We start from the raw sequence: 113,761 nt of genomic DNA, 5'->3' as shown, positions 1-113,761 counted from the left end.
TGCTTATTTCCCCGCGCCTTCGAACCAGGCCACCAGCAGCGCCCGCTCCTTGTCGGTGATCTGGCTGACATTGGCGGGGGGCATGGCGTGGCTGCGGCCGGCCTGCAGATAGATCTCGCGGGCGTGGTTGGCGATATCAGCATCGGTGTCGAGCATCACCCCCTTGGGCGCGTGATAGATGCCTTCATAGACCGGCTCTTGCGCATGGCACATCGAGCAGCGGCCGAGCACGGTGTCGCGCACCGCCGGGAAATGCGCGGAAGCGATGTAGATATCCGCCGAGGCGGAGGCCTTGGGCTCACCGGTCAGCACCTTCGGCACGGTCGACAGCCAGATGATGATGATGAACAGGACAAGCGCGCCGAGCCAGGTCCAGTGCGGGTTGCCGGCCCGCTTGTGCACGGTGTTGAAATAGTGCCGGATCAAGACGCCGATGATGAACACCAGCGAGGCGATGACCCAGTTGAACTGCGTGCCGAACGCCAGGGGATAGTGGTTCGACAGCATCAGGAACAGAACGGGCAGCGTCAGATAGTTGTTGTGGAGCGAGCGCTGCTTGGCGATCTTGCCGTATTTCGGGTCAGGCTTGCGGCCGGCGATCAGGTCGGCGACGACGATCTTCTGGTTGGGGATGATGACCATGAAGACGTTGGCCGACATGATCGTGGCGGTGATGGCGCCCAGATGCAGGAAGGCGGCGCGGCCGGTGAACAGATGCGTCAGCCCCCAGGCGATGAACACCAGCACGCAGTAAAGCACCAGCATCAGGCCTGTGTCGCTTTTGCCGAGCGGCGAACGGCACAGAAGATCATAGACCACCCAGCCGACGCCGATCGTGGCCATGGACAAAAGGATGCCGGCCGGCACCGACATGGGCAGCACATTGGGATCGATCAGGAACAGATCGGCGCCGGCATAATAGACCACGCACAGCATGGCGAAGCCGGACAGCCAGGTGGCGTAGGATTCCCATTTGAACCAGGTCAGGTGCTCCGGCATCTCGGCCGGCGCCACCAAATATTTCTGGATGTGGTAGAAGCCGCCGCCATGCACCTGCCATTCCTCGCCGAAGGCGCCGGCCGGCATGCCCGGACGCTGGCGCAGGCCGAGATCGAGCGCTACGAAATAGAAGGACGAGCCGATCCAGGCGATGCCGGTGATGACATGCAGCCACCGCACGGCGAAGCTCAGCCAGTCCCAGAAAATCGCGAAATCCATCATTGAAGTCGTCCCTGCCGATGACGCGACTTTACGGTGTCGCACGCAAACGGAAAGAGGCGAGGTGTACGATGACTTTCAAAAAAAAATGGAAAATACTAGGCTAATCGCTGCAAACCGGCGAAGGTGCTCCGAATGGCCTATCTCGACAACATCGCCGTCTTCGTCCGCGTCGTCGAACTCGGCAATCTGTCGGCGGCTGGCCGCGACATGCGCATTTCTCCGGCGGTCGCCTCCAACCGCATCAAGGAACTGGAGAAGCATCTGGGCGTGCGGCTGTTCAACCGTACGACGCGGCAATTGATGCCGACCGAGCATGGCACGGTTTTCTACTCGGGCGCCAAGCAGGTGCTGGAGGCGATCACCGAGGCGGAAGCCGCGGTGTCCGCCTTGTCCGGCCAGCCGCGCGGCACCATTCGCGTGACAGCGCCACTCGGCCTCGGGCGCCGGCTGGTGGCCTCGGGCATTCCCGATTTCCACGACAAATATCCTGACATCGAGGTGCGGCTGAGGCTCTCGGACCACAATGTCGACATCATGAAGGAAGGCATCGACGTCGCTTTCCGGCTCGGCATCATCGAGGATTCCAGCCTCAGGATGCGCGGCATCATGGAATGCGAGCGGGTGCTGGTGGCGGCGCCGAAATATCTGGAGGCGCGCGGCGAGCCGGCCGAGCCGCAGGAGCTGATCGGCAAGAAACACGACTGCCTGATGCTGCGCTATTCCGGTGCGCGCGAATATGTCTGGACGCTGCAGACCCCCACAGGGCCGCAGAAATTCGAGGTGCATGGGCCTTACGACACGGACGATGGCGACGTGCTGACCGGCTGGGCACTGTCGGGACGCGGCATCATCAACAAGCCGCGCTTCGAGGTCGAACCGTTCATCCGCGACCGGCGGCTTCAGGTGATCCTGGCCAACACGCCGCCGACGCCGGTGCAGTTCGCCGCCGTCTATCCGCACAAGAAGCTGCAGGACCCCAAGGTACGGCTGCTGCTGGACTTCATGGCGGAGCGCTGCCAGCGGTTGATCAAGGATATCCTGGCCGGCAAGTAATCGGCTGGCCGACAAGTGAGGGTCCACTGGTCTATCCGCCGGACTTGCCTTGCGCACCGGCGAACCTAGGTTGACGCAATGCATCTCGCCATTTCGCTCAACATCGCTGCCGCCAAAGGACAGGCCGTTCTGGATTTCGGAGAGATCAAGACCTTCGTGCGAGCGGCAGAGGCGGCCGGCATCGACATGGTCGTGATTTCCGATTCCGCGGAAGGGTTATCAAGCAGCCCATTCGAAGCGACAACGCTGCTGGCCTCCCTGGCGACCGTCACCGATAAGATTGGACTGGTTGCCTCGGCCTCGACGGTTGCCCATCAGCCCTACAATCTGGCGCGCCGTTTTGCCTCGCTCGACATCATCAGCCATGGCCGCGCAGGCTGGCATGCGACGATGGCGCAAGGCCCACGCGAAGCCGCCAATTTCAGCCGGCCGGAAGGATTTTCCGACACGGACTTTCGTCGCCGCAGCGAGGAATATATCGGCATCGTTCAAGGCCTGTGGCAGGGCTGGGATGCCGACGCGTTGCTGTTCGACAAGACCGGCGGCAGATTCCATGATCCCGAGAAAATGCACCTGCTCGATCACAAGGGCGAGTTCTTCTCCGTGCGCGGGCCGCTGAACGTCGCGCGTTCGCCGCAGGATGCGCCGGTGCTGGTGCTGTCGGGCCTAACAGAAGCCGATTTCGACATTGCCGCCCGCACTGCCGATGTCATTTTGTTGGAGAGCGGATCGGCCGAGAGCGCGAAAACACGCTTTGATGATCTGAGGCGTCGTGCCACGGCCGCTGGGCGCGATCCGGACGCCGTGAAGGTGCTGACGAATATCTCGTTCGCCCCCGACGATGAGCCGGCCGCCAGCATGGACAGGCTGGAAACCCAATTGCGGGCGAAAAGCTGCGATGGCTTCAACATCCAGTTGCCCGCGCAGCACTCAGCGCTCGACGATTTCGCCGATCGTGTTCTGCCGGCGTTGCGGCAACGCGGCCTTGTTCGAGAGGGCTATCGCGGGGCGACGCTGCGCTCGCATCTTGGACTTGCCGGCGGAGGTGACCAATGACCGCGCAGATGAAGCTCGGCGCCTTCCTCTGGGCGACTGGTCACCACATCGCTGCCTGGCGGCACCCGAAAGCGCATGTCATGGCCGGCATCGACATCGACCACTACATCCAGCTGGCGCGCACGGCGGAAGCGGCGAAATTCGACATGATCTTCTGCGAGGACGCCGCGGGCCTGCGCGAAGCCAATGTCGGCATCGCCAGCCAGACGTCGCGCTCGATCGGCTTCGAGCCTATCAGCCTGCTGTCGGCACTGGCCGTGCGGACCAGCCACATCGGCCTCGTTTCGACGGCGTCGACAAGCTACAACGAGCCTTACGGGCTGTCGCGGACCTTTCTGTCGCTCGACCATCTGAGCGGCGGCCGGGCCGGCTGGAACCTGGTCACCTCGGCCAGCCCGATCGAAGCAGCCAATTTCGGCTCGACGGGCCTCAAGCCCCATGCCGACCGCTACGAGCGTGCGCGCGAGTTCGCCGAGGTGGTCACCGGATTGTGGCACGGCAAGGCTCCCGGCCATCACGGCCAGAGCTTTTCGGTGCGCGACCCGCTCGACCTGCCCCGTTCGCCGCAGGGCGCGCCGGTCATGGTCCAGGCCGGCGCCTCGGATGTCGGCCGCGACCTTGCTGCCCGCACCGCCGACGTGGTGTTCACGGCAGCGCAGACTTTTGAGGAAGCCAAAGCCTTCTACGATGATCTCAAGGAGCGCATGGCCGCCTATGGGCGTGAGCCCGACGACATCAAGATCATGCCCGGCGTGTCGCCCGTGGTGGCGGAAACCGAGGCCGAGGCCCGCGAGAAGCACGAGGAATTGCAGGAACTGATCCCCGACGATGTCGGCGTGGCGCTGCTCTCCAGCTACCTCAGCATCTCCGATCTCTGGCGCTATCCGATCGACGGGCCGCTGCCCGAACTGCCGGAGAGCGAGGGCATGAAAAGCCGGCAGGCGCTGGTCGTCGAGCAATCGCGCCGCGACGGCCTTTCCATCCGCCAGCTGGCTCGCCACTTCGCCGGTGCGCGCGGCCATTGGCGCATTGTCGGTACGGCGGCGCAAGTGGCAGACGAGTTGCAGGCGCGGTTCGAAGGCGGGGCGGCCGACGGCTTCAATGTCATGCCGTCCTATTTCCCGGGCGAGCTTGATGCCTTTGCCACGCTCGTCGTGCCGGAACTGCAGCGGCGCGGCCTGTTTCGCCGGGAGTATGAGGGTCGCACGTTGCGCGACCATCTGGGCTTGAGACGGCCGGCCTGAGCACCAGCAAAAAACTTAGCCGGCCATCTCCCTGTCATGCGGACGGTCGGCATTTGGTGCGGTGTTGTGACTGACCAGCGCCGTCATGATTTCGGCGGCTGCAAGTGCGGCAATGACTTGGGGGCGCTTGTCCTTGACGGCGTCGCCGCCGATCGGCGTGACGAGGCGGGCAAATTCCGCATCGCTGCCATCCGCCGATTTCAGGAACCAGTTCCTGAACGTGGCTTTCTTGGTCTTCGAGCCGATCATGCCGACATAGGCCGCATCGTCGCGTTTCAGCGCTTCGGCGACGATCAGGAAATCAAGCGCGTGGTCATGGGTGAGGATGGCGAAAGCAGTGCCGGCGGGCGCGTTGCGCACCTCGGCCTCAGGCATCGGCGTCAGCCGCGTCTCGACGGTTTCCGGCATGCCTTGCAGCGCCTCGGCCCGCGTCTCGATGACGACTCCGTGTACGGGAAGGAGCGCAATCGTCGACGCCAGCGCCTGGCCGACATGGCCGCCACCGAAGATATAGACGTGCGGCAGGTGGGCTTCTTCGACTTCGGCCGCCGAAACCAACTCAGCAGCGAGCGCGCTGTCGACAAGCCGGATCAAGACTTCGACGCGCCCGCCACAGCATTGGCCAATCTCGGGCCCGAGAGGCACGTCGAGCGTGGCGCAGACTTCATCGACCTCGATGCGGGCCTCTTTGCCCTCTAGCTTGCGGTGAAATGAAGACGCCACCGTCTGCCGCGCCTTGTCGATCGCCATATATTCGAGCTGGCCGCCGCCGATCGTGCCGAAAGTCGCCTCCCGCGAGACGAGCATGAAGGCGCCCTTCTCGCGCGGCGTCGAGCCCTTGGTGCCGGCCACTTCGACCAAGGCGATGCGACCTTGGCCAGCCAGGAAGTCTTTCAGGCTTTGCACTTTCGAATTCATCATTCGCATTCCCGTGCGGGAAACATAGGGTTTTTCGGCCTGAATTGCACGTTTTGCCGGATTCAGTCCTTCGCCTCACCTTTCAGCCGCTCGATCGTCATCAGCACACGCTCCGGCGTCGCTGGAGCATCAAGGCGCGGACAGATCCTGTGATCGGCGACGCTGGCCACCGCATCCGACAGCGCGTGCAGCACCGACATGCCGAGCGGGAAGGGCGGCTCGCCGACCGCCTTGGAGCGATGGATCGTCGGCTCTCCGGCTTCCGGCCAGTCGGCCAAAGTGACGTTGAAGATCTTCGGCCGATCGGAGGCGAGCGGGATCTTGTAGGTCGACGGTGCGTGGGTGCGCAGCCGGCCCTTGCCGTCCCACCACAGCTCCTCCGTCGTCAGCCATCCCATGCCCTGGATGAAGCCGCCCTCGATCTGGCCAAGGTCGATGGCGCGGTTCAGCGAACGGCCGGTCTCGTGCAGGATATCGGTGCGCTCGACCACATATTCGCCAGTCAGCGTGTCGACCGAGACTTCCGAGCAGGAGGCGCCGTAGGCGAAATAGTAGAAGGGGCGGCCCTCGCCCTTGTCGCGGTTCCAGTGGATTTTCGGCGTCTTGTAGAAACCCGCCGCCGAGAGCTGGATGCGCGCCATGTAGGCCTGCTTGACGAGATCGGCGAAGGCGATCTCCTGGTTGCCGATGCGCACCCGGTTGGGCAGGAACAGCACCTGATCGCGCGGCACCTGGTATTTCTCGGCGGCGAAATCGGTCAGCCGGTCCTTGATCTGGCGGGCGCCATTCTGTGCCGCCATGCCATTGAGGTCGGAGCCGGACGATGCCGCGGTGGCCGAGGTGTTGGGCACCTTGCCGGTGGTGGTCGCGGTGATCTTCACCTGGTCGAGATCGATCTGGAATTCTTCCGCCACCACCTGCGCGACCTTGAGGTAGAGCCCCTGCCCCATCTCGGTGCCGCCATGGTTCAGATGCACCGAACCATCGGTGTAGACATGCACCAGCGCGCCGGCCTGGTTGTAGTGGGTGGCGGTGAAGGAAATGCCGAACTTGACCGGCGTGAGCGCCAGGCCGCGCTTGATGAAACGGCTGTTGGCGTTGAAGGCCGATATTTCGCGCCGCCGCCGCGCATAGCTGGCGCTCTCCTCGAGTTCGGCGACGATGCGCTGGATGATGTTGTCCTCGACCGTCTGGTGGTAGGGCGTGATGTTGCGGTCGCTGGTGCCATAGAAATTCGTCTTGCGGATCTCGAGCGGATCCTTGCCGACCGCGAACGCCACCTCGTCGATGACGCGTTCGGCGCCGACCATGCCTTGCGGGCCGCCGAAGCCCCGAAAGGCGGTGTTCGACACGGTGTTGGTGTAGAGCGGCGCCGATTGCGCGTGCACGGTCGGCCAGAAATAGGTGTTGTCGCAATGGAACAGCGCGCGATCCGTCACCGGGCCCGACAGATCCGACGAGAAGCCGCAACGCGCGGCGAACATGAAATCGACACCGAGAATGTTGCCCTCGTCGTCGAAGCCGACTTCGTAGTCGACGAGGAAATCATGACGCTTGCCGGTGGCGATCATGTCGTCGTCGCGGTCGGGCCGGATCTTGACGGCGCGATGGTGTTTCTTGGCAGCGATGGCCGCGAGCGCGGCAAACTGATTGCCTTGCGTTTCCTTGCCGCCGAAACCGCCGCCCATGCGTCGAATCTCCACCGTGATGGCATTGCTCGGTACGCCGAGCGCATGGCTCACCATGTGCTGGACTTCGCTCGGATGCTGGGTCGAGGAATAGATGGTGACGTCCTGATCCTCGCCGGGAACGGCCATGGCGATATGGCCTTCAAGATAGAAATGCTCCTGGCCGCCGACGCGCATCTTTCCCTTCAGCCGGCGCGGCGCCGCCTTGATCGCAGCGGCGGCATCGCCGCGCTTCAAGGTAAGCGGCGGCGTGACGAGCTTGTCCTTCCTCGGATCGAGTTCGCCAATGTCGGTGACGAAAGGCAATTCCTTGTATTCGACCTTGGCCAGCCTGGTGGCGCGGCGTGCCTGCTCGCGGGTTTCGGCGATAACGCAGAAGATCGGCTGGCCGAAGAACTCGACCTTGCCGTCGGCGAGCACCGGCTCATCGTGCCGACCGGTCGGCGAAATATCATTCTCGCCCGGCACATCCTTTGCCGTGAGCACATCGACGACTCCGGAGGCAGCGCGCACCGCCGAAAGGTCCATGCGGGTGATGGTGGCATGCGCGGCGGCCGAGAGGCCGAGGCAGCCATGCAGCGTGCCGGATGGTTCCGGCATGTCGTCGATATAGACGGCTGTGCCGCTGACATGCTTGTGAGCGGAATCATGCCGCTGATCGGTGGCGACGCCGCCGACGATCTTCTCGGCCTTGAGGTTCGATGTGGCGTGCTTGTTCATCATGCCGCCTCGTTGCGGGACACCTGGAAGGGTGCCCTGGTGCCGCTGGTCTCGGCGAAGAAACGCAACAACAAGTTGCGCGCCGCAAGCGCCCGGTATTCGGCTGAGGCCCGCATGTCGGTGAGCGGGGTGAAATCCCTACCGTATTGTGCCATCGCCGCCTCGACCGTCTCTTCGGTCCATGGCTTGCCGAGCAGCGCCTTTTCGACAAAGGACGCCCGCTTCGGCGTCGCTGCCATGCCGCCATAGGCGATGCGCACATCGGCGACCGTGCCGTCCTTGGCCAGCGTCAGGAAGAAGGCGCCAAGCGCAGCGGTGATATCCTCGTCGCGCCGCTTGGTGATCTTGTAGACGGCAAACTTCTCTCCCTTGGCCGGCACGGGCACGTGCACGGCCTCGACGAATTCGCCCGGCTGCCGGTCCTGCTTGCCATAGGCGATGAAGAAGGTTTCCAGCGGGATCGTGCGCCGCTTCTTGCCCTTGCGCAGGGTCAGGCGCGCGCCGAGCGCGATCAGGGGCGGCGGCGTGTCACCGATCGGCGAGCCGTTGGCAATGTTGCCGCCGATGGTGCCCATGTTGCGCACCTGTTCACCACCGATGCGGTCAAACAGCGGCCCCAGCGCCGGGATGCGTTTCGACAGCGTCGAAAAGGCTTCGGTGTAGGTGACGCCGGCGCCGATCGAAATGACTCCCTTGTCTTCGGCGATGGTGCACAGCCCGTCGAGATTGCCGATGAAGACCGCCGGAGAGATGTCGCGCATATGCTTGGTCACCCACAGGCCGACATCGGTCGAGCCGGCAACGATGGTGGCGCCGGGTTCCTGGTCGAGCACAGTGGCGAAATCGTCGACATTGGCCGGCACGATGAGCCGCGCCCTAGCCGAACCGATCTCGACCCGCGCGCCGTCCCGCAAGGCTTCCAGCCTCGCCGTGATCGCCTTGCGCTCGACAGCCAGCGGATCCTTCCCCGCTTTGCCGTAGCTGGAGATGGCGTGCGCGGCGCGCATGATCGCTTCATAGCCGGTGCAGCGGCAGAGATTGCCCTGCAGCGCCTTTTCGATCGCCGCGTTCGATGGATCCGGCGACTTCATCCACAGGCCATAGAGGGACATGACGAAGCCCGGCGTGCAAAAGCCGCATTGCGAGCCATGAAAATCGACCATCGCCTGCTGGACGGGATGCAACTGGCCGGGCTGACCACGCAAATGTTCCACCGTCACGACATGGGTGCCGTCGAGCGAACCGAGGAAGCGGATGCAGGCATTGACGCTTTCATAGACCAGCCGGCCGGCCGAAAGCCTGCCGACCAGAACGGTGCAGGCGCCACAATCGCCCTCGGCGCAACCTTCCTTGGTGCCGCGCAGCGAACGGTCGAGCCGCAGCCAGTCGAGCAGGGTCGCGTCCGGCGCCACCGAGGACAGCACGACATCCCTGCCATTGAGGATGAAGCGGATTTCGTTGCGGATATTGACCTTGGCCATGCCTCAGCTCCCCCTGTAGGTCGAATAGCCATAGGGCGAGATGAGCAATGGCACGTGATAGTGCACCGCCTCCGCCATGCCGAAACGGATCGGCACGCTGTCAAGGAAGGCCGGCTCGGGCAGCTTTGTGCCCTGGCCGCGCAGATAGTCGCCGGCCGCGAACACCAGTTCGTATTCGCCAGCGCGGAACTCGGCGCCGACCAACAGCGGCGCGTCACAGCGGCCGTCGGTATTGGTTGCGACCGTCTTCAGATGTGTCCTCGCCGAACCGTCGAGACGATAGAGTGCGATCGACAACCCGGCCGCCGGCTTGCCGGTCGCGGTGTCGAGGACATGCGTCGTCAGACGTCCGCCATCGGCTTTCGACGTTTCTGCCACTGGCGCCTCCCATTTCCAATATGAACGAACTGGCCCGGTACAGTCGAACAAAGCAATGAATTGTGCGCCAATTAAAGGCGATGCATAAGTCCCGGTCGAGCGGAGCGGCACAAAAACACTTTCAAAAATTTCAAGGGAATGCTGAGGCAACCCTTTCGACTATCCTGATCACAACTTCCGGCAGTGTCCGGCAGGAGGGGCAATGCGTTACGAAAGAGACATGCACGGCTACGGAGCCAATCCACCGGATCCGAAATGGCCCGGCGGGGCGCATGTCGCCGTGCAGTTCGTCGTCAATTACGAAGAGGGCGGCGAGAATTGCGTGCTGCATGGCGACAAGGCGTCGGAAGCCTTCCTGTCGGAGATCGTCGGTGCCGCACCATGGGTGGGACAGCGCCATTGGAACATGGAATCGATCTACGAATATGGCGCGCGGGCCGGCTTCTGGCGGCTGCTGCGTCTGTTCAGCGAACGCCAAGTCCCTGTGACCTGCTACGGCGTCGCCACAGCGTTGGCACGCTCGCCCGACCAGGTCGCGGCCATGCAGGACGCCGGCTGGGAAATCGCCTCGCATGGGCTGCGGTGGATCGACTACCGCGATCATAGCGCCGAGGATGAGCGCCGCGACCTCGATGCGGCAATCAAGCTGCATTACGAAGTGACCGGCCAGCGCCCGACCGGCTGGTATACGGGCCGCACTTCGGTCAACACCGTGCGGCTGGTGGCCGAAGAAGGCGGCTTCGACTACGTCTCCGATACCTATGACGACGAACTGCCTTATTGGTTCGAGCATGCCTGCGGCACGCAGCTCATCATTCCCTATACGCTCGACGCCAACGACATGCGCTTCGCCACGCCGCAGGGCTTCAATTCGGGCGACCAGTTCTTCGCCTATCTCAAGGACAGTTTCGACACGCTCTATGCCGAGGGCAAGGCCGGGCGGCCGCGCATGATGAGTATCGGCCTGCATTGCCGCCTCGTCGGGCGGCCGGGCCGGGTCGCGGCGCTGAAGCGCTTCGTCGACTATGTCAAATCGCATGACAAGGTCTGGCTGGCGCGGCGCATCGACATCGCCAAGCACTGGCAGGAGAACCATCCCTACAAGCCAGCGGCGCTGCGCCCCTCCAAGATGGAATTCGAAACATTCGTCCACACGTTCGGCGGCGTGTTCGAGCATTCGCCCTGGATTGCCGAGCGAGCCTACGAGTTGGAGCTGGGCCCGGCGCACGACACGGCCGGCGGCCTGCACAATGCGCTCTGCCGCATCTTCCGCGCTGCCAGCGAGACCGAGCGGCTGGGTGTGCTCAACGCCCATCCCGATCTTGCCGGCAAGCTGGCCAAGGCCAGGCGGCTGACGGCGGAATCGACCAGGGAACAAGCCTCCGCCGGCCTCGACGCGCTGACCGACAAGGAACGCGAACTGTTCTCCAAGCTCAACGCCGCCTACGTCACCACTTTCGGTTTCCCCTTCATCATCGCGGTCAAGGGCAAGACCAAGGAGGAAATCCTCGCCGAGTTCGAGGCGCGCATCGGAAACAGCCGCGGCGTCGAATTCGAGACCGCCTGCAAACAGGTCGAGCGCATCGCGCTGCTCCGCCTCAGAGACATGCTACCGCAATAGGTTTGAACCCATGGATACGATCAGGATGCCAGAGCGCACCTACTACGCACCACATGGCGGCCATCCCGGCCAATCTGAATTGCTGACAGGCCGCGCCGTCTTCACCGAGGCCTATGCCGTCATCCCCAAGGGCGTGATGCAGGACATCGTCACCAGCGCCTTGCCGTTCTGGGACAAGACCCGCGTCTGGATCCTGTCGCGGCCACTGTCCGGTTTTGCCGAGACATTCTCGCAATACATCGTCGAGGTGGAGCCCGGCGGCGGCAGCGACCGGCCGGAACCCGATGCCGGCGCAGAAGGCGCCCTGTTCGTGGTCGAGGGCGAACTGACCGTTCTGCTTTCCGGCAAGAAGCATGTGTTGCGGCCAGGTGGCTTTGCCTTCCTGCCGCCGGCGAGCGGCTGGACGGTTCGCAACGAGGCCAAGGCGGCGGTCCGCTTCCACTGGATTCGCAAGGCCTACGAAGTGGTCGACGGTCTCGATATGCCGGAAGCCTTCTTCACCAACGAGCAGGATATCGCACCGACGCCGATGCCGGGCACCGAAGGCCGCTGGGCGACGACACGCTTCGTCGACCCGGCCGATTTGCGCCACGACATGCACATGACCATCGTCACGCTCGAGCCGGGCGCGGTCATTCCGTTCGCCGAAACGCATGTGATGGAACACGGCCTCTATGTGCTGGAAGGCAAGGCGGTCTACCGCCTCAACCAGGACTGGGTCGAGGTCGAGGCCGGCGACTATATGTGGCTGCGCGCCTTCTGCCCGCAGGCCTGCTATGCCGGCGGCCCGGGAAAGTTCCGCTATCTGCTCTACAAGGACGTCAACCGGCACGCCAAGCTCGGCGGGGCCGGTATCGGCGGTCGCGCGCGGTGACCCGCATCACAGCACAGAAGCTGACCCGTGAGGCCTTTGCCCCCTTCGGCGATGTCATCGACATGGGTGGCGACAACCACTACCCGATCAATGGCGGCAAGGCTGAGCGCTACCACGATCTGGCGACCGCCGAGGCCACAGGGCCGAACGCGCGCGTGCTGATCTCGATGGTGCGCGGCACGCCTTACGAACTGCCGCTGAAACTGACCATGGTCGAGCGCCACCCCTTCGGCAGCCAGGCCTTCATTCCGCTGTCGCCGCGTCCGTTCCTGGTTGTCGTCTGCCATGACGGCAAGGAGGGGCCGGGCGAGCCGCACGCCTTCATCACCGCGCCCGGACAGGGCATCAACTATTCCCGCAATCTCTGGCACGGCGTGTTGACGCCGCTCGGCGAGCCCCAGGACTTCCTTATCGTCGACCGTGGCGGCGACGGCTCCAACCTCGAAGAGTTCCATTTTTCGCACGCCTACGAGATCCATCTCCCCTGAAAGCTTTCCCCATGACCGATATATCGCTGATCGACCGCCTGCTCGACGTGATCGAGCACGACATCGTGCCGAAGACGGCGGAAGGCGTCGCCCACGGAAACAAGCTGTTCGGCGCGGCGATCCTGCGCAAGGACGACCGTTCGCTGGTGCTGGCCGAAACCAACAACGAGATGGAAAACCCGCTCTGGCACGGCGAGGTGCATTGCCTGAAGCGGTTCTACGAGATGCCGAGGGCCGAGCGCGTCGACACCAAGGATGCGCTGTTCGTCGCCACGCACGAACCCTGCTCGCTCTGCCTGTCGGCGATCACCTGGACGGGCTTCGACAATTTCTACTACCTGTTCAGCCACGAGGATTCGCGCGACAGTTTTGCGATCCCGCACGATCTGAAGATCCTGAAAGAGGTCTTCACCCTCGACCCCGGCGGCTACAATGCCGAGAATGCCTATTGGAAGAGTTTTTCGATCCGCAGGATGGTACGGGCGTTGCCCGAGGCGCAGCGTCAGCGGCTGGAAACGCGCATCGGCAAGATCTCGGCACGCTACGACGAACTGTCCGACGCCTACCAGGCGAGCAAGAGCGAAAACGACATTCCGCTGAACTGAGGTTGTGCCGCAGGTAACGGCACAGGTCGCATAATTCGCTGCTCCAGTCGCGAATGGCGATTGAAACTTGCCGCGCCGCGGGGCGTTATGCGCACCCATGAAAACCATCACCGAATTTCCCCGCAAGGTCGTCGAATTCCCCGATATGGGCATCGTCATGCCGGATGGCTGCCGGCTATCGGCGCGGGTGTGGATGCCGGAGGATGCCGGCGACGAACCAGTGCCTGTCATTCTCGAGCATTTGCCCTACCGCAAGCGCGATGGCACCATCTTTCGCGATCAGCTGACGCATCCCTATTTCGCCGGCCACGGCTACGCCTCGATCCGCGTCGACATGCGCGGCAATGGCGATTCCGAAGGGCTGATGGACGACGAATATTCCGAACAGGAGTTGCAGGATGCCTGCCACGTCATCGCCTGGGCGGCGGCCCAGCCCTGGTGCAACGGCAATGTCGGCATGATGGGCATCTCCTGGGGTGGCTTCAACTGCCTGCAGGTTGCGGCCAAGCAGCCGCCGGCGCTGAAGGCGGTGATCAGCCTGTGCTCGACCGTCGACCGCTACGCCGACGACATCCACTACAAGGGCGGCTGCCTGCTGATCGAGAATTTCGGCTGGGCCTCGACTATGCTCTCCTACTCGTCGCGGCCGCCGGACCCGCTGATCGCCGGCGACAACAGATGGCGCGATCTGTGGCTGACCCGGCTGGAGAACCAGCCCTTCCTTTTGCCGCTGTGGCTCAGCCACCAGCACCGCGACGCCTATTGGAAGCGCGGCTCGATCTGCGAGGATTTTTCGGCCGTCAAGGCCGCCGTGCTGTCGATCGGCGGCTGGCATGACGGCTACCGCAACACGATCTCGCACCTCGTCACCAACATCGAAGCGCCGGTCAAGGGCATTGTCGGCCCCTGGATCCACAAATACCCGCACTATGCCGGACCCCAGCCGGCCATCGGCTTCCTGCAGGAAGCGCTGCGCTGGTGGGACCACTGGCTGAAGGGCGCCGAGACCGGCGTCGAGGACGATCCCGCCTACCGCGCCTATGTGATGGACAGCGTGCGCCCGGCGCGCTGGCATCCCGAGCGGCCCGGCCGTTGGGTGGCCGAGCAACAATGGCCGTCACCCGCGATCAAGACCCAGGCCATCGAACTGCTGCCCAAGGGGAGCAAACCGGCCATCGTCGCCTCGCCGCAGAATTGCGGGCTGGCCGGCGGCGAATATTTCCCGTTCACCTTCGGCCCGGAATTGCCGGGCGACCAGCGTCCCGACGATGCCTTGTCTGTCTGTTTCGACCAGCCGGAGCTCACCGAGGCCATCGATATTGTCGGCGCGCCGGAAGTCCAAGTCACTCTCTCCTCCGATCGCCCGCAGGCCAACATCGCGGTGCGGCTGTGCGACGTGCATCCCGACGGCGCTTCCGAACTGATCTCCTATGGCGTGCTCAATTTGACGCATCGCGACTCGCACCAATTCCCGCAGGCCCTGGTGCCGGGCGAGACCGTGTCGGCGCGCGTCGTGCTCGATCAATGCGCCTACCGCGTACCGGCCGGCCACCGCCTGCGCATCGCCGTGTCGAACGCCTATTGGCCCATGATCTGGCCGTCGCCGGAGCCGGTGCAGCTGAGCTTGTCGGCGGCGACACTTGCCTTGCCGCTACGCCCGCTGGCAAAAGGCGACGAAGCGACGTTCGCCGAGCCGGAAGGTGCCACGCCCTGGGCGACCGAGACGATCCGTGCCGCCAACTCCGAGCGCCATGTCGATCGCGACGAAAAGACCGGAATCGTCACGCTTTCCATCGCGGATGATTTCGGCGCGGTGCGTGATCTCGACCACGGCCTGGTCAATGGCAGCATCGCCCGCGAGACCTGGGCTATCCATCCTGACAATCCATTGTCGGCCTCGGGGAAAACACACTGGACGCAGACACTGTCGCGAAATGGATGGTCGGTGCGTACCGAGACATGGGCCGAGATGCGATCGGACGCACAAAACTTCATCGTCAGCGCCAGAATCGAGGCCTATGAGGGTGAAAAAATCGTCTTCAAGCGCAATTTCGAGGAGAAAATCCCGCGCGCGCTTGTTTGAGCGCCGACACCCTTGGTCCAAATGCGACGTACGATTTACGCCACGGCATGTCGCATTCGGTCTTGCTTACGGCATTGGCTTACCCTCATTATTCAGGGAGAATTAACAACAAAAATCGACCGTAGAGTCGAACCAACAGAGTGAGGAACTCAAAATGTCGAACGAACTGGAATTCCTTAGCCGGCGTGTCGCAGCGGGCAAGCTGAGCCGTCGTGATTTTCTCGGTCGCGCGGCAGCGCTCGGCATTGCCGCACCCTTCGCCAATTCGCTGCTTTCAAGTGCTGCGCGCGCGGCAGGCCCGGTCAAGGGCGGCACGCTGAAGGCCGGCCTGGTCGGCGGTGAATCCACCAACAGCCTCGATCCGGCGCTGATGATGACGCAGGTGCCGTTCGCCTTCGGCAAGTGCTGGGGCGAAATGATCGTCGAACTGTCGCCGGACGGCAAGCTCGAGAACCGCATTGCCGAAGAGATCGGCTCGTCCGACGACGCGAAGACCTGGACCCTGAAAATCCGCGACGGCGTCGAATTCCACAACGGCAAGACCGTGACCGCCGAGGACGTGGCCGCCACGCTGGAGCGCCACTCGGACGAGAAGTCGAAATCCGGCGCGCTCGGCTACATGAAGGGTATCGCGACCATCAAGGCCAGCGGCAAGGAAGTGGTGCTGACGCTGAAGGAGGCCAATGCCGACCTTCCCTACCTGCTCAGCGACTATCACCTGATCGTCCAGCCGAATGGCGGCAAGGACAAGCCCGATGCCGGCATTTCGGCCGGCCCGTATGTGGTCAAGACCAACGAGCCCGGCGTGCGCCATGGCGGCGAGCGTTTCGCCAATTACTGGCAGGGCGACAAGATGGGCCATGCCGACCAGATCGAAGTCATCGTCATCAACGATGCGACGGCGCGCACGGCGGCCCTGCAGGGCGGCCAGGTCAACATGATCAACCGCGTCGAGCCGAAGATCGTCGACCTGATCAAGCGCGTGCCCGGCGTGACCATCCGCAACCATGCGGGTCCGGGCCACTATGTCTTCATCATGCATTGCAACACGGCGCCCTTCGACAACAACGACCTGCGCATGGCGCTGAAGCTCGCCATTGACCGCGAAGAGATGCTGACCAAGGTGCTGCGCGGCTATGGCTCGCTCGGCAACGACTTCCCGATCAACGCGTCCTATCCGCTGTTCACCGAAATCGAGCAGCGCAAGTACGATCCCGACAAGGCCAAGTTCCACTATAAGAAGTCCGGCCATGATGGCACTGTTCTGCTGAGGACTTCGGACGTCGCCTTCCCCGGCGCGGTCGATGCCTCGCAGCTCTTCCAGCAGAGCGCGGCCAAGGCCGGCATCAAGATCGAGCTCAAGCGCGAGCCCGGCGACGGCTACTGGAATGAGGTCTGGAACAAGCAGCCCTTCTGCGCCTCCTACTGGGGCGGACGCTCGACGCAGGACCAGATGTACTCGACCGCCTATCTGTCGACCGCCGACTGGAACGACACGCGTTTCAAGCGCCCGGACTTCGACAAGATGGTGCTGGCGGCGCGCGCCGAGCTCGACGAGGCCAAGCGCAAGCAGATGTACCACGACATGGCCGTCATGGTGCGCGACGAAGGCGGCTTGATCCTGCCGATGTTCAACCAGTTCATCGACGCCACCGGCGCCAAGGTCGATGGCTGGGTGGACGATCCGCACCAGGAACTGATGAACGGCTACGCCCTGGCGAAGTGCTGGCTGCAGGCCTGAGTCCGGCTTTGCGGAGATGTCCTCACCCATCCTGAAGCTAATTGCCCAGCGCGTCGCGCTGGGCATCCTCCTTCTGCTGGCCATTTCGGTCCTGATCTTCGCCGGCACGCAAATCCTGCCCGGCGACGTCGCGCAAGCCATTCTGGGACAATCGGCGACGCCGGAGTCGCTCGCCAATCTGCGCGAACAGCTCGGCCTCAACGACCCGGCCTATGTCAGGTATTTCCACTGGCTCGGCGGCGTGCTGACCGGCGACCTCGGCACTGCCATGTCGAGCGGCCAGGATATCGCCACCTCGATCAAGGGCCGGCTGTGGAACACGCTGTTCCTGGCCTTCTGGGCGGCGGTCGTGGCCGTACCGCTGGCGATCATCCTCGGCCTGATCGCCGTGCGCTACCGCAATGGCTGGGTCGACAAGCTGATCTCCGGGCTGGCGCTCGCCTCGACCTCCTTCCCGGAATTCTTCATCGGCTATCTCCTGGTCTATTTCTTCGCGGTGAAATGGCAGATCTTTCCCGCCATCTCGACCGTCTATGACGGCATGCCCTTTGGCGAGCGCATGCAGGCCATCGCGCTGCCGGCGACGGCCCTGACGCTGGTGGTGCTGGCCCACATGATGCGCATGACCCGAGCCGCGATCCTCAACGTCATGCAGTCGGCCTATGTCGAGACGGCGGAGCTCAAGGGGCTCTCGGCCTTTGCCGTCATCCGCAAGCATGCCTTCCCGAACGCCATCGCGCCGATCATCAACGTCGTCATGCTCAACCTCGCCTATCTCATCGTCGGCGTCGTCGTGGTCGAGGTGATCTTCGTCTATCCCGGCATGGGGCAATATCTGGTGGACCACGTCACCAAGCGCGACGTGCCGGTCGTGCAGGCGGTCGGCCTGATCTTTGCCGCCGTCTACATCAGCCTCAACATCATCGCGGACATTGCGGCGATCGTCGCCAATCCGCGTCTGCGACATCCAAAGTGAGGGGGCGGGCATGCTCGATATAAGACGCATTCCCATCCCCGCCCTGATCGGCCTGGTGCTGACCGCCCTGTTCGTACTGGCGGCGATCTTGGCACCGTGGATCTCGCCGCACGACAATGCCGAGATCGTCGGCGACGTCTGGGAACCAATGTCGGCCGCGCATTGGCTCGGCACCGACAATCTCGGCCGCGATCTCTTGTCGCGCATGATCTACGGCGCCCGCATCACCCTGTTCATCGCCGTGCTGGCCACCGCGCTGTCCTTCTCGCTCGGCGCCATACTCGGTTTCTCGGCGGCGGTGTTCGGCGGCTGGTTCGACACGATCCTGTCGCGCCTCGTCGACCTGCTGATGTCGATCCCGACCCTGATCATGGGCCTGGTCGTGCTCTCCGTGCTGCCGACAAACCTGGTAACGCTGATCCTGGTCATGGGCATTCTCGACTCGACCCGCGTCTACCGCCTGTCGCGCGCGGTCGCCGTCGACATCAACGTCATGGATTATGTCGAGGCGGCAAAACTGCGCGGCGAAGGCAGCGCCTGGATCATCTTCCGCGAAATCCTGCCCAATGCGCTGTCGCCGCTGGTTTCGGAACTCGGCCTGCGCTTCATCTATGCTGTCCTGTTCCTGTCGACGCTGTCCTTCCTCGGCCTTGGCGTGCAACCGCCGGACGCCGACTGGGGCGGCATGGTCAAGGAAAACAAGGACGGCATCGTCTTCGGCATCGCCGCAGCACTCATTCCGGCGGGGGCGATCGCCGCGCTCGCCATCTCGGTCAACCTTGTCGCCGACTGGATTCTCAACCGCACGACAAGCCTGAAGGGAGGACGCGGGTGATGGCCGACAGCAAAGCGAAGCCCGGCGTGCTGCTCGATATCAGGAATCTGCGCATCGAGGCCACGGTCTACCCGCCCGGCGAGGCGCCAAAGAACATCGTGCTGGTGCACGATGTCTCGCTGACGCTGGAAAAGGGCAAGGTGCTGGGCCTGATCGGCGAATCTGGCGCCGGCAAGTCGACCATCGGCCTGTCGTCGATGGGCTATGGCCGCGGCGGCGTGCGCATCACCGGCGGCGAGGTGATCCTCAACGGCCGCGACATCCTGAAGGGCGGCAAGGAAGGTTTCCGCAAACTGCGCGGCCGCGAGGTCTGCTATGTCGCGCAGTCGGCGGCGGCCGCCTTCAACCCGGCGCACCGGCTGATGGACCAGGTGGTGGAAGCCACGCTGCTGCATGGCACGGCGACACGCGCCGAAGCCGAGAAGCGCGCCGTCGCGCTGTTCAAGAAGCTCAGCCTGCCGAACCCTGAAACCATCGGCGAACGCTTTCCGCACCAGGTCTCGGGCGGCCAGCTTCAGCGCGTCATGACGGCAATGGCGCTGTGCTCGGAACCCGACCTGATCGTCTTCGACGAGCCGACAACGGCGCTCGACGTGACGACGCAGATCGACGTGCTGTCGGCGATCAAGGATGCCATCCGCGACACCCATGTGGCGGCGCTCTACATCACCCACGACCTTGCCGTCGTCGCCCAGGTCTCCGACGAGATCATGGTGCTGCGCCATGGCAGGCTGGTCGAATGGGGCGGTACAAGGCAGATCATCAAGGAGCCGCGCCAGGAATACACCAACGCGCTGGTCTCGGTGCATGAGATCGAGCACCAGGAGCAGAACCCCGGCGCCACGCCGTTCCTGTCGGTGAAGAACGTCACCGCCGCCTATGGCGGCGGCCACGTCAAGGTGCTGAAGAACGTCTCGGTCGACATCTACCCCGGCCAGACGCTGGCCGTGGTCGGCGAATCCGGCTCCGGCAAGTCGACGCTGGCGCGCGCCATCACCGGACTTTTGCCGCCCGAACAAGGCACCGTCACCTTCGATGGGCGCCCGCTCGCCAACCGGCTTGCCGACCGGCCGAAGGAAGATCTGCGCCAGTTGCAGATGATCTACCAGATGGCCGACGTGGCGATGAACCCGCGCCAGACCGTCGGCACTATCATCGGCCGGCCGCTCGAATTCTATTTCGGCATGCGCGGCAGGGAACGCGACAAGCGCGTCGCCGAGCTGCTTGACGAGATCGAGATGGGCAAGGGCTTCGTCGACCGCTATCCGGCCGAGCTGTCCGGCGGCCAGAAGCAGCGCGTCTGCATCGCCCGTTCGCTCGCCGCCAAGCCGAAGCTGATCATCTGCGACGAGGTGACCTCGGCGCTCGATCCGCTGGTGGCCAACGGCATCCTCAAGCTGCTGCTCAACCTGCAGCAGCATGAAAAGGTCGCCTATCTCTTCATCACCCACGATCTGGCGACGGTGAAGTCGATCGCCGATTCGATCGCGGTGATGTATCGCGGCGAAGTGGTTCGCTACGGCTCGAAGAGCAAGGTTCTGACGCCGCCCTTCGATGCCTATACCGACCTTCTCCTGTCGTCGGTTCCGGAGATGGAGATCGGCTGGCTGGAAAAGGCGATCAAGGGGCGGCGCATGGCCAGCGCGGGGAACTAGCGACCTGCTGGTCGGGCGGCTGTCGTCATCCAGATGCAACACGAAAGCGCCACACGTCCTTGCGGACGGGCGCTGCCCGTGACGTTGTTTTCAACAGGGGGTAGGAACATGAAGACGGAACTCGACCATCTCGCCGATCTCGCCGGCCAGGGCCGGATATCGCGGCGCGACTTCCTTGGCCGCACGGCGGCACTGGGTGTGTCGGCGGCGCTGGCAACGACGCTGGCCGGGAAAGCCTTCGCACAGACGCCGGTCAAGGGCGGCATCCTCAAGGCCGGCCTGCAGGGCGGCGAGTCGACCAACAGCCTCGACCCCGCGCTGAACCTCAGCCAGGTCACCTTCAGCTTCGGCAAGCAGTGGGGCGAATATCTGGTCCGGCTGATGCCCGACAACAGCCTGACCAATATGATCGCGCAGGAGATCGGCGCATCCAAGGATGCCAAGACCTGGACGATCAAGGTGCGCGACGGCATCGAGTTCCACAACGGCAAGACCGTCACCGCCGAAGACATCGCCGCCACCATCGAGCGCCATGCCGACGAGAAGTCCAAATCCGGTGCGCTCGGCATCCTCAAGAACATCAAGGGCGTCAAGGCAAGCGGCAAGGAAGTCATCGTCACGCTCGGCGATGCCGACGCCGATTTCCCCTATCTGATGGCCGACTACCACCTCGTCATCCAGCCGAATGGCGGCAAGGACAATCCCAATGCCGGCATCAGCGCCGGTCCCTACAAGGTCACCGTCAACCAGCCCGGCGTGCGCCATGGCGGCGAGCGCTTCGCCAATTACTGGCAAGGCGACAAGATGGGCCATGCCGACCAGATCGAGATCGTCGTCATCAATGACGCCACCGCGCGGCTTGCGGCGCTGCAGGGCGGCCAGGTGCACATGATCAACCGCGTCGAGCCCAAGGTCGTCGACCTGGTCAAGCGCATCCCCGGCGTCAGCATCGAGAACGTGTCGGGCAAGGGCTACTACCCGTTCAACATGTTCTGCGACACCGCGCCCTTCGACAACAACGACCTGCGCATGGCGCTGAAACTCGCCATGGACCGCGAGGAAATGCTGACGAAGATCCTGCGCGGCTATGGCTCGGTCGGCAACGACTTCCCGATCAACGAAGCCTACCCGCTGTTTTCGACCGACATCGAACAGCGCAAGTTCGATCCGGAGAAGGCGGCCGCTCTCTACAAGAAGTCGGGCCACAGCGGCTCGATCCTGCTGCGCACTTCCGATGTCGCCTTCCCCGGCGCCGTCGACGCCGCCCAGCTCTATCAGCAGTCCTGCGCCAAGGCCGGCATCAAGATCGAGATCAAGCGCGAGCCCGGCGACGGCTACTGGTCGGAAGTCTGGAACAAGCAGCCCTTCTCGCTCTCCTACTGGGGCGGGCGCGCCACGCAGGACCAGATGTATTCCACCGGCTACGTCTCGACCGCCGACTGGAACGACACGCGCTTCAAGCGGCCGGAATTCGACAAGATGCTGCTTGCGGCGCGCGGCGAGCTCGACCACGCCAAGCGCAAGGCGATCTACCACGACATGGCGGTCCTGATGCGCGACGAGGGCGGCCTGATCGTGCCGTTCTTCAACCAGTTCATCGATGCCGCGACTACCAACAAGATCGGCGGTTTTGCCAAGAGCCCGATCGGCGAGATGATGGATGGCTACGCGCTTGGTGAGTGCTGGCTCAACGCTTAGCCGGACCCTGCCTGTCTGATTCACGTGCCCCGTCTGATTTACATACAAGAACGCCGTGTGCCAGAAACGGCACGCGGCGTTCCCGTTTCAACAGCCAGACATCATGGAGCAGCCCATGGCGCTCAAATCCAAGCTTCTGCTGATCATCCTCGACGGCGTTCCCTATCGCAACTGGCGCCGGCTGATGGGCAATCTCGAAGGCTGGGTGCAATCGGGTGAAGCGCGGGTCTGGAAGATGCGCTCGGTGCTGCCGTCGACCTCGGCCTGCTGCTATGCCTCGATCCACACCGGCGTGTCGCCGCAGGTGCATGGCATCCTTTCCAATGAGAATCGGTTCCGCGTCGGGCAGCCCGACATCTTCTCCGAAGTCAGCAAGGCCGGCGGCAGGACCGGGGCGGTCACCCACTCCTACTGGTCGGAATTCTTCCGCTCCCACCCGTTCGACCTGGTCGAGGACATGGAGTATGACGAGCCGGGTGGGCCGATCACGCATGGCCGCTTCCACACCATGACCGGCTACAACGCCCGCAACCAGATGACGCCGAGCGACGTCGATTTGTTCGCGACGCTGACCATGCTGACCAAACGCCACGGCATCGACTACGGCATCCTGCACACCTGCACGCTGGACTCCATGGGCCATCGCTTCGGCCATGACTGCCACGAGATGGACCATGCCGTCTACGCGATGGACGGCATGCTGGCCGCCTTCCTGCCGGGCTGGATCGCGGCCGGCTACGAGGTGATGGTCACCGCCGACCATGGCCAGACCGACCGCGGCCACCATGGCGGCCATGATGACGAGATGCAGGATTTCGCGCTGTATTATTTCGGACAAGGCCAAGGGCCTGAAGCCGATACGCTGCTCGACCAGCTGCAGCTGGCGCCGACGGTGCTGAGCCGGCTCGGCGTGCCGGTACCGGCGACGATGAAGGCGAAGCCTTTCTTGGGTTGAGCGGGTCGCCTTTCCTTCTCCCCTTGCGGGAGAAGGTGGCCTCGCGAAGCGAGGTCGGATGAGGGGTGTTCCGGGAAAAGCCAACGTCTCACTCCGCTGGAGCACCCCTCATCCGTCTCGGCGCTGCGCGCCGATCCACCTTCCCCCACAAGGGGGGGAAGGAAAGGCGTCCCTACTGGCAACCGCCCCGTTCTTCAGTTAGCCTCCGCAAATTCCTTGGCGGAGGATGAACCTTTTTGGACCGACCGGCGACAGAGCAGACAGGAGCCAGGCGGCTCGACCGGCCATGACGGCAGCGACGGAGACAGATCGCGCGCTCGTCGACCGGGTCGCGAAGGGCGACCGTGCCGCCGTGCGGCTCCTGTTCATGCGTCACCACGCGCGGGTCTACCGCTTCGTGGCGCGCCAGACGGGATCGGAAATGATGGCTGACGATATCGCGAACGAGGTGTTCCTTGAGCTGTGGCGCCAGGCGCCAGGCTTCGAGGGGCGTTCCGAAGTCTCGACATGGCTGCTCGGCATCGCCCGGTTCAAGGCGCTGTCGCTGCTGCGCAAGAAGAAGGAAGACTGGATCGACGACGAGGCGGCCGCCGCGGTGCCGGACAGCGCCGACACGCCGGAGGTCGTCACCATGAAAGAGGACAAGGCCGCCGCCTTGCGCCGCTTTATCGACGCCTTGCCCGAAGAACACCGCACGGTGATCGACCTTGCCTATTATCACGGACAGTCGGTAACCGAGATCGGCGAGGTGCTCGCCATCCCGGTCGCGACGGTCAAGACCCGGATGTTCTACGCCCGCAAGAAACTCGGCGAGGCCCTCAAGGCCGCCGGTTACGACAGGGGGTGGCCATGAGCGCCGCTGAAAAAATGTCGCGCCGCGACGAAATGGAAACGCTGCTGCCGTTCTACCTGAACGGCTCGCTGGAAGGTTCCGACCTCGAAGCCGTCGAGGAGTGGCTGGCGACCGATCCGGCGGCGATGGCAGCCCTTGGCGAGGCCGAAGCCGAATTCTCCGGCACATCGGCGGCCAATGAAGCCATCCGCCCGCCCGCCGACGCGCTCAGCCGCTTCGCCAAGGCACTCGACGCCGAGGCCGGACCCGCGCGCAAGCCAGCAGGTTCGTCCTGGCTGGCGCATGCCTGGGCCCGCTTCATGGCGGTGCCCGTCGGCGTCGCCTGGGCGGCGGCCGCGGTCCTGCTTTTGCTGATCGCGGTGCAGTCCCTGGTGCAGCCCGGCGGCAAGGGCAAGGATTTCGAAATCGCCGGCGCGCAAGACGACCTGGCGAAAATGCCGTTCGCCCTGGTCAAGTTCAAACCGGATGCGAAGATGTCGGACATTTCGGCATTCCTCGGCAGCAACGGGCTGAAGGTCATCGGTGGACCGACCGCGGACAGCGTGTTCCGGATCGGCATTCCCGCCGCCAACGCAGCCGACTATGCCAAGCAGCTCAGCCTTATTGCCGCCCAGCCATTCGCCGACACTGTGATCGAGGGAAGGAAACCGGTTAATGGCGGCTGAGGCGGCCCTTCGATTTGCGGCGATCCTGGCGGCGGCGATGACAATCGCCGCCGTGCCTGCGTCGGCACAGACCAATGCCGCCAAGGGCGACCAGACGAAAACCGACTGCCGAAACGGCAGCAACGCGGCCGGCGCCGACTGCGCCAAGGACGGCAGCGCCAGCGACAATGCCGGCGGTGCGGGTCCTGACCAGGCGGCCGCCGTCTTTCTTCCCGCCCTGATCGTCGACCTGTTTCCCAATCCGGTCGCGCCTCCGGCACCGGTGCCGACGCCGCAGCCGGAGCCGGTCACGCCGCCCGGTAACAATCAGGCCGGCCCGCCGGCCGGCGGGCCGATCGTCTCGCCGACCGATCTCGTCGCCGTCCAGCCGCCGCGCGCCGTGGCCGGCGAGTTTGTGCCCGACGAGGTGCTGGTGACGGTTGACGGCGATGCCGGCGCCGTGCAGCAGATCGCCGCCTCCTTCGGCCTCGAAGTGCGCTCGCAGCGCCAGTCACGCCTGCTCGGCACCACTTTGGTACGCTTCGGCATTCCCGACGGTCGTCCCGTCGGCGTCGTGCTGGCCCAACTTGCCGCCGACGGCCGCACGCAGCGGCGCGAGCCCAACCACATCTATTCGCTGCAGCAGGCCGCCGGCATCGTCAACTATGCCTTTGACCGCATCGCGCTCGATGCCAAACAGGCGAGCGGCCAAAACGTCCGCGTTGCCGTCATCGATACCGGCATCGACGACAGCAATCCGGCGCTGGCCGGTGTCATCGCCGCGCAGTTCGACGCCATGCCCGACGTGCCGGTCGAAAAGCGTGATCATGGCACCTCGATCGACGGGCTGATCGCCGGCGTCGGCGCCCTGGAAGGCATGGCGCCGGGCGCCAGGATCTACCACGCCCGCGCCTTCGAAGGCGGCAAGTCGACCATGGATGTCATCCTGTCGGCGCTCGACTGGGCGGCGGAACAGAATGTCAGCATCATCAATATGAGCTTCGTCGGACCGAAGAACGACCTGCTCGGCGCCGCCTGCCGCAATGCCCGCGCGCTCGGCATGGTGCTGGTCGCCGCCGCCGGCAACAACGGACCGAAAGCACCCTATGGCTACCCGGCCGCCTTCGACGGCGTCATCGCGGTGACCGCGACCGACGCCAAGGACGCTCTGATGCCGCAGGCCAATCGCGGCGCCTATGTCTTCATCTCGGCGCCCGGCGTCGAGATGGTGGCGCCAAGCGGCGCCGGCTCGGATGTCGTTACCGGCACCTCTTTCGCCGCGGCGATCCTCAGCGGCGCCATCGCCAATCTCCTCCATGCTTCGCCTGGCCGCTCGGCCGACGACATCGAGAAAGCGCTGGCAGCCACCGCCAAGGATCTCGGCCCAAAGGGGCGCGACAATGATTTTGGCTACGGGCTGCTGGACATCAAGGCGGCCGAGGCGGCGAATGAGTGAATTTTCCTCTGAGCTTCCGGTCTATGCCGCCGGGAGCTGCCGGGTTCGGCCGATCTGCAGAAGCAACGCGGATGCGAGACAAAGCCCAACGACCGCCAGCCCTGATATAACAAGCCATCGCATCAATGCCGCCTGCTCGTCATGGCCGATGACGCGGTAGAGACCGTTGATCTCGACCATTTCCGTGTCGGAGAGCCGCTTCTTGGGCAGTGTTTGGTCGGTGTAGAAATGTTTGGTCATCGCGTTGAATTCGAGTTCGCTGCCGATGAACATTTCGGTGGGGTTCAGGTCTGACGTGACATGACCCTCATAGAGGCGTTCCTGTGTGGTCCGGATGTCGACATTGTTGAAGTCCGGCTTGGTCGCACCCGCATGAAACCAGCCTGGCGAAAACACCGTGAATGACCCGGACCGAGGCAGATGGGTAATCGGTTGGTTGACGATTTCGACCACTTTCTGTTCGGTCCGCGCGGCTTCCGCATTTGCCTTCCCGATCCCTGGCAACGTCCAGAAGATCCCAGCGCCGACCGTCAGCAAAAGGCCCGTTAAGCCAAGCAGAAACACGATATGGCCGACAGGGCGCGTCGGTCTTGCGGTGCGCCCAATCGGGGCCGCCGGGACGCGACTCTCGCGCCCGCGCCGGCCGAAAACCGCGCTGGGCTGATCGGTGTTCATCCGCCCATGTTGGAGCAGGCGGGCTAATGCGGCGTTAATAGGATCCATGTGAGGTGATCCCGGTCCGGACTAAGGGATACGCAGGGCGCAAACAGGGCGCACCCGACCCCTGATCGAGGTCAGGTCCTAGACTAGGCCGGCGCTCCCGCAACCGATCCCCTGATCACCAGATCGACCGGCCAGACTTCGCCGCGGGCGCCTTCTTCCAGCCCTGAAATCCGCGCCGCCAGCCGCTCTGCGACGCGGGCGCCGGCAAGGCGGATGGACGAGCGCGTCGTCGACAGCGGCACGGAAAAATTTTCCGGCTTCAACCAGGGGAAGACGTCGTCATGGGCGATCAGCGAGACATCGCCGGGAATGGTGAGGCCTAGGTCGCGCACCGCGCGCACGACGCCCAGCGCCATGATCAGGCTGGAGCAGGCGATTGCCGTCGGCGCATCGCCCTCCTCGAGCAGACGCCTGGTGGCGCGATAGCCGTTCTCTTCGGTCATGACCACAGAACAAACATGGCGTTCGCCCAGGCTCAGCCCACTTGCCGCGAGCGCCCGGCGCACGCCGCGCTCGCGATGGGTGGCGAAGGTCTCGCGGTCGTCGCCATTGATCAGCGCCAGCCGCCGGTGGCCGAGCTGGACCAGCAGCCGCGCCGCTTCGTGGAATGCGCCCTCATTGTCGATGTCGAGATAGGGATAGTCGAAATCGAAGCCTTCGCTGCGGCCATGGACGAGGAAGGGAATGCCGAGCGTGCTGACCAGCGCCACCCGACTGTCCTGCGGCCGCGGCGAGGAGATATAGACGGCATCGACCTGCCGGTTGGCGACGATGCGCCGATAGGTCGTCTCCTGGTCGTCGGCATCGGCCGGCGACAGCACGAGGTCAAGCTCGTGCGAGCGGGCATAGTCGCCGAGGCCCGACAGGAACTCGACAAAATGCGGATCGATGTCGACGGCCGCGCCGGTCGGCAGGACATAACCGATCATGCCGGATTTGCCAGTCGCCAGCCGCCGCGCGCTGGGATTAGGGCGATAGCCATGGCGCTTGGCGGCGTCCATGACGCGCCTGCGCGTTTCCTCGTTGACCTCCGGGTAGCCGTTCAATGCCCGGCTTACCGTGGTCTGCGAAAGCGCCAGCATATGCGCGAGCTGCTTGAGGTTCACAACGGTCTCCATTCCCTCAAAGCGCTTTTAAATTGAATCGACCCAATCACCACAAGGGCGCGACGATATCGAGATGACCATAGTCGGGGTTGGGGCCAGTTTGAAACGAAAATTGCTGTTGCGCTGCCAAAAAAGCATGCTGCGCTGCACTTTTCGGCGACAAAATTCGCTAGATTAAATCGATTAGCTACCGAGCCTCTTGACTTTCGGATGATTCAATGGCGTGATCGGAAAAGCCAAAGCGCTTTGGAAGACTCTTCGAAAGGTTGCGGTTCCCTTGCGACTGAGTCACAGTCCTGCGGCGTCGGCGGGCGGAATGGAGGTTCCGTCCGGTGTGTGTGACCCACTGGGAGGAATACCGATGAAGAAAATGCTTTTGCTGGGTGTTGCGTTTGCCACGTTCGCCCTGAATGCGCCTGCGCATGCCGAACTGAAGTTCAAGCCGGGCGAGGACAAGCGCTTCAACTGGGCAAACTTTGAAGACCTCAAGAAAGTCGACCTCAAGGGCGAGACCCTGACCATCTTCGGGCCGTGGCGCGGCGAGGATGAGACGCTTGTCCGTTCGGTGCTTGACTATTTCTCCGAGGCGACCGGGGCGGAGGTGAAATACTCCTCGTCCGAAAACTACGAGCAGCAGATCGTCATCGACACCCAGGCCGGCAGCCCGCCGAACATCGCCGTCCTGCCGCAGCCGGGCCTTATCCAGGATCTTGCTTCCAAAGGTGTGCTGACCCCGCTGGGCGACGACGTCGCCGCCTGGATCAAGGAGAACTACGCCGCCGGCGACTCCTGGGCCAAACTAGGCACCTATACCGGCAAGGACGGCAAGTCGGCTTTCTATGCCTTTCCCTACAAGATCGACGTGAAGGGGCTGGTCTGGTACTCGCCCGACAATTTCCAGGAAGCCGGCTACAAGGTGCCGAAGACCCAGGAGGAACTGGCCGAGCTCGAAAAGAAGATCATCGCCGATGGCGGTAAGCCCTGGTGCATCGGGCTTGGTTCTGGCGGCGCGACCGGATGGCCGGCGACCGACTGGGTCGAGGACATCATGCTCAGGACGCAGCCGCCGGAAGTCTATGACAAGTGGGTCAAGAACGAGATCCCGTTCACCGATCCGGCGGTGGTCAACGCCATCGACATCTTCGGCAAGATCGCCACCGACGACAAGATGGTCGATGGCGGCGCCAAGGCGGTGGCCGCGACCGACTTCCGCGACAGCCCGAAGGGCCTCTTTACCGTGCCGCCGAAGTGCTACATGCACCATCAGGCATCGTTCATCCCCTCCTTCTTCCCGGAGGGCGTGAAGCTCGGCCAGGACGCGGACTTCTTCCCCTACCCGCCCTACGCCTCCAAGCCGGAACTCGGCACACCCCTGGAGGTCGCCGGAACGCTGGTGATGATCACCAAGGATTCCAAGGCATCGCGCGAGTTCATCAAGTTCCTCGAAATGCCGCTCGCACATGAATTGTGGATGGCGCAGAAGAGCTTCGTCACCCCCTTCAAGGGCGCCAATAAGGATGCCTATGGCAGCGATGCGCTGAAGAAGCAGGGCGAGATCCTGGTCGGAGCGACGACTGTCCGCTTCGACGGCTCCGACCTGATGCCCGGCAAGGTCGGCGCGGGCTCGTTCTGGACGGGCATGATCGATCTGGTCGGCGGCAAATCTGCCCAGGACGTGGCCGCCGACATCCAGAAGAGCTGGGACGCAATCAAGTAGGTCGCTACAGGCTAGCTAAAACCTTACTGATCCTCCTGCAGGATCCGGGCCACGGCCCGGGTCCGACCGGCGGCATACGCCGGAAGCCTTCGCGTTTCGATTGTTCCGAATGACTCACAAAGTCGGTGCATCCGACCGCCAGCTTGCCTGGCTGGTCATGCGCAGGGAGAGGGACCCATGGCGGCTCAGATCTTCTCGGCCATTTTCGTCATCATCATCGGCGTCGGCGGCTGTGTCGCCTACTTCTGGGGCGCCAACAAACTGCTGGACCTGACCTTCCCCTCGCGTGGGGTGACCGGCGCGGCTGCCGTCAACAATCTACGCCGGCAGGGCCTTGTGCGGCCATGGCTGTTTGTCGGCCCGGCGCTGATCATTCTCACCATCTACCTGATCTACCCGGTGATCGCGACACTGTGGCTTTCCTTCCTCGACCGCGGCGGCACCAGTTTCGTGGGGCTGGCCAACTATGAGTGGGCGCTTCGCGATCCCGACCTCCGACACTCGATCCTGAACAACCTGCTGTGGCTGGCGGTGGTGCCGGCGGCCTGCACCTTCCTGGGCCTGATCATTGCCGTGCTCACCGACAAGATCTGGTGGGGCACGATCGCCAAGAGCCTGATCTTCCTGCCGCTGGCCATCTCCTTTGTCGGCGCCAGCGTGATCTGGAAGTTCATTTACGAGTATCGCGGCGAGGGCCAGGTGCAGATCGGCCTGCTCAACGCCATCATCCAGCATTTCGGCGGCCAGCCGCAGGTGTGGATATCGCTGCCGTTCTGGAACAATTTCTTCCTGATGATCATCCTGATCTGGATCCAGACCGGCTTCGCCATGGTCATCCTGTCCTCGGCGCTGCGCGGCATTCCGGAAGAAACTCTGGAAGCCGCCGTCATCGACGGCGCCAATCCGTTCCAGATCTTCTGGAAGATCATGGTGCCGCAGATCTGGGGCACCATCGCCGTCGTGTGGACCACCATCACCATCCTCGTGCTCAAAGTGTTCGACATCGTGCTGACCATGACCAACGGCCAGTGGAACAGCCAGGTGCTGGCCAATCTGATGTTCGACTGGATGTTCCGCGGCGGCGGCGATTTCGGCCGTGGCGCGACGATTGCCATCATCATCATGATCGCGGTCATCCCGATCATGGTCTGGAACATCCGCCAGGCGAACAAAGAGACGGGAGGACACTGAGATGGCCGTCGCGACTGGAAAATCCTTCGTCAGCCGTTTCGGCGTCCACATAGCGGTGCTGGTCTTCGTTGCCATCTGGACCATTCCCACACTCGGCATCCTGGTCTCGTCGCTGCGCGACAAGGACCAGATCGTCGCCTCGGGCTGGTGGAATTCGTTCGCCAGTTCCAGCCAGACCGAGGCCGGGCGGCTGCCGCCCGCCACGGCGCAGACCCAAAAGGACGGCAAGTTCGTCCTCGAGGGCAACATCTTCGGCGATGGCGCCAAGCGCAACATCGGTGCCTTCGGTGTCAAGGCCGCGGCACCGACGCAATATCCGGCCGGCTCATCGGCCGACCTGGGTGACGGCGTAACCCTGCAGGTCAATGCCGACGGTAGCTTCGTCATGACCTCGCCCAAGGCGTTCGAAGGCGACCGCGGCCAGCGCCTCTACTATGCCTCGTCGGCGCCGCCGAAATTCACCACCGACAACTATCAGACCGTGCTGTTCTCGGAAGGCATCGGCCGCTCGTTCATGAATTCGCTGACCGTCACCATACCGGCGACCGTCATCCCGATCCTGATCGCCGCCTTTGCCGCCTATGCGCTGGCCTGGATGCGGTTTCCCGGTCGGGCGCTGCTGATCGCGGTCATCATCGGCCTGCTGGTGGTGCCGCTGCAGATGTCGCTGATCCCGCTGCTCAAGCTCTATAACGGCGTCGGTACTTTCTTCGGCGTGCCGTCGAAGACCTATCTCGGCATATGGCTGGCGCATACCGGCTTCGGCCTGCCTTTCGCCATCTACCTGCTGAGGAGCTATATCGCCGGCCTGCCGCGCGAGATCATGGAATCGGCCCGCATCGACGGCGCCAGCGATTTCGAGATCTTCGTCAAGATCGTGCTGCCGCTGTCCTTCCCGGTGCTGGCCTCCTTCGCCATCTTCCAATTCCTGTGGGTATGGAACGATCTCCTGGTGGCGATGGTTTTCCTTGGTACGGCACCCGACCAGATCGTGTTGACGGCCAAGCTCAACGCGCTGCTCGGCTCTCGCGGCGGCAACTGGGAGATTCTGACGACATCGGCCTTCATCACCATCATCGTGCCGCTGATCGTCTTCTTCTCGCTGCAGCGCTATTTCGTCCGCGGGCTGCTCGCCGGCTCGGTGAAAGGAGGCTGAAACCATGCAATCCGCTTTGAAAGCCAGTTCGAACCCCGACCTCGCCGTCGATCGCGACTGGTGGCGAGGCGCGGTGATCTACCAGATCTATCCGCGCAGCTACCAGGATTCGAACGGCGACGGCATCGGCGACCTCAAGGGCATCATCGGACGGCTGCCCTACATCGCCGCGCTCGGCGCGGACGCCATCTGGATCTCGCCCTTCTTCAAATCGCCGATGAAGGATTTCGGCTACGACGTCTCGGACTATTGCGACGTCGACCCGATGTTCGGCACGCTGGCCGATTTCGACGCACTGACGGCGGAGGCGCACCGGCTGGGTCTCAAGGTGATGATCGACGAAGTGCTGTCGCACACGGCCGACATCCATCCCTGGTTCAAGGAAAGCCGGTCGAGCCGCACCAATCCCAAGGCCGACTGGTATGTCTGGGCGGACGCCAGGCCAGACGGCACGCCGCCCAACAACTGGCTGTCGATCTTCGGCGGGTCGGCCTGGCAGTGGGACACCAGCCGCCAGCAATATTACCTGCACAATTTCCTGGCCGAGCAGCCCGACCTCAACTTCCACAACCGCGAAGTCCAGGATGCGCTGCTCGACGTCACCCGCTTCTGGCTGGAACGCGGCGTCGACGGCTTCCGCCTCGACACGATCAATTTCTACTTCCACAGCCAGGGCCTGGAAAACAATCCGCCGCTGCCGCCGGAAGAACGCAACGACCAGACCGCGCCGGCGGTCAATCCCTACAATTACCAGGACCATCTCTACGACAAGAGCCGTCCGGAAAACCTCGGCTTCCTGGAACGCTTTCGCGCTTTGCTCGACGAATATCCGGCGACGGCGGCCGTCGGCGAGGTCGGCGATTCGCAGCGCGGGCTGGAAGTCGTTGCCGCCTATACGGCCGGCGGCAAGCGCGTGCACATGTGCTATTCCTTCGACTTCCTGGCGCCGGAAAAGATCAGCGCCGCCAAGGTGCGTTCGGTGCTGGAGGCTTTCGGCAAGGTCGCCAGCGACGGCTGGTCGTGCTGGGCGTTTTCCAACCATGACGTGATGCGCCCGGCCTCGCGCTGGGCCGCCGGCGAAGCCGACCCTGTCGCCTATCTCAAGGTCATCTCGGCCTTGCTGATGTCGCTGCGCGGCTCGGTCTGCATCTACCAGGGCGAAGAACTCGGGCTGGGCGAGGCCGAACTGCGCTTCGAGGATCTGCAGGACCCCTATGGCATCCGCTTCTGGCCGGAATTCAAGGGCCGCGACGGCTGCCGCACGCCCATGGTGTGGGATGGCGGCGCCAAGAATGGCGGCTTCTCCCTGGCCAAGCCCTGGCTGCCGGTGCCGGCCAAGCATCTGGCGCAGGCGGTCAATGTCCAGCAAGGCGACCAGGCTTCGCTGCTCGAGCACTACCGGCGCTTCCTGACCTTCCGCCGCGCCCATCCGGCGCTGGCCAAGGGCGACATCACCTTCATCGAAAGCGAGGGCGACACCGTCGCCTTCACGCGCCGCGCCGGCAATGAGCAGGTTGTCTGCGTCTTTAACCTCGGCGCCATGCCGGCCAAGGTTGACCTTGGCGGCCGATCACTGCAACCTTTGCCGGGACATGGGTTTTCCGGGCAGGCGAGCACCGGTTCGGTCGAGCTTGGCGGCTACGCCGCCTGGTTCGGGCGCATAGACTGAAATCTTTGAGGAAATCACTGGGAGGACACCAATGGCCGATGTCAATTTGAGACAAGTGAAGAAGTCCTACGGCAATCTCAACATTCTCCACGGCATCGACCTCGATATCAAATCGGGCGAGTTCATCGTCTTCGTCGGCCCGTCGGGCTGCGGCAAGTCGACCTTGCTGCGCTCGATCGCCGGGCTCGAGGAAATCACGTCGGGCGAACTCAAGATCGATGGCGACGTGGTCAACGACGTGCCGCCGTCCAAGCGCGGCATCGCCATGGTGTTCCAGTCCTACGCGCTCTATCCGCATATGACGGTCTACGACAACATGGCGTTCTCGATGAAGATCGGCAAGGAGAACAAGGCCGAGATCGACCGCCGCGTGCGGCAGGCGGCGGAAATCCTGCAATTGACCAAATATCTCGACCGGCTGCCCAAGGCGATGTCGGGCGGCCAGCGCCAGCGTGTCGCCATCGGCCGCGCCATCGTGCGCAATCCGAAAGTGTTCCTGTTCGACGAGCCGCTGTCGAACCTTGACGCGGCGCTACGCGTCGCCACGCGCATCGAGATCGCCAAGCTCAAGGAATCGATGCCCAACACGACGATGATCTACGTCACCCACGACCAGGTCGAAGCGATGACGCTGGCCGACCGCATCGTGGTGCTGAAGGACGGCCATGTCGAACAGGTCGGCACGCCGATGGACCTTTACAAGAAGCCCGGCAACCTGTTCGTCGCCCAGTTCATCGGCTCGCCGGCCATGAACATCCTGCCGGCAACCATCGACAAGACCGGCAACCCGACCGTCGTCAACCATGTCGGCGGCCGCAAGGCGACGGTGCCGATCACGACGCCGGCCTCGGCCAAGGGCGCGGCGGTCAGTTTCGGCGTGCGGCCGGAAGACCTGATGATTGCCAGCGGCGCGGACTATCTGTTCGAGGGAACGGTCGACTATGTCGAGCAGCTCGGCGAGGTCCAGCTGGTCTATATCGATATCGGCCGCGCCGACCTGCCGCTGGTGACCAAACTGCCGGGCAATGTCGAGGTCAAGCGCGGTTCGACATTGCGGCTGAGCGCCAATGCCGAGGACCTGCATATCTTCGATGCGGACGGACATTCCTTCGCGCTGCAAAAGCCGGAAGCAAAAGCGGCTTGAGGCCGCCGGTCCTGCTGGGTCAAGGCAACAAAAAAGAGCGGCGGGCCAGGCCCGCCGCTCTTTTTTGGAGATCAGCTTCGGCTGTTAACGGCCGAAGAGGTTCCGGTCGCTGCCCTGAGGAGCGGACTTCTGCACGTCGCCCGACGAATTGAGCAGCTTGTAGACGGGCGAGCCGCTCTCGCGGATCGAAGCCGTACGCGAGTTGTCGACCGAAGTTGCGGCGGGCTGGTTGGCGCCATTGGAGCCATAGTTGTCGCTGCCCGCGAAAGCGCTACCGGAGATGGCCAGAACGGCGGCGGCAGCAAGGATGAGCTTGTTCATGTTAGTCTCCTGAATTTCTGGATTTCACGGGAATGGCCGGCATCGCCGCCATTTCCGTGAACCGGCATTACTTGCCGAAGAGGTTGCGGTCAGCGCCCTGCTGAGCAGGCACCTGGGTGGCCGGAGCCGACTTGTCGACCGAAGCCGTGTAGGAATGGTCGACCGCAGCGGCCGGCTGGTTGGCACCGTTGGAACCGTAGTTATCGCTGCCAGCGAAGGCACTGCCGGAAATGGCCAGGACGGCGGCGGCAGCAAGGATGAGCTTGTTCATGTTAGTCTCCTGAGTTTCTCAAGATCGGCCAGAGCGGCGGGCGAAAAGCCCGCCATTAGCCGGGACCCGTTGTTAGTTATTACCGAAGAGGTTGTGATCTGCGCCCTGGGCAGGCGTCTGAGCAGCCGGTTCCGACTTCTTGGTCGAAGCGGTGTACGAGCTGTCGACAGTCGTGGCTGCGGCGGCATTCGAACCGTAGTGGTCGCTACCAGCGAAGGCGCTGCCGGAAATGGCCAGAAGGGCGGCGGCAGTGAGAACAATCTTTTTCATTTTTAGTACTCCAGTATTTTTTCCGTCCGTCTAGCGGCGTGTCTTGGGATTGAAATCGCGTCGTTCGGACAGCCCCGATGTGGGAAAGCCAGATCGCCGTTTCCAATCACGAAGTTGTTCCGTGTGGACCAAGAATCCACCACTTGAAATTGTGCCAGAGGTTTCCACGCCATAAATTTTTCTTCTTAATATCAATCACTTAATTAAAGCCAGCCGCAAGATCACAGACTGTATCGGAGGTCCAGTGTTCACACCGTCCTGCACGCACCGTCAACAGAAACGAACCGTTCGGTTCGATTTTAGAATCCGCTAATAGTCACTTTTCGAAACCGTTAACCTTTTTTGCCCCTGTTCCGGGTCGATTTTGACAGCCAGTACAGCTAACGGCGAAGACGATTTTCGTGACCGCTGTCCGCGCCCAGATCGTTGCGCATGCGTGTCGCGCCGCATGGATGCGATGTCGCTTTCATGCCGATGTCGCAAACGCCGTCGTGATTAGATCATGTCATCTCAGGTGCCGCTTCGTGACGACGGGGCGGAGAATTGGGAAGCCGGTCAAAATCCGGCGCTGCCCCCGCAACGGTGGTGGAGTTCAAGTCGCAACGGGAGACCACTGGGCGAAAGCCTGGGAAGGTGTCGCGACCGTCCGCAAGGACACTCCAGAGCCCGGAAACCAGCCCGAGATTTTTGAACTCGACTGATCGCGGTGGGCGGTCAAGAGGCGGATGGCGCGCGCCCGGCTTTCGCCGGCCTGCGTCTCATCCTTCCTCAATCACCACCAGTTCAGTCCTTGAAGTATGAGGACAGGACATGGATGCGCGCAACGATATGCTGAGGCTCTTGAACAGCCGCAGAGAGGGCTTCTCGCTCGAGCAGCCCTTCTATACCGATCCCGATTTCTTCAAGCTCGACATGGAGCTGATCTGGTATCGCGACTGGCTGTTCGTCGGCCATGATTGCGAACTGCCCAAGCCCGGCAGCTTCATCACCGTGCAGATCGGCGACTATCCGGTCGTGCTGGTGCGCGATCAGCAGGGCAAGATCAACGCTTTCCACAATTCCTGCCGCCACCGCGGTAGCCGCGTCTGCAACACCGACAAGGGCATGGCCGCCAAGCTGGTCTGCCCCTATCACCAATGGACCTATGAGCTGGACGGAAGGCTGCTGTTTGCCCGCCAGATGGCCGACGGTTTCGACAAGAGCCAGTTCGGCCTGAAGCCGGTCGCCTGCGAAAGCGTGGCCGGCTATATCTTCATCTGCCTGGCCAAGGAACCCGCCGACTTCTCGCCGATGCGGGCGATGATCGAACCCTATCTCAAGCCGCACCGGCTCAGCGAAGCCAAGATCGCCTTCGAGAGCACGATCGTCGAGAAGGGCAACTGGAAGCTCGTCTGGGAAAACAACCGCGAGTGCTACCACTGCGCCGGCAATCACCCGGAGCTGTGCAAAACCTTCCCGGAAGCCCCGACGGTGACCGGCGTGCAAGGCGCCGACAGCGATCCGGAGATGCTGGCACACTGGGCCAAATGCGAAGCGGCCGGCCTGCCGAGCAAGTTCCGCATCGATCCGGCCGGGCAATACCGCGCCACCCGCGCGCCGCTGCTGCGCGATGCGGTCAGCTACACGATGACCGGCAAGCGGGCGGTGAAGAAGAACCTGTCCGACAGCGTCTCCGCCGACCGCATCGGTTCCTTGCTGCTCTATCACTATCCGACGACGTGGAACCACATTCTGGGCGACCACGCCGTCACCTTCCGCGTGCTGCCGATCAGCGCCACGGAAACCGCGGTGACGACCAAATGGCTGGTTCACAAGGATGCGGTCGAGGGTGTCGACTACGATCTTGCCGAACTCACCCATGTCTGGACCGAGACCAACGACCAGGATCGCCGCATCGTCGAGGAAAACGCCTTCGGCATCCAGTCGCCGGCCTATGAACCCGGCCCCTATTCGGAGCTGCATGAGGGCGGCGTGATCCAGTTTGTCGACTGGTACGCCCGCTTCATCGGTCCGCGCCTTGCCGACGATGGCCGGCCGGCCCTGCGCAGTGTCGCCTGAGGGGTTTGGGGATGAACGCGATGACGGATCTTGGCCTCTATCGCCATCTCGACCAGATGGCGCCCTGGAACGACAGGCTGCAGGTGCTGGAAGTGATCGGCGTCAGCGACGAGGCGCCTGACGTCAAGACCTTCACCTTCCGCTCCGACAACCAGACCTGGTTCCGCTACAAGCCGGGCCAGTTCGTGACGCTGGAACTGCCGACGCCGGACGGACCGCTGATGCGCACCTATACGCTGTCGTCGTCGCCGTCGCGGCCGTTCTCGATCGCGGTGACGGTGAAGGCACAGGCCGGCAGCATCGGCACACGCTGGATGTTCGATCACCTGGTGCCCGGTTCGCACGTCAAGGCCTATGGGCCGAGCGGCGATTTTTCGCTGCACAGCCATCCGGCGGCCAAATATCTGTTGATCTCGGCCGGCTCCGGCGTGACGCCGATGATGTCGATGCTGCGCTGGCTGAACGATTGCGCGCCATGGACCGATGTCGGCTTCGTCAACTGCGCGCGTCGCCCGGAAGAGATCATCTTCCGCAAGGAGCTCGAACTGCTCGGCGGCCATATGCCGGGCCTGTCGCTCGGCTTCATGATCGAGGAGCGGTCGAGCCGCGAGGGCTGGTACGGCCATATGGGCCGCATCGACGCGATCCGGCTGCCGCTGCTGGCGCCCGATTTCCGCGAACGCGAGATCTTCTGCTGCGGTCCGGATCCTTTCATGCGCGCCGTGCGCGGCATGCTTGAAGCCGCCGGCTTCGACATGACGAAATACCACCAGGAGAGCTTTGCCGCCCCCGCGGTGGAGGAAGTCCCGGCGCCGTTCGCGTCGCCCGGGGAAGACGGCATTGCCGTTCCCGTCGAGGCCACACCGATCCGCTTCGCGCTTTCGGATGTCGATGCCGAGTGCGTCGCCGGCCAGACCGTGCTGCAGACGGCGCGCTCCTCGGGCGTGCGGATCCCAGCGGCCTGCGAATTCGGCCTGTGCGGAACCTGCAAGGTGAAGAAAGTCTCCGGCGCCGTCGAGATGAGCCACAATGGCGGCATCCTCGATCACGAGATCGATGACGGCTTCATCCTTGCCTGCTGCTCGAAGCCGCTTTCGGCTCTCGAAATCGAGGCGTGACAGCGTCGGGCGGCCCCGGCACCGCAGCCTTGCCAGGCAGTTGCGGCTGTTGTTTCCAGGACCCTTGCGACCTTGATAGGGACGTGCCTCGGGAGCGGCTTATAAGGCGTTCTCGTGCGGCTTCGTTACCCGCCGCAGCGTCAGATTGATCCTGCCGCCGTTCTTGAGCAGCGCCGAGGTCGAGGGATAGATGCGGTCGACGCCGTGGAACGCGAGACGGCCCTCGCCGCCAAGCACGACGACGTCGCCGCTCTTCAGCCTGAACGATTTGGTGGCGCCGTCGCGCGTCGTCTGGCCGACCCGGAACAGGCAATCGTCGCCCAGCGAGACGGAGACGACTGGCGCCGAGAAATCGGCCTCGTCGCGGTCTTGGTGCGGGCCCATCCTCGCGTCGGCCGTGTAGAAATTGATAAGACAGGCCTCCGGCGGATTCGGATAGCCCGACACCTGCCGCCACAGCTCGAGCAGGCCATCCGGGATCGGCGGCCATGGCTCTCCTGTCAGCGGATGCGTCGGCTGGTAGCGATAGCCGCGCTCCTTGTCGGTGACCCAGCCGAGCGAGCCGCAATTGGTCATGCGCACGCTCATCTCCTTGCCGGTGCGCGGCATGGCAGGGACGAACAGCGGCGCCTGCTGGATGATGCCTCTCACCTCTTCGACCAGCGCCTCCTGAACAGCGCGGGAGAGATAGGCCGGCATGTGGCGGACGCCGTTGGGCAGAACGAGCATGGAATAGCGCACCTTGAGATGGTTCGAGCCCGCAAGATGCCACCATCAACGGAAAACAGCGACCCGAAAGCCGTCGCCGATTGCACTGCTGCGGCTATTGCTATCTGGATCAGGGCCGCAACATCACGGCCTCGCTGAAACGCAACTGGCAAAAATCGAAAACGCCGCGCGTCCTTTCGGATGCGCGGCGCTTGATTAAGCCGTTTCGAGACTGCCTGGCAGCAGAATCAGGGGATGCGCAGCACCTGGCCCGGATAGATTTTGTCCGGGTGGGTCAGCATCGGCCTGTTGGCCTCGAAGATGGCGGTGTTCTTGGCGCCCTGGCCCTTGCCGTAGCTTTTCTCGGCGATCTTCCAGAGGTTATCGCCCTTCTGGACGGTGTAGAAGGTCGGTTCCTTGGCCGGGGCAGCTGCCTTGCCGGCGTCCGGCGCGACCTGCAATTCGTCGGCCTGCACCTTGGAGACGCCCAGCGTGTTGCCGACGGCGATGACCGCCTTTTCAAAGATCGACTGGTCCTTGACCGCGCCCTTCAGCACCGCCGTGTCGCCCTGCACGACGACCTGCACGCCATCGGTGCCGAGCTTGTGTGAATCGAGCTCCTTCTTGAGCGTGTCGGCCGTGGGTGCGGCTTCCTCGTCGCCGCCGATGCCCAGTTTCTTGCCGACGCTCTTGACGAAATCGAACATGCCCATCTCTGGTCTCCCTTGCTGTGGCAATGGCGAAACCTCGCATCTGCGGTGCGAAATGGAAAGCCGTTTTATGCACGCGGCTGGTGTGGTGCTTAGTCGTTTTCCACCCGGCCGCGCAGCTTCTTGATCGTGCCGCGTCCAGCCTTGCTCTTCAGCCGCCGCTCCACCGCGCCTTTCGAGGGGCGCGTCTTCTTGCGGGGTGGCGGCGGCGGTTCGGCGGCCTTGGCGACAAGCGCCGTGAGCCTCGCTCTGGCATCCGCGCGGTTCTGCTCCTGGGTGCGGAAGCGCCCGGCCTCGATGACGATGACGCCGTCCTTGGTGGCGCGCTGGCCGGCAAGCTTGATCGTGCGGGCACGCACGCGTTCCGACAGGCCGGCCGCGCTGGCCGCGTCGAAGCGCAGTTGCACGGCGGTTGCCACCTTGTTGACGTTCTGGCCACCCGGCCCCGACGAGCGGATGAAATCCTCGTGCAGGTCACCGGGATGGATCACGGCTTCGTCTGATATGATGATGTTGTCATCGATCGGCATGCCGCAGTCATGGCGCGGCGGCGGACAAAAGAAAAGGCCCGATCGAAACCGGGCCTTCGATGGTACTGCGCGGCTACGATGCCAAGCGATCCGGGCTCTTACTCCGCCGCTTCCTGCATGCGAGGCGCCGCCCCCATCACGGTTGCATCGACATGCGGCTCGAATTTCTCGAAGTTGACGGCGAACATGCCGACCAGTCTTGCCGCCTGGCGGTCATAGGCAGGCTTGTCGACCCAGGTCGAGCGCGGATCGAGAATGGCGCCATCGACGCCAGGCACCGCTACCGGCACCTCGAAGCCGAAATTGGCGTCAGTGCGGAATTTGGCTGTCTTCAGCGAGCCGTCGAGCGCGGCGGTCAGCAGAGCGCGCGTCGCCTTGATCGGCATGCGCTTGCCGGTGCCGTAGGCGCCACCGGTCCAGCCGGTGTTGACCAGCCAGCAATCGGCGCCGTGGCTGGCAATGAGCTCGCGCAGCAGATTGCCATATTCCGAGGGGTGGCGCGGCATGAACGGGGCGCCGAAGCAGGTCGAAAACGTCGCTTCGGGTTCGGTGACGCCCTTTTCGGTTCCGGCCACCTTGGCCGTATAGCCGGAGAGGAAATGGTACATCGCCTGCGCCGGGGTCAGCCGCGCGATCGGCGGCATCACGCCGAAAGCGTCGGCGGTCAGCATGATGATGTTTTTGGGATGACTGGCGCGCCCGGTCTTCGAGGCATTGGGGATGAAGTCGAGCGGGTAGGCGCAACGGGTGTTTTCGGTAAGGCGACCATCGTTGAAGTCCGGCACGCCGTCGGCGTCGAGCACGACATTTTCCAGCACCGTGCCGAAGCGCTGCGTGGTGGCGAAGATCTCCGGCTCGGCTTCGGCCGACAGCTTGATCGTCTTGGCGTAGCAGCCACCTTCGAAATTGAAGATACCGTGCGGACCCCAGCCATGCTCGTCGTCGCCGATCAGCGTGCGCGACGGATCGGCCGACAGTGTCGTCTTGCCGGTGCCGGAAAGCCCGAAGAAGACGGCCGCGTCGCCCGCCGGCCCCTCATTGGCCGAGCAGTGCATCGGCATCACGCCCTTCTGCGGCAGCAGATAGTTGAGCATGGTGAACACCGACTTCTTCATCTCGCCGGCATAGGAGGTGCCACCGATCAGCACGATCTTGCGGGTGAGGTCGACGACGATCATCGTTTCCGTGCGGCTGCCGTGGCGGGCGGGGTCGGCGCGGAAGGACGGCAGGTCGATGATCGTCATCTCGGGCACGAATTGTTCGAGCTCGGCCTTGTCCGGACGGATGAGAAGATTGCGGATGAACAGCGAGTGCCAGGCAAACTCGGTGACTACGCGCGTCGGCAGTTTCAGCTCGGCATCGGCGCCGCCGACGAGGTCCTGAACATAGAGATCCTTGTCCGCGGCGTGGGCAAGGAAATCGGCGAACAGCGTTTCGAACTGGGCCGGCGAGATTGCCTTGTTGTTGTCCCACCAGACATGCGCCTCGGTGGCGGCGTCGCGGACGACGAACTTGTCCTTGGGCGAACGGCCCGTGTGCTGGCCGGTCTCGGCGACCAGCGCGCCATGCGCGGTCAGCCGGGCCTCGCCGCGCCGGATCGCCTCCTCATAAAGGGCGGCCGCGCCAAAATTATAGCGCACCATACCGGTGGTTTTCAGGCCGATACGATCGATCGGGCAAGCAGGATTGCGTTTGCCGACTTCCGACATTGGTGTCCCTTCTACGATTTGCCGCATCTTTGCCGGCACATTTCCGGCACGCCCGTTGTGCAGGCTGAGATGGTCAAAACCAGAAAAGCCAAATGATATCAAATCATTAATCGATTTAAAAATTTTGAAAGTTGTTTAAATCGTTTATATATGCGAAAAGTTTCACGGTTGCCCAAAGGATTGGCGATGTACGTTCGTCCAATCCATGTCGAGGTAGGATTGTGGCCTGCGGCACCCCGCGCGTGACAGCGGACAAGGCCTATGCCACATTTTGTACCTAATTTGTCCTGCAAAAGCCCCTTCTCTACGAAAGAAGGGACAGCTCATGAGGGAGCCGCTTGAAATGGCAACAATCGCGCTTGTCGATGACGACCGCAACATTCTGACGTCGGTGTCGATCGCCCTCGAATCCGAGGGATATCGCGTCGAGACCTACACGGATGGTGCGTCCGCGCTGGAAGGCCTGGCGGCACGTCCGCCGAATCTTGCCATCCTCGACATCAAGATGCCGCGCATGGACGGCATGGAGCTCTTGCGCCGGATGCGCCAGAAGTCCGACCTGCCGGTGATCTTCCTGACTTCCAAGGACGACGAGATCGATGAATTGTTCGGCCTCAAGATGGGCGCCGACGATTTCATCCGCAAACCGTTCTCGCAGCGCCTGCTGGTCGAGCGGGTGCGCGCAGTGCTACGCCGTGCCAGCGCCCGCGAAGCTGCGGCAAAGGCGCCCAGCCAGCAGGCCCGCTCGCTCGAGCGCGGCCAGCTCGTCATGGACCAGGAGCGCCACACCTGCACCTGGAAGGGCGAACCGGTGACGCTCACCGTCACCGAATTCCTGATCCTGCATTCGCTGGCGCAGCGTCCCGGTGTGGTAAAAAGCCGTGATGCGCTGATGGATTCGGCCTATGATGAGCAGGTCTATGTCGATGACCGCACGATCGACAGCCACATCAAGCGGCTGCGCAAGAAGTTCAAGGCTGTCGACGACGACTTCGAAATGATCGAAACCCTTTACGGCGTGGGATATCGGTTCCGAGAAGCGTGAATAGGGAATAGGCAGTAGGGGTTAGGCAGTAGGGAATCTCAGCCATTTCTCTATTCCCTACTGCCTACTGCCTACTCACTAAACAGGGCCTGCTATTCGATGGCAGTGGAAGCACAGCGAACAAGACCGACGGGCGCCGCCAGGCGGCCGTCGCGCATCATGCCGTCCTTCGTCTCGAAGATCACGGTGCCGATGCGCCGCTTCCTCGGCCACCACATCTTTTCCAGCCTGACGCGGCGCATCCTGTTCCTCAACCTTGCCGGCCTGGCTGTCCTGGTCACCGGCATCCTCTACCTCAACACCTTCCGCGACGGGCTGATCGATGCCCGCGTCGAAAGCCTGATGACGCAGGGCGAGATCATCGCCGGCGCGATCGCGGCATCGGCGACGGTCGAGACCGATTCGATCAGCATCGACCCGGAGAAGCTGCTTGAGCTGCAGGCCGGCGAAAGCCTGGGGCCGGGCTCCGACCAGCTCGACAATCTCGATTTCCCAATCAATCCCGAGCGTGTCGCGCCGGTGCTGCGGCGGCTGATTTCGCCGACCCGTACACGGGCCCGCATCTATGACCGCGACGCCAATCTACTGCTCGATTCGCGCCATCTCTATTCGCGCGGCCAGATCCTGCGCTACGATCTGCCGCCGGTCGAGGAGGAACAGCCCGACCTTGTCGAGCGCGTCCAGAAGTTCATCTTCGACTTCTTCCGCAACACCGACCTGCCGGTCTATCGCGAGCAGCCCGGCGGCAATGGCGCCGCCTTCCCGGAAGTGGTCAAGGCGCTGACCGGCAGCCCCTCGACCATCGTGCGCGTCTCCGAGCAGGGCGAGCAGATCGTGTCGGTGGCGGTGCCGATCCAGCGCTTCCGTGCCGTTCTCGGCGTGCTGATGCTGTCGACCGAAGGCGGCGACATCGACAAGATCGTCGCCGCCGAGCGCAAGGCGATCCTGCGCGTCTTCGGCATCGCGGCACTGGTCACCGCCATCCTGTCGATGCTTCTGGCCTCGACCATCGCCAATCCGCTGCGCCGGCTGTCGGCGGCGGCGGTCAGGGTCCGGCGCGGCGTCAAGAGCCGCGAGGAAATCCCCGACTTTTCCGACCGGCAGGACGAGATCGGCAACCTGTCGGTCGCGGTGCGCGACATGACCAACGCGCTCTATGCGCGCATCGAGGCGATCGAAAGCTTCGCCGCCGACGTGTCGCATGAATTGAAGAACCCGCTGACCTCGCTGCGCAGCGCCGTGGAAACCCTGCCGCTGGCCAAGAACGACAATTCGCGCAGCCGGCTAATGGACATCATCCAGCATGACGTGCGCCGGCTGGACCGGCTGATCACCGATATTTCCGACGCTTCCCGTCTCGACGCCGAGCTGGCGCGTGAGGATGCCGGGACGGTGGACCTGAAGAAATTCATCACCGACCTCGTCGCCGTGTCGCGCGAGACCACGCGCAACAAGAAGGCGGTCGAGATCGAGCTCAAGGTCGCCAAGCTGCCACAGGGCGTCAAAGGCTATTTCGTCGCCGGCCACGATCTGCGCATCGGCCAGGTGGTCACCAACCTGATCGAGAATGCACGCTCCTTCGTTCCCGAGGACCATGGCCACATCAGCCTGTCGCTGGCCCGCGCCGGCAAGTTCAACATCCTGACCGTCGACGACAATGGTCCCGGCATCCGCGCCGACAATATCGACCGCATCTTCGAACGCTTCTACACCGACCGGCCGGCCGGCGAAGCGTTCGGCCAGAATTCGGGCCTTGGCCTGTCGATTTCGAGGCAGATCGTCGAAGCCCATGGCGGCACGCTGACCGCCGAGAACATCCCCGGCACCAAGCCCGGCGAGATCAAGGGCGCGCGCTTCGTCGTGACGTTGCCGGCCGAAGCATGATCCCGAAAAGTGGGAACCGGTTTTCTCGGACGAACGGTTCCGTTCGTCCAGAGATCATGCTTCACGCAAAAGGCATGATCGGGCAGCATCGTGCCTGATCCAGTTGCGCAGCCAGAAAACATTCACGGAACCGCGATCCTGATCGGCGAGCGCGGCGTCCTTATCACCGGGGCGTCTGGCGCCGGCAAGACGACGCTGGCGCTGACACTCCTGGACCATTGCCGCGCGCGCGGGCTGTTCTCGCGGCTGATCGGCGACGACAGGCTGCTCGCCGCGGCCCGCGCCGGGCGGCTGGTCTGTCGCGTGCCGGCGCCTATCGCCGGTCTCGCCGAAGTGCCTGGATTCATGCCGCGCCGGCTGCCGTTCGAGCAGGGCGGGGTGATCGACCTGCATGTGAGGCTGGTGCCAAAGGCAGAGATGGCCCGTTTCCAGGAGGAAATCAGCGGGCCGGTCGCAGGCTGCCCGGTGCCGCGTATCGACCTTGCCGAGCGTAACGCCGCCACGGCCCTGCCGGCCGTGATCGCGCGGCTGTCGATCGCGCCTTTTCTATGATCCGCTCCCGATTTTTTGCTGCAATGCGTCAAAATGGCATGGGCCGGCGCAATTTTGGGCTTGTCAACGGGCCGCGCGTCGACAAGATAGCGCTCCCGCCGCCTGGAATGGCTGGCGAGCATAAAATGCGCCTGTGAAGCGGCGATGACGGGAGCCACCAAAGAATGATCGGACTCGTGCTTGTAACGCACGGTCAACTGGCCACCGAGTTCCGACATGCCGTCGAACATGTCGTCGGGCCACAAGACAATTTCGAAACCGTGGCGATCGGTGCCGACGACGATATGGAACAGCGTCGCCGCGACATCGTCGACGCCGTCGCCCGTGTCGATACCGGGGCGGGCGTCATCGTGCTGACCGACATGTTCGGCGGCACGCCGTCGAATCTCGCCATTTCGGTGATGGAGTCCGGCCGCACCGAGGTGATCGCCGGCATGAATCTGCCGATGCTGATCAAGCTGTCCTCGATCCGCAAGGGCGACAACATGGCCGCCGCGCTCGACGAGGCGCAGGCCGCCGGGCGCAAATACATCAATGTCGCCAGCCAGCTTCTGAGCAGCAAATGAACGCGCTATCCCCGGAGAAAGACCACATCGTCCGGGAGTTCCCGATCGTCAACCAGCGCGGCCTGCATGCACGCGCCTCGGCGAAATTCGTCCAGCTCGCCAGCGGCTTCGACGCCGCGGTCCATGTCGAGAAGGACGGCGTCAAGGTCGGCGGCACGTCGATCATGGGCCTGATGATGCTGGCCGCCAGCCCGGGCTACTCGATCCGTGTCACCGCCAGCGGGCCAGAGGCGCTCGAGGTCATGGACGCGCTCGAGCAGCTTGTAGCCTCCCGCTTCGGCGAGGAATGCTGATCCCGTTCTAGGCATGCTCGCGAGACATGCAGGGATAAAGATTTCTTTATATCCCATTGTCGTCTTGAGCCTGATCTGCTAGTCAGGCCGGCAATTCGCGCCCTTCGACGCGCCGACCGGCGCGGGCGCATCCGCAACCAATTCGCAGCATAACAATTCGCATCGGAGTACTGCCATGACGGGTAGCAAGGATTATGTGGTCGCCGACATCTCGCTTGCCGGCTGGGGCCGCAAGGAACTCGATATCGCCGAAACCGAAATGCCGGGCCTGATGGCCTGCCGCGAGGAATTCGGCGCCAAGAAGCCGCTGAAGGGCGCGCGCATCACCGGCTCGCTGCACATGACCATCCAGACCGCGGTGCTGATCGAGACGCTGAAGGTGCTCGGCGCCGACATCCGCTGGGCCTCCTGCAACATCTTCTCGACCCAGGACCATGCCGCCGCGGCCATCGCCGAGGCCGGCATCCCGGTCTTCGCCGTCAAGGGCGAGAGCCTCGAACAGTATTGGGACTACACCGACCGGATCTTCCAGTGGACCGACGGCGGCCTCTCCAACATGATCCTCGACGATGGCGGCGACGCCACCATGTACATCCTGATCGGCGCCCGCGCCGAAGCCGGCGAGGACGTGCTGTCCAACCCGCAGAGCGAGGAAGAGGAATATTTCTACGCCCAGGTCAAGAAGCGCCTGAAGGCTTCGCCCGGCTTCTTCACCAAGCAGAAGGCTGCGATCCGCGGCGTGACTGAAGAGACGACCACCGGCGTCAACCGGCTCTACCAGCTGCAGAAGAAGGGCCTGCTGCCCTTCCCCGCCATCAACGTCAACGATTCCGTCACCAAGTCGAAGTTCGACAACAAGTATGGCTGCAAGGAATCGCTGGTCGACGGCATCCGCCGCGGCACCGACACGATGATGGCCGGCAAGGTCGCGGTCGTCTGCGGCTATGGCGACGTCGGCAAGGGCTCGTCGGCTTCGCTCAAGGGCGCCGGCGCCCGCGTCAAGGTCACCGAGGTCGATCCGATCTGCGCCCTGCAGGCGGCGATGGACGGCTTTGAAGTGGTGACGCTGGAAGACGCGGCGCCGACCGCCGACATCGTTATCACCACCACCGGCAACAAGGATGTCGTCACCCTCGACCATATGCGGTCGATGAAGGACATGGTGATCGTCGGCAATATCGGTCACTTCGACAACGAGATCCAGGTCGCCTCGCTGCGCAATCTGAAATGGACCAACGTCAAGCCGCAGGTCGACATGATCACCTTCCCGGACGGCAAGCGGATGATCCTCTTGTCGGAAGGCCGCCTGCTCAATCTCGGCAACGCCACCGGCCATCCGAGCTTCGTCATGTCGGCGTCCTTCACCAACCAGGTGCTGGCCCAGATCGAGCTGTTCACCAAGGGCGAGCAGTACCAGAACCAGGTCTATGTCCTGCCCAAGCATCTCGACGAGAAGGTCGCGCGCCTGCACCTCGACAAGCTCGGCGCGCGCCTGACCGAACTGTCGGGTGAGCAGGCCGCCTATATCGGCGTCACGCCGCAGGGTCCGTTCAAGCCGGAACACTACCGCTATTAACCAAAGCTAAGTTTACTACCATATATTGAGGCCGGGCGATTGACTTTTCGCCCGGCCTTATTTTTGCGCGCGATCAGCCTTCACGGCGATTCGGCGAGGGTTTATTGTCAGGTGATTCGCGACGCTTCCGGCCCGAGAGGGGATCAGAGAGGCGCGTATCAGGGCGGTCTTGCATTCAGGCGGCGGAGAGGACCAAGACATGCCGGGGCAAAACCCGCACGGAGCGGGATCGGCCGTTTCCGGCGGCCATGACGATTCGGGGACCATAGGCTCGACCATTCAGGGCGGGCGCCTTTCATGGCGTGCCCGCATCGGTCTGTTCCTGACCAGTTCCGCGCTGGCCGGACCCTTGGCCAGTGCCGTGGCGCATGCCGAGAACGCCGCCGCGGCCACCGCCGGCCTGTCGATCAACACGGTCGAAGTCATGCAGCTTGCCGTGTTCGTCGGCGTGACGGGCGCGGCATTCCTGTCGGCCATCGTTCTCATCCGCGAACGGGCCCGCACTTCGGCGGAGAATGTCGAACTGAGAAGCCGCGTCGCCGACATCAATGCGGCACTGCGCCGTTCGGAAGCGCTGCTCAATCTGCGCGACCAGCGCGTGGTGGTCTGGGCCTCGGAGAACAAGAAGCCCGAACTCATCGGCACGTTGCCTGTCGAAAGCGGCGCGCCAGAGGAACGGGCGGCTTTCCTCGCTTTTGGCCGCTGGCTGATGCCGCGCTCGGCGGCGGCGCTCGAGCACGCCATCGCGGGCTTGCGCGAAAAGGCCAGGCCCTTCGACCTCGTCATCGAATCGCAAGCCGGCGCCCCGCTTGAAGTGCATGGCCGCAAGAGCGCCGCGCATATCCTCGTGCGGTTTGTCTCGCTTTCCGAGACACAGCGCAGCCAAGCCCGGCTGAAGATCGACAACCAGCGGCTGGCCGCCGACCATGACACGATGATCGGCCTGCTCGAAGCGCTGAAGATGCCGGCATGGTTGCGCGACGAGCACGGACGCCTGAAATGGGTCAACCGGGCCTATGCCGACGCGGTCGAAGCCGAAAGCGCGGAAGCCGCCGTCCGTGACGCCAAGGAATTCCTCGGCGGCCAGGCACGCGAGGCAATCGACGCCCAGCACAAGACGCATCCGGTCTTCGAGCAGTCGCTCTCCACCGTGATCGAAGGCGACCGCCGCGTCTTCGCGGTGACCGACTTCGCCGGCGCCGACGGTTCGGCCGGCCTTGCCGCCGACACCAGCGCCATCGAGACCATTCGCGGCGAATATGAGCGGACGGTGCGCAGCCACGCCGACACGCTCGACCAGCTCAACACCGCCGTCGCCATCTTCGACACAGACGAGAAGCTACGCTTCTTCAACCAGGCGTTCCAGAAACTTTGGGGCCTGGACAGCGGCTTCCTGCACAGCGCGCCCGACAATGCGCTTTTGCTCGACCGGTTACGCAGCGAAGGCAAGATCGCCGAGCAGCCCGAATGGCGCCGCTGGAAGGAAGGCCTGCTCGGCGCCTATCGCGCAGTGGAATCGCAGGAACATTGGTGGCATCTGCCCGACGGCAAGACCATCCGCGTCGTCGCCAATCCGCAGCCCAAGGGCGGCGTCACCTGGGTATTCGAGAACCTGACCGAGAAGATGGACCTGGAAAGCCGCTACCGCACCGCGGTGCGCGTCCAGGGCGAAACGCTCGACAATCTCGCCGAAGGCGTCGCGGTGTTCGGACCCGATGGCCGGCTGCGCCTGTCGAACCCGGCCTTTGCGACGCTCTGGGGATTGAGCGGCGAAGCCGCCAAGCCCAATGTTCACGTCTCCACGATACGCGACCTTTGCGACCGCCAGGCGGTCGACAGCCCCTGGCCCGGTTTCGTCGCCGCCATCACCGGTTTCGACGACGAACGCCGCGACCGGCACGGCCAGAGCGAGCTCAACAACGGCACCGTGCTGCGCTACGCCGTGATCCCGCTGCCCAATGGGCAAGTGATGATGACCTTCGTCGACGTCACCGACAGCGTGCATGTCGAACGTGCGCTGAAGGACAAGAACGAGGCATTGGAGAAGTCCGATCAGCTCAAGAACGACTTCGTCCAGCACGTGTCCTACGAACTGCGTTCGCCGCTGACCAACATCATCGGCTTCACCGAACTGCTTTCACTGCCCACCACCGGACCGCTGAATCAAAAGCAGCGCGAATATGTCGAGCACGTCAGTTCGTCCTCCTCGGTGCTGCTGACCATCGTCAACGACATACTCGACCTTGCGACCGTCGATGCCGGCATCATGCAGCTCGACATTTCCGAGGTGCATGTCGACCGCACCATCGCGGCCGCCGCGGAACTGGTTGCCGACCGGCTGCAGGAGCATTCGATCCGGCTCGAGGTCGATGCCGCTGCCGCGCCGAAGACGTTCCACGGCGACGAGACCCGCATCCGCCAGATCCTCTACAATCTGCTAAGCAACGCCGCCAATTACGCGCCGGAAGCCAGCACCATCCGGCTCGCCTGTCGCCATCTGGCGGATGGGGTGGAATTCTCCGTTCACGACGATGGGCCCGGCATGCCGCCTGACGTTTTGGACTCGGTGTTCCGCCGCTTCGAACCCCGCACCAATGGCGGCCGCCGGCGAGGCGCCGGCCTCGGCCTGTCGATCGTCAAGAGCTTTGTCGAACTGCATGGCGGCAATGTTCGCATCGAAACCGGCAAGGACAAGGGCACCACCGTCATCTGCACCTTCCCCGACATGCCGGGCATCCGCGCCGCAGCCGAGTAGCGCGCTCGATGACGGGACCTGTGCTGGAGCGTTTGCTCGCCGATGAGACACAGACAGCGCGGCTGGGCGAAGATCTGGCCCTGTCCCTGCGCGCCGGCGACGTGCTGGCGCTCAAAGGCGATCTCGGCGCCGGCAAATCGACACTTGCGCGGGCGTTGATCCGGGCGCTGGCCGATGATGCCAGCCTGGATGTGCCGAGCCCGACCTTCACCTTGGTGCAGAGCTACGACACGCGCATTCCGGTGCACCATTTCGACCTCTATCGCCTGGCCTCGGCAGCCGAGCTCGACGAACTCGGCTTCGACGAAGCGCTGACGCAAGGGGCTGCCCTGGTCGAATGGCCCGAGCGGGCGGAAGGCTATCTGCCGAAGACGACCCTCTCGATCGAACTCGTCCAGCATGGCGAGGGCCGGCTGGCGCGGCTGTCGGGGCAAGGCGCCGCCTTCGACCGCGCGGCGCGATCGCTGGCCATGCGCGATTTTCTGGAGAGGGCCGGCTGGGGCGACGCGCGGCGGCGCCATTTCATCGGCGACGCCTCGGCCCGTTCCTACGAGATCGTGACGCTCGCCGGCCAGGAGCCGCGCGTGCTGATGAACTCGCCGCGGCTGGTGCTCGGCCCCGCCGTGCGCGACGGCAAACCCTATGCGGTGATCGCCCACACCGCCCAGTCGATCTCCGCTTTCGTCGCCATCGACCGCGCCTTGAAGGCCGGCGGCGTCAGCGTTCCGCAAATCCATGCCGAGGACCAGGACCAGGGTTTCTTGCTGCTCGAACATCTCGGTTCCGAGGGGTTTCTCGGCAAGGACGGCGAGCCGGTGGCCGAGCGCTATGCGGCGGCAGCCGAGTTGTTGGCCATGATGCATGGCAAGACCTGGCCGCAGCGCCTGCAAGCCGGACCCGGCAGCTTCCACGAGGTGCCGCCCTTCGACCGCGACGCGATGATGATCGAAGCCGATCTTTTGGTCGACTGGTATGTGCCGGCGATATCGGGCGGCCCGCCAAGCGACGATCTGCGCTCGGGCTACGCCAGGGAATGGAACGCGCTTTTCGACCGGCTGCAGGGCAGCGAATACACGCTGATGCTGCGCGACTTTCATTCGCCCAACATCATCTGGCGCGACGACCGCGCCGGCCATGACCGGCTGGGCATCGTCGACTTCCAGGATGCGCTGATCGGGCCTTCAGCCTATGACGTCGCCTCGCTGGCCATGGATGCCCGTGTCACCCTATCGCCCGAAATCGAGAAGAAGACGCTCGATGCCTATGTCGCGGCGCGTCACGCGGCGGGGGCTTTCGACGAAGCGAGCTTCCTCGAAGCCTATGCAATCATGGCCGCGCAGCGCAATTCCAAGATCCTCGGCATTTTCGTGCGTCTCGAAAAGCGCGACGGCAAACCTTATTATCTGAAGCACCTGCCGCGCATCCGCGACTATCTGCGCCGGGCGCTGTCCCATCCGGCGCTTGCCAGCCTGCGGGAATTCTACAATACGCACGGGCTGCTCGAGGAACGAACACTGTGACAAGACCGGACACTGCCATCGTCCTTGCCGCCGGGCTCGGCAAGCGCATGCGGCCGATCACCGATACGATCCCCAAGCCGCTGGTCAGGATCGCCGGCAAGACCTTGCTCGACTGGGGGCTCGACAGCCTCGCCGCCGCCGGCGTCGCCAAGGCGGTGGTCAACGTCCACTATCTTCCCGAGCAGATCGTCGCCCATGTCGCGGCGCGCAGCGCTCCGCGGATCATCATTTCCGATGAGAGCGACCGGCTGCTCGATTCGGCCGGGGGCATCGTCAAGGCGCTGCCGGAACTCGGCCAACAACCCTTCTATATCCTCAATGCCGACACGTTCTGGATCGACCACGGTCCGCTAAATCTCGGGCGGCTTGCCCTTGCGTGGGACGCCGCGAAAATGGATATTCTGCTGATGCTGGCGGATCTCCATCAGGCGACAGGACATTGTGGCAGCACCGATTTCCTGGTGGCGCCGGACGGTGCCCTGCGGCGTTCAAAAGGCGATCCGGCGGGCTTGATCTATGCCGGCGCGGCGATCGTCCATCCGCGCCTGTTCAAGGATGCATCGGCCGAACCGCATTCGCTCAACGCCTATTTCGATACCGCCATCGCCGCCGGCCGGCTGTTCGGCATGCCGATGCACGGCCACTGGATCACCGTCGGCACGCCCGATGCCATTCCGCTGGCGGAAGAAGCCGTCGCCGGCGCGCTAACCGAGTCGCAATGAGCGGCTCGAGCCGCGTTTTCTCGATCCCCCCCGGAGCGCCGTTCCTGCCGACGCTGGCCGAGGCGCTGCTTGCCGGCCGCCTGGTTCCGGGATTTCGTTTCGACGGCGATCCGCTCGCGCTCGCCGATGTCACCATCTATGTGCCGACGCGTCGTGCCGCGCGCGCCTTGCGCGGTGTGTTCGTCGACAGTTTGAGGGCACGCGGCGGCGGCGGTTCGGCGATCCTGCCGGTCATCCGCCCGCTCGGCGAATTCGACGAGGACGAAGCCCTGTTCGAGGCCGAGCCTTCGGCGGCGATCGATCTCGCGCCGCCGATCTCGGCGACCGAACGCCTGTTGCTGCTGACGCCGCTGGTGCGGGCCTGGAAGCGCCGGCTGCCGGAACATGTGGCGAAGCTTTTCGCCGAGGAAATCGTCATCCCCGCGTCCACCGCCGACGCGATCTGGCTGGCGCGCGATCTTGCGGGGCTGATGGACGAGATCGAGACGGAAGGCACCGACTGGACCAAGCTCGCCGATCTGGTGACCGGCAACCTTGCCGGCTGGTGGCAGGTGACGCTCGAATTCCTCGGCATCGTCACTGACGCCTGGCCGAAATTCCTGAGCGAGAGCGACCGCTCCAATCCGGCCGCGCATCGCAGCGCGCTGATCCGCTCCGAAGCGGCCCGGCTGCGGCGCAATCCGCCGGCCGGACCGGTCATCGCCGCCGGCTCGACCGGCTCGATACCCGCCACGGCCGAACTGCTTGCCGCGATCTCCCGCCTGCCCGGCGGCGCCATCGTGCTGCCCGGTCTCGACCGGACGCTGGACGAAGCGTCCTTCCAGGCGCTTGTCGCCCCCGGCGCGCGCCCAGCCGTACTTGGCCACCCGCAATATGGCCTGGCCAGGCTGATCGGCAAGATCGGCGTGCTGCGCTCCGACGTCGAAGAACTCGGCACGGCCGAACCGCACCTTGCGCTTCGCGCCGCGCTTGTCGGCGAAGCGCTGCGGCCGGCCGAGACCACCGAATTGTGGGCCGAAACACGCAGCGGGTTTTCGGCATCCGATATTGCCGGCGCCTTTGCCGAGGTGACGCTGCTGGAAGCCGCCAGCGAGCGTGACGAAGCCGTCGCCATCGCCGTTGCGCTGAAGCAGGCCGTGGAAGCCCCCGGCCAAAGGGCCGCGCTCGTCACCGGTGACCGCGCGCTGGCGCGACGCGTCTCGGTCGAACTCAAGCGCTTCGGTGTCGTCGCCGACGATTCCGGCGGCACGCCGCTCGCCAACAGCCCGGCGGCCAGCCTGCTCCGCCTGGCGCTGGAAGCGGTGTTCCGGCCGGGCGATCCCGTCGGCCTCTTGTCCCTGCTCAAGCACCCACTGCTTGGCCTCGGCCTCGAGCGTGCTGCCGTGCGCCATGCGGCAGAACTGCTCGAACTGGTGGCGCTGCGCGGCGGTACCGGCCGCCCCGACATCGTTTCGCTGCCGAAATTGTTCGAAAACCGTCTTACCGGCCTCGGCGATGACAGCCGGCCGCCTTTCTGGTTTTCCCGTCTCACCGTGCGCTCCATCGAGGATGCGCGGAGTTTGCTCGCGCGACTGACGGAAGCGCTGGCGCCGCTTTCGGCCTTTCGCGGCCAGGCGAATGCCGATCTTGCCGCGCTGGTCCAGGCCAGCGTCGTGGCTTTGGAAAGTCTCGGCCGTTCCGCTGATGGCGGCCTGGGCGACCTCTATGCCGGCGATGCCGGTGAAAAGCTTGCCGAATTGCTGCGCGGGCTGGTCGCTGCTTCGGCCTCGCTGTCATTCGCGGCGAGCGAATGGCCCGATGTGATGGACGCGCTGATCGCGCCCGAGACGGTCAAGCCGGCGCAAGGCACCGACAGGAACATCGCCATCTGGGGTGCGCTGGAAGCGCGGCTGCAGGACGTCGACACGCTGGTCATCGGCGGGCTCAACGAAGGTGTCTGGCCGCGCAAGCCGGAGAGCGACCGCTTCATGTCGCGGCTGATGAAGACCGGCATCGATCTCGAACCGCCGGAGCGGCGCATCGGCCTTGCCGCGCATGATTTCCAGATGGCGATGGGCGCGAGACGCGTCGTTCTGGCCCGCTCGGCGCGTTCCGGCGACGCCCCCGCCGTGCCGTCGCGTTGGCTGCAGCGGCTGCTTACCTTCATCGGCAACGACCAGGCGGCAACCCTGCGCCGGCGTGGCGACGAGCTGCTCGCCTGGGCACGCGCGCTCGACACCGGCCCAAAACAGGATTTCGCGCCGCGGCCGCAACCGAAGCCGCCATTGGCGGTGCGCCCAACGCATTTCTCGGTCACCGAGATCGAGACCTTGCGCCGGGATCCCTACGCCGTCTATGCCAGACGCATCCTCGGCCTGATGCCGCTCGATGCGCTCATCCGTGATCCCGGTGCCGCCGAACGCGGCACGCTGTTCCACGCCATCCTGCATCTGTTCTCGTCTGAGGTTGCCGATCCGCGCGCACCCGACGCGCTGGCCGGTCTCATTGCCGCCGGCCGCGCCTGCTTTGCCGAAGCCGCCCTTCCGGCCGATGTCGAGGCGGTGTGGTGGCCGCGCTTCGAAAAGCTCGCCGCCAACATCGTCGAATGGGAGCGCACGCGCGCCGATGCCGTGACCCGGCGCCATGCCGAGGAGCGGGCCGGCAAGACCCCGGTCGGGCAATCCGGCGTGACGCTGTCCGGCTATGCCGACCGCGTCGATCTGCTGGCCGGCGGCATGGCCGATATTCTGGACTACAAGACGGGTTCTTCGCCCTCCAAGGCGCAGGCGCACACGCTGCTGGCGCCGCAACTGGCGCTGGAGGGCGCTCTGCTGCGGCGTGGCGCGTTCAAGGATCTGGGCGCGCGCGAGCCGTCGCAACTGGCCTTCATCAGGTTGAAGCCGAATGGCGAGGTGTTCGAGGAGTCCATCCTCGAGCACAACCGCCAGCCACGGACCGCCGCCGACCTTGCGGAAGAGGCCTGGGCGCGGCTGGAAAAGCTGCTGATCCATTATGCCGACCCGCAGACCGGCTATCTGTCGCGCGCGCTGCCGTTTCGCGAGGGCGAGACCGATGGCGACTACGACCATCTCGCCCGCGTGCTCGAATGGTCGGCCGGCGGCGATGCCGGCGACGAGGGAGGGGAGGCATGAAGAAGGCCTATCCCATCCCGAGCGATACCGCCAACAGCCAGGCCCGCGCCGCAGATCCGCAGAATTCGGCCTGGGTGTCGGCCAATGCCGGCTCCGGCAAGACCCATGTGCTGGCCCAGCGCGTCATCCGGCTGCTGCTCAACGGCACCGACCCGTCGAAGATCCTGTGCCTGACCTATACGCGCGCCGCCGCCGCCAATATGTCGAACCGGGTCTTTTCCACGCTGTCGGACTGGACGGTGCTCGGTGACACCGAGCTGGCCGCGAAGATCGAGGCGCTGGAAGGGCGCCGCCCAGACCGCGACACGATGCGCCGGGCGCGGCGCCTGTTCGCCGAGGCACTGGAGACGCCAGGCGGACTGAAGATCCAGACCATCCACGCCTTCTGTGAATCGGTGCTCCACCAGTTCCCGCTTGAAGCCAACATTCCGGCCCATTTCGAGATGCTCGACGGCCAGATGGAGGCATCGCTGTTCGCTGCCGCGCGCCGCGAGATGATCACCGGCACGGCTGCCGGCAACCCGGATCTGGCCGACGCCTTCGCCACCGTGCTGGAACGCGGCGGCGAGGCCGGTCTCGATGCCTTGCTCGGCGAGATCGTGCGCAAGCGCGACGGGTTGCGGCAGTTCCTCGATGCGGTCGGGCGTGACGGCTTCCAGCCTTTGTTCGATGAATTCCATTTCCGCCCTGGCCAGACCGCCGAAGGGATTGCGGCATCGGTCTGGCCGCTGCCCGGCTTCCTGCCCGACTATTTCACCGGCTTCGCCCAAGCCGCCGAATCCACCGACGCCAGGTCGGTGCTGAACAACATCCTGCCCTATGCGCGCCAGGCTTTTGCCGAGAGCGATCCCGTTCGCCGCCTGCAATCGCTCGCCAGAGCCTTTCTCAAGACCGATGGCGATCCGTACGATCCGGCGAAGGCCTTCAAGAAAGCCCTGACCGACCGGCTGCCGGACCTTGCCGAGCGCTATGTCTCGGCGGCAAGCGCCATTATAGAAACCGTCGACCGGCTGGCGCTGTTCCGCATGCTGGAAGGCACACGAGCGGCAATGACCATCGCCGACTGGCTGATCGCCCGCTACGAAGTGCTGAAGCGCAGCCGCGGCTTTCTCGACTTCAACGATCTGATCACCCGCACGGTCAACCTTCTGGCGCGGCCCGATGCCGGCCCCTGGGTGCAATACAAGCTCGACCAGGGCATCGACCACATTCTGCTCGACGAGGCGCAGGACACCAGCCCGGATCAATGGGAGGTGGTGAAGCGGCTGGCGGAGGAATTTTTCGCCGGGCTCGGCGCGCGCGACCGGGTCCACCGCACGGTCTTCGCCGTCGGTGACGAGAAGCAGTCGATCTATTCCTTCCAGGGAGCCGCGCCCGACTCGTTCGCCGACAGCCGGCTGTTGTTCGCCGGCCGGGTGCGCGATGCCGAGGCATCCTTCGCCGACCTCAAGCTGACCTGGTCGTTCCGTTCGACCGACGACGTTCTGGCCGCCGTCGACCGCGTCTTTGCCGATCCCGTCGTGCGGCGCGGCATCAGCCATGATCCCGATCCGTTGAGCCACAAGGCCATCCGCACCGATGCGCCGGGCTATGTCGAGGTCTGGCCGTCGATCGGCGCCGATGTCGTCGACGAGCCCGACGACTGGACGCAAGCCATCGACCACGCCCATGCGCCGGCGGTGCGCGTTGCCGAGAATGTCGCGGCGACCATTGCCGGCTGGATCGGCAAAAGCGAGATCATCGAAGGCCGCGGCAAGCGGCTGCGGCCGGGCGACGTGCTGGTGCTGGTGCGCAAACGCGACAGTTTTGTCCATGCGCTGACCCGCGCCTTGAAGCGCCGCGACATCCCGGTTGCCGGCGCCGACCGGCTGAGCCTACCCGGCCACATCGCGGTCAAGGACCTGATCGCGCTCGGTCATCTGCTGATCCAACCGCAGGACGACCTGTCGCTCGCGGCCGTGCTGCGCAGCCCGATCTTCGATCTGCCGGAGGAGGCACTGTTCACGCTCGCCGCGCAAAGGCCGCCCGGCCTGTCGCTGGCCGCGTCGCTGCGCCAGCATGCCGAAGAAAACGAGCGCCTGGCGAAGATTGTCGCGCAACTCGACGCCTGGGCTGACGAGGCCGCCTTCAAACCGGTGTTCGAACTCTATGCCGGCCTGCTGGCGCGTGATGGCGTGCGTAAAAGGATGATTGCGAGGCTTGGGCCGGAAGCCGGGGATATTCTCGACGAATTCCTGAGCTTCTGTCTTGCCGAGGAACGGACCGGCCTGCCCGGGCTGGAAGCCTTCCTGTCGACGCTGGAAAATGCCGGGCCCGAGATCAAGCGCGAGATGGACCAGACGCGCGACGAGGTTCGCGTCATGACCGTGCACGCCGCCAAGGGCCTGGAGGCGCCAGTGGTGTTCCTGGTCGATGGCGGTTCCGCTCCGTTCAGCGACCAGCATCTGCCGCGGCTGATGCCCTTCGACGGCTCAGGCACTTTCTGGTACGGCAAGGGCTATCTCTGGCGCTCGGCCAGCGACGTCGCCAACGGCTTCTCGAAGGCGGCAGCCGCCAGGGCAAGGGAACTCGCCGACGACGAGTACCGCCGGCTGCTCTATGTCGGCATGACCCGCGCCGAGGACCGGCTGATCGTCTGCGGCTATCACGGCAAGCGGGCGCCGAACACCGGCACCTGGCATTCGATCGTCAGCCGCGCGCTAACCGGCGCGCCGGAAAGCGAACAGCGCGCGCATCCCGCCGGCGGCGAGCCGGTGCATCGTTTCCACGTCACCAAGCTGCCGCCCGTCGCGGCGAGCGCCGATGAACAGGCGCGGCAGGCCGATGCTTTCGGTCCGCTGCCGGGGACCCTGTTCCGGCCCTTGCCGCCCTTCGAGGACCTGCCGCGGCCGCTGTCGCCATCCGGCGCCTCAGCGCTGATCGACGAAGGCAAGGAAGCGGTCGTCGACAAGGCTTCACCGGTGCTGGACGCCGATGCCGAGCCCGGCTTTGCCGTGCTGCGCGGTCTCGCCTTGCACAAGCTGCTGCAGATGCTGCCCGGCATTGCCGAGGGTGAACGCCAGGGCGCGGCCGAGCGTTATCTCGCGCGAACGGGTGCCGTGTGGCCGCCGTCGGAGAGGGAAAAGGCCATGGCATCGGTCATCGCCATCCTCGACGATCCACGCCTCGGCCAACTTTTCGCGCCCTCCTCGCGCGCCGAGGTGGCGGTCATGGGCAGCCTGCAAGTGAGGGGCAAAACACGCTCGATTTCCGGCAAGATCGACCGGCTGGCGGTGACCGCGGACACGGTGTCGATCGTCGACTACAAGACCAACCGGCCGGCGCCCGCTTCGCTGGCCGAAGTCCCGCCGGCCTATCTTTTGCAGTTGGCGCTTTATCGCGCCCTGCTGCAGCCGCTTTATCCTGGGCGCGAGGTCAAGGCGGCCCTTCTGTTCACCGAAGCGCCAAGGCTGATCGAGCTGCCGGCCCGGACCATGGATGACGCCCTTGCCCGACTCACAGGAGCGTGACACAAGACCTGCTTGAAGAAGGGCCAGATAACCACCACATTTGGTGCGACAAAGAACTCTCGAAAGGAATTTTCCGCATGGGTGCCACCGTCAAGGTCGACAAGAACAATTTCCAGGCTGACGTGCTCAACGCCAACGTACCGGTTGTGGTCGATTTCTGGGCGGAATGGTGCGGCCCCTGCAAGCAGATCGCGCCGTCGCTCGAAGACATCGCCACTGAACTCGGAGCCAAGATCAAGATCGCCAAGCTCAACATCGACGAGAATCCCGAGCTTGCCGCCCAATTTGGCGTGCGCTCGATCCCGACGCTGATGATCTTCAAGGGCGGTGAAGTGGCCGACATGAAGGTTGGTGCAGCGCCCAAGACCGCGCTGTCGCACTGGATCAATGGCAGCCTCTGATCCTCTCTGTTTAGACGCAATTCCGGACAGAAAACCGCTTCACACTTTTCTTGGAATTGCTTTGAAATTCCCGATATCAAGAGCCCGGCCATCGCGCCGGGCTTTTTGTTGGCGTCACCTACAGCGCCGCGCATCCTTGGATGCGCAGAGGACGCTGTAGCAGTTGGATGGCTCATGATCCTCTGGGTCATGCGCTGGGCGGCTCTGGCCCTCACATCAGGGCACGCCATGTCTTCTGCTGGGAACCAGAAACAGGGAGAGCGACATGACCGGATCCGCCAAGGCCACCGTCTTCATCGACAATGAGCGCGTCATCGTCACCGAGTACCGCTTCCAGCCCGGCGACAACACCGGCTGGCATCGCCATGGCCACGACTATGTTGTGGTGCCGCTGATGGACGGCAAGCTGAAGTTGGTGACCAAAGACGGCGAGACCTTCGCCGAGATGAAGAAAGGCGCGCCCTATTTCCGCAAGGAGGGTGTGGAACACGACGTCATCAGCGCCAATGACGGCGAATATGCTTTTATCGAGATCGAGTTGAAGTAAGCTGGCTCATCGCGCATGAGATGGCACGCCATCAAGTGCCATCTTGATGGCAGAGACGCGTAGGCTTATATTCCCTTTTCCAAAGGGAGTTTGAAATGGCCGAACCACAGCTCTCGGTCCGCAGCGCGAAGGCACGTGACCTGGCTCATAGGCTTGCTCGTCGCGAGAACCGCTCGATAGCCGACGTGGTCGAACGCGCGCTTGAATCCTACGAGATTCGAGAGGCTGGCCGCGAACCTGCTTCCATTTTCTATGCCAGCCTGACCGCAAACAGTGGCGTCGACATCGATCTGGAGAACGTTATTCGCGAGGGTCGCGAGGTTCATTCAGGAATTGAGCTTTGATTTTCGTCGATACCAACGTGATTTCGGAGTCTCTGAAGAAGACGCCGGATCCAGCCGTGCTGGCGTGGCTTGTGCGCAATGACGCCGAACTGGCGCTTCCCACGGTGACGATTGCTGAAGTCGCCTTCGGTATTCAAAAGATACGACCTGACGAGCGTGCGGATCGGCTGGAACAGGGACTTTCCCGATGGCGGCATCGATTTGCCGACCGGATTTTTGGACTGACGGAAGAGGCTGCCTTGGCTTACGGCGAGATCATGGGGGCCGCGACACACCAAGGTCGCGGCATGTCGGCTCCCGATGGCATGATCGCGGCGATAGCGCGCGTGAATGGAGGCCGGCTGGCAACCAGAAATCTCAACGACTTCGGCACCACCAGCCTGGACCTGATCTCACCATGGAATTTCTGAAGCATGGCTAGTCACCAGTCGGCGATACGGTCGCCGCCGATGAACTGCGCGCTTTTGGCGGTGTATTCGAACAGCTCGATCTTCACGCCGTTGGGATCGCGTATCCAGGCCTGAAAGGTGTCGTCGCAGGCATGCTTCTTGGCCGTGACGTCGACGCCCTTCGACTTGATGTGGGCGATCGCCGCGTCGATGTTTTCGACCTCAAGGCAGAAATGGTTGATCTGGTTGAGTTCGCTGTAAGTGGTGGCATCCTTCTGGAACACCTCGACGTGGCTGCGGCCGCCGCAATCGAGGTAGAAGCCGAAAATCTTGCCGTCGCGCAGGAAATTGAACCTTGTGTCCATGCCGAGCACGTCGCGGTAGAAACTGCGCGTCGCTTCCAGATCATGCGCGAAAATGCAGACATGGGCGAGCTGCTTCACCTTGATCATCACGGGCTCCTTGTGCAAGCCAGGCTCTCAGGTTGGCGGCGTGCCATTCTCGGCGAGCACCGAGCCGGCCAGATAGAGTGATCCGCCGATCAGGATGCGCGGCGCCGGGCCGTCCCAGGTGTCGCGCAGCAGCATCAGCGCGTTGGCGACGGAACTCACCGGCTCGGCCGTCAGCCCGGCTTCCGTGGCCCGGATCGCCAGCTCATCGTTCGGCACGCCGGCATCGCTCAGGCTCACCGGCACGGTGTAGACATGCCGGACGAGGCCCTTGAAGGCGCGGAAATAGCCGCTCTGGTCCTTGGTGTTGATCATGCCCGAAATGAGGAACAGCGGCCGCGGGTTCTTCTCTTCCTGTTCGGCCAGCGCCTCGGCGACGACCACGCCGGCGCCCGGATTGTGGCCGCCGTCGAGCCAGATGTCGGTGCCCTTCGGCGCCAGCTCCGTCAGCCGGCCTTGCATCAGCTTCTGCATCCGGCCGGGCCAGACGACATGGGTCATCGCCTTCTCGGCGGCGCGGTGGCTGATCTCGAAGCCCGCCGCCTTGACCGCGGCGATCGCGGCGGCCGCATTGGCGAACTGATGGCGCCCGGGCAGGCGCGGCGGCGGAAGGTCCATCAGGCCGTCCTCGTCCTGGTAGACCATGCGGCCGTTTTCCTCGAAGGCGAGGAAATCCTGGCCATAGACGAAGGTCGGGCACTCCAGCCGCTCGGCGGTCTCGATCAGCACCTGCAGCGCCGTCTCGCTTTCCTGCGCGCCGATCACCACTGGGCAGCCGCGCTTCATGATGCCGGCCTTTTCGGCAGCGATCAGTTCGACCCGGTCGCCGAGATAGGCTTCATGGTCCATCGACACCGGCATGATCACCGTCACGGCGGGCCGGGCAACAACATTGGTGGCGTCGAACCGGCCACCGAGGCCGACCTCGATGATGGCGGCTTCGGCCGGATGTTCGGAAAACAGGATGAAGGTGACGGCGGTGAGGATCTCGAAGACGGTGATCTTCTGGCCGTCATTGGCCTTGGCGACGCGGGCAATGGCCTCGGCGAAGGTCTCATCGTCGACGAGTTTGCCGCCGCCTTCGGCGGCCAGCCGGTAGCGCTCGGCCCAGTTCACCAGATGCGGCGAAGTGTGGACATGGACAAGGTGGCCGGCGGCTTCAAGCAGCGCGCGAGAAAAGGCGGCGCAGGAACCCTTGCCGTTGGTGCCGGCGATGTGGATGACCGGCGGCAGCAGATCCTGCGGACTGCCAAGCCGCTCCAAGAGCCGCGTGATGCGGTCGAGCGAAAGGTCGAAGCCTTTCGGGTGAAGCGCCATCAGGGCTTCGATTTCGCGGTCGGCGGCAAGCGTTGTCATGACAAAATCCCGGCGCATGGCCCAAGCACCAGAATCAATCCCGGAATGGCCATGGCAATCAAAAGGCTACAGCGCGCCATGGACATGGCGCAATCGCTGTTCGCGGCGGCCAAAGCCGCGTTATGCATGTCGTTTCCCAAAACCGAGGTCACTTTTGGGCGACGTGCACAGTGTCGTGTCAGGCCTGCGGCCTGGCTTCGGCGGCAACCACCGCGGGCGGCAGGATTTCCGGCTCCAGCGGCTTCTGCTCGCCTGGCATCTTGAGCAGCATCTTCAACAGCCGCGCTATCGTTTGGCGCATCTCCAGCCGCGATACCACCATGTCGACCATGCCGTGCTCCATCAGATATTCGGAGCGCTGGAAGCCGTCCGGCAGTTTCTCCCGGATGGTCTGTTCAATGACGCGCGGCCCGGCAAAGCCAATCAGCGCGCCCGGTTCGGCGATATGCACGTCGCCCAGCATGGCATAGGAGGCGGTGACGCCGCCGGTGGTCGGGTTGGTCAGCACGACGATATAGGGAAGGCCGGCTTCCTTCAGCCTGTCGACGCCGACCGTGGTGCGCGGCAATTGCATAAGGGACAAAATACCTTCCTGCATGCGGGCACCGCCAGAAGCGGCGAACAGGACCAGCGGCCGCTTGCGCTGCAGCGCAACTTCGAAAGCGTGCACGATGGCGTCGCCCGCCGCCATGCCGAGCGAGCCGCCCATGAAGGCGAAATCCTGCACCGTCACCACCACCGGCAGGCCCTCGATGGTGCCCAGCGCGTTGACGATGGCGTCTTCCAGCCCGGTCTTGGCCTTGGCGTCCTTCAGCCGGTCGGTGTAGCGCTTCTCGTCGCGGAACTTCAGCGGATCCAGCATGACCTTGGGGTTTTCGAGCTGCTCGTACTTGCCGTCGTCGAGGAAGTATTTCAGCCGCTCCTTGGCCGAGATCTTCATGTGATGGCCGGAAGACGGGATGACGAACTGATTGGATTCCAGATCCTTGTGGAACACCATTTCGCCGGTCTCGGGATCCTTGATCCAGAGATTCTCGGGCATGTCGGTGCGCCGGCCGAGCATCGAATTGATCTTCGGGCGAACGTAATTGGTGATCCAGTTCATCGCTTCGGCTCCTGTCCTGACGAAGAGTTGGCTAAAGACGTAGGAAAACTATTCGGCGGCAGCAAGGCGGGCCGAGCGCACGCCTTGCGCCAGGCCGCTGACCAGCGTGGCGACGGCCTCGGCCGGGTCGGCGGTCTTTTCGCCCTTCGGCCCCAGCACATTGGCGACCGCATTGACGATCGCCGTGCCAACGACGACGCCATCGGCATTGGCGCCGATGACACGCGCCTGTTCGGCGGTCTTGACGCCGAAGCCGACGCAGACCGGCAGGTCTGTGTGGCCCTTGATGCGCGTGACGGCGGCGGCCACCTTGCCGGTGTCGGCCAGCGCCGAACCGGTGATGCCGGTCATCGAGACGTAGTAGACGAAGCCGGAGGTGTTCTGCAGCACTTTCGGCAGGCGCTTGTCGTCGGTGGTTGGCGTCGCCAGGCGGATGAAGTTGATGCCGGCCTTCAGCGCCGGAATGCAGAGTTCCTCGTCCATTTCCGGCGGCAGGTCGACGACGATCAGCCCGTCGATGCCGCTGGCCAGCGCGTCTTTCAGGAAGCGATCGACGCCATAGATGTAGATCGGGTTGTAGTAGCCCATCAGCACGATCGGCGTTTCATTGTCGCCGGCGCGGAACTCGGACGCCATCTTCAGCGTCTTGACCAGCGTCTGGCCGCCTTTCAGCGCCCGCAGGCCCGCCGCCTGGATCGCCGGACCGTCGGCCATCGGGTCGGAAAACGGCATGCCGAGCTCGATGATGTCGGAGCCGGCGCCGGGCAGCGCCTTCATAATCGACAGCGAGGTGTCGTAGTCGGGGTCGCCGCCCATGAAATAGGTGACGAGTGCCGGGCGGCCTTCGGTCTTGAGCTTCGCCATGCGGCGGTCGATGCGGGTCGTCATGTGTGGCCCTTTGGACGAATTTTGCTCATAATCAACTCCCAAGTCGAAACTGTTCAAAGGGCCTAGATCTCCATGCCCAGCATCGAGGCCACCGTGTGCACGTCCTTGTCGCCACGGCCGGACAGGTTGACGATGACGATCTGGTCCTTGTCCATGGCAGGCACGATCTTCACCGCGTGCGCGATCGCGTGCGCCGATTCCAGCGCCGGGATGATGCCTTCGACGCGCGTCGTCAGCTTGAAGGCTTCCAGCGCCTCGTCATCGAGGATCGGCACATATTCGACGCGGCCGGTATCGCGCAGCCAGGAATGTTCCGGGCCGACGCCGGGATAGTCGAGACCGGCCGAGATCGAATGGCCGTCCATGATCTGGCCGTCGGCGTTCTGCAGGAGATAGGTGCGGTTGCCATGCAGCACGCCGGGCGAGCCGGCATTCATCGAGGCGCAATGCTCGATGCCGTCGAGACCACGTCCGCCTGCTTCGATGCCGATGATGCGCACATCCTTGTCGTCGAGGAAGGGATGGAACAGGCCGATGGCATTCGAGCCGCCGCCGACGGCGGCGATGATGGTGTCGGGCAGCCGGCCTTCCCGTTCGAGGATCTGCGCGCGCGCCTCGGTGCCGATTACCGACTGGAAGTCGCGCACCAGTTCCGGATAGGGATGCGGGCCGGCGGCGGTGCCGATCAGGTAATAGGTGTCGTCGACATTGGTGACCCAATCACGAAGGGCTTCGTTCATGGCATCCTTCAGCGTGCCGTGGCCGGCGGTGACCGGCCGCACTTCGGCGCCGAGCAGCTTCATGCGGAACACGTTCGGGCTCTGCCGGGCGACGTCGGTGGCGCCCATATAGACGACGCAGGGATAGCCGAAGCGGGCGGCGACGGTGGCGGACGCCACGCCATGCTGGCCGGCACCGGTCTCGGCGATGATGCGCTTCTTGCCCATGCGCTTGGCCAGCAGGATCTGGCCGAGGCAGTTGTTGATCTTGTGCGACCCGGTGTGGTTCAGGTCCTCGCGCTTGAAATAGACTTTTGCGCCGCCGAGATGCTTCGTAAGACCCTCGGCGAAATAGAGCTTCGACGGGCGCCCGGCATAGTGGGTCGAAAGATCGGTGAGCTCAGCCCTGAAATCCGGATCGTTCTTGACCTCGTTCCAGTGCCTCTCCAGGTCGAGGATCAGCGGCATCAGCGTTTCGGCGACGAAGCGGCCGCCGAAAATGCCGAACATGCCCTGCTCGTCAGGTCCGGTGCGGAAGGAATTGGGTGTCGCCGGCTGGTCCATCGCCGATCTCCTGGTCTCGATGTGGGAGCATGTCCTTGTCGGAAAACCGGTTACCACTTTTCCGGGGCATGCTCAGGTTTGAGCCGGTCAGGCGGCGCGGTTGTCGCGCGCTGCCCTGACGGCCCGGAAAAACTGTTCGATCAACGCCGGGTCCTTGACGCCCGGCGCGCTTTCGACGCCTGAGGAAATGTCTATTCCGGGCGGGTTCGCAAGCCGAAGGGCATCGCCGATGTTGGCGGCGTTGAGCCCACCGGAAAGCATGTAATCGACGCCGGCGTCAAGGCCGGCGAGGATGCGCCAGTCGAAGGCCACGCCATTGCCGCCCGGCAACTCGGAGCCCTTTGGCGGCTTGGCGTCGAACAGGAAGCGGTCGGCGACGCCGATGAATGGCTTGATCCGGTCGAGATCGGCCGCCTCGCTGAGTGGCAACGCCTTCATCACCGGCAAGCCATAGCGAGCTTTCAGTTCAGCCACCCGTTCGGGGTGTTCGGAGCCGTGCAACTGCAACATGTCGGGCTGCATGGCCGTGACGATTGCGTCCAGGAAGGCGTCGCTGGCGTCGACCGCGACAGCAACCGCCAAGGCCTTGCCGCGCGCGGCTTCGCGCAGGCGGCCGGCTTCAGCCGGCTCGACATAGCGAGGGCTTTTCGCGAAGAAAATAAAGCCGACATGGCTGGCACCGCCGGCGAGCGCCGCGGCCATTGCCTGGTCGGTCTTCAAGCCGCAGATTTTGATGTCGAGCGCCATGGCGCGGGAATTGGCATGAAATCGAGCCAGAGTCGAGAAAAAGCATACTGTTTGCCGGCAAGGCCAAAGGCGCTACCTATTGATGGACGGGATTATCAGCATGCCGGGCGGGAGAACGATCATGGCCGACAGAACGGTTGCCGAACTGAAGCAGAAGATCGCGCAGGCGCGCGAAGTCATCGCCCATCTGATGGACAAGGCCGCCTTCAACGGCGCCGAGGCGCATCGCGCGCTCGACTATTTCGGCAGCGATGAATTCGACCGGAATTTCCTACCGTGGCCGCATCATGGCGATGAGGGGCTGCGGCCGGAGGAACTCAACGCCGCGAATGACGACTGACTACTCGAACACGATCGCCTGCAGCGCACCGCCGTTGCGCTTCAGCCAGTCCTTGCAGCGGTCGGTGTCGGGGCAGAGTTTTTCGCACAATTTCCAGAATTTCGGGCCGTGGTTCATCTCCTTGAGATGCGCGACCTCGTGCGCCACGAGGTAGTTTATCACAGGCTGCGGCGCCATCATGATGCGCCAGGAGAAGGAGAGATTGCCTTCCGAGGTGCAGGAACCCCAGCGGCTGGAGGTGTCCTTGTAGCGGATCGCCTTGGCGCGCTTGCCGAGCGCCTCGGTGTGTTTGACCACCAGCTTCTCGATCTCCTTCTTGGCCTCGCGCTTCAGGAAGTCGGCGATGCGGCGCGGCAGGTGCACACGGTCACCATGCACGATCAGCAGCGGGCCGCGCTCGTCACGCGATACCGTCACGGTGCCGCGCTTTGACGGTTCGTGGACGATGCGGTGCGCCACGCCCCGGATCGGGATCTTGATGCCCGGCCGCACCTGTGGCCGCGTCGGCACTTTTGCTAGCCGCTGCTCCAGCCAGTCCTGATGGCGGTCGAGGAACCTGTCCACCTCGCCACGCCGCAGGCCGGGCGGCACGGTGATGCGTAGGCCCTGGCCGCCGGAATCGATGCGCAGCGTCAGGCGCCGAGCCCGGGCGCTCTCGACGATCTTGAGCGGCAGCGTGCGGCCGGCGACGCAATATTCGCGCTCCACGACTGGCGTGGCCTTGGGCTTCGTCAGATTGCGGAAGAATCCGATGGTCATGGCGAGACGATACGCGATTCGAGAAAAACGACTAGAACAAAAAAGAAACGGCGCCGCTCGCGCGACGCCGTCATCGTACCTTGGCTCGTCGCAAAGCCTCAGTCGTCAAGCAGGTTCGAGCCCTTGCCGCGCTTGGTCGGGGTCGTGCCGGTGCTCGGATCGGTCTTCGCCGGCGCGGTCGACTTGTTGCGCTTCGCCATGAAGCGATCGAACTCGTCCTGATCCTTGGCGCGACGCAGTTCGCGGGCATAGTCGTCGAACTCGGTCAGCATGTCGTCGAGCTTGCGCCGCTCCTCGGCGAGGCGCTCAAGCTCCTTTTCGCGCCAGTCGTCGAAAGCGACGTTGCCGGTGCGGGCGGAGCCATTGCCCCAGCGCGCGGCCTTGTCGGAACCGCGGCGGCAGCCGGCGAAGATGCCGTCCGTCGCACGGTTGACGTCACGCTTGAAGCCGTCGAGCCGGTCGCCCCAGATGATGTAGGCGAGCATGGCGAAGCCGAGCGGCCAGAACACCATGAAGCCGATCACCATCAACGCGATGGTTGCCGGCGTCCAGGCCGGGCGGATCAATGCAGATGTGTTCATTTTCTCCCATTCCTTCGGTTGGAGACAGCCAAGACCGGCTGCGTGGAATCGAAATGGGAAGGCAAAAACGGCGATTCAAGACAATGTCCGCCAAAACCGGACAAGGGTCTGAAATGATTATCGCTTTTTGAGCCTGTCGAGGAAAAGCACGACCAGCCCGGCGATCAGCCCCCAGAATGCCGCGCCAACACCGAACAGGGTCAGCCCCGAAGCGGTGACGACAAAGGTGACGGTGGCGGCCATGCGATCGCCTTCGTCCTTCAGCGCGATCGCCAGCGCGTTGGCCAGCGAGGCCATCAGCGCCAGGCCCGCCACCAGCACGATCAGGCTCTGCGGCAGGACGGCGAAGATCGCCACCAGCGAGGCGCCGAAAATCGCGAAGATGAGATAGGCGACCGCATAAAACGGGCCGGTCTTCCAGCGCTCGGCGGGGTCGGGATGTACGTCCGGCCCGGTGCAGATCGCCGCCGAAATCGCAGCCAGATTCGTCGTCGAGCCACCGAATGGCGCCGACAACAGCGAAAACAGGCCGGTGACGCCGATCAACGGGCCGGGCTCCGGGTGGTAGCCGGCGGCGCGCAGCACGGCCAGCCCCGACAGGTTCTGCGAGGCCATGGTGACGAGATAGAGCGGCAGCGCCAGGCCGATCATCGCCTTGGCGGTGAAATCAGGTGAAATCAGCGTCAGCGTCGACAGTTCGGGTGTCGGCAGGCCGCCGACACGGCCGGTGAGAAATGCGGCGAGACCGCCGCCGACCAGCACCGACAGCACCGACAGCGCCGGGTGGAACACGCGGATCAAGAAGAAGGCCGCGATCAGCGGCAGGATCAGCCAGGGGTCGACGGGAACGGTCTTGACCGCATTGAGGGCGAAGGTGACGACGATGCCGGCGAGCATGCCTGAAGCGACGGAGGGCGGTATCCTGGAGATCAATTGCGTCAACGGCCGGAACAGGCCGGTGGCGATCAACAGGATGGCGGTGGCGATGAAGGCGGCGACGGCCTCGCCGATCGAAAAGCCCGTCGACGCCGCCATCAGCGCCAGGCCTGGCGTCGACCAAGCGGTAATGACAGGCATTTTCGTGCGCCAGGACAGCCACAGGCTCTCGATCGCCATGGCCAGGCAAATGGCCGTCACCCAACTCGCCGTCTGAATTTGCGTGGCGCCGACCGCGTGGGCGGCGGCAATGACGATGGCCAGCGTACCGCCAAAGCCGACGATTGCCGCGACGAAGGCCGAGATCGGAATGGAAAGGCGCATCGTCACTTGCCCCGCCCGGCCATGTCGCCGACCGCGCGCACCAGCATGTCGAGGTCCTGCGGCCGCGACAGGCGGTGATCGCCGTCGGGAATCAGCGACAGCGTGACATCATCGGCCGGCAGCAGGCTGACCAGCTTCAGAGCGTGGCTCGACGGTACGTCCGGATCGGCCAGCCCCTGCAGGATGTGGACCGGGCAATGCGTGTCGATCGGCCCAGTCATCACCCGGTTGGCGCGCCCGTCCTCGATCAAAGCGCGGGTATAGATGTAAGGCTCCGTGGAATAGTCCGACGGCTCGGCGAAGAATCCCTTCTCAGCGAGGGCGCGCTTCTGCGCTTTGGTCAGCACGGGCTCGACCAGCTCGGAGGTAAAATCCGGCGCCGGTGCCAGCAGCACCAGGCCGACGACGCTTGCGTCGCCCGCCTTACGCAATTCCTGCACCATGCGCAGCGCGATCCAGGCGCCCATCGACGAGCCGACCAGGATCTGATTGCCCCTGGCAAACTTCCGGAACACGGCAAGGCTCTGCGAAAGCCATGTCGAAATCGTGCCGTCGGCAAAGGCGCCGCCGGATTCGCCGTGGCCGGAATAGTCATGGCGCAGGAAGGCGCGACCCTCTTTCGCCGCCCAGTCCGACAGGGTCTGCGCCTTCGTGCCCAGCATGTCCGACTTGTAGCCGCCGAGCCAGACGATACCGGGCGTCGAACCCGCATTATGGCGCACCGCGATGCGCGATCCATCGACATCGAGAAAGCTCGGGGGCGTGACGGTCATGGCTTTTTCCTCAGGCCCCTCTTCTGGCTCGGGGTTCTTGTGGCACAGCCACGGGCGTGGCGAAAAGTGCTCGCGCCGTTTCTTTGTTTGGTGCAGGCGGTGATCAGGGTGATTTTCTATCAATGCTGTGCTATTGACTCCGCCCGCGCGCTCACCACATTGGCGCGTCCACGCATCAAGACTGACAAATCCTGAACGAAACGGCCAAGGAGACCACGACCATTCGCAGACCTTTCAAAGCAGCGGCGCCGACCAAGGATGGGCCGCGCTCCAACCGTGACATCCGGGTTCCCCGGGTCCAGCTTATCGACGCCGAAGGCCAGAACCGCGGCGATGTTTCCATCAACGACGCATTGCTGCTCGCCGAAGAGGCGGGGCTCGATCTCGTTGAGATATCGCCCAATGCGGTGCCGCCCGTCGTAAAGATCCTCGATCTCGGCAAGTTGAAATACGCCAACCAGAAGAAGGCGGCCGAGGCGCGCAAGAATCAGAAGGTCATCGAGATCAAGGAGATCAAGATGCGCCCGAACATCGACAGCCATGACTACGAGACCAAGATGAAGGCGGTTCGCCGCTTCTTCGAGGAGGGCGACAAGGTCAAGCTGACGCTGCGCTTCCGCGGCCGCGAGATGGCGCATATGGAGCTCGGCATGCAGCTTCTGAACAAGGTGCGCGAGGAAGTGGCGACCATCGCCAAGGTCGAGGCGGAGCCGAAGCTCGAAGGCCGTCAGATGATGATGGTTCTGGCGCCACGCTAAGGTGTGCTGAATATCAACACCTGAGATCACGATAAAGTCAGGCGTGACCAGCGCTCCAAATCCGCCTGAATTGTCTTGCAGAGCGTCCCGGCGATCGGCGGGACGCCTGTTTCTCGGCTAAAGCTGCGATCGCCGGCTTTGTATTTATGCATGTCGTCCTCCCAAAACCGGGGCCACTTTTGGGCGACATGCAATAGCTCCTCGACGATCGGATATCCCCTTGGACAACGAACTCAAATACGGGCTGGGCAATTACCAGCAGATGCGTCGGCTGGTGCTTGCCGTGCTCGTGGTGGTGCTGTTTCTGGCGCTGCTGTTCGGTCAATCGACCTTCCCGCCCGACACGCCGGTGCATGAAACAATCGAGATGTTCGGCGTGCTCCTGATTTTCCTCGGCATCGTCGGCCGCCTTTGGGCGACGCTCTATATAGGCGGGCGCAAATCCTCCGAGGTGGTGACGGGCGGGCCCTACTCGATCACCCGCAACCCGCTCTACGTGTTCTCGACGGTGGCCGCGGCCGGGGTCGGCGCACAAATCGGCTCGTTCTCGGGCATCATCCTGTTCGCACTGCTGTGCGCCGGCGCCTTCCACATCGTCATCCTGCGCGAGGAGAAATTCCTTAGGGAAGCGCTCGGTGCGCCCTATCAGGCCTATCTGGACAAGGTGCCGCGTTTCTTCCCGAAGCTTTCCCTCTACCAGGAGGGCGACACCGGCAGCTTCAAGCCACGCCTGCTGTTGACCACGCTGCTCGACGGCCTGGTGTTCCTGATCGCCCTGCCGGCCTTCGAACTGATCGACGGCGCGCAGCAGTCGGGCATGCTGCCTGTGTGGTTCACGCTGCCCTGAGCGGGGACACAGCGTCGCACGGCTTCAGGTGTTGCGCACAGGCCGTCTTTGACGTATAGGACCGCCGTTCAAGAAAACCGCCCGGCAGGGCATGCCGTGGCGGTTTCATTTGCTTTTCGGGCTTTGGTCGGCCCGGAGCGAACAAGAAGCGCGATAGTGCGCCAACAATACGGAGTAGCAAAATGCCCAAGATGAAGACCAAGTCGGCCGCCAAGAAGCGGTTCAAGATCACAGGTACGGGTAAAGTCCTGTCGGCTGCGGCCGGCAAGCGTCACGGCATGATCAAGCGTTCCAACAAGTTCATTCGAAATGCCCGCGGCACGATGGTTCTGGCTGAACCGGATGGCAAGAAGGTCATCAAGAATTTTCTGCCGAACGGCCTCTAAGGCATTCGGTCCGGACACGCAGTAGTTTTACGCAATTCCGAACGGAAAGCCGCAGGCACCTGGAATTGCTTTTAAGGAGATCATGACATGGCACGCGTAAAGAGAGGCGTCACCTCGCACGCCAAGCACAAGAAGGTCCTGAAAGCCGCCAAGGGCTTCTACGGCCGTCGCAAGAACACCATCCGCATCGCCAAGCAGGCGGTGGAAAAGTCGCTGCAGTACGCCTACCGCGACCGCAAGAACCGCAAGCGCTCGTTCCGCGCGCTGTGGATCCAGCGCATCAATGCCGCGACCCACGAGCATGGCCTGACCTATGGCCGCTTCATCGATGGCTTGAACAAGGCCGGAATCGAGATCGATCGCAAGATCCTGTCCGACATGGCCATCCATGAGCCGCAGGCTTTCGCCGCGCTCGTGGCCAAGGCCAAGGTCGCGCTCGAATATCTGAAGAACACCACGCCGAACGCTTTTGAAAGCGCTGTCGCCTAAGACCAGCGCTTCCCAAGCATTCGCAATTCTGATTTGGGGAACCCGCGCTGGCACGGCTGGCGCGGGTTCTTTTTTGACCCTGATGCAACCAAAATGGTGACGACGAACCAAAGTGGTGTCGGTCGCCCTATCGAGAGAGCTTCACTGTGAACGCCACCGCTGGAAATCTTGAAGCCCTGGAAGATTCACTGCTGGCCGATATCGCATCGGCCGCTGACGAGCCGGCCATCGAGGCCGTGCGCATCGCCGCCTTCGGCAAGAAGGGCACCGTGTCCGAGATGCTGAAAACGCTTGGCGCCATGACCGCCGAGGAGCGCCAGCTCAAGGGGCCCGTCATCAACGGCCTCAAGAACCGCGTCACCGAGGCGCTGACGGCCCGCAAGGCCGAATTGAAAGACGTGGCGATCGCAGCGCGTCTGGCCGCCGAGAAGGTCGACGTGACGCTGCCGGTGCGGCAGTCGCCGGCCGAGCGCGGCCGCATCCATCCGATCAGCCAGGTCATCGACGAGATCGCGGCGATCTTCGGCGATCTCGGCTTCGCCATCGCAGAAGGTCCAGACATCGAGACCGACTATTACAATTTCACCGCGCTGAACTTCCCTGAGGGACATCCGGCGCGCGAGATGCACGACACCTTCTTCTTCCAGCCGGACGAAAAGGGCGAGCGCAAGCTGTTGCGCACGCACACCTCGCCCGTGCAGATCCGCACCATGGAGAAGCAGAAGCCGCCGATCCGCATCGTCATTCCGGGCAAGACGTACCGGCAGGATTCCGACGCCACGCACTCGCCGATGTTCCATCAGGTCGAGGGACTGGTGATCGACAAGACGGCCAACGTCGCCAACATGAAGTGGGTGCTGGAAGAGTTCTGCAAGGCGTTCTTCGAGGTGCCCTCGGTCAAGATGCGCTTCCGGCCGTCCTTCTTCCCGTTCACCGAGCCAAGCCTCGAGGTCGACATCCAGTGCGACCGCTCGCGGCCCGGCGAAGTGCGTTTCGGCGAAGGCTCCGACTGGATGGAGATTCTCGGCTGCGGCATGGTGCATCCCAATGTGCTGCGCGCCGGCGGGCTCGATCCGGACGAATATCAGGGTTTTGCCTGGGGCATGGGCATCGATCGTATCGCCATGCTCAAATACGGCATGCCGGATCTGCGCGCCTTCTTCGACGCGGATGTCCGCTGGCTGTCGCATTACGGTTTCCGGCCGCTCGATATGCCGACGCTGTTCGGCGGCTTGAGCGCATGACAGCGCTCCACATCGGCGGCTGCCGCTGCGGCGCCGTGCGGTTCGAGGCTTCGGCCGAGCCGCATCACGTCAGCTATTGCCATTGCGGCGATTGCCGGCGGGCCAGCGGCGCGCCGGTCTCGGCCTTTGTCGGCTTTTTGGCCGGCAAGGTGGCGTTCACCGGCAAGGCGCTGAAGATGTACGAGAACGGCCCGGTGACGCGCTCGTTTTGCGGCGTCTGCGGCTCGCCCATCGCCTATGTCGACGAGCGGCTGGAAGACGACATCTACTTCATGCTCGGCGCCATGGACGCGCCGGCCGACCTCAAGCCGACGCTGCATGCCTATGTCAGCGAGCAGCTTCCTTTCCTGCATATGTCCGACGATCTGCCGAGACATCTGAAATCAAGCGTCAAAAGACCAGACGGAACAGCCCCATGAAATTCACCCTCTCCTGGCTCAAGGATCACCTCGAGACCGATGCCTCGCTCGACGAGATCGTCGAGCGGCTGACGTCGATCGGCCTCGAAGTCGAGCATGTCGACGACAAGTCGAGCCTGAAACCCTTCGTCATCGCCAAGGTGCTGACGGCGGTGCAGCACCCCGATGCCGACCGGCTGCGCGTGCTGACCGTAGACACCGGCGACGGCAAGCCCCCCGTCCAGGTTGTCTGCGGCGCGCCGAATGCTCGCGCCGGCCTGATCGGCGCTTTCGCAGCGCCCGGCACCTATGTGCCCGGCATCGACGTGACGCTGACAGTCGGAAAGATCCGGGGCGTCGAAAGCCACGGCATGATGTGTTCGGAGCGCGAGCTGGAACTGTCCGACGAGCACAATGGCATCATCGACCTGCCGGCCGACGCGCCGGTCGGCACCAGCTTTGCGTCCTACGCCCATCTCGACGATCCGGTCATCGAGATTAATCTGACGCCGAACCGGCCGGATGCCACCAGTGTCTACGGCATTGCCAGGGATCTGGCGGCAAGCGGGCTCGGCACACTGAAAAGTGGTGCAGTCGAAAAGATTGCCGGGAAGGGCGAGACGCCGGTCAAGGTGGTGATCGAAGCGCCGGAGCTTTGCCCGGGCTTCGCCTTACGGTTGGTGAAGGGCGTCAAGAACGGCCCGTCACCGAAATGGCTGCAGCAGAGGCTGATCGCCATTGGCCTCAGGCCAATCAGTGCACTGGTCGACATCACCAACTATGTCACCTTCGATCGCGGCCGGCCGCTGCATGTGTTCGACGCCATGAAGGTCGCCGGCAACCTTGTCGTGCGCCGCGCCAGGGACGGCGAGAAGGTGATGGCGCTCGACGGTCGCGAATACACGCTGACATCAGACATGTGCGCCATCGCGGACAACAACGGCGTCGAATCGATCGCCGGCGTGATGGGCGGCGAGCATTCCGGCTGCGACGAGTACACGACCGACGTGCTCATCGAATCCGCGCTTTGGGATCCGATCACCACCGCCCGCACCGGCCGCACGCTCGGCATCATCACCGATGCGCGCTACCGTTTCGAGCGCGGCGTCGACCCTGAATTCATGGTCCCCGGCGTCGAGCTGGCGACGAGGCTGGTGCTCGATCTCTGCGGCGGTGAGCCGGCCGAGACCGAGGTCGTCGGCTATGCCGGCCACAAGCCCAAGATCGTCTCCCTTCCGCTGTCGGAAGTGACGCGGCTGACCGGCATCGAGGTGCCCAAGGCGGAAAGCCTCGACATCCTGTCACGACTCGGCTTCAAGCCGCAGGGTTCGGGCGATGTCGTCGATGTGGCGGTGCCGTCCTGGCGTCCCGATGTCGATGGCAAGGCCGATCTGGTCGAGGAAGTGATGCGCATCCACGGCGTCGACAACATCGCCCCGCAGCCGCTCGGCGCTCATGACGCAGTCAATTCGAAGATCCTGACCACGCTGCAGATCCGCACCCGCACAGCCAAGCGCGCGCTTGCCGTGCGCGGCATGATGGAAGCCGTCACATGGTCGTTCATTCCGGCCAAGCATGCCGAGTTGTTCGGCGGCGGCCAGACGGCGCTGAAGCTTGCGAACCCGATCGCCGCCGACATGTCCGACATGCGGCCGTCGCTGCTGCCGGGGCTGATCGCCGCCGCGCAGCGCAATGCCGACAAGGGCATTGGCGACGTCGCGCTGTTCGAGGTCTCGGGCACCTATGAGGGCGACGGCGCCGACCAGCAGCGGCGCGTGGCCGCCGGCGTGCGCCGCGGCACGGCCAAACTCGACGGCTCCGGCCGCAGCTGGGCCGGCAATTCCGGTCCGGTCGGCGTGTTCGATGCCAAGGCCGATGCGATTGCGGCGCTCGAGGCCTGCGGCGCGCCCGTCGAACGGCTGCAGATCGAGGCGGGCGGTCCGGCCTGGTACCATCCCGGCCGGTCCGGCACGATCAAGCTCGGGCCGAAGACCGTGCTCGGCACGTTCGGCGAATTCCATCCCAAGACGATGGAAGGGCTCGATGTTTCCGGCCCACTCTGCGGCTTCGAAGTGTTCGTCGACGCCGTGCCGGAGCCGAAGGCCAAGCCGACGAAGACCAAGCCGAAGCTGGAGCTCTCGGCCTTCCAGGCGGTGAAGCGCGACTTCGCCTTCGTCGTCGACAAAGCGATCGAGGCCGGTACGCTGATGCGCGCCGCACTTGCCGCCGACAAGAAGCTGATCACAGCCGTCTCGGTCTTCGACATTTTCGAAGGCGCGTCGCTCGGCGCTGACAAGAAATCGATCGCCATCGAAGTGTCGATCCAGCCGGTCGAGAAGACGCTGACCGACGAGGATTTCGAGGCGCTGGCCAAGCGCATCGTCGAGAATGTCGGCAAACAGACGGGCGGCGTGCTGCGCGGCTGAAGCAATTTCGGGAAAAGTGCGTAGCGGTTTTCCTACAGGAATTGCGCCGGAACTACGCCTTGCAGGCAGATGGCGAATCGTCCTCCAAAGGGCGATGGACCATCTGCGCTATTCCGGGCTGCCGTTCGAAGCACAGCGAGGGGCGTTTCTCGAGATCGTGTCGGGGGACTCGCTCGTCCGTGAAGCACTGGTACGTGCCCGCACGCTTGAGCTGCCGGACTGGCTGGTCGTCTCCGGCGCACTTTACAACAGCGTCTGGAATCATTTGACGGGCAAGCCATCAGGTTACGGCATCAAGGATGTCGACCTGTTCTATTTCGACGACAGCGACCTGTCCTATGAGGCCGAGGACGATGTCATCCGCCAGGCAGCGCGGCATTTCGAAGAGCTGGCGCTGCCGGTCGAGGTGCGCAACCAGGCGCGGGTGCATCTTTGGTATCCGCAGAAATTCGGGCAGCCCTGCCCGCGCTATACGAGTTCCCGCGAACCCATCAGCCATTTCGCCTCGAAGACGCATGCGGTCGGGGTGCGGTTCGATGCCCACGGGCAGCTCGATCTGGTGGCGCCATTCGGGCTCGACGATGTCTTTTCGTTCCGCATCACGCCAAACCGAGTGATGGATAACCGGCGCACGCATGAGGCGAAGGGCAAGCGGGCGCGGGAGTGCTGGCCGGAGATTGAGGTGGTGCCGTGGTAGGACGCGGAGGCAGGACAGAGGGGGGCGCTGTCCCGCCGACGGCTCCCATTCTCAACGCTGCAAAAAGAGGCGCCGAAGCGCCCCTTCTTCCGCTGACCGCTGCTCACCCATTCACAAGCGCCAGCAACTCCTCCGTGTAGCGCTTGCCGACCACCTTGTCCGGCGACAGCGCATCGCCGATCGCCGCGACCTCGGCTGCACTCAGTTCGATCTCCGCCGCCGCAGTGTTCTGCTCCAGATGGCGGATTTTCCGTGCACCCGGGATCGGCACGATGAAATCGCCCTGGTGCAGCACCCAGGCGAGCGCCAGCTGCGCCGAGGTTACGCCCTTTTCCGCCGCCATTTTTTCCAGCGTGGCGATAACCTTGGCATTGGCTTCCATGGCCTCGGCCTGGAAGCGCGGCAAGGTCCGGCGCCAGTCGCCATCGTCTAGCGTTTCCGGCCTGGCGATGGTGCCGGTCAAAAGGCCACGGCCGAGCGGGCTGTAGGGAACGAAGCCGATGCCGAGTTCGCGGCAGACGGCGAACACATCCTCTTCCGGGTCACGGGTCCACAGCGAATATTCGCTCTGCACGGCCGCTATCGGGTGCACGGCATGCGCACGGCGGATGGTCGCCGCACTTGCCTCCGACAGGCCGAGCGCGCGCACCTTGCCCTCGCGCACCAGTTCGGCCATGGCACCGACGGTATCCTCGATCGGCACGTTGGGGTCGACACGGTGCTGGTAATAGAGGTCGATGACATCGGTACCCAACCGCTTCAGCGAGGCCTCGGCCACCGCCTTGACGTGCTCGGGGCGGCCGTCGACGCCGGCCATGCGGTCGAGGCCGGTGCCTTCCTCCAGAATCTTGAAGCCGAACTTGGTGGCGATAGTCACCTTGTCGCGAACCGACTTCAGTGCCTTGCCGAGCAGGATCTCGTTCTCGTAGGGGCCATAGACTTCCGCCGTGTCGAAGAAGTTGACGCCGATCTCGACGGCGCGGTGCAGCGTGGCGATCGCCTCGCCCTCCGGCTGACCGCCATAGGCAAAGCTCATGCCCATGCAGCCGAGGCCGACGGGATAAACGTTCAATTCAGTTCCCAGCTTGCGGGTTTGCATCACGCGTCTCCTTGTTGTGATGCTTAAAGCGCGTCGACAACGCGCTTTAAGTTTTGTTTTGTGCATGTCGTTGTCCCAAAACCGCTGCGCACTTTTGGGCGACATGCGTGAGGAGATAGCGCCTTGCTTTGTGTTCGATAATCGTCTCTCATTTGCACGGGCTGTTCCAAGAAATAGATCAATGAACCGAGCGCATCTCTCCCAACTGGCCGTGCTTGCGACCGTCGCCCAATGTGGCAGCTTTCGCGGCGCGGCCAGGGAATTGGCCATCGCACCGTCAGCGGTCAGCCATGCCGTGTCCAGTCTGGAGGCACGGCTCGGCGTGCGGCTCCTGGCGCGCAGCACCCGCAGCGTCGCGCCGACGGAAGAGGGTGCGCAATTGCTGGAGCGGTTACGTCCTGCCCTTTCCGAAATCGACCTGGCGCTGGAGACGGCACTCGAGGCGCGCGACCGGCCGGCCGGGAATCTGCGGCTCAGCGTGCCGCGCACGGCGGCGCATCTGGTGCTGACGCCACGGCTCGGCGCCTTTGCCGCGGCCTATCCCGATATCGTGCTGGAGATACTCATCGAGGATCGTTTCACCGATGTGGTGGAAGGTGGTTTCGACGCCGGCGTGCGGCTCGGCGAGAGCCTGCAGCGCGACATGATCGCGGTGCGCATCGGGCCGGACATGCGCGGCGCGGTGGTCGGCGCGCCATCCTATTTCGCGGCCATGCCGAGGCCGCATCATCCGCGCGACCTTGCCGTTCATCGCTGCATCCGCTTCCGCTTCTCCAGCGGCATTCTCTACCGCTGGGAATTCGAAAAGGACGGCGAGGAGATGGAGATCGCCGCGCAGGGGCCGCTGATCCTCGACGAGGACCATCTGATCGCGCAAGCCGCGATCGACGGCGCCGGGCTCGCCTTCGTCTTTGAGACTTATGTGCATGCCCCGCTCGCCGACGGAAGGCTGATCCGCGTGCTGGAGGACTGGTGCCCACCCTTCGACGGGTTCTTTGTCTATTACCCCAGCCGCCGGCAGATGCGCCCGGCGCTCAGGGCATTTGTGGATTTCTTCAAGGTGAGCGGTTAGCTTACCCTTCCACCTTGTAGGGAGGGTGAGGGGCGTTGGAAGAAAGTTCTGTCCAGCGTCGTTCACACACAATGCAGTCGATCACCAACACCGCGACCCGCTACGGCTGGGCGACGATCCTTCTTCACTGGCTGATCGGCATCATTTTCATCGGCCAGTTCGCCCTCGGCTTCATCATGGTGCGGCTGACCAGCCAGCGTACCGCTTTCGAGCTGATCCAGCTGCACAAATCGCTGGGCTTTCTGCTGCTTGGCCTCATCATCCTGCGCATCGCGTGGCGGCTTGGCAATGCGACGCCGCCTCTGCCGGCTTCGGTCGGCGCGCTCGAACGGCGTACGGCGCCGCTCGCGCATCTGGCGCTCTATGCCTTCCAGATCGCCTTGCCCTTGTCCGGCTGGGCGCTGGTTTCGGTGTCGACGCTGGAAATCCCGACCATGCCGTTCAACCTGTTCGTTATGCCCAATCTGCCGCTCGCCGAATCCGATGCCGCCGAAAGCTTCTGGGCAGCCGCGCACTGGTATCTCGCCTATCTGGGCATCGCGCTCGTCGCGCTGCATGTCGCAGCCGCCCTGCGCCATCACTTCCTGCTGCGCGACAGCGTGCTCACGCGTATGATCACACCTTCGTCAGGTGGGGAATAGAGCGGGCGGCACGCGCGTTTGTGAGGTGAGGACGCAAACAAGCGTTGCCTCCAAGAAAGGAACAATCCCATGCATGCGCGCATCCTTGGATTCGCGGCTTTTGCCGCATGCCTTGCCGTGCCCGCAGCCGCGGCGGTGGCATTGAGCGACGCCGCCGGCAGCTACACGATCAGCCCGGCAGGCTCCAACATCCGTTTCACCATAGGCAAGGCCGGCGGCGGCGGCTTCGACGGCGCCTTCGCCCGCTTCAAGGGCACGATCCGCATCGACAATGGCGATGTCGGGCGCTCGAAGGTCGACCTTACCATCTATCCGGAAAGCGTCGGCACCGGCCAGAGCCGCATCGATGCCTTCCTGCGCTCCGACGCGGTGTTCGATGCGGCCAACAGCCCGGAAATCCAGTTCCGCTCGACCAGCGTGACCCGCACCGGCGACACGTCAGCCCTTGTCACCGGCAGGCTGACGGCGCGCGGCAAGACGTTTGCGGAAAAATTCACCGCCGAGCTCAATGGGTTGAAGGGCGGCACGATCAAATTCCATGTCACCGGCAAGGTGCTGCGGTCGCGCTACGGCATGGATGTCGGCACGCCGCTCTATTCCAACGTCGTCGACTTCGACATGACGCTGACGGGGAAGCGGGGCTGAGCCAGGGGTCAGCCTCGGTCATTGGCTTTTCCGTCGATTTCGGGCAAACCTCGCCTGATGTAACCGACATGGAGAAGCGTGATGTTCCGATGGGGTGTGTTGTCGACGGCCAAGATTGGCCGCGAGCAGTTGTTGCCGGCAATCGTCGAGGCGGAGAACGGCGTGCTGGCGGCGATCGCCAGCCGCGACCTGTCGAAAGCCAAGGCCCTGGCCGAGCGGTTCGGCGCGCGCCATGCGTTCGGATCGTACGAGGAACTGCTGGCCTCCAAGGATATTGACGGCGTCTATATCCCGCTGCCGACCTCGCAGCATGTCGAATGGACGGCCAAGGCCATCGAGGCGGGAAAACATGTGCTGGTCGAGAAGCCTCTGGCGCTGGACGCCAAGGATATCCCGCCGCTGATCAAGCTGCGCGATGCCAAGAAGGTGCTGGTCTGCGAAGCCTTCATGGTCATTTACCACCCGCAATGGATCAAGGTGCGCGACCTCATCGCCAGCGGCGCCATCGGCCGGCTGCGCCATGTGCAGGGCGCGTTCTCCTATTACAATGTCGACCCCAGCAATATGCGCAACCAGCTCGACCTCGGCGGCGGCGCATTGCCCGACATCGGCGTCTACCCGACCGTGTCGACGCGGTTTTCGACCGGCAAGGAGCCTAGCCGTGTGCAGGCAACGATCGAGCGCGACAAGAAATTCGGCACCGACATCTACTCCTCGATCCGCGCCGATTTCGGCGATTTCGAACTGTCCTTCTATCTGTCGACGCAGATGGCGGCGCGCCAGGTGATGGTGTTCCACGGCGAGAAGGGCTTCATCGAGGTCTTCTCGCCCTTCAATGCCGGGCTCTACGACCATCACCGCGTCGAGTTGCACAACCAGAACCATACCGAAGCGCAAGTGTTCCGCTTTCCCGGCACGCAGCAGTACCGGCTGGAGGTCGAGACTTTCGCGCGTGCCGCACAGGGCGGCAAGGAGCGTGTCTTCACGCTGGAGGAATCCGTGCTCAACCAGAAGGTCATCGACGCTATCTTCCGCGCCGGCGGCAAGGATGGCTGGGAGGCCGTCTGACATTTACTTTGACGCAATTCTGGATGGAAAACCGCCTCACACTTTTCCTGGAATTGCGCTAGCCGGCTAATTCTGGGAGGAAAGATGGCTGACGATGCGGACGTTATCATTGTCGGCGGCGGCCTTGCCGGGCTGGTTGCCGCCGCCGAACTCGCCGAGGCCGGCAAGAAGATCATCATCGTCGACCAGGAGCCGGAGCAGTCGCTGGGCGGACAGGCGTTCTGGTCGTTCGGCGGGCTCTTCCTCGTCGATTCGCCCGAGCAGCGGCGCATGCGCATCCGCGATTCGCATGATCTGGCGCTCGAGGACTGGATGGGCACCGCCGCTTTCGACCGGCCGGAGGATTTCTGGCCGCGCAAATGGGCGGAAGCCTATGTCGGTTTCGCCGCCGGCGAGAAACGCTCCTGGCTGCTGCAGCGCGGCCTGAAATTCTTTCCCGTCGTCGGCTGGGCCGAGCGCGGCGGCGGCAATGCCATCGGCCACGGCAATTCAGTGCCGCGCTTCCACATCACCTGGGGCACCGGCCCCGGTGTTCTCGAGCCCTTTGTCCAGCGCGTGCGCGAGGCGCAGAAGCGCGGATTGGTCAGCTTCAAGTTCCGCCACCGGGTCAACGAACTGACGCGCACTGGCGCTGTCGTGACCGGTGTGCGCGGCGACATCCTGGAACCCAGCACCGTCGAGCGCGGCCACAAGAGCTCGCGCGACATATCGGGCGATTTCGAGCTTCACGCGCAAGCGGTGGTCGTCGCCTCCGGCGGCATCGGCGCCAACCACCAGCTGGTGCGGGAAAACTGGCCGAAGCGGCTGGGAACGGCGCCCAAGCGCATGATCACCGGCGTGCCTGACCATGTCGACGGCCGCATGCTGGCGATCACCGAAGCGGCCGGCGGCATGATCATCAACCGCGACCGCATGTGGCACTATGTCGAGGGCATAAGAAACTGGGCGCCGATCTGGACCGACCATGCGATCCGCATCCTGCCCGGCCCGTCCTCGCTCTGGCTCGACGCGCGCGGCAAGCGCCTGCCGGTGCCGCTCTATCCCGGTTTCGACACGCTGGGCACGCTCAGCCACATCATGAGCACCGGCTTCGACTATTCCTGGTTTATCCTGACCAGGAAGATCATCCAGAAGGAGTTCGCGCTGTCGGGCTCCGAGCAAAATCCCGACCTCACCGGCAAGAGCTGGCGCCAGGTGCTCGGCCGCGCGACGTCGGGCATTCCGGGTCCGGTGAAAGCGTTCATGGAGAAGGGCGAGGATTTCATCGTCGAGGCCGACGTTTCGAAGCTGGTGACGCGCATGAACGCGCTGGCCGGCGGCGAGCCGCTGCTCGACGTCGCCCAGGTGGAACGCGAGATCCGAGCCCGCGATCGCCAACTCGACAATCCGTTCTCCAAGGACATGCAGATCACCGCGCTGCGCGGCGCCCGCGCCTATCTCGGCGACAAGCTCATCCGTACAGCCAAGCCGCACAAGATGCTCGATCCGGCAAACGGCCCGATGATCGCGGTGCGTCTCAACATCCTGACCCGCAAGACGCTGGGCGGCCTGCAGACCGATCTCGACAGCCGCGTGCTGGGCGCCGATGGCCAACCAGTACCCGGGCTCTATGCGGTGGGCGAAGCGGCCGGCTTCGGCGGCGGCGGCGTGCACGGCTATGCCGCACTGGAAGGCACGTTCCTTGGCGGCTGCATCTTCTCCGGCCGCAGCGCCGGCCGAGCGGCGGGACGCTCGGTGGCGTGAAACGACGTTACCATGGCCCGTGGTGAGACGGGAAACCGCTTACCAGAGCCAGGCGGCTCGTCCAAGGGCGGCGACCGCGTCGACGATCCGCGTGAAACTTTCGCGGGCGCGCCCGACCGTGTGCCGGGCCCTGAGATAGCCGTGCACCAGACCCGGTTCCTCGAACCAGGTGGCCCGCCCGCCTGCCGCGACGATGCGGTCACGATAGGCCTCGCCGTCCGAAGACAGCGGATCGCACTGCGCGGTGACCAGCACGGTCGGCGGCAGCTTGGCGAAGTCGGTGTCGGCAAGCGGCGCCAGTGTGGCATCGCCGCTGCGATCCTGCCCGCCGGTGCGGATATGCTTGTAGAATTCGAGATCGCGCATGGTCAGCATCGGCGCTTCGGCATGTGTCACATACGAACCCTTCGAGCGGTCGCCGCCGAGGCCGGGATAGATCAGCACCTGGCCTGCCGGCCGTTTCGCATGGCCGCGCGTTGCGTGCGCAGTGGCGGCGCAGAGATTGCCGCCGGCGCTGTCGCCGCAAAGCAGGATGGGTCGGTCGTGGGTGGAGGCAGCCCATGCGAAAGCGCTCATGGAGTCGTCAAAGGCGGCCGGATGCAGATGCTCCGGCGCCAGCCGGTAATCGACGGAGACAATTTCGTAGCCAGTGCGGGCGCAGAGCTCGGCGCAGACGTCGTCATGGCTGTCCAGCCCGCCAAGGATGAAGCCGCCGCCATGGATGTAGAGCACTGTCGCCGCCGGTTGCGGGGCGCTTCGGTAGGTGCGGATCGGGATATTGTGCGTTGGTGTTGCAATGGCCGAGGTTTCGACCGTCACGCCCTGGGGATAGCCAGCAAAGAATTCCCGGCACATACGGTCATAGATCTCGCGCTGCTGCGCGATCGTGTAGTCGATCGTATCGGGCGGATAGTAGGAATTGGTCCGCTCGATGAAGGCCCAGGTCTCTGCGTCGATGAGTTTTGTGTAATCGGTCATGCTGGACACGCCGACTGCAAAGGTCGAGCCCAGTCACCCCCCTCTGTCCTGCCGGACATCTCCCCCGCAAGGGGGGAGATTAGCAACTTTGATCGCGGCGCTTTTCTTGCGGCGCTGGTCATTGGAGAAAGCAGAGATAACATCCGATCTCCCCCCTTGCGGGGGAGATGCCCGGCAGGGCAGAGGGGGGTGCTTCGCGCTGTCATCTCCGCGGAGTCACTTCCCCTTCCACACCGGATCGCGCTTTTCGGCGAAGGCGCGGAAACCTTCCATATTGTCTTCCGACCCATACAGCGCATCGACCGTCGCCAACTGGCGGCGCGTTACCTTGTTCATGGCGTCCTGGAAGGTCAGCGCTTCGGCCACGCGCGCGGTCTCCTTGATCGCGGCGAAGACCAGCGGCGGGCCGCTGGCGAGCAGGCGGGCGATCTCCCAGACGCGGTCCTCGAGCTTTTCCTTGGGCAGCACTTCGTTGACCAGGCCCCAGCGATGCGCCTCAGTGACATCCATCCAGCGGCCGGTGAGCAGAAGGTCCATGGCGACATGATAGGGAATGCGCTTCGGCAGCTTGATTGTCGCCGCGTCGGCCAGCGTGCCGGCACGGATTTCGGGCAGCGCGAAAGAGGAGTGGTCAGAGGCGTAGATGAGGTCACAGGACAGCGCCAGTTCGAAGCCGCCACCCACCGCCATGCCGTTGACGCAAGCGATGACCGGCTTGTTCAAGTCGCGCAATTCCTGCAGGCCGGCAAAGCCGCCGACGCCATAGTCGCCGTCGACCGCGTCGCCGCCGGCGGCGGCCTTCAGGTCCCAGCCGGCGCAGAAGAACTTGTCGCCGGCTGTCTTGACGATGGCGACGCGCAGTTCCGGATCGTCGCGGAACGCCTTGAAGGTTTGCCCCATCAGCCGCGAAGTCTTCAGGTCGATGGCGTTGGCCTTGGGCCGGTCGAGCGTGACCTCGAGGATAGAGCCTTCGCGGCGCGTCGAAATGACGTCAGACATTCTTGTTCTCTCCCAGCACCAGCAGCGCGTCGGCGATCCAGGCACCCTTGCCCTCGACGCAGACGATCAGCGGGTTGATGTCGAGTTCCTCGATCTCGCCGGCATTCTTCTGCACGAAGCCGGCAATGCCCGCGATGGCGTCGATGGCGGCCGCGACATCGGCCTTCGGCCGGCCGCGATAGCCTTCGAGCAGCGGGAACAGCTTCAGGCCGCGCAAAGCCGCCTCGATGTCGTCGCGGGTCGCCGGCAGCATCAGCGTGACGCTGTCGCGCAGCAATTCGACCAGCACGCCGCCAGTGCCCAGTGTCATGACAGCGCCGAACATCGGATCCCTGGTGAAGCCGACGATCAGTTCGGCGACGCCGTCGCGCACCATGCGCTCGACATAGAGGCCGGTGCCGAGCGGCAGCAGATCATGCGCCGCCGTGCTGACGGATTCGGCGTCCTTGAGATTGAGCCGGACGGCGCCGACCTCGGATTTATGGGTGACGCCCAGCGCCTTCAGCGCCACGGGAAAGCCGAGCGCCATCGAGGAGATCACCGCCTCGACCGCATTGCCGGCGCGCTCGCCCTTGGGCACCGGAAGCCCGGCCTTGATCAGCCGCGCCTTGGCTTCGGCTTCGTCTGGCGTGACATGCTCACCGCCGGCAGCACCTGCAGCGGATGTGTCGACCGGCTGCGCCTGCGGTTCAGCCCATGCCCAGCCGATGAAGGCCGCTGCACCTGCGGCATCCATGGCCTCGGAAATGCCGAACAAGGGCACCATGCCGCGCGCCATCAGTTCGGCGGTGTATTCCTCGGGCAGGTTCTCCGGCAGCGAGGAGACGATCGCGCCATGCGCCCTGTTGGTCTTCAGCGCCGATTCGAAGGCGCGCAGCGTCGCCCACCAGTCGGTGACCGAACAGCGGTCGGGGCGCGGAAAGTCGAGCACCAGCATGTTGAGGTCGAAACCGCCCGACACCATGGCGGTGAAGGTGGCGGTCATCGCCGGCTCGTTGTTCCAGATGAAGGTGTGATAGTCCAACGGATTGGCGACCGCGACCAGCGGCCCGAGCGTCGACTTGACATGGGCGCGATGGCTCTCGGTCAGAACCGGGAAATTGACCCAGCGGCCTTCGGCGCTGTCGGCCATGACGGAGGCCTCGCCGCCCGAACAGCTCATCGACGACAGCCTGTAGCCGGGCAGCGGCCCGGTGATGTGCAGCAGCTTCAGCGCCTCGATGAAGGCGGGGATGGAATCGACGCGCGCAATGCCGAGCCGCCTCAGGAAGGCACCCGAGGCCGCGTCCGAGCCGGCCAGTGAGGCGGTGTGCGAAACGGTCGCCTGCCGCGCCTGTTCGGAGCGGCCGACCTTCATGGCGATGATAGGCTTTTTCAGTTCGCGTGCGCGCGCCGCCAGCCGCTCGAAGCCGGCTACCGAATCGAAGGCCTCGATGTGCAGGCCGAGCGATGTCACCCGCTCATCCTCGATCAGGCCGAGCGCCATTTCGGAGAGGCCGGTCTGCGCCTGGTTGCCGGCGGTCATCAGGAAGGCGATCGGCAGGCCGCGCTTCTGCATCGTCATGTTGATGGCGATGTTGGAGGACTGGGTGATGATGGCGACACCCTTGCCGCCCTCCTCCAGCCGGATGCCGCCATGCTGGTCAGGCCACAAAAGCGCGCCGTCGGCATAGTTGATCAGGCCGTAGCAATTCGGCCCGATGATCGGCATCTCGCCAGCGGCCGCGACCAATTCGGCCTGCAGCCGCTCGCCGTCATCGTCATAGGCTTCGGTCTCGAGGAAGCCGGCGGCAAAGCAGACGGCGCCGCCGGCGCCGCGTTCGGCCAGCGCCTTGACGACCTCGATGGTCAGATGCCGGTTGACTCCGACAAAGGCGGCATCCGGCGCGCCGGGCAGATCGGCGACGGACCGGTAGGCCTTACGTCCGGCAACCTCGTCCTTGGTCGGGTGCACCGGCCAGATCTCGCCGGCAAAACCCATCTTGATCGATTGCGCGACGACGGCGGCGGCCTGCACGCCACCGAAGACGGCGATCGATTTCGGGCGCAGGAGACGTTCGAGTTTATGCATGGTCATCTTTTCGTTTGAGCATCTCAGGACAAACGATCTCGTTTGCCCGACAAAACCGAATCTCGGCTTTGGACGATCATGCTCTAAGCACCGAACGGACGCAGCAGCGCCCGCGAAATAATATGTCGCTGAATCTCCGACGTGCCCTCCCAGATGCGTTCGACGCGAGCGTCGCGCCAGATGCGTTCCAGCGGCAGGTCGTCCATCAGCCCCATGCCGCCATGGATCTGGATCGCCTCGTCGGCAACGTATGCGAGCATTTCGGTGGCCTTCAGCTTGGCCATGGCCATGTCCTGGTCGGTGACGGTGCCTTGATCGTACTTCCAGCCGGCTTCGAAGACCATGAGGTCGGCGGCCTTCAATTCGGTCGCCATGTCGGCGAGCTTGAACGACACGCCTTGGAACTTGCCGATCTGCTGGCCGAATTGCTGGCGCTGCGCGGCATACTCCACCGCATGGCCGAGCGCCCGCTCGGCGCGGCCGAGACAGGTGGCGCCAACCTGCAGGCGCGTGGCGCCCAGCCAGGAATTGGCAACATCGAAGCCCTTGTGCACTTCGCCGAGAACCTGGCTTGCCGGCAGCCGGCAATCGTCGAATTCGAGGATGGCGTTGGTGTAGCCGCGGTGGGAGACGTTGCGGTAGCCATCGCGCACCGTGAAACCCTTGGTGCCCTTGTCGACAAAGAAGGCGGTGATCTTCTTGCGCTTGCCACGCGGCGAATCCTCTTCGCCGGACGCCATGAAGACGATGGCGAAATCAGCGAGATCGGCGTGAGAGATAAAATGCTTGGTGCCGTTGAGCACCCAGTCATCGCCGTCCTGCACGGCTGACGCCTTCATGCCGCGCAAATCGGAGCCGGCGCCAGGCTCGGTCATCGCCAGGCAGTCCCATTTCTCGCCACGGATGCAAGGAAACAGATATTTTTCGCGCTGCTCGGGGGTGCCGGCCAGGAGGATGTTGGAAGGCCGCGCGACGCAGGTCCAGTGCAGCGCATAATTGGCGCGGCCGAGTTCCTTTTCGTAGAGCAGCCAGGTCACCGTATCGAGACCCGCGCCGCCGACGTCCGCCGGCATGTTGGCGGCATAGAGCCCGGCCTCGATCGCCTTGGCCTTGATCTCCTCGATCAGCTCGCGGCGCAGCACGCCGGTGCGCTCGACCTCGCGCTCATGCGGATAAAGCTCGTTCTCGACGAAGGCGCGCGTCGTCTCGACGATGAGTTTTTGTTCCTCCGAAAGACCGAAATCCATGGCCTCAGCCCTTCTTCTTTTTCTTCGGCTTCTCCGCCTTCTTCACCGGCTTGGAGGCCTTGGCCTTCTCGGCGGCCGTGGAAGCCGTCGGCTTCTTCGCCGCCAGCTTGGCCAGCTGCTTCGTATAATCCTTATGCAGCGCGCCGGCGCCCCAGCCCTTGCCCTTGTTCTGCTTCGACAGCGCATCCATGATCGCGACAAGATTGTCGTCGCGGATCTTTTCCAGCTCGCGGATCGACAGGCCATGCGCCTGGTCGTCCGACTGGGTGGCGATCAGGTCGACCAGCTCGTCGTTGAATTCCGGCACGTCCATCAGCTTGGTCCACGGCCATTTCAGGCACGGCCCGAACTGCGCCATGAAGTGGCGCATGCCGGCCTCGCCGCCGGCGACGCGGTAGACCTGGAACATGCCCATCTGCGCCCAGCGCAGGCCGAAACCGTAGCGCATGATGTCGTCGAGTTCCTCGACCGTGCAGATGCCGTCCTTGATCAGCCACAGCGCCTCGCGCCAGGCTGCTTCCAGCAGGCGGTCGCCGACGAAGGCCTCGATCTCCTTGCGGATGACGACAGGCTTCATGCCGATCGAGGCATAGATCTCCTTGGCGACCTCGATGGCCTCGGGAAAGGTCTGCTCGCCGCCGACGATTTCGACCAACGGCAGGAGATAGACCGGGTTGAACGGATGGCCGACGACCAGCCGCTCCGGGTGCTTCTTCATCGCCACCTGCATGTCGGTCGGCTTGATGCCGGAGGTCGAGGAGCCGACAATCGCGTTGGCCGGCGCATGGGCGTCGATCTCGGCCAGCACCTTGTGCTTGAGATCGAGACGCTCCGGCACGCTTTCCTGGATGAAATCGGCATCGGCGACCGCCTCGGCAATGGTCTTGGCGAAGGTGAGCTTGCCCTCTTTCGGCAAGCCGCCGGGCACCATCTGCTTGTAGGCGCGGCGCGCGCCCTTCATCACTTCCGAGACCTTGCGCGAGGCTTCGGGATCGGGATCGAAGATCGACACGTCGATACCGTTGAGCAGCAACCGCGCCACCCAGCCGGCGCCGATGACACCGCCGCCAATGGCGGCCGCCTTGTTGATGATGCTCATGCGGAAGCTCCGGTTCTTGTCCTGGCTGTTTCGGGATCGACGAGAGGCACGCGCTCGCCGGCGCGGATCACGGCGGGGTCGTAAGCCTTGCGGGCAAAGACCTCGAGCACGAAGGGTCGGAAGAAGTCGATCGGCAGCGTCTCGTAATCGGGATCGAAGCTCGACTGGTCCCAGCGCTCGCAAAACTGGTCGCAATCGTCGAAATAGGCGTGGCCGGCAAAGCGATCGCGCGCATGGCGGTTGCCGCCGAGATGATGGGCGTAGTAGAGCCGCTGGAAGTCACCGTGCTTTTCCACCACCCAGGTGCATTGCTCGCGCACGAAGGGCTTCAGGATCGAAGCGGCGTATTCGTCGTGATTGTAGGGCGCGTAGATGTCGCCGATATCATGCAGCAGCGCGCAGGCGATCCAGTCGGTGTCGGCGCCGTCGCGCCAGGCGCGCGTCGCCGCCTGCAGCGAATGGCCGAGCCGGGTGATCTTGTAGCCGGACAGCCCCTCGTCGAGCTGGACCAGCGCGTCGAGCAGCCGCTCGCCGGTTTTGGCGGCATAGTCGATTTCATGGGCGGTCAGGAACTCGTAATCGTCCCTGTCGCCATCCTTCATCGCGGTGAACTTGACGGTAGCCATGATCAGACCCCGTTTTACGCCGCGGCTGCGATCGGCGCCCGCTTGGTCAGGTTGAGCTTCTTGCGCACTTCCTCCGGCCCCAAGATCCGGGCGCCGAGATTGGTGACGATGCTGGCGGCGCGCTCGACCAGCTGCGCGTTGGTGGCCAGCACGCCCTTGTCGAGCCAGAGATTGTCTTCCAGACCGACGCGGACGTTGCCGCCGGCGAGCACGGCCGCGGCGGCATAGGCCATCTGGTTACGGCCGATGGCGAAGGCCGACCAATTCCAGGTCGACGGCACATTGTTGACCATTGCCATGAAGGTGTTGAGATCGTCGGGCGCGCCCCACGGCACGCCCATGCAGAGCTGCACCAACGCATCGGGGTTAAGCACCTTTTCCTCGACCAGTTGCTTGGCGAACCAGAGGTGGCCGGTGTCGAAAGCCTCGATCTCCGGCTTGACGCCGAGCGCCGTCATCATGCCGCCCATGGCGCGCAGCATGCCGGGCGTATTGGTCATGACATAGTCGGCTTCGGCGAAGTTCATGGTACCGCAGTCGAGCGTGCAGATTTCCGGCAGGCACTGGCGCACATGTTCCATGCGGTTGGTGGCGCCGCCCATGTCGGTGCCCTTTTCGTTGAGCGGAAGCGGCGCTTCCGGCGAGCCGAACACCATGTCGCCGCCCATGCCGGCGGTGAGGTTGAGCACCACGTCGACATTCGCGTCGCGGATGCGCTCGGTCACTTCGCGGTAGAGATGCACATCGCGCCTGGGTTTGCCGGTCTCAGGGTCGCGGACATGGCAGTGGACGATTGCCGCACCGGCCTTGGCCGCGTCGATGGCCGAATCGGCGATCTGCTTTGGCGAACGCGGCACATGCGGAGAGCGATCCTGCGAACCGCCGGATCCGGTCACGGCACAGGTAATGAAGACCTCACGGTTCATCGCAAGCGGCATGGAATTCTCCTCCCAATCGAAACAGAAGCACAGCATTGCGCGACTTGCAGGCGACTGTTTTGCGCTTTACGAAGGCTGCATGCCAAAAAACGAAAAAGCGACAATCTTTCGCGCCGAGCAGTCGCCGCTCAAGGTGACGTTGCTGGTGTTTTCCGGGGCATCCATCATGTGCGTGGCGTGCGCCGTCGATCCGCTGCGCGCCGCCAACCGCATCGCCGGCGAAACCCTGTTCGACTTCAAGCTGGTTTCGGTAACCGGGGAGGCGCCGGTCACGACATGCGGCCTGCCCGTGGCGGTCAGCGGCCGATTCGATGCGACGGAACCAACCGATGTCCTGGTCGTGGTCGCGGGCTTCGGCACGCAGAACTATGCCACGTCTGCCTTGCTCGCCGGGCTGCGCCGCGCGGCGCGGTCGGCCCGCGCCTGCGGCGGCGTCGAGGCGGGCACCTGGCTGGTGGCGCGCGCCGGCTTGCTGGAAGGGCGCAGCGCCACCACCCATTGGGAAGACATGGAAGATTTTTCGTCGGCCTTTCCCGGCGTAGACGTGCGCCCCGATCGATACATCATCGATGGGCCGGTGTTCACCACGGGCGGCGCATCACCGACCCTGGACCTGATGCTGCACCTGATTCGCACCCGGCTCGGCATGGCCGTTGCGCTCGATGTGGCAAGCGCATTCATCTACGATCAGGCGCGCGTGGCGACGGATGCGCAACCGCTGGTCTCGCTTGGTCGGCTCGATGGCTACGATCCACGCCTGGCGCAGGCCATCCGGCTGATGGAAGCGCATGTCGATCAGCCGCTGACCATCGAAGCAATAGCCAAGCGTGCCGGCGTGACGGCGCGCACCCTGGAAAGCATCTTCCGCAAGTCGATTGGCGAGACGCCGGGCGCCTATTATCTGAGGCTGCGGCTAGGGGCCGCGCGCCGGCTGGTGGTCGACACGCGCGTGGCCATGGCGGATATTGCCGGGCGGACGGGATTCTCGTCCGCCGCGGCATTTTCCAGAGCGTTTTCAAGAGCTTTTGGCGAAGCCCCGGTCAGGTTGCGCCGGGGCTAAGTCAGTTCAGGGAATCGAGCAGCGTTCTGGCGATCGCTGCCGGCGTCGATCTGCGAGCGCATCTGTCTCACCAGCCGGACTTCAAAACGGTTGCTGACGGCGCGATCCCATTGGTTTTTCACGTCGTCGGTCGGCCGCGGCAGCGCCATCAGCCGGTCGATGATCGATCCGGTCTCCCCAGATGAGAGCAGGGCGTCGATTTCGCGTTCGTGCTGCATATCGGTTCGCCTCCTTCCTTTCACCCGCCACAGGCCCCTCTTATACGAGATACGTGACGGCAGTTTGAAGGCAAGAGCGAGGTCATTGAGGGGCAGCCAAGGGCAAAACCTTGTCGCCGGATGAGCGCTTCGGCGCAAAGCCGTTCCGCGCGCCAAAACCCGAGTCAGGAAGATCAGCCGGGCCGTTTCACGAACAGCACGGTGGCGAAGCCGCTGTCCCATTCATCATCGGGATAGCGGTCTTTTTCGGATGTAGCCGACCGCCTTGTAGACATTGCGGGTGCGCTCGTTGAACGTGTCGGTCTCGACATAGCGCCGCGCCGATGCCTGGGTGACGTGCGGCAGCCAGGTGCCTTCAAAGGTTTCCCGCAGCGCCTGTTTCAAGGCTGCGACGTCGCCCGCCTGCGCCTTGCGCACCGTGATCCGCCCGTTTGCCATCATCATCTCCCTTAGGAAGAGCGGATTAGCAAAAGGCGATCACGGCGGCTTTCGGCCACATCGGGCAGCTGTCTGTCCAGCGTCCGCCGTCAGACGTAGCGGTTGACGATGTTTTCCAGCAATTCCTGACGGCCGGAGCGCGGCTGCGGTTCGATCTTCTTCTTGACCACGCGCTCGGCGATGTCCTCGAGCGTGCGCTTGCCCGACAGCATTGCCTTGCCCTCTGCCGTGTTCCAGCCGGCATAGCGCTCGGCCAGCGGCGCCGACAGCGCCTTGTCCTCGACCATGCGGGCCGCGGCCTTGAGGCCGCGCGCACAAGAATCCATGCCGCCGATATGGCCGATCAGCAGGTCCTGCGGGTCGAGCGACTGGCGACGCAACTTGGCGTCGAAATTGGTGCCGCCGGTCTTGAAACCACCGGCCTGCAGGACCTGGTAGTAGGCCAGCGCCATTTCCGGCACGTTGTTGGGGAACTGGTCGGTGTCCCAGCCCGACTGGTAGTCGTTGCGGTTCATGTCGATCGAACCGAAGACGCCAAGCGCATTGGCGAGCGCCAGCTCGTGCTCGAAGGAATGGCCGGCGAGGATGGCGTGGCCCTGCTCGATGTTGAGTTTTACTTCCTTCTCCAGGCCGAAGCGCTTGAGGAAGCCATAGACCGTGGCGACGTCATAGTCGTACTGATGCTTTGTCGGCTCCTGCGGCTTTGGCTCGATCAGGATGGTGCCCTTGAAGCCGATCTTGTGCTTGTAGTCGACGACGAGGCTGAGGAAGCGGCCGGCCTGTTCCTGCTCGCGGGCAAGGTCGGTGTTGAGCAGCGTCTCATAGCCTTCGCGCCCGCCCCACAGCACATAGTTCTCACCCTTCAGCCGCTTGGTGACGTCGATGCAGCTCTTCACCGTCGCCGCCGCATAGGCAAAGACATCCGGATCGGGGTTGGTGGCGGCGCCCGACATGAAGCGGCGATGCGAAAAAAGGTTTGCCGTGCCCCAGAGCAGCTTGACCCCGGTCTGCTTCATCTTGCCGGCGAAATAGTCCGCGATCTCGTCGAGGCGGGCGGCACTTTCTGAAAAGTCCTTGCCCTCGGGCCGGACATCGGCGTCGTGGAAGCAGAAATAGGGCGCGCCGAGCAGCGAGAACATCTCGAACGCAACATCGGCCTTGAGCTTCGCCAGTTCCATCGTGTCGATGCCGCCGGCCTTGGGGAACCAGGGGCGATCGAAGGTCTGGCCGCCGAACGGGTCGCCACCCGGCCAGGCAAAGGAGTGCCAATAGGCGACGGCGAAGCGAAGATGGTCTTCCAGCCGTTTGCCGGCGACGACCTCGTCAGGATTGTAGAAGCGGTAGGCCAGCGGATTGGTCGAATCCGGCCCCTCATATTTGATCTTCTGAATGTCGCCGAAAAATCCGCTGCTCATGATTTCTGTCCTCTCTCGAATAGTTCGCCCTGATTACCTCAGGTAATTCGCCTTGATTACCTCAGGCGTAATTGGTTTCGCACTGCCGTGGGGTGAAAAGGGTTGCGTCAAAGCCACTCAACGAAGGAGACAGACCATGACCGACCTCAACAAAATCGCCGAGGGCTACATCACCGCCTGGAACGAAAGCGATGCCAGCCGTCGCGCCGAATTGCTGAAGGCCACGTTCACCGAAGACGTCAGCTATCGCGATCCGCTGATGCAGGGCGACGGCCATGACGGTGTCGCGGCGCTGATCGACGGCGTGCAGCAACGCTTTGCCGGCTTCCGCTTCTCGCTGAAGGGCACGCCGAACGGCTTCGCCGACAAGATCCGCTTCTCCTGGAACCTCGGGCCTGAAGGCGTTCCTTCGGTCATCGAAGGCACCGATATCGGCGTCATCGAAAACGGCCGCCTGAAGAGCATCACCGGCTTCCTCGACAAGGTCCCGGCGCAGTGAGGCCGGAAGTCGCGGCGTGGGCGAGAAATCGTTCACGCCGTGGCACCCCTGATTGCCGGATAGAGCGCCCGGTAGCGATGATAGGCATCGGCGTAGGCGCCGCCGAGCTTGGCATCCGGTTCGATCGTGGCATCCGTCCTTGGGGCGGAGCAGACGGCCAGCGGATCGGCACCCGTCGCCGCGATCAGGCCGAGCCTGGCGGCACCGAAGGCGGCGCCGAAATCGCCGTCGGCGGGAATATCCACCGGCACCTGCAGCGCGGTGGCGATCGATTTCAGCCAGTAGCGCGAGCGTGAGCCGCCGCCGATCGCCGTCACCCGCGTCAATGTGGTGCCGGCTGTCTTCAGGGCTTCGAGACTGTCGCGGAAGGCGAAGGCGACGCCTTCGAGCACCGCCTGCGTCAGGACTGCCCGGCTCAATTCATGCGCCAGCCCGGTGAAGGAACCGCGAATGGCGGAATCATTGTGTGGCGTGCGCTCGCCCGAGAGGTAGGGCAGGAAGGATACACCGGTCGGCGCCTTCAGCGCGTCGCCGAGTTCAGCGGTCAGTTCACCCGCGCCCTTTCCAGTGATCTCCGACAGCCAGTTGAGCGAATCGGTCGCCGACAGGATGACGCCCATCTGGTGCCAGGTGTCGGGCAGCGCATGGCAGAAGGTGTGGACGGCACTTGCCGGGTTGGGCAGATAGGACGCGTTGGCGGCAAACAGCACGCCCGACGTGCCGAGAGAGACAAAGGCATGGCCAGCGCCGACCGTGCCCATGCCGCAGGCCGAGGCTGCATTGTCGCCGGCGCCACCGGCAATCGGGATGCCGGCCTCGACGCCCCATTTCGATGCCAATTCGCTGCGCAAACCGCCGGCCTTCTCGGTGCCTTCGACCAGGGACGGCATCTGCTTCTCGTCGAGCGACGTTGCCGCCAGCAATTCGGCCGACCAGCGGCGCTTGCCGACATCGAGCCAGGACGTGCCCGCTGAGTCCGACATTTCGGAAATGTGCTCGCCAGTCAGCCAAAGCCGCAGGAAATCCTTCGGCAGCAGCACCTTGGCCACTTTGGCGAAGACGGCGGGTTCGTTGTTCTTCACCCAGGCGAGCTTGGGCGCGGTGAAGCCGGGGAAAACGATGTTGCCGGTGAGCTTGCGGAAGCGCGGATCGGCGTCGAGCGCTGCTGCCTCGACATGGCTGCGCGTGTCGTTCCACAGGATGCAGGGGCGCAGCACATGATCAGCCGCATCGAGCAAGGCCGCGCCGTGCATCTGGCCGGACAGGCCGATGCCTTTCACCGCCGCGAACTGCCCGGGGTGCGAAGCCTTGAGTTCGGCAATCGCGTCTTCGCAGGCGCGTATCCAGTGGGACGGGTCCTGTTCGGACCAGCCGGGATGCGGCCGCGAAACGTCAAGCGAACCATGGCCGGAGCCGACGACGGTCTGTCCGGCATCGATCAGCAGCGCCTTGACGCCCGACGTGCCCAGGTCGAGGCCGAGATACATATCATCCTCCCATGCCAATTATTTTTTTCGGATCTCGAAAAAATCTGGCTGAGCAGTTTTTAAGGCAAGATCGGCTTGCGGTCAATTCTCTGACAAATCGGCCGCGCGTCGCGCAAGCAGCACAGACAGCGGGCTATCCGGCCGCGCCATCGAACGCTCCGCCGTGAGCGCCCCGGCGAGCGCGCGGTCACCGGCCCGCAAGGCCGCTTCGATCAGCGTCAGGTCGATGACGTCGCGCTGTGCGTGGCTGCCGCCGAAGCGGTTGGCGATCGCCCGGATCGGCCGGATCAGGTGCACGGCCTCGCTGTAGTTGCCCTCGCCGAACGCCTTGATTGCCAGCGTCAGTGGATGGCCGACATCCCGCGTGAAAGCGACGTTGTCGCCGCCGCCATGCATCGCCTCGCGTTGCGCCTCGAGCAAGGCAAGGGCGGGTCCGTCGAGCCCGGCGCCAACGAAGGCCATCATCGCATGCGCATCGTTGAAGGCATAATCGCCGGCGCCGGCCTTGGGCCAATTGGCGGCGAGCGCCGTCCAGCGGTCACCGACATCGATGCCGCCGAGATGCAGCCGCCACAGGATTGCCGACGCATCGACCATGTTCAACGCCATCGCCGATGGCGTGCCATAGATCGGTCCGTCATAGAGCGCCAGCACCTGGTCGATCTCGCCGAGATCGTAGTGGAACAGCGCCAGGTGCCACCAATTGTGCACCTGCAGGAAGCTCTCCTTTGTCCAGGCTTCGGGATTGGCGCGCATCCAGGCGATACCGTCCTTTTGCCGGCTTTGCATTTCCATGACATGGGCGACCGCATGTTGCGCCCAGCCGTCGCGCGGCTCGATCTCGACCGCCGCGCGACCAAGCTTTTCGGCCCTGGTATAGTCCCCCATTTCCTCCAGCCCGAAGGCCTGCATGCCGAGGATGGCGTGGTAGCCCGGCATGCCGCTCTGCCATGACGGCAAGGCGCGGGCGATGCGATCACGCAGCATGCGGGCATTGCCGGTGAAGAAATCGATCTGGTGCCCGACCTGCAGCGCCAGCGCGTCGAGCGGGGTCTGGATGGCGATATCCTCGAGGATCCTGGCGGCGTCATGCCAGCGCCCGTTGGCGAGGTGGCCGAGGGCCAGAACATGCGCCGCTTCGCGCGCCGTCGCGGCAAGCGGCAGCGCCGCCTCGTGGCAAGCCCTGGCCACCGCCGTCGCGTCGCGCTCGGTGGCAAGGCCGAAGAGATAGCCCTTGAAGACATGCGCCATGACGAAACCGGGATCCGCCGATATGGCACTGTCGACGGAAGCGACGGGATCGCCGATGAAGCACAGCAGTTCACGCACGGCCTGGCTGTAGGGCGTGAACCCCGCTTCGGTGGCGCCCGAAAATGTCAGGCCGAATGTGTCCCTGATTGCCATGCAACATCCCTCTGATCGACCTGGAACAAGCCCCGGACCCTTCGGGCCAAGGCGATCTTAAATCATGGGCCACGGACGTGCCAATCGTGCACTGCATAAGGTCTATGCCAGCAGCCTTTGCAGTTCATCAACGATGGAATGCAGATTAGGCTTTGTAAAATCGAACGAATTGTGGCTTCATTGCGGCGCGGCGAAGGGCTTGTAATCGCGATCTGAGAGGGGACGCGATGCGGCATTTTGAAATACAGCGTCCGAACAGCCGTTCGGAAAACGTTGATGAGTCGATTTCTTTGTTGTGGCGAAAACCACGGCAAATCCATCCATGGTTTATTAGCTTACTTGCAACTACCACGCTTGTGTTGCTGCCGAATTCCGCGGCCCTGGCGGCCTGCGTGCTGGTTCCGTCGGCTGGAAATACCACCTTCACCTGCGATAGCGGCGATTCGGGCGGCGGCCTTACCGATACAAGCGGCGACAACACGCTGACCTTTCCCGCCGGCGGCACCGGGCAGGTGAGCGGCAACGTCACCTTCGGCGCCGGTACGGATCGCATCGACATGCAGTCCGGCACCATTACCGGTACGGTCAACCAGGGCGACGGCACGGATTTCTTCACGATCGGCGGCGGCACCGTCTCCGGCAATGTCCAGCAGGGCGCCGGCATCGACGATTTCAACATGAGCGGCGGCCAGATCGGATCGCTCAACCAGGGCGACGGACTGGACACATTCACCATGACGGGCGGACGCATCGTCGATTTCTTCGACGATGGCGACAACGCGGTGATGACCGGCGGCCGCATCGGCCGGGTCAACATGAAGCTCGACAAGAACTATTTCAACATGTCCGGCGGCACCATCGACCGCAACCTCGTCACCGGCTTCGACCAGGACACCATCATCCTCTCGGGCGGCACGATCGGCGGCAACATCAGCGTCAGCGGCGGCAATGACAGCGTGACGATATCGGGCGGCACGGTCGGCGGCGATGTGCTGATGAGCTTTGGCTCCGACAGTTTCGTCTGGAATGGCGGCGGCATCATCTATGGCGCCGTCGATCTCGGCGCCGACAACGATACCGCCAAGCTCAGCAACCTCACCAACGCCAATCTCGGCGACACGGATGCCCTGAATGGCGGCCTCGGTACCGATGCGCTGACCTTCGACAACGTCAAGCTGGAGGGGATCGCCAGAGTCCAGAACTGGGAAAGCATCAGCGCCACCAACGACACACAGCTGATGCTCGACGGCAATCTCAAGCTCGGCGACAGCGGCACCGGCACGGGCTCGCTCAGCGTCGATGCTTCGAGCACGCTCTATGGCGGCGGCTTCAACGCGACGATCCAGGCCTTCACGGCAGGCCAGTTGGCGGAAGTGACCAATGCCGGGCGCATCGACCTGACCAACGGCACCACAGGCGCAACCGATCGGCTGACGATTTCGGGCAATTATGTCGGCGCCGGCGGCGTGCTGCTTGTCCAGACCGAACTCGGCGACGATTCTTCCGCGTCCGACAGGCTGGTGCTTTCGGGCGGCACGGCTTCCGGCTCGACCGGCATTTCCGTGGTCAACGCCGGCGGCGCGGGTGCCGCGACCGCTCAGGACGGCATCATGCTCGTCCAGGCAGTCAACGGCGCCACTTCGGGCGCCTCGACCTTCGCGCTCGACGGGCCAGTCGCCGCCGGCGCCTTTGAATACTATTTGTTCAAGGGCGGCGTCAGCGCCGGCAGCGAGGAGAACTGGTATCTGCGCTCGACGCTGATAACACCGACGACGCCGGCCGCGGCGCCGCCGACGGTCGAGCCCTCCCCGCCGGTGGAACCGGTGCCGCCGACGGCCGAGCCGCCACCCCCGCCGCCATCCGAACTGCCGCCGACGCCACCGCCGAGCGAGGGCGACATCAACAATCCGCCGGTCGACCCGACACCGCCCGTGCAGGCCAGCGACCCACAACCCGAACCGCCGCCGCCGCCGCCACCGGCGCCTCCGGCGGATCCGCCACCGCCGCCACCGGTGGTGCCGACCGAAGCGCCGGCGCTTCCGGTGCCGACACTGCCCGGCCCGCCGCCTGTCCAGCCGGCGCCGCCGACACCCGGAGCGACCGCGGTGCAGGCAGCCGTGATCCCGCTCTACCGCATCGAGGTCCCGGTCTATTCGGCCTTGCCGCCGGTGGCCGAACACCTGGCGATGACGACGCTCGGCACCTTCCACGAACGGCGGGGTGAGCAAAGCCTGCTGTCGAACCCCGAGCTATCGCCGGTCTGGGGCCGCATCTATGGCCAGGACGCCAAGATGGGCTGGTCGGGAACGGTGTCGCCCTCCTTCGACGGCACGCTGTTCGGCCTCCAGGCGGGTTTCGACGTGTTCGGCCGCGACACCACCTCGGGCGGAATCGATCGCGCCGGCCTGTTCGTCGCCTATGCCAGCATGAAGGGCGATTTGCGCGGCCAGGCGCTGGGATGGAACGATCTGTCCGTCGGCAGCCTCAACGTCACCGGCACCAGCGTCGGCGGTTACTGGACCCGGATCGGCCAAAGCGGCTGGTACCTTGACGGCGTCCTCATGGCCACGTTCTTCGGCGGCCACGCGACATCGTCGCGCGACATCGGCATCGATGTCGGCGGAACAGGCGTCACCGCTTCGCTGGAAGGCGGCTATCCCATCGCGCTGGCGCAGGGCTGGACGCTCGAACCGCAGGCGCAACTGGTCTGGCGGCATCTGTCGCTCGACGACACCAACGACCGCTTCTCGTCGGTTTCCTTCGACACCAACGACAGCGTCAGCGGCCGGCTGGGTGCGCGGCTGCAGGGCGAGACCACCATCAACGGCATGGCGCTGCAACCCTACCTCAAAGCCAACATCTGGCACGATTTCGGCGGCACCAGCCATGTCAATTTCGACACCACCGACATCTCGACCGAGGGCCGGTCGACCTCCTTCGAGTTCGGCGGCGGCGTGGTCGCCAAAGTGACCGAGAAGGTCAGCCTCTTCGCCACCGGCGACTACACGACCAATCTGGGCGGCGACAAGCGCCGCATCCTCAAGGGCAATGTGGGCATCAGCGTGAAGTGGTGAACCACCATCCGAAACCGGTTCCGGTTCGGATGGTGGAATAAAGGGTCGCCTAGTTCCCCGAACGCATCGCCACCGTGGCGATGCCGGCGCCGACCAGCAGCGTGCCGCCGGTGCGGTTGAAGATGCGGATCGCCTTGGGATTGCGGACGACGTTTCGGGCGCGGGCCGCGACCAGCGCATAGCCGAAGGCATTGGCGAAGGCGAGCGCCAGGAAAGTCGTCTCGAAAATCAGCATCTGCGTCCAGAAATCGGCGTGCCGGTCAAGGAACTGTGGCAGGAAGGCGACGAAGAAGGTGATGCTTTTCGGGTTGAGCGCGGTGACCAGCCAGGCATGCGCCATCATCTTGGCCGAAGACACCACGTCGGTGCGCGGCTCAGCCTTCAGCGCGCCGCCGGCGAGGAACAGCTTTACGCCGAGATAGATCAGATAGCCGGCGCCGATCAGCTTCAAGATGGTGAAGACCGTCGCCGAAGCGGCGAGCAGCGCGCCAATGCCGAGCATCGACAAGGTCATGGCGGTGAAATCGCCGAGTGCCACGCCAACCGCCATCGGCAAAGCGGTGCGCCAGCCCTGGCCCAGCGCATAGGACACGACCAGCAGAATCGTTGGCCCCGGAATGATGAGCAGGATGGTAGACGCGGCGGCGAAGGCGGCCCAGTTCTCGAAGGACATGTCTGTCTCCCTTGGGTTAAGGAGAAGGATAAATCCTCAGCCCAGGGGCAATGTAAAGAGGCCTGATTTTTGTTTTTACGAAAATCCGGGCGGAAGACCGCCACGCACTTTCCTTGGAATTGCCGCGCCATCAATTGCGCCAAAGGCAGGTCGGCGTCAGTTCGCGCCGCTCAGCGTGCTCACGATATCGGCCAGGCTGACATCGGCACCGAGAACCAATGCGGCCGCGACAATGGCAGCGGCAAAAAGCGTGATGTCGGTTTTTAACGTCTTGCACATGGAGGCCCCTCGCTGATCGCCCGATGGGTAGGAAAGACCGGTGCCGGGATTATGACCCGGCCTGGGTCTTTTTGTGCAGGAACGCCCGGTTGCCAGTTCATTCGGCACGGTCAGGTGCCGCCAGGCCAGGCGCAAATCCAGGCAGCGCAAGGCATTCACGCTTTATCAACCATGAATGATGAAAATGCCCGCTATCCGGCCGGACCGTGCTTCCCGCCGACAGCGTAGGGTTTGGGTATATGCGTGAGTTGCCGCAAGGTCTGACGCCGCCACGATACGGCGACGCAATCGATACCGATCATCATCTTTCCCGCCGCGCTATCCTGTCCGGGGCAGGCGCGCTGGCGCTGCTCAGCGCGGCGGGCTGCTCGACGTCCGGCGGCGGCATGCCGGCGCTCGAACTCGACAATACGGTCACCGGTTCCGTGCCGCCGATGCGGCCGGCGATCAGCGTCGACAGGAATATCACCAGCCCCGACCTGATGTACGCCGCCTTGACGGACAATGGTTTCAACGTGCCTGAAGTGCCGTATCTGAAGGTCAAGCCGGAATTCCGCCGCCAGATCGTCGTCGACACGACCGGCGAGGCGCCCGGCACCATCGTCGTCCATCTCAAGGAGCGCATGCTCTATCTCGTCCAGCCGGGCGGCGACGCCATCCGCTATGGCGTCGGTATCGGCAAGGACGGCTTCCGCTGGTCCGGCCGCGCCAACATCCAGTATGGCAGGGAATGGCCTACCTGGACGCCGCCGCCGGAGATGATCCAGCGCAAGCCCGAACTGGTGAAGTGGCAGGGCGGCCAGCCAGGCGGCCTCACCAACCCGCTCGGCGCGCGCGCGCTCTACATCTACCAGGACGGCAAGGATACCGGCTACCGCATCCATGGCTCGCCCGAATGGTGGAGCATCGGCCAGGCGATGTCGTCTGGCTGCGTGCGCCTGATCAACCAGGACATCATCGACCTCTACAGCCGCGTTTCGAAGAAAAACCCGGTCGTCGTCATGTGATCGTTTTGGGCGGCTCAGGCGGCCGCTTCCATCTTCCTGTTCGCGCATGAACTTTTCCCGAAAACCCGTTTCCACTTTTCGGGATCATGCTCAAGACTCTCCCGTTGCGTGACGCGGCAAGACAGGCCAAGGTGCCTTGAAAACCATCGCTCGGGAGACGTCAGGAATGGCCGGAACTTTTGTCATCGCACAAGGCGGCGGCCCGACCGCCGTCATCAACCAGACGGTGCTCGGCGCCACGCTGGAGATCCGCAAGCGGCATCCCGGCGCCAAGGTGCTGGGTTCCATCCATGGCGTGCGCGGCATCCGTGACGGCAATTATGTCGACCTTTCGGCCATTCCCGAGGATCGGCTGCGGCTGATCGCCGGAACGCCAAGCGCGGCCCTCGGCTCGACACGCGACAAGCCGGATGCCGCCTATTGCGATGTCATCCTCAACGGCCTGAAGAAGGCCGGCGCCGACGCCTTCATCTATATCGGCGGCAACGACACGTCGGGCACGCAGCAGATCCTGACCGATGCCGCCGGCGGCTCGATCGCTTTCGTCCATGCGCCCAAAACCATCGACAATGATCTGGAGGAGAACGACCATACGCCGGGATTCATCTCGGCGGCCGAGTTCGTCGCCGGCGCCTTCCTCTCGGTCGATCTCGATTTCCGCGCTTTGCCCGGCATCTATGTCGGCATCGTGATGGGCCGGCATGCCGGCTTTCTCACGGCAGCGGCGGCTGCCTGGCAGCTCGATCCCGACAGCGGCCCGCATTTGGTCTACGTGCCGGAACGGCCATTCTCGGCCGGGGGCTTCATCGACGATGTGCGTGCCACGCTCGACCGCCACAAGCGCTGCATCGTTGCCGTGTCGGAAGGGGTGAGCACCGCCGACGGCAAGGCGCTGGTCGAAAGCCTGGTAGCGCCGGAGAAGCTCGAGCGCGACGCGCATGGCAACGTCAAATTGTCGGGCAGCGACCTGCCGGCAGCTCTCGAGCGCGCATTGGCCGAGGGCCTGCCGGGCAAGCGGGCCCGCGTCGACGCGCTCGGCTACATGCCGCGCGGCTATGTCGGCGCCATCAGCGCCGTCGACGCACAAGAGGCGTTCGATGCCGGCGCCTTCGCCGTGTCCGTCGCCGAACAGGGCGGGGGCTCCGTGGCGCTGCAATATGACGGCGCAAAGACCGTTCTGAAGAAGGTGCCGCTGAAGAACGTCGCCGGCAAGACCCGCCACATGCCTGACAATTTCATGAAGCCCGACGTCAACCAGCTGTCGGAGGCCGGCATGGCCTATCTCAAGCGGCTGGTGCCGGAAAAGTACAAGGTCGGGAAGCCTTTCGTTTGATGTCAGGCTTCCACCTGATACCGGGCTCACAAGTGATGCCGGAGTGGTTCAGCAAGAGCATCGTCGACGACAGGACGACGATGCTGACCGAGCCGTTCGTGCATGACTATGTGCGCGCCAACATCTGGCATCTGCGCGGCCGCGACGCCGACCTTTTGGTCGACACCGGGATGGGCATCTGCCCGCTGGCGCCGCAGATAGAGACGCCGCAAGGCAAACCGCTGCTGGTCGTCGCCACCCACATCCATCTCGACCATGTCGGCTCGCTGCACGAATTTGCGTGGCGGGCCGGGCCGAAGATGAGTGCGGCGCAATTCGAAAGCATGGATGAGGCGGCGACCTACGCCTACATGTTCCACGATCTCGAAGGCGCCGTGTCGATATTGCCGGCGCCGGGCTGGAAGGCCGCCGACTACAAGATCCCCTCGGCGCCGCTGACGCGGACGCTTGACGAGGGCGACGTGGTCGATCTCGGCGACCGGCAATTGCGCGTGCTGCACCTGCCCGGGCATTCGCCGGATTCGATCGCGCTTTTCGACGAGGCCGACGGGCTTTTTTTCAGCGGCGATGCCATCTACGACGACACGCTGATCGACACGCTGCCGGATTCCGATCGGGCTGCCTATGCCAGCACCATGCAGCGCCTGCTCGACCTGCCGATCCGCATCGGCCATGGCGGCCACGGGCAGAGCTTCGACGGCAAGCGTATGCGCGAGATTGCGGCCGACTATCTGCGCCGGCATGACGATCCGTAAGCGCTCCCTGAATTAAATCTTCGTAAGGTCGGCCGAAAACCCTAATTCGGGCCGATCGGCACCCTAGATACCTCGGTGTCGATCCGGCCGGCCGCCATGTACGGCGAGACAGGCAATCCGGTCGTCGACACGCCGGCGGGCGCTTCTCCCAAGATGCCCGCGGCGCCCGATCAACTCTCGCCCGGACAGAACGACCATGTCACCTCTTGGTATTCTTCGTAGGCATCGCGTCGCCGCCCTGCTGGGCGCTGCGCTGATCATCTCCCCCCTCGTCGTCTCGTTCGCCCAGAGCGCGAACAACAGCACCGGCGTCAGTAAAATTGTCGCGACGACCCAGACCCCGGTCGCCGGAATAACGGCCCCGAACGGCTCCTTTGCGCCGATCGTGGCGGCCGACAAGCCGGCAGTGGTCACGGTCACCACCATCATGAAGGCCCAGCCGGCAGGCGCCGATGACGGCATGCCTCTCGGCAATTCGCCGTTCGACCAGTATTTCCGCCAGTTCTTCGGTGACCAGGGCATGCCCGCTCCGCAGACGCCGCCTCAGCAGGCACAACGGGCCGAAGCGCTCGGTTCCGGCTTCATCGTCAGTGCCGACGGCACCATCGTCACCAACAACCACGTCGTCGACGGCGCCTCTTCGATCAAGGTGACGCTCGATGACGGTACGGAACTTCCCGCCAAGCTCGTCGGCCGCGATGCCAAGAACGACCTTGCCGTGCTCAAGATCAAATCCGACAAGCCCTTGCCGACGGTCAAATGGGGCGATTCCGACAGGCTGATGACCGGCGACCAGGTGCTGGCGATCGGCAATCCGTTCGGCATCGGCACCACGGTCACCGCCGGCATCGTTTCGGCACGCGGCCGCGACCTGCATAGCGGGCCGTTCGACGATTTCATCCAGATCGACGCGCCGATCAACCATGGCAATTCCGGTGGCCCGCTTGTGGATGTGAACGGCAATGTCGTCGGCATCAACACGGCGATCTATTCGCCCAATGGCGGCAGTGTCGGCGTCGGCTTCGCCATCCCGTCGGACCAGGCGCAAAAGGTCGTCGCCAAGCTGATGAAGGACGGTTCCATCCAGTACGGCTATCTCGGCGTCGAGATCCAGTCGGTGACGCCGGACGTGGCAAGCGCCATCGGGCTCGATCACCCCGGCGGCGCGCTGGTTTCCAAGGTCAATGACAGCTCGCCCGCCGCCAGCGCCGGAGTCGAGGCCGGCGACGTCATCACCGGCTTCGCCGGACAGGACGTGAAGGATCCCAAGGATCTGTCGCGGGCCGTGGCCGATGTCGCGCCCGGCGCCAAGGAAACGCTTGATGTCTGGCGCAAGGGCAAGGCGATACAGATTTCCGTCAACGTCGGGCAAAACAGCGACGATGTTAAGACGGCATCGACGGACGATTCCGGCGCACCGAGCACCGAGCAGGGCTCGCGCGCACCGGCGATCGGCCTCGGCCTGATGGACATCACGCCCGACATTCGCCAGGAAATGAACCTCGCCGACAATGAGCATGGCGCGGTGGTTGCGCGCGTCAATCCCGACAAGGCGGCCGCTGCTGCCGGCATTCAGCCCGGCGATGTCATCGTCGCCGTCAACCAGGCCCCGGTGAAGAGCGCCAGGCAGGTCACGCAGGCGATCGCGCAGGCGAGCAAGTCGGGCCGCAAGTCGGTGCTGCTTTTGATCGAACGCGATGGCAGCCAGATCTATGTCGCCGTGCCGTTCGCCAATGGCTGAGCCGCGATGCCGATGACATGAACGTCGAAGTGGCGGGCCTGCCGGAGGCGGGGCCGCCACCTCGGTATCTGGCTGGAGCAATTCCAGAAAAAGTGTGCGGTTATCCCGGGAAAAGCGCGTAGCGCTTTCCCTTGGGAATTGCGCCAAAACAAAGAGTTAGAGCATTTCGCCGTTTCCATGAAACGGTGAAACACTCGGGTCTAAAGTTTGCGCAGCGCCACTTCCTCGACCAGATGGTCGGCGCCCTTGCGCAGGATGAGGTCGGCGCGGGCGCGTGTCGGCAGGATGTTCTCGCGCAAATTCTTCAGATTGATGTTGGACCACAGGCCTTCGGCGATGGCGCGCGCCGCTTCCTCCGAAAGCTGCGAGTAGCGGTGGAAGAACGAGTCCGGATTGCGGAAGGCGGTCTCGCGCAGCCGCATGAAGCGCGCGATGTACCATTCGTGGATCAGCTTCTCGTCGGCATCGATATAGATGGCGAAGTCGAAAAAGTCGGACAGGAAGGGCACGATCTTGCCGTCCTGCGGCAACTTGCCCGGCTGCAGGACATTGATGCCTTCGAAGATCAGGATGTCGGGCCGGTCGATGGTGACGAACTCGCCGGGAATAACGTCGTAGGTGAGGTGCGAATAGACCGGCGCGCGGATATCGGGCAGCCCCGACTTGATGCCCGAGAGGAAACGTAGCAGCGCGCCGACATCGTAACTGTCGGGAAAGCCCTTGCGTTCCATCAGGTTCTCGCGGCGCAACACCTCATTGGGCAGCAGGAAACCGTCGGTGGTGATGAGATCGACCTTGGGGCTCGACGGCCAGCGCGCCAGAAGCTCCTTCAGCACGCGTGCGGTGGTCGATTTGCCGACGGCGACGGAGCCGGCGATGCCGATGATGAACGGCGTCTTGACGATATCGACGGCGTTGAAGAAAGCCTGGCGCTGCCGGAACAAGAGCTGGCTCGCCTCGACATGGGCGGACAAAAGCCGCGACAGCGACAGATAGATGCGCTTGACCTCCTCGAGGTCGACCGGATCGTTGAGCGAACGCAGGCGGCGGAACTCGTCCTCGCTCAGCGTCAGTGGTGTGTCGGCGCGGAATTGCGACCATTGCTCGGCCGAGAAGAAACGAAAGGGGGAATATTTCTCGGTTGGCGCGAGCTGATCCATCGAGATACCTGCCCTCCCTCGCGGTCAGCCCTGGGGCCGTGACGCCTTCTCGGCGATGCCCGAACGCCCGGTGCGGCTTTCGAGCTCCTTGAGCACGTCGCTCAGCGGAACACCCGAGAGGCCGAGAACGACGAGCCAATGATATATAAGATCGGCACTTTCGGAAACGAGGCCCTGTCTGTCGCCCTTGACGGCGGCAATCACCGTCTCGACCGCCTCCTCGCCGAGTTTCTGGGCCGCCTTGTCGATGCCGCGCGCGAACAGTTTCGCCGTCCAGGAGTCCGGGTCGCCGGAATGGGCGCGGTCCCTGATGATTGTCTCCAGATCGGAGAACGAAAATTCAGCCATGGCGCCTGGGGCCCTTTTCTTAGCCGGAACAGCCTCTAGGGCCGATCACCCGAGGAGTCCAGCCGCATCGGCAGGCCCGCGGCGGCCATATGCGCCTTGGCCTGGGCGATTGTATAGGTGCCGAAATGGAAGATGGACGCCGCAAGCACCGCGCCGGCATGGCCGTCGCGAATGCCTTCGACTAGGTGATCCAGCGTGCCGACGCCGCCCGAAGCGATGACCGGCGCGCGCACCGCATCAGCGATCGCACGCGTCAGCGCGATGTCGTAGCCGGCCTTGGTGCCGTCGCGGTCCATCGAGGTCAGCAGGATCTCGCCGGCGCCGCGATCGACCATTTGACGCGCGAATTCGACCGCGTCGATGCCGGTCTTCTCGCGCCCACCATGGGTGAAGATCTCCCAGCGGTCGGCCTCGCCGGCGCCGGAGACCTTCTTGGCGTCGATGGCGACGACGATGCACTGGTTACCGAACTTGTCGGCGGCTTCGGCGACGAAATCCGGGTTCTTCACCGCCGCCGTGTTGATCGACACCTTGTCGGCGCCGGCCAGAAGCAGCTTCCTGATATCGGCGACCTGGCGCACGCCGCCGCCGACGGTCAGCGGCATGAAGCACTGTTCGGCGGTGCGGGCGATGACATCGAAAATGGTTTCACGGTTGTCGGACGAGGCGGTAATGTCGAGAAAGCAGAGCTCGTCGGCACCAGCGGCATCATAAGCCTTGGCCGCCTCGACCGGGTCGCCGGCGTCGATGAGGTCGACGAAGTTGACGCCCTTGACGACACGGCCGTCCTTGACGTCGAGGCACGGGATGACACGGGCTTTCAGCATCAGCGGCCCTCTATCGTGGCGATGAGATCGTTTAGCAGCTCGCCGACCAGCGGCGGGACGTCGCCCTGCGCGTCGAAGGCCGGATCGTAGGCGGAAACGGTGATGCCGACGACCGGCACCCCCAGCGCCATGGCGCAGGCCGCGTCGCGCAACTGTTCCGGGCTGGGCCCGCCTGACGTGACGTATCGATTGGCCTGCAGTTCCTTGGGGTCGTGCACGTCGAGATCGAGATGCATGTGCACGCTTTTGGCGCCTGCGGCCTTCAGCTTCGCAGTTGCTGGTCCAATGCCTGGACATTCGGTGCGGATGACCGGCAAGGTCTTGAGCAGTTCTTCCTCGGCCGGATCGAGATCGCGGGCGTTGACAAGCACACAGCGTGACGGATCGATCGGCTTGAAACCTGGAATGGCCGCTGCCATCGGACGCCAGCACAGGCCAAGCACGGTCGCCAGCGCCATGCCGTCGAGAAAGCCGTATACCGAGGTCTCGGGCGTGTTGAGATCGCCATGCTGGTCGGCCCAGATGATCGCATCGGCACCCTCGCCGGCGACCGCGCCGGCCGATGTCAGGCAGTTTCCGGCCAGCACGATGGGGAACCGCCCCCTGTCGATGGCAATGCGGACCTCGCCCGAGACGGCATTGCAGACGGCGAAACCGGTGGCGATCTCGCGTTCCTGGTCGTCACCGACCCTGCCGATATCCGCGACCGCGACCTCGTGGCCGGCAATGGTCAGGGCGTCGACCAGACCGCCTGCAATCAGCGCATCCGGGCCCTGTCCCATGCCGCCGTGATAGTGGCCGCTGTCATAGGAGGCGAGGATGATGGTGATCTTCACGATTTCGCCTCCGCCGCCGGCCGGCCCTGCAGGATCGCCAGCGCCTCGGCGGGATCGATGCGGCCGTCATAGAGCGCGCGACCGGAGATGGCACCTTCAAGCTTCTTTGCATCGGGCATCGTCATGCGCACGATGTCGGCGATCGAGGCGAGGCCGCCAGAAGCGATGACCGGGATCGATACGGCCTCGGCGAGGTCGATGGTGGCGTCCCAGTTGATGCCGGTCAGCACGCCGTCGCGATCGATGTCGGTGTAGATGATGGCGGCGACGCCGGCACCCTCGAATTTCCTCGCCAGTTCAATGACGCCGAGGCTCGACGCCTCGGCCCAACCCTCGACCGCGACCTTGCCGCCCTTGGCGTCGATGCCGACGGCCACCTTGCCCGGGAAAGCCTTGCAGGCCTGCCTGACCAGGTCGGGATCGCGCACCGCCACCGTGCCGAGGATGACGCGGGCCAGCCCCCGGTCGAGCCAGTCCTCGATCTGCGCAAGCGTGCGGATGCCGCCGCCGAGCTGCACCGGGTTCCTCGTCGCCTTGAGGATGGCGCCGACCGCCGCGCTGTTGACGCTCTGGCCCTTGAAGGCGCCGTTGAGGTCGACGACGTGCAGCCATTCGAAGCCCTGGTCCTCAAAGGCTTTTGCCTGCGCGGCCGGATCATCATTGTAGATGGTCGCGGTCGCCATGTCGCCGTGCTTCAGGCGCACGCACTGGCCGTCCTTGAGGTCGATGGCGGGAAACAGGATCACGATTCAGGCGCCCTTCTTGCTCATGCACTAGGGCCTCCAGCGCAGGAAATTGGTGATCAGCGCCAGCCCCAGCGCCTGGCTCTTTTCGGGATGGAACTGCGTGCCGACGAGATTGTCGCGGGCGACGGCCGCCGTCACCGGACCACCATAGTCGGCGACGGCCAGAACCTCGGCCGGCTTTTTCGCGTCGAGATGGTAGGAATGGACGAAATAGGCGTGCAGCCCCCCCGGTCCGGTCGGAATGCCGACAAACAGCGGGTGTTGGCGTCTGAGCTCGATCGTGTTCCAGCCGATCTGCGGGATTTTCAGAGCCGGATCGGCGGGCGTGATCTCCTTGACGTCGCCCGAGATCCAGCCAAAGCCATGGGTGACGGTCTTTTCCAGGCCGCGCTCAGACATCAGCTGCATGCCGACGCAGATGCCGAGGAAGGGCCGGCCCTTGGCGATGGCGACGTCTTCGACCGCGTCCCACATGCCGTCGACCGCGCGCAGACCGGCCGCGCAGTCGGCATAGGCGCCGACGCCAGGCAGGACGATGCGGTCGGCGCTGCGCACCCGGTCGGCATCGGCCGTCAGGTCGATTTCGGCCGATATGCCGGCTTCGCGCGCGGCGCGCTCGAAAGCCTTGGTGGCCGAGCGCAGATTGCCCGAGCCGTAGTCGATGATTGCTACCCGCATGTCAGGGCCGTCCCGGTATGTGGGTCAGGCCCAGCGCCATGCCCGGCTGTGCCGGGCGCGCCAGGGCGGCATCCGGAACGATGCGCGGCGCGGGAGTGGTGTTGTCCCCATGCGCCTCGACCTCCAGCGCATAGCGAATGTCGGCATCGTCGAGCCGGCCGGCCTGAACCACGCCCCATTCATGCCAGCCGCGCCGGCGCAGGGCCGCGATGCGCAACCCCTGCCCTTCCAGGCCGATATAGAACGAAACCAGGAGCGACAGCAGTGAACTTGCCAATCCGAGGCCAAGGTTTTCCCCAGTCATCGAAAGCAGGCCCATGACGACGAAGGCAAGTCCGGCCTCGATCCACAGCCGGTGCCAGGCGAGCCAAAGCGGCGGCACCAGCAGGCCGAGCCAGGTGAAGCCGTCGCGGATAAAGGCCGTTGCGTCGACCTTCTCGCTGCGGCCGGGCGGTTCCATCACGACATAGGTGGCCATGGCCTATCCCTTCAACGATCCCTTGGTGGAGGGAACCGCGTCCGGCTGGCGCGGGTCGGGCTCGAGTGCGGCACGCAGCGCGCGCGCCACCGCCTTGAAACAGGTCTCGGCGATGTGGTGGTTGTTGGCGCCATAATGGTTGGTGACATGCAGCGTGATGCCGGCATTTTGCGCCAGCGCCTGGAAGAATTCGCGCACCAGCTCGGTGTCGAAGGTGCCGATCTTGGGCGACGAGAAAGACACGTTCCAGACCAGGAACGGCCGGCCCGACACGTCGATCGCCGCGCGCGTCAGCGTCTCGTCCATGGCAAGGTCGATCGAGGCATAGCGCATGATGCCGCGCCGTTCGCCCAGCGCCTTGGTCAGCGCCTGGCCGAGCGCGATGCCGGTGTCCTCGACCGTGTGGTGGTCGTCT

109 protein-coding genes and 1 riboswitch (2 of these 110 cut by a window edge) are annotated in these 113,761 nt (G+C 64.0%); of the genes, 60 read left to right on the top strand and 49 right to left on the bottom strand.

Features of this window, described 5'->3' with window-relative positions:
* Position 1, bottom strand: a 1-nt sliver of a protein-coding gene (gene guaD / locus ACLGL5_RS08835; protein ID WP_069090802.1) for a guanine deaminase. Its footprint begins 1,313 nt before the window's first position; a 1-nt sliver of its 1,314-nt coding sequence is all that appears in the window; the start codon is cut by the window's left edge — 1 of its three bases falls inside, at position 1; its stop codon lies off the left edge, out of view.
* Between the two features lie 2 nt (positions 2-3).
* On the bottom strand, positions 4-1,221 hold the full coding sequence (locus ACLGL5_RS08830; protein WP_069090801.1) for a urate hydroxylase PuuD: 1,218 nt from the start codon (positions 1,219-1,221) through the stop codon (positions 4-6).
* A 132-nt stretch (positions 1,222-1,353) separates the two neighbouring features.
* Here ACLGL5_RS08830 and ACLGL5_RS08825 point away from each other — a divergent pair, with 132 nt between their 5' ends.
* From ACLGL5_RS08825 to ACLGL5_RS08815, 3 genes are all read left to right on the top strand, one after another.
* A complete protein-coding gene (locus ACLGL5_RS08825) occupies positions 1,354-2,274 on the top strand; it encodes a LysR family transcriptional regulator (protein WP_010912979.1) in 921 nt (306 codons plus the stop codon).
* Positions 2,275-2,352: 78 nt separating this feature from the next.
* A complete protein-coding gene (locus ACLGL5_RS08820; RefSeq protein ID WP_069090800.1) occupies positions 2,353-3,330 on the top strand; it encodes an LLM class flavin-dependent oxidoreductase in 978 nt (325 codons plus the stop codon).
* Positions 3,327-4,574, top strand: a complete 1,248-nt coding sequence (locus ACLGL5_RS08815) for an LLM class flavin-dependent oxidoreductase (protein WP_064984375.1) — start codon at positions 3,327-3,329, stop codon at positions 4,572-4,574. The genes ACLGL5_RS08820 and ACLGL5_RS08815 overlap by 4 nt, the downstream gene beginning before the upstream one ends.
* A gap of 15 nt (positions 4,575-4,589) precedes the next feature.
* On the opposite strand, the gene xdhC is transcribed toward ACLGL5_RS08815, so the two are convergent.
* The 4 genes from xdhC to uraH all read right to left on the bottom strand — a co-directional run bounded on the left by xdhC (position 4,590) and on the right by uraH (position 9,759).
* Complete coding sequence (gene xdhC / locus ACLGL5_RS08810; protein WP_064984690.1) at positions 4,590-5,492, bottom strand: xanthine dehydrogenase accessory protein XdhC; 903 nt, start codon at positions 5,490-5,492, stop codon at positions 4,590-4,592.
* A gap of 62 nt (positions 5,493-5,554) precedes the next feature.
* Positions 5,555-7,900: a xanthine dehydrogenase molybdopterin binding subunit gene (gene xdhB / locus ACLGL5_RS08805; RefSeq protein WP_069090799.1), complete on the bottom strand. Its 2,346-nt coding sequence runs from the start codon at positions 7,898-7,900 to the stop codon at positions 5,555-5,557.
* On the bottom strand, positions 7,900-9,381 hold the full coding sequence (gene xdhA / locus ACLGL5_RS08800) for a xanthine dehydrogenase small subunit (protein WP_069090798.1): 1,482 nt from the start codon (positions 9,379-9,381) through the stop codon (positions 7,900-7,902). Before xdhA ends, xdhB begins: the two co-directional genes overlap by 1 nt.
* Before the next feature lie 3 nt (positions 9,382-9,384).
* A complete protein-coding gene (uraH, locus tag ACLGL5_RS08795; protein ID WP_019862722.1) occupies positions 9,385-9,759 on the bottom strand; it encodes a hydroxyisourate hydrolase in 375 nt (124 codons plus the stop codon).
* Positions 9,760-9,961: 202 nt separating this feature from the next.
* On the opposite strand from uraH, the gene puuE reads away from it, so the two are divergent.
* From puuE to ACLGL5_RS08725, 14 genes are all read left to right on the top strand, one after another.
* Positions 9,962-11,380 (top strand): allantoinase PuuE, encoded by a 1,419-nt coding sequence (puuE, locus tag ACLGL5_RS08790; protein WP_038651567.1) that lies wholly within the window; start codon positions 9,962-9,964, stop codon positions 11,378-11,380.
* 10 nt (positions 11,381-11,390) lie between these two features.
* Positions 11,391-12,254 (top strand): bifunctional allantoicase/(S)-ureidoglycine aminohydrolase, encoded by an 864-nt coding sequence (locus ACLGL5_RS08785; protein ID WP_038651564.1) that lies wholly within the window; start codon positions 11,391-11,393, stop codon positions 12,252-12,254.
* Positions 12,251-12,742, top strand: coding sequence for an ureidoglycolate lyase (locus ACLGL5_RS08780; RefSeq protein WP_038651561.1), 492 nt, complete (start codon positions 12,251-12,253; stop codon positions 12,740-12,742). The genes ACLGL5_RS08785 and ACLGL5_RS08780 overlap by 4 nt, the downstream gene beginning before the upstream one ends.
* Before the next feature lie 11 nt (positions 12,743-12,753).
* Positions 12,754-13,347, top strand: coding sequence for a nucleoside deaminase (locus ACLGL5_RS08775; protein WP_038651558.1), 594 nt, complete (start codon positions 12,754-12,756; stop codon positions 13,345-13,347).
* A gap of 97 nt (positions 13,348-13,444) precedes the next feature.
* A complete protein-coding gene (locus ACLGL5_RS08770) occupies positions 13,445-15,430 on the top strand; it encodes a CocE/NonD family hydrolase (protein WP_069090797.1) in 1,986 nt (661 codons plus the stop codon).
* 154 nt (positions 15,431-15,584) lie between these two features.
* The gene (locus tag ACLGL5_RS08765) at positions 15,585-17,171 is read left to right on the top strand and encodes an ABC transporter substrate-binding protein (RefSeq protein ID WP_019862713.1); all 1,587 of its coding nucleotides are present in this window, start codon (positions 15,585-15,587) and stop codon (positions 17,169-17,171) included.
* A 16-nt stretch (positions 17,172-17,187) separates the two neighbouring features.
* Positions 17,188-18,147 (top strand): ABC transporter permease, encoded by a 960-nt coding sequence (locus ACLGL5_RS08760; protein ID WP_019862712.1) that lies wholly within the window; start codon positions 17,188-17,190, stop codon positions 18,145-18,147.
* 10 nt (positions 18,148-18,157) lie between these two features.
* The gene (locus tag ACLGL5_RS08755; protein WP_019862711.1) at positions 18,158-18,982 is read left to right on the top strand and encodes an ABC transporter permease; all 825 of its coding nucleotides are present in this window, start codon (positions 18,158-18,160) and stop codon (positions 18,980-18,982) included.
* Positions 18,982-20,637, top strand: coding sequence for an ABC transporter ATP-binding protein (locus tag ACLGL5_RS08750; protein WP_020629117.1), 1,656 nt, complete (start codon positions 18,982-18,984; stop codon positions 20,635-20,637). The genes ACLGL5_RS08755 and ACLGL5_RS08750 overlap by 1 nt, the downstream gene beginning before the upstream one ends.
* A gap of 108 nt (positions 20,638-20,745) precedes the next feature.
* A complete protein-coding gene (locus ACLGL5_RS08745; RefSeq protein WP_069090796.1) occupies positions 20,746-22,335 on the top strand; it encodes an ABC transporter substrate-binding protein in 1,590 nt (529 codons plus the stop codon).
* A gap of 115 nt (positions 22,336-22,450) precedes the next feature.
* Positions 22,451-23,290, top strand: a complete 840-nt coding sequence (locus tag ACLGL5_RS08740) for an alkaline phosphatase family protein (RefSeq protein ID WP_038653702.1) — start codon at positions 22,451-22,453, stop codon at positions 23,288-23,290.
* A gap of 286 nt (positions 23,291-23,576) precedes the next feature.
* Positions 23,577-24,143, top strand: coding sequence for a sigma-70 family RNA polymerase sigma factor (locus ACLGL5_RS08735; protein ID WP_038651547.1), 567 nt, complete (start codon positions 23,577-23,579; stop codon positions 24,141-24,143).
* A complete protein-coding gene (locus ACLGL5_RS08730) occupies positions 24,140-24,808 on the top strand; it encodes an anti-sigma factor (protein ID WP_083246914.1) in 669 nt (222 codons plus the stop codon). Before ACLGL5_RS08735 ends, ACLGL5_RS08730 begins: the two co-directional genes overlap by 4 nt.
* A complete protein-coding gene (locus ACLGL5_RS08725) occupies positions 24,798-26,243 on the top strand; it encodes a S8 family serine peptidase (RefSeq protein ID WP_069090794.1) in 1,446 nt (481 codons plus the stop codon). The genes ACLGL5_RS08730 and ACLGL5_RS08725 overlap by 11 nt, the downstream gene beginning before the upstream one ends.
* A 21-nt stretch (positions 26,244-26,264) precedes the next feature.
* Here the strand turns inward: ACLGL5_RS08725 and ACLGL5_RS08720 are convergent, their stop codons facing one another.
* Both ACLGL5_RS08720 and ACLGL5_RS08715 read right to left on the bottom strand, forming a co-directional pair.
* Entirely contained in the window at positions 26,265-26,747 is a 483-nt protein-coding gene (locus tag ACLGL5_RS08720) for a hypothetical protein (RefSeq protein WP_141700885.1), read from the bottom strand.
* Positions 26,748-27,049: 302 nt separating this feature from the next.
* Positions 27,050-28,072 carry a substrate-binding domain-containing protein gene (locus ACLGL5_RS08715; protein ID WP_069093248.1) on the bottom strand — a complete coding sequence of 341 codons (1,023 nt, stop codon included), beginning with the start codon at positions 28,070-28,072 and terminating at the stop codon, positions 27,050-27,052.
* Positions 28,073-28,433: 361 nt separating this feature from the next.
* Here ACLGL5_RS08715 and ACLGL5_RS08710 point away from each other — a divergent pair, with 361 nt between their 5' ends.
* From ACLGL5_RS08710 to ACLGL5_RS08690, 5 genes are all read left to right on the top strand, one after another.
* On the top strand, positions 28,434-29,789 hold the full coding sequence (locus ACLGL5_RS08710; RefSeq protein WP_019862703.1) for an ABC transporter substrate-binding protein: 1,356 nt from the start codon (positions 28,434-28,436) through the stop codon (positions 29,787-29,789).
* 177 nt (positions 29,790-29,966) lie between these two features.
* The gene (locus ACLGL5_RS08705; RefSeq protein ID WP_069090792.1) at positions 29,967-30,980 is read left to right on the top strand and encodes a carbohydrate ABC transporter permease; all 1,014 of its coding nucleotides are present in this window, start codon (positions 29,967-29,969) and stop codon (positions 30,978-30,980) included.
* A 1-nt stretch (position 30,981) separates the two neighbouring features.
* Positions 30,982-32,136, top strand: a complete 1,155-nt coding sequence (locus ACLGL5_RS08700; protein WP_069090791.1) for a carbohydrate ABC transporter permease — start codon at positions 30,982-30,984, stop codon at positions 32,134-32,136.
* A gap of 4 nt (positions 32,137-32,140) precedes the next feature.
* The gene (bglA, locus tag ACLGL5_RS08695) at positions 32,141-33,805 is read left to right on the top strand and encodes a beta-galactosidase BglA (RefSeq protein WP_069090790.1); all 1,665 of its coding nucleotides are present in this window, start codon (positions 32,141-32,143) and stop codon (positions 33,803-33,805) included.
* A gap of 31 nt (positions 33,806-33,836) precedes the next feature.
* Positions 33,837-34,949, top strand: a complete 1,113-nt coding sequence (locus ACLGL5_RS08690; RefSeq protein WP_069090789.1) for an ABC transporter ATP-binding protein — start codon at positions 33,837-33,839, stop codon at positions 34,947-34,949.
* Between the two features lie 84 nt (positions 34,950-35,033).
* Here the strand turns inward: ACLGL5_RS08690 and ACLGL5_RS08685 are convergent, their stop codons facing one another.
* The 3 genes from ACLGL5_RS08685 to ACLGL5_RS08675 all read right to left on the bottom strand — a co-directional run bounded on the left by ACLGL5_RS08685 (position 35,034) and on the right by ACLGL5_RS08675 (position 35,811).
* A complete protein-coding gene (locus ACLGL5_RS08685; protein ID WP_019862696.1) occupies positions 35,034-35,270 on the bottom strand; it encodes a DUF680 domain-containing protein in 237 nt (78 codons plus the stop codon).
* Positions 35,271-35,337: 67 nt separating this feature from the next.
* Positions 35,338-35,541 carry a DUF680 domain-containing protein gene (locus tag ACLGL5_RS08680; RefSeq protein WP_019862695.1) on the bottom strand — a complete coding sequence of 68 codons (204 nt, stop codon included), beginning with the start codon at positions 35,539-35,541 and terminating at the stop codon, positions 35,338-35,340.
* Between the two features lie 72 nt (positions 35,542-35,613).
* A complete protein-coding gene (locus ACLGL5_RS08675; protein WP_019862694.1) occupies positions 35,614-35,811 on the bottom strand; it encodes a DUF680 domain-containing protein in 198 nt (65 codons plus the stop codon).
* A gap of 495 nt (positions 35,812-36,306) precedes the next feature.
* Positions 36,307-36,507, top strand: a riboswitch (cobalamin riboswitch).
* A gap of 114 nt (positions 36,508-36,621) precedes the next feature.
* Between ACLGL5_RS08675 and ACLGL5_RS08670 the strand changes: the two genes are divergently transcribed.
* On the top strand, positions 36,622-37,869 hold the full coding sequence (locus ACLGL5_RS08670) for an aromatic ring-hydroxylating oxygenase subunit alpha (RefSeq protein WP_019862693.1): 1,248 nt from the start codon (positions 36,622-36,624) through the stop codon (positions 37,867-37,869).
* 20 nt (positions 37,870-37,889) lie between these two features.
* A complete protein-coding gene (locus ACLGL5_RS08665; protein WP_083246913.1) occupies positions 37,890-38,987 on the top strand; it encodes an FAD-binding oxidoreductase in 1,098 nt (365 codons plus the stop codon).
* Between the two features lie 99 nt (positions 38,988-39,086).
* Here the strand turns inward: ACLGL5_RS08665 and ACLGL5_RS08660 are convergent, their stop codons facing one another.
* The 4 genes from ACLGL5_RS08660 to ACLGL5_RS08645 form a co-directional block, all read right to left on the bottom strand.
* On the bottom strand, positions 39,087-39,716 hold the full coding sequence (locus tag ACLGL5_RS08660; protein ID WP_069090787.1) for an alpha-ketoglutarate-dependent dioxygenase AlkB family protein: 630 nt from the start codon (positions 39,714-39,716) through the stop codon (positions 39,087-39,089).
* Positions 39,717-39,943: 227 nt separating this feature from the next.
* Positions 39,944-40,408 carry a peptidoglycan-binding protein LysM gene (lysM, locus tag ACLGL5_RS08655; RefSeq protein ID WP_069090786.1) on the bottom strand — a complete coding sequence of 155 codons (465 nt, stop codon included), beginning with the start codon at positions 40,406-40,408 and terminating at the stop codon, positions 39,944-39,946.
* Positions 40,409-40,497: 89 nt separating this feature from the next.
* Positions 40,498-40,935, bottom strand: coding sequence for an alternative ribosome rescue aminoacyl-tRNA hydrolase ArfB (gene arfB, locus ACLGL5_RS08650; protein ID WP_038651522.1), 438 nt, complete (start codon positions 40,933-40,935; stop codon positions 40,498-40,500).
* A gap of 98 nt (positions 40,936-41,033) precedes the next feature.
* Positions 41,034-42,644, bottom strand: coding sequence for a phosphoenolpyruvate carboxykinase (locus ACLGL5_RS08645; RefSeq protein ID WP_069090785.1), 1,611 nt, complete (start codon positions 42,642-42,644; stop codon positions 41,034-41,036).
* 343 nt (positions 42,645-42,987) lie between these two features.
* Between ACLGL5_RS08645 and ACLGL5_RS08640 the strand changes: the two genes are divergently transcribed.
* From ACLGL5_RS08640 to ACLGL5_RS08570, 15 genes are all read left to right on the top strand, one after another.
* Positions 42,988-43,689: a response regulator transcription factor gene (locus ACLGL5_RS08640; RefSeq protein WP_010912942.1), complete on the top strand. Its 702-nt coding sequence runs from the start codon at positions 42,988-42,990 to the stop codon at positions 43,687-43,689.
* A 99-nt stretch (positions 43,690-43,788) separates the two neighbouring features.
* Positions 43,789-45,573, top strand: coding sequence for a sensor histidine kinase (locus tag ACLGL5_RS08635; RefSeq protein WP_019862686.1), 1,785 nt, complete (start codon positions 43,789-43,791; stop codon positions 45,571-45,573).
* Between the two features lie 90 nt (positions 45,574-45,663).
* Positions 45,664-46,125, top strand: a complete 462-nt coding sequence (locus ACLGL5_RS08630) for an HPr kinase/phosphorylase (protein WP_069090784.1) — start codon at positions 45,664-45,666, stop codon at positions 46,123-46,125.
* Between the two features lie 164 nt (positions 46,126-46,289).
* Entirely contained in the window at positions 46,290-46,691 is a 402-nt protein-coding gene (locus tag ACLGL5_RS08625; protein ID WP_010912939.1) for a PTS sugar transporter subunit IIA, read from the top strand.
* Entirely contained in the window at positions 46,688-46,984 is a 297-nt protein-coding gene (locus ACLGL5_RS08620; RefSeq protein ID WP_010912938.1) for an HPr family phosphocarrier protein, read from the top strand. Before ACLGL5_RS08625 ends, ACLGL5_RS08620 begins: the two co-directional genes overlap by 4 nt.
* Before the next feature lie 175 nt (positions 46,985-47,159).
* Positions 47,160-48,560: an adenosylhomocysteinase gene (ahcY, locus tag ACLGL5_RS08615; RefSeq protein ID WP_019862682.1), complete on the top strand. Its 1,401-nt coding sequence runs from the start codon at positions 47,160-47,162 to the stop codon at positions 48,558-48,560.
* 199 nt (positions 48,561-48,759) lie between these two features.
* Positions 48,760-51,315 carry a sensor histidine kinase gene (locus tag ACLGL5_RS08610; protein ID WP_019862681.1) on the top strand — a complete coding sequence of 852 codons (2,556 nt, stop codon included), beginning with the start codon at positions 48,760-48,762 and terminating at the stop codon, positions 51,313-51,315.
* Between the two features lie 8 nt (positions 51,316-51,323).
* On the top strand, positions 51,324-52,835 hold the full coding sequence (gene tsaE, locus ACLGL5_RS08605; RefSeq protein WP_069090783.1) for a tRNA (adenosine(37)-N6)-threonylcarbamoyltransferase complex ATPase subunit type 1 TsaE: 1,512 nt from the start codon (positions 51,324-51,326) through the stop codon (positions 52,833-52,835).
* Positions 52,832-53,557, top strand: coding sequence for a nucleotidyltransferase family protein (locus ACLGL5_RS08600; protein ID WP_019862679.1), 726 nt, complete (start codon positions 52,832-52,834; stop codon positions 53,555-53,557). Before tsaE ends, ACLGL5_RS08600 begins: the two co-directional genes overlap by 4 nt.
* Positions 53,554-56,688, top strand: a complete 3,135-nt coding sequence (gene addB, locus ACLGL5_RS08595; protein ID WP_069090782.1) for a double-strand break repair protein AddB — start codon at positions 53,554-53,556, stop codon at positions 56,686-56,688. The genes ACLGL5_RS08600 and addB overlap by 4 nt, the downstream gene beginning before the upstream one ends.
* Positions 56,685-60,197 (top strand): double-strand break repair helicase AddA, encoded by a 3,513-nt coding sequence (addA, locus tag ACLGL5_RS08590; protein ID WP_069090781.1) that lies wholly within the window; start codon positions 56,685-56,687, stop codon positions 60,195-60,197. Before addB ends, addA begins: the two co-directional genes overlap by 4 nt.
* A gap of 77 nt (positions 60,198-60,274) precedes the next feature.
* A complete protein-coding gene (gene trxA / locus ACLGL5_RS08585; RefSeq protein WP_010912931.1) occupies positions 60,275-60,598 on the top strand; it encodes a thioredoxin in 324 nt (107 codons plus the stop codon).
* Between the two features lie 265 nt (positions 60,599-60,863).
* Positions 60,864-61,145 carry a cupin domain-containing protein gene (locus ACLGL5_RS08580; protein WP_019862676.1) on the top strand — a complete coding sequence of 94 codons (282 nt, stop codon included), beginning with the start codon at positions 60,864-60,866 and terminating at the stop codon, positions 61,143-61,145.
* A 95-nt stretch (positions 61,146-61,240) separates the two neighbouring features.
* A complete protein-coding gene (locus ACLGL5_RS08575; RefSeq protein ID WP_083246519.1) occupies positions 61,241-61,489 on the top strand; it encodes a plasmid stabilization protein in 249 nt (82 codons plus the stop codon).
* Positions 61,486-61,899: a type II toxin-antitoxin system VapC family toxin gene (locus ACLGL5_RS08570; protein ID WP_069090779.1), complete on the top strand. Its 414-nt coding sequence runs from the start codon at positions 61,486-61,488 to the stop codon at positions 61,897-61,899. The genes ACLGL5_RS08575 and ACLGL5_RS08570 overlap by 4 nt, the downstream gene beginning before the upstream one ends.
* An 11-nt stretch (positions 61,900-61,910) precedes the next feature.
* Here ACLGL5_RS08570 and ACLGL5_RS08565 read toward each other — a convergent pair whose 3' ends face one another.
* The 6 genes from ACLGL5_RS08565 to ACLGL5_RS08540 form a co-directional block, all read right to left on the bottom strand.
* Positions 61,911-62,330, bottom strand: a complete 420-nt coding sequence (locus tag ACLGL5_RS08565; RefSeq protein ID WP_069093247.1) for a VOC family protein — start codon at positions 62,328-62,330, stop codon at positions 61,911-61,913.
* Between the two features lie 27 nt (positions 62,331-62,357).
* Positions 62,358-63,683, bottom strand: coding sequence for a bifunctional folylpolyglutamate synthase/dihydrofolate synthase (locus ACLGL5_RS08560; RefSeq protein ID WP_027047649.1), 1,326 nt, complete (start codon positions 63,681-63,683; stop codon positions 62,358-62,360).
* Between the two features lie 178 nt (positions 63,684-63,861).
* Entirely contained in the window at positions 63,862-64,788 is a 927-nt protein-coding gene (gene accD / locus ACLGL5_RS08555; protein ID WP_069090778.1) for an acetyl-CoA carboxylase, carboxyltransferase subunit beta, read from the bottom strand.
* Positions 64,789-64,836: 48 nt separating this feature from the next.
* Positions 64,837-65,676 carry a tryptophan synthase subunit alpha gene (gene trpA, locus ACLGL5_RS08550; RefSeq protein WP_019862669.1) on the bottom strand — a complete coding sequence of 280 codons (840 nt, stop codon included), beginning with the start codon at positions 65,674-65,676 and terminating at the stop codon, positions 64,837-64,839.
* 62 nt (positions 65,677-65,738) lie between these two features.
* Entirely contained in the window at positions 65,739-66,959 is a 1,221-nt protein-coding gene (gene trpB / locus ACLGL5_RS08545) for a tryptophan synthase subunit beta (protein ID WP_069090777.1), read from the bottom strand.
* Between the two features lie 87 nt (positions 66,960-67,046).
* On the bottom strand, positions 67,047-67,706 hold the full coding sequence (locus ACLGL5_RS08540; protein WP_019862667.1) for a phosphoribosylanthranilate isomerase: 660 nt from the start codon (positions 67,704-67,706) through the stop codon (positions 67,047-67,049).
* 121 nt (positions 67,707-67,827) lie between these two features.
* Here ACLGL5_RS08540 and ACLGL5_RS08535 point away from each other — a divergent pair, with 121 nt between their 5' ends.
* On the top strand, positions 67,828-68,046 hold the full coding sequence (locus ACLGL5_RS08535) for a hypothetical protein (protein ID WP_027047648.1): 219 nt from the start codon (positions 67,828-67,830) through the stop codon (positions 68,044-68,046).
* Here the strand turns inward: ACLGL5_RS08535 and ACLGL5_RS08530 are convergent, their stop codons facing one another.
* From ACLGL5_RS08530 to ACLGL5_RS08515, 4 genes are all read right to left on the bottom strand, one after another.
* A complete protein-coding gene (locus ACLGL5_RS08530) occupies positions 68,047-68,805 on the bottom strand; it encodes a M48 family metallopeptidase (protein ID WP_019862665.1) in 759 nt (252 codons plus the stop codon). It abuts the gene before it with no gap.
* A gap of 98 nt (positions 68,806-68,903) precedes the next feature.
* Positions 68,904-69,386, bottom strand: a complete 483-nt coding sequence (locus tag ACLGL5_RS08525) for a DUF2852 domain-containing protein (protein ID WP_027047647.1) — start codon at positions 69,384-69,386, stop codon at positions 68,904-68,906.
* Between the two features lie 117 nt (positions 69,387-69,503).
* On the bottom strand, positions 69,504-70,646 hold the full coding sequence (locus tag ACLGL5_RS08520; protein ID WP_081296163.1) for a benzoate/H(+) symporter BenE family transporter: 1,143 nt from the start codon (positions 70,644-70,646) through the stop codon (positions 69,504-69,506).
* 2 nt (positions 70,647-70,648) lie between these two features.
* The gene (locus ACLGL5_RS08515; protein WP_069090776.1) at positions 70,649-71,419 is read right to left on the bottom strand and encodes an alpha/beta hydrolase; all 771 of its coding nucleotides are present in this window, start codon (positions 71,417-71,419) and stop codon (positions 70,649-70,651) included.
* 221 nt (positions 71,420-71,640) lie between these two features.
* Here ACLGL5_RS08515 and infC point away from each other — a divergent pair, with 221 nt between their 5' ends.
* Positions 71,641-72,177, top strand: a complete 537-nt coding sequence (gene infC / locus ACLGL5_RS08510) for a translation initiation factor IF-3 (protein ID WP_010912915.1) — start codon at positions 71,641-71,643, stop codon at positions 72,175-72,177.
* A 26-nt stretch (positions 72,178-72,203) separates the two neighbouring features.
* On the opposite strand, the gene ACLGL5_RS08505 is transcribed toward infC, so the two are convergent.
* A complete protein-coding gene (locus ACLGL5_RS08505; RefSeq protein WP_274609686.1) occupies positions 72,204-72,329 on the bottom strand; it encodes a hypothetical protein in 126 nt (41 codons plus the stop codon).
* 68 nt (positions 72,330-72,397) lie between these two features.
* On the opposite strand from ACLGL5_RS08505, the gene ACLGL5_RS08500 reads away from it, so the two are divergent.
* From ACLGL5_RS08500 to ACLGL5_RS08470, 7 genes are all read left to right on the top strand, one after another.
* Complete coding sequence (locus ACLGL5_RS08500; RefSeq protein ID WP_019862659.1) at positions 72,398-73,024, top strand: methyltransferase family protein; 627 nt, start codon at positions 72,398-72,400, stop codon at positions 73,022-73,024.
* A gap of 182 nt (positions 73,025-73,206) precedes the next feature.
* Positions 73,207-73,410, top strand: coding sequence for a 50S ribosomal protein L35 (rpmI, locus tag ACLGL5_RS08495; protein ID WP_006201248.1), 204 nt, complete (start codon positions 73,207-73,209; stop codon positions 73,408-73,410).
* An 87-nt stretch (positions 73,411-73,497) separates the two neighbouring features.
* A complete protein-coding gene (gene rplT / locus ACLGL5_RS08490) occupies positions 73,498-73,899 on the top strand; it encodes a 50S ribosomal protein L20 (RefSeq protein WP_006201247.1) in 402 nt (133 codons plus the stop codon).
* Between the two features lie 146 nt (positions 73,900-74,045).
* Complete coding sequence (gene pheS, locus ACLGL5_RS08485; protein WP_019862658.1) at positions 74,046-75,143, top strand: phenylalanine--tRNA ligase subunit alpha; 1,098 nt, start codon at positions 74,046-74,048, stop codon at positions 75,141-75,143.
* The gene (locus tag ACLGL5_RS08480) at positions 75,140-75,562 is read left to right on the top strand and encodes a GFA family protein (protein ID WP_069090775.1); all 423 of its coding nucleotides are present in this window, start codon (positions 75,140-75,142) and stop codon (positions 75,560-75,562) included. Before pheS ends, ACLGL5_RS08480 begins: the two co-directional genes overlap by 4 nt.
* Positions 75,559-77,967 carry a phenylalanine--tRNA ligase subunit beta gene (gene pheT / locus ACLGL5_RS08475; RefSeq protein WP_069090774.1) on the top strand — a complete coding sequence of 803 codons (2,409 nt, stop codon included), beginning with the start codon at positions 75,559-75,561 and terminating at the stop codon, positions 77,965-77,967. The genes ACLGL5_RS08480 and pheT overlap by 4 nt, the downstream gene beginning before the upstream one ends.
* Before the next feature lie 94 nt (positions 77,968-78,061).
* Entirely contained in the window at positions 78,062-78,664 is a 603-nt protein-coding gene (locus ACLGL5_RS08470) for a nucleotidyltransferase family protein (protein ID WP_038651482.1), read from the top strand.
* Between the two features lie 103 nt (positions 78,665-78,767).
* Here ACLGL5_RS08470 and ACLGL5_RS08465 read toward each other — a convergent pair whose 3' ends face one another.
* A complete protein-coding gene (locus tag ACLGL5_RS08465; protein WP_069090773.1) occupies positions 78,768-79,763 on the bottom strand; it encodes an aldo/keto reductase in 996 nt (331 codons plus the stop codon).
* Positions 79,764-79,944: 181 nt separating this feature from the next.
* Here ACLGL5_RS08465 and ACLGL5_RS08460 point away from each other — a divergent pair, with 181 nt between their 5' ends.
* The 5 genes from ACLGL5_RS08460 to ACLGL5_RS08440 all read left to right on the top strand — a co-directional run bounded on the left by ACLGL5_RS08460 (position 79,945) and on the right by ACLGL5_RS08440 (position 84,932).
* A complete protein-coding gene (locus ACLGL5_RS08460) occupies positions 79,945-80,835 on the top strand; it encodes a LysR family transcriptional regulator (RefSeq protein ID WP_069090772.1) in 891 nt (296 codons plus the stop codon).
* 71 nt (positions 80,836-80,906) lie between these two features.
* The gene (locus ACLGL5_RS08455) at positions 80,907-81,476 is read left to right on the top strand and encodes a cytochrome b (RefSeq protein ID WP_069090771.1); all 570 of its coding nucleotides are present in this window, start codon (positions 80,907-80,909) and stop codon (positions 81,474-81,476) included.
* Positions 81,477-81,545: 69 nt separating this feature from the next.
* A complete protein-coding gene (locus tag ACLGL5_RS08450; RefSeq protein WP_069090770.1) occupies positions 81,546-82,121 on the top strand; it encodes a YceI family protein in 576 nt (191 codons plus the stop codon).
* An 81-nt stretch (positions 82,122-82,202) separates the two neighbouring features.
* Complete coding sequence (locus tag ACLGL5_RS08445) at positions 82,203-83,189, top strand: Gfo/Idh/MocA family protein (RefSeq protein ID WP_064985150.1); 987 nt, start codon at positions 82,203-82,205, stop codon at positions 83,187-83,189.
* Between the two features lie 84 nt (positions 83,190-83,273).
* Positions 83,274-84,932, top strand: coding sequence for an FAD-binding dehydrogenase (locus ACLGL5_RS08440; RefSeq protein ID WP_069090769.1), 1,659 nt, complete (start codon positions 83,274-83,276; stop codon positions 84,930-84,932).
* A gap of 39 nt (positions 84,933-84,971) precedes the next feature.
* Here the strand turns inward: ACLGL5_RS08440 and ACLGL5_RS08435 are convergent, their stop codons facing one another.
* The 7 genes from ACLGL5_RS08435 to bcoG form a co-directional block, all read right to left on the bottom strand.
* Positions 84,972-85,910 (bottom strand): alpha/beta hydrolase, encoded by a 939-nt coding sequence (locus ACLGL5_RS08435; RefSeq protein ID WP_069090768.1) that lies wholly within the window; start codon positions 85,908-85,910, stop codon positions 84,972-84,974.
* A gap of 216 nt (positions 85,911-86,126) precedes the next feature.
* Positions 86,127-86,909: a carnitinyl-CoA dehydratase gene (locus tag ACLGL5_RS08430; RefSeq protein ID WP_064985154.1), complete on the bottom strand. Its 783-nt coding sequence runs from the start codon at positions 86,907-86,909 to the stop codon at positions 86,127-86,129.
* Complete coding sequence (locus ACLGL5_RS08425) at positions 86,902-88,980, bottom strand: acetate--CoA ligase family protein (RefSeq protein WP_069093246.1); 2,079 nt, start codon at positions 88,978-88,980, stop codon at positions 86,902-86,904. Before ACLGL5_RS08425 ends, ACLGL5_RS08430 begins: the two co-directional genes overlap by 8 nt.
* Before the next feature lie 83 nt (positions 88,981-89,063).
* The gene (locus tag ACLGL5_RS08420) at positions 89,064-90,227 is read right to left on the bottom strand and encodes an acyl-CoA dehydrogenase family protein (protein ID WP_019862645.1); all 1,164 of its coding nucleotides are present in this window, start codon (positions 90,225-90,227) and stop codon (positions 89,064-89,066) included.
* 4 nt (positions 90,228-90,231) lie between these two features.
* Complete coding sequence (locus ACLGL5_RS08415) at positions 90,232-91,326, bottom strand: carnitine 3-dehydrogenase (protein ID WP_019862643.1); 1,095 nt, start codon at positions 91,324-91,326, stop codon at positions 90,232-90,234.
* Entirely contained in the window at positions 91,323-91,952 is a 630-nt protein-coding gene (locus ACLGL5_RS08410; RefSeq protein ID WP_019862641.1) for an HD domain-containing protein, read from the bottom strand. The genes ACLGL5_RS08415 and ACLGL5_RS08410 overlap by 4 nt, the downstream gene beginning before the upstream one ends.
* Before the next feature lie 14 nt (positions 91,953-91,966).
* Entirely contained in the window at positions 91,967-92,890 is a 924-nt protein-coding gene (gene bcoG, locus ACLGL5_RS08405; protein ID WP_032933947.1) for a 3-dehydrocarnitine:acetyl-CoA trimethylamine transferase BcoG, read from the bottom strand.
* Positions 92,891-92,969: 79 nt separating this feature from the next.
* Here bcoG and ACLGL5_RS08400 point away from each other — a divergent pair, with 79 nt between their 5' ends.
* The gene (locus tag ACLGL5_RS08400) at positions 92,970-93,950 is read left to right on the top strand and encodes a GlxA family transcriptional regulator (protein ID WP_027047641.1); all 981 of its coding nucleotides are present in this window, start codon (positions 92,970-92,972) and stop codon (positions 93,948-93,950) included.
* Here the strand turns inward: ACLGL5_RS08400 and ACLGL5_RS08395 are convergent.
* From ACLGL5_RS08395 to xylA, 3 genes are all read right to left on the bottom strand, one after another.
* Positions 93,947-94,168 carry a hypothetical protein gene (locus tag ACLGL5_RS08395; RefSeq protein ID WP_069090767.1) on the bottom strand — a complete coding sequence of 74 codons (222 nt, stop codon included), beginning with the start codon at positions 94,166-94,168 and terminating at the stop codon, positions 93,947-93,949. The genes ACLGL5_RS08400 and ACLGL5_RS08395 overlap by 4 nt on opposite strands.
* Positions 94,169-94,393: 225 nt before the next feature.
* Complete coding sequence (locus tag ACLGL5_RS08390; protein WP_027047640.1) at positions 94,394-94,606, bottom strand: hypothetical protein; 213 nt, start codon at positions 94,604-94,606, stop codon at positions 94,394-94,396.
* Between the two features lie 89 nt (positions 94,607-94,695).
* On the bottom strand, positions 94,696-96,021 hold the full coding sequence (gene xylA, locus ACLGL5_RS08385) for a xylose isomerase (RefSeq protein ID WP_038651459.1): 1,326 nt from the start codon (positions 96,019-96,021) through the stop codon (positions 94,696-94,698).
* 136 nt (positions 96,022-96,157) lie between these two features.
* On the opposite strand from xylA, the gene ACLGL5_RS08380 reads away from it, so the two are divergent.
* Positions 96,158-96,520: a nuclear transport factor 2 family protein gene (locus ACLGL5_RS08380; protein WP_069090766.1), complete on the top strand. Its 363-nt coding sequence runs from the start codon at positions 96,158-96,160 to the stop codon at positions 96,518-96,520.
* Positions 96,521-96,552: 32 nt separating this feature from the next.
* On the opposite strand, the gene xylB is transcribed toward ACLGL5_RS08380, so the two are convergent.
* Both xylB and ACLGL5_RS08370 read right to left on the bottom strand, forming a co-directional pair.
* Positions 96,553-98,007 carry a xylulokinase gene (gene xylB, locus ACLGL5_RS08375; RefSeq protein WP_494372894.1) on the bottom strand — a complete coding sequence of 485 codons (1,455 nt, stop codon included), beginning with the start codon at positions 98,005-98,007 and terminating at the stop codon, positions 96,553-96,555.
* Positions 98,008-98,088: 81 nt separating this feature from the next.
* Positions 98,089-99,411, bottom strand: coding sequence for a tetratricopeptide repeat protein (locus ACLGL5_RS08370; protein ID WP_019862632.1), 1,323 nt, complete (start codon positions 99,409-99,411; stop codon positions 98,089-98,091).
* Between the two features lie 227 nt (positions 99,412-99,638).
* On the opposite strand from ACLGL5_RS08370, the gene ACLGL5_RS08365 reads away from it, so the two are divergent.
* Entirely contained in the window at positions 99,639-102,485 is a 2,847-nt protein-coding gene (locus tag ACLGL5_RS08365; RefSeq protein WP_083246517.1) for an autotransporter family protein, read from the top strand.
* A gap of 49 nt (positions 102,486-102,534) precedes the next feature.
* On the opposite strand, the gene ACLGL5_RS08360 is transcribed toward ACLGL5_RS08365, so the two are convergent.
* Both ACLGL5_RS08360 and ACLGL5_RS08355 read right to left on the bottom strand, forming a co-directional pair.
* Positions 102,535-103,158, bottom strand: coding sequence for a LysE family translocator (locus ACLGL5_RS08360; protein ID WP_069090765.1), 624 nt, complete (start codon positions 103,156-103,158; stop codon positions 102,535-102,537).
* A gap of 156 nt (positions 103,159-103,314) precedes the next feature.
* Positions 103,315-103,596, bottom strand: coding sequence for a hypothetical protein (locus tag ACLGL5_RS08355; RefSeq protein WP_167470444.1), 282 nt, complete (start codon positions 103,594-103,596; stop codon positions 103,315-103,317).
* A gap of 80 nt (positions 103,597-103,676) precedes the next feature.
* On the opposite strand from ACLGL5_RS08355, the gene ACLGL5_RS08350 reads away from it, so the two are divergent.
* From ACLGL5_RS08350 to ACLGL5_RS08335, 4 genes are all read left to right on the top strand, one after another.
* Positions 103,677-104,444, top strand: a complete 768-nt coding sequence (locus tag ACLGL5_RS08350; protein ID WP_019862629.1) for a L,D-transpeptidase — start codon at positions 103,677-103,679, stop codon at positions 104,442-104,444.
* 166 nt (positions 104,445-104,610) lie between these two features.
* A complete protein-coding gene (locus ACLGL5_RS08345; protein ID WP_069090764.1) occupies positions 104,611-105,777 on the top strand; it encodes a diphosphate--fructose-6-phosphate 1-phosphotransferase in 1,167 nt (388 codons plus the stop codon).
* A 35-nt stretch (positions 105,778-105,812) separates the two neighbouring features.
* Positions 105,813-106,532, top strand: a complete 720-nt coding sequence (locus tag ACLGL5_RS08340; protein ID WP_069093244.1) for an MBL fold metallo-hydrolase — start codon at positions 105,813-105,815, stop codon at positions 106,530-106,532.
* A 196-nt stretch (positions 106,533-106,728) separates the two neighbouring features.
* Positions 106,729-108,273 carry a DegQ family serine endoprotease gene (locus ACLGL5_RS08335; protein ID WP_069090763.1) on the top strand — a complete coding sequence of 515 codons (1,545 nt, stop codon included), beginning with the start codon at positions 106,729-106,731 and terminating at the stop codon, positions 108,271-108,273.
* 200 nt (positions 108,274-108,473) lie between these two features.
* On the opposite strand, the gene coaA is transcribed toward ACLGL5_RS08335, so the two are convergent.
* The 8 genes in view from coaA to hisB are tightly spaced (at most 35 nt apart) and all read right to left on the bottom strand, a layout consistent with a single transcriptional unit that may run on beyond the window.
* Positions 108,474-109,433 (bottom strand): type I pantothenate kinase, encoded by a 960-nt coding sequence (gene coaA / locus ACLGL5_RS08330; protein ID WP_019862624.1) that lies wholly within the window; start codon positions 109,431-109,433, stop codon positions 108,474-108,476.
* A gap of 24 nt (positions 109,434-109,457) precedes the next feature.
* The gene (locus ACLGL5_RS08325; RefSeq protein WP_019862623.1) at positions 109,458-109,781 is read right to left on the bottom strand and encodes a phosphoribosyl-ATP diphosphatase; all 324 of its coding nucleotides are present in this window, start codon (positions 109,779-109,781) and stop codon (positions 109,458-109,460) included.
* A gap of 35 nt (positions 109,782-109,816) precedes the next feature.
* A complete protein-coding gene (hisF, locus tag ACLGL5_RS08320; protein WP_064985396.1) occupies positions 109,817-110,611 on the bottom strand; it encodes an imidazole glycerol phosphate synthase subunit HisF in 795 nt (264 codons plus the stop codon).
* A complete protein-coding gene (locus ACLGL5_RS08315) occupies positions 110,608-111,444 on the bottom strand; it encodes an arginase family protein (protein WP_069090762.1) in 837 nt (278 codons plus the stop codon). The genes hisF and ACLGL5_RS08315 overlap by 4 nt, the downstream gene beginning before the upstream one ends.
* Complete coding sequence (gene hisA, locus ACLGL5_RS08310; RefSeq protein ID WP_019862618.1) at positions 111,441-112,190, bottom strand: 1-(5-phosphoribosyl)-5-[(5-phosphoribosylamino)methylideneamino]imidazole-4-carboxamide isomerase; 750 nt, start codon at positions 112,188-112,190, stop codon at positions 111,441-111,443. The genes ACLGL5_RS08315 and hisA overlap by 4 nt, the downstream gene beginning before the upstream one ends.
* Before the next feature lie 27 nt (positions 112,191-112,217).
* Positions 112,218-112,868, bottom strand: coding sequence for an imidazole glycerol phosphate synthase subunit HisH (gene hisH / locus ACLGL5_RS08305; RefSeq protein ID WP_069090761.1), 651 nt, complete (start codon positions 112,866-112,868; stop codon positions 112,218-112,220).
* A gap of 1 nt (position 112,869) precedes the next feature.
* Positions 112,870-113,346 (bottom strand): DUF2628 domain-containing protein, encoded by a 477-nt coding sequence (locus tag ACLGL5_RS08300; RefSeq protein WP_069090760.1) that lies wholly within the window; start codon positions 113,344-113,346, stop codon positions 112,870-112,872.
* Positions 113,347-113,349: 3 nt separating this feature from the next.
* Positions 113,350-113,761, bottom strand: the 3' portion of a protein-coding gene (hisB, locus tag ACLGL5_RS08295; protein WP_010912875.1) for an imidazoleglycerol-phosphate dehydratase HisB. 188 nt of this gene lie beyond the right edge of the window; only the last 412 of its 600 coding nucleotides appear in the window; the start codon falls outside the window, past its right edge; its stop codon occupies positions 113,350-113,352.

It is taken from the genome of Mesorhizobium sp. U510 (assembly GCF_059180695.1).
Note: the sequence above shows the minus strand (reverse complement) of the source record. Positions and strands in the feature narration are given on the sequence as shown.

Coding starts and splice junctions, on each gene's coding strand:
- rpmI (WP_006201248.1), top strand. CDS start 73,207: ATGCCCAAGATGAAGACCAAGTCGGCCGCCAAGAAGCGGTTCAAGATC.
- ACLGL5_RS08365 (WP_083246517.1), top strand. CDS start 99,639: ATGCGGCATTTTGAAATACAGCGTCCGAACAGCCGTTCGGAAAACGTT.
- ACLGL5_RS08445 (WP_064985150.1), top strand. CDS start 82,203: ATGTTCCGATGGGGTGTGTTGTCGACGGCCAAGATTGGCCGCGAGCAG.
- ACLGL5_RS08760 (WP_019862712.1), top strand. CDS start 17,188: ATGTCCTCACCCATCCTGAAGCTAATTGCCCAGCGCGTCGCGCTGGGC.
- ACLGL5_RS08740 (WP_038653702.1), top strand. CDS start 22,451: ATGGCGCTCAAATCCAAGCTTCTGCTGATCATCCTCGACGGCGTTCCC.
- puuE (WP_038651567.1), top strand. CDS start 9,962: ATGCGTTACGAAAGAGACATGCACGGCTACGGAGCCAATCCACCGGAT.
- ACLGL5_RS08770 (WP_069090797.1), top strand. CDS start 13,445: ATGAAAACCATCACCGAATTTCCCCGCAAGGTCGTCGAATTCCCCGAT.
- ACLGL5_RS08825 (WP_010912979.1), top strand. CDS start 1,354: ATGGCCTATCTCGACAACATCGCCGTCTTCGTCCGCGTCGTCGAACTC.
- xdhC (WP_064984690.1), bottom strand. CDS start 5,492: ATGAATTCGAAAGTGCAAAGCCTGAAAGACTTCCTGGCTGGCCAAGGT.
- ACLGL5_RS08340 (WP_069093244.1), top strand. CDS start 105,813: ATGCCGGAGTGGTTCAGCAAGAGCATCGTCGACGACAGGACGACGATG.
- ACLGL5_RS08640 (WP_010912942.1), top strand. CDS start 42,988: ATGGCAACAATCGCGCTTGTCGATGACGACCGCAACATTCTGACGTCG.
- ACLGL5_RS08455 (WP_069090771.1), top strand. CDS start 80,907: ATGCAGTCGATCACCAACACCGCGACCCGCTACGGCTGGGCGACGATC.
- accD (WP_069090778.1), bottom strand. CDS start 64,788: ATGAACTGGATCACCAATTACGTTCGCCCGAAGATCAATTCGATGCTC.
- arfB (WP_038651522.1), bottom strand. CDS start 40,935: ATGCCGATCGATGACAACATCATCATATCAGACGAAGCCGTGATCCAT.
- ACLGL5_RS08465 (WP_069090773.1), bottom strand. CDS start 79,763: ATGCAAACCCGCAAGCTGGGAACTGAATTGAACGTTTATCCCGTCGGC.
- ACLGL5_RS08705 (WP_069090792.1), top strand. CDS start 29,967: ATGGCGGCTCAGATCTTCTCGGCCATTTTCGTCATCATCATCGGCGTC.
- ACLGL5_RS08380 (WP_069090766.1), top strand. CDS start 96,158: ATGACCGACCTCAACAAAATCGCCGAGGGCTACATCACCGCCTGGAAC.
- ACLGL5_RS08775 (WP_038651558.1), top strand. CDS start 12,754: ATGACCGATATATCGCTGATCGACCGCCTGCTCGACGTGATCGAGCAC.
- ACLGL5_RS08645 (WP_069090785.1), bottom strand. CDS start 42,644: ATGTCGGAAGTCGGCAAACGCAATCCTGCTTGCCCGATCGATCGTATC.
- pheT (WP_069090774.1), top strand. CDS start 75,559: ATGAAATTCACCCTCTCCTGGCTCAAGGATCACCTCGAGACCGATGCC.
- ACLGL5_RS08700 (WP_069090791.1), top strand. CDS start 30,982: ATGGCCGTCGCGACTGGAAAATCCTTCGTCAGCCGTTTCGGCGTCCAC.
- ACLGL5_RS08575 (WP_083246519.1), top strand. CDS start 61,241: ATGGCCGAACCACAGCTCTCGGTCCGCAGCGCGAAGGCACGTGACCTG.
- ACLGL5_RS08610 (WP_019862681.1), top strand. CDS start 48,760: ATGCCGGGGCAAAACCCGCACGGAGCGGGATCGGCCGTTTCCGGCGGC.
- ACLGL5_RS08325 (WP_019862623.1), bottom strand. CDS start 109,781: ATGGCTGAATTTTCGTTCTCCGATCTGGAGACAATCATCAGGGACCGC.
- ACLGL5_RS08745 (WP_069090796.1), top strand. CDS start 20,746: ATGAAGACGGAACTCGACCATCTCGCCGATCTCGCCGGCCAGGGCCGG.
- ACLGL5_RS08370 (WP_019862632.1), bottom strand. CDS start 99,411: ATGGCAATCAGGGACACATTCGGCCTGACATTTTCGGGCGCCACCGAA.
- ACLGL5_RS08530 (WP_019862665.1), bottom strand. CDS start 68,805: ATGACCATCGGATTCTTCCGCAATCTGACGAAGCCCAAGGCCACGCCA.
- ACLGL5_RS08425 (WP_069093246.1), bottom strand. CDS start 88,980: ATGCATAAACTCGAACGTCTCCTGCGCCCGAAATCGATCGCCGTCTTC.
- bglA (WP_069090790.1), top strand. CDS start 32,141: ATGCAATCCGCTTTGAAAGCCAGTTCGAACCCCGACCTCGCCGTCGAT.
- ACLGL5_RS08730 (WP_083246914.1), top strand. CDS start 24,140: ATGAGCGCCGCTGAAAAAATGTCGCGCCGCGACGAAATGGAAACGCTG.
- bcoG (WP_032933947.1), bottom strand. CDS start 92,890: ATGCCGCTTGCGATGAACCGTGAGGTCTTCATTACCTGTGCCGTGACC.
- ACLGL5_RS08635 (WP_019862686.1), top strand. CDS start 43,789: ATGGCAGTGGAAGCACAGCGAACAAGACCGACGGGCGCCGCCAGGCGG.
- ACLGL5_RS08450 (WP_069090770.1), top strand. CDS start 81,546: ATGCATGCGCGCATCCTTGGATTCGCGGCTTTTGCCGCATGCCTTGCC.
- ACLGL5_RS08525 (WP_027047647.1), bottom strand. CDS start 69,386: ATGAACACATCTGCATTGATCCGCCCGGCCTGGACGCCGGCAACCATC.
- ACLGL5_RS08725 (WP_069090794.1), top strand. CDS start 24,798: ATGGCGGCTGAGGCGGCCCTTCGATTTGCGGCGATCCTGGCGGCGGCG.
- ACLGL5_RS08675 (WP_019862694.1), bottom strand. CDS start 35,811: ATGAAAAAGATTGTTCTCACTGCCGCCGCCCTTCTGGCCATTTCCGGC.
- ACLGL5_RS08435 (WP_069090768.1), bottom strand. CDS start 85,910: ATGACCGATTACACAAAACTCATCGACGCAGAGACCTGGGCCTTCATC.
- ACLGL5_RS08515 (WP_069090776.1), bottom strand. CDS start 71,419: ATGACCGTCACGCCCCCGAGCTTTCTCGATGTCGATGGATCGCGCATC.
- trxA (WP_010912931.1), top strand. CDS start 60,275: ATGGGTGCCACCGTCAAGGTCGACAAGAACAATTTCCAGGCTGACGTG.
- ACLGL5_RS08520 (WP_081296163.1), bottom strand. CDS start 70,646: ATGCGCCTTTCCATTCCGATCTCGGCCTTCGTCGCGGCAATCGTCGGC.
- ACLGL5_RS08560 (WP_027047649.1), bottom strand. CDS start 63,683: ATGACAACGCTTGCCGCCGACCGCGAAATCGAAGCCCTGATGGCGCTT.
- ACLGL5_RS08400 (WP_027047641.1), top strand. CDS start 92,970: ATGCCAAAAAACGAAAAAGCGACAATCTTTCGCGCCGAGCAGTCGCCG.
- ACLGL5_RS08540 (WP_019862667.1), bottom strand. CDS start 67,706: ATGGCGCTCGACATCAAAATCTGCGGCTTGAAGACCGACCAGGCAATG.
- ACLGL5_RS08625 (WP_010912939.1), top strand. CDS start 46,290: ATGATCGGACTCGTGCTTGTAACGCACGGTCAACTGGCCACCGAGTTC.
- ACLGL5_RS08345 (WP_069090764.1), top strand. CDS start 104,611: ATGGCCGGAACTTTTGTCATCGCACAAGGCGGCGGCCCGACCGCCGTC.
- ACLGL5_RS08505 (WP_274609686.1), bottom strand. CDS start 72,329: ATGCATAAATACAAAGCCGGCGATCGCAGCTTTAGCCGAGAAACAGGC.
- ACLGL5_RS08755 (WP_019862711.1), top strand. CDS start 18,158: ATGCTCGATATAAGACGCATTCCCATCCCCGCCCTGATCGGCCTGGTG.
- ACLGL5_RS08480 (WP_069090775.1), top strand. CDS start 75,140: ATGACAGCGCTCCACATCGGCGGCTGCCGCTGCGGCGCCGTGCGGTTC.
- hisH (WP_069090761.1), bottom strand. CDS start 112,868: ATGCGGGTAGCAATCATCGACTACGGCTCGGGCAATCTGCGCTCGGCC.
- ACLGL5_RS08820 (WP_069090800.1), top strand. CDS start 2,353: ATGCATCTCGCCATTTCGCTCAACATCGCTGCCGCCAAAGGACAGGCC.
- ACLGL5_RS08690 (WP_069090789.1), top strand. CDS start 33,837: ATGGCCGATGTCAATTTGAGACAAGTGAAGAAGTCCTACGGCAATCTC.
- ACLGL5_RS08460 (WP_069090772.1), top strand. CDS start 79,945: ATGAACCGAGCGCATCTCTCCCAACTGGCCGTGCTTGCGACCGTCGCC.
- xdhB (WP_069090799.1), bottom strand. CDS start 7,900: ATGAACAAGCACGCCACATCGAACCTCAAGGCCGAGAAGATCGTCGGC.
- ACLGL5_RS08390 (WP_027047640.1), bottom strand. CDS start 94,606: ATGGCAAACGGGCGGATCACGGTGCGCAAGGCGCAGGCGGGCGACGTC.
- tsaE (WP_069090783.1), top strand. CDS start 51,324: ATGACGGGACCTGTGCTGGAGCGTTTGCTCGCCGATGAGACACAGACA.
- ACLGL5_RS08350 (WP_019862629.1), top strand. CDS start 103,677: ATGCGTGAGTTGCCGCAAGGTCTGACGCCGCCACGATACGGCGACGCA.
- xdhA (WP_069090798.1), bottom strand. CDS start 9,381: ATGGCCAAGGTCAATATCCGCAACGAAATCCGCTTCATCCTCAATGGC.
- ACLGL5_RS08765 (WP_019862713.1), top strand. CDS start 15,585: ATGTCGAACGAACTGGAATTCCTTAGCCGGCGTGTCGCAGCGGGCAAG.
- coaA (WP_019862624.1), bottom strand. CDS start 109,433: ATGGATCAGCTCGCGCCAACCGAGAAATATTCCCCCTTTCGTTTCTTC.
- ACLGL5_RS08420 (WP_019862645.1), bottom strand. CDS start 90,227: ATGGATTTCGGTCTTTCGGAGGAACAAAAACTCATCGTCGAGACGACG.
- trpB (WP_069090777.1), bottom strand. CDS start 66,959: ATGGACCAGCCGGCGACACCCAATTCCTTCCGCACCGGACCTGACGAG.
- ACLGL5_RS08565 (WP_069093247.1), bottom strand. CDS start 62,330: ATGATCAAGGTGAAGCAGCTCGCCCATGTCTGCATTTTCGCGCATGAT.
- ACLGL5_RS08830 (WP_069090801.1), bottom strand. CDS start 1,221: ATGATGGATTTCGCGATTTTCTGGGACTGGCTGAGCTTCGCCGTGCGG.
- ACLGL5_RS08470 (WP_038651482.1), top strand. CDS start 78,062: ATGGACCATCTGCGCTATTCCGGGCTGCCGTTCGAAGCACAGCGAGGG.
- ACLGL5_RS08680 (WP_019862695.1), bottom strand. CDS start 35,541: ATGAACAAGCTCATCCTTGCTGCCGCCGCCGTCCTGGCCATTTCCGGC.
- ACLGL5_RS08620 (WP_010912938.1), top strand. CDS start 46,688: ATGAACGCGCTATCCCCGGAGAAAGACCACATCGTCCGGGAGTTCCCG.
- addB (WP_069090782.1), top strand. CDS start 53,554: ATGAGCGGCTCGAGCCGCGTTTTCTCGATCCCCCCCGGAGCGCCGTTC.
- ACLGL5_RS08535 (WP_027047648.1), top strand. CDS start 67,828: ATGGCCGACAGAACGGTTGCCGAACTGAAGCAGAAGATCGCGCAGGCG.
- ACLGL5_RS08660 (WP_069090787.1), bottom strand. CDS start 39,716: ATGCTCGTTCTGCCCAACGGCGTCCGCCACATGCCGGCCTATCTCTCC.
- ACLGL5_RS08415 (WP_019862643.1), bottom strand. CDS start 91,326: ATGAGCATCATCAACAAGGCGGCCGCCATTGGCGGCGGTGTCATCGGC.
- trpA (WP_019862669.1), bottom strand. CDS start 65,676: ATGACGACCCGCATCGACCGCCGCATGGCGAAGCTCAAGACCGAAGGC.
- addA (WP_069090781.1), top strand. CDS start 56,685: ATGAAGAAGGCCTATCCCATCCCGAGCGATACCGCCAACAGCCAGGCC.
- ACLGL5_RS08430 (WP_064985154.1), bottom strand. CDS start 86,909: ATGTCTGACGTCATTTCGACGCGCCGCGAAGGCTCTATCCTCGAGGTC.
- rplT (WP_006201247.1), top strand. CDS start 73,498: ATGGCACGCGTAAAGAGAGGCGTCACCTCGCACGCCAAGCACAAGAAG.
- ACLGL5_RS08685 (WP_019862696.1), bottom strand. CDS start 35,270: ATGAACAAGCTCATCCTTGCTGCCGCCGCCGTTCTGGCCATCTCCGGT.
- ACLGL5_RS08580 (WP_019862676.1), top strand. CDS start 60,864: ATGACCGGATCCGCCAAGGCCACCGTCTTCATCGACAATGAGCGCGTC.
- ACLGL5_RS08665 (WP_083246913.1), top strand. CDS start 37,890: ATGACGGATCTTGGCCTCTATCGCCATCTCGACCAGATGGCGCCCTGG.
- ACLGL5_RS08815 (WP_064984375.1), top strand. CDS start 3,327: ATGACCGCGCAGATGAAGCTCGGCGCCTTCCTCTGGGCGACTGGTCAC.
- ahcY (WP_019862682.1), top strand. CDS start 47,160: ATGACGGGTAGCAAGGATTATGTGGTCGCCGACATCTCGCTTGCCGGC.
- ACLGL5_RS08785 (WP_038651564.1), top strand. CDS start 11,391: ATGGATACGATCAGGATGCCAGAGCGCACCTACTACGCACCACATGGC.
- ACLGL5_RS08440 (WP_069090769.1), top strand. CDS start 83,274: ATGGCTGACGATGCGGACGTTATCATTGTCGGCGGCGGCCTTGCCGGG.
- ACLGL5_RS08300 (WP_069090760.1), bottom strand. CDS start 113,346: ATGGCCACCTATGTCGTGATGGAACCGCCCGGCCGCAGCGAGAAGGTC.
- ACLGL5_RS08670 (WP_019862693.1), top strand. CDS start 36,622: ATGGATGCGCGCAACGATATGCTGAGGCTCTTGAACAGCCGCAGAGAG.
- ACLGL5_RS08335 (WP_069090763.1), top strand. CDS start 106,729: ATGTCACCTCTTGGTATTCTTCGTAGGCATCGCGTCGCCGCCCTGCTG.
- lysM (WP_069090786.1), bottom strand. CDS start 40,408: ATGGGCATGTTCGATTTCGTCAAGAGCGTCGGCAAGAAACTGGGCATC.
- xylB (WP_494372894.1), bottom strand. CDS start 98,007: ATGTATCTCGGCCTCGACCTGGGCACGTCGGGCGTCAAGGCGCTGCTG.
- ACLGL5_RS08750 (WP_020629117.1), top strand. CDS start 18,982: ATGGCCGACAGCAAAGCGAAGCCCGGCGTGCTGCTCGATATCAGGAAT.
- ACLGL5_RS08360 (WP_069090765.1), bottom strand. CDS start 103,158: ATGTCCTTCGAGAACTGGGCCGCCTTCGCCGCCGCGTCTACCATCCTG.
- ACLGL5_RS08710 (WP_019862703.1), top strand. CDS start 28,434: ATGAAGAAAATGCTTTTGCTGGGTGTTGCGTTTGCCACGTTCGCCCTG.
- xylA (WP_038651459.1), bottom strand. CDS start 96,021: ATGAGCAGCGGATTTTTCGGCGACATTCAGAAGATCAAATATGAGGGG.
- ACLGL5_RS08410 (WP_019862641.1), bottom strand. CDS start 91,952: ATGGCTACCGTCAAGTTCACCGCGATGAAGGATGGCGACAGGGACGAT.
- ACLGL5_RS08735 (WP_038651547.1), top strand. CDS start 23,577: ATGACGGCAGCGACGGAGACAGATCGCGCGCTCGTCGACCGGGTCGCG.
- ACLGL5_RS08395 (WP_069090767.1), bottom strand. CDS start 94,168: ATGCAGCACGAACGCGAAATCGACGCCCTGCTCTCATCTGGGGAGACC.